At 37.7% G+C, this 111,492-nt stretch carries 104 protein-coding genes and 3 tRNA genes; 42 read left to right on the top strand and 65 right to left on the bottom strand.

The genetic code is table 11. From position 1 onward, the window contains the following. Positions 1-396 precede the first annotated feature (396 nt). The 3 genes from sohB (at position 397) to GJV03_RS02575 (ending at position 3,302) form a co-directional block, all read left to right on the top strand. The gene (sohB, locus tag GJV03_RS02585) at positions 397-1,359 is read left to right on the top strand and encodes a protease SohB (protein WP_004822565.1); all 963 of its coding nucleotides are present in this window, start codon (positions 397-399) and stop codon (positions 1,357-1,359) included. A 194-nt stretch (positions 1,360-1,553) separates the two neighbouring features. Then, positions 1,554-2,696, top strand: a complete 1,143-nt coding sequence (locus tag GJV03_RS02580; RefSeq protein WP_154129397.1) for an acyl-CoA dehydrogenase family protein — start codon at positions 1,554-1,556, stop codon at positions 2,694-2,696. A gap of 306 nt (positions 2,697-3,002) precedes the next feature. Continuing rightward, positions 3,003-3,302, top strand: a complete 300-nt coding sequence (locus GJV03_RS02575) for a DUF1905 domain-containing protein (RefSeq protein WP_154129396.1) — start codon at positions 3,003-3,005, stop codon at positions 3,300-3,302. 359 nt (positions 3,303-3,661) lie between these two features. Here the strand turns inward: GJV03_RS02575 and GJV03_RS02570 are convergent, their stop codons facing one another. After that, entirely contained in the window at positions 3,662-4,180 is a 519-nt protein-coding gene (locus GJV03_RS02570; RefSeq protein WP_151957230.1) for a DJ-1/PfpI/YhbO family deglycase/protease, read from the bottom strand. Positions 4,181-4,431: 251 nt separating this feature from the next. Here GJV03_RS02570 and pheA point away from each other — a divergent pair, with 251 nt between their 5' ends. The 4 genes from pheA (at position 4,432) to GJV03_RS02550 (ending at position 8,921) form a co-directional block, all read left to right on the top strand. Beyond that, on the top strand, positions 4,432-5,538 hold the full coding sequence (pheA, locus tag GJV03_RS02565; RefSeq protein WP_004719240.1) for a prephenate dehydratase: 1,107 nt from the start codon (positions 4,432-4,434) through the stop codon (positions 5,536-5,538). A gap of 32 nt (positions 5,539-5,570) precedes the next feature. Next, on the top strand, positions 5,571-7,817 hold the full coding sequence (locus GJV03_RS02560) for a bifunctional prephenate dehydrogenase/3-phosphoshikimate 1-carboxyvinyltransferase (RefSeq protein ID WP_105713771.1): 2,247 nt from the start codon (positions 5,571-5,573) through the stop codon (positions 7,815-7,817). Positions 7,818-7,935: 118 nt separating this feature from the next. Beyond that, positions 7,936-8,316, top strand: coding sequence for a hypothetical protein (locus GJV03_RS02555; RefSeq protein ID WP_004719243.1), 381 nt, complete (start codon positions 7,936-7,938; stop codon positions 8,314-8,316). A gap of 20 nt (positions 8,317-8,336) precedes the next feature. Then, a complete protein-coding gene (locus GJV03_RS02550) occupies positions 8,337-8,921 on the top strand; it encodes a GAD-like domain-containing protein (RefSeq protein ID WP_154129395.1) in 585 nt (194 codons plus the stop codon). 88 nt (positions 8,922-9,009) lie between these two features. On the opposite strand, the gene GJV03_RS02545 is transcribed toward GJV03_RS02550, so the two are convergent. The 9 genes from GJV03_RS02545 to GJV03_RS02500 all read right to left on the bottom strand — a co-directional run bounded on the left by GJV03_RS02545 (position 9,010) and on the right by GJV03_RS02500 (position 18,821). Next, entirely contained in the window at positions 9,010-9,453 is a 444-nt protein-coding gene (locus tag GJV03_RS02545; RefSeq protein WP_105713769.1) for a DUF2147 domain-containing protein, read from the bottom strand. A gap of 186 nt (positions 9,454-9,639) precedes the next feature. Continuing rightward, positions 9,640-10,671, bottom strand: coding sequence for an RNA 3'-terminal phosphate cyclase (gene rtcA, locus GJV03_RS02540; RefSeq protein WP_154129394.1), 1,032 nt, complete (start codon positions 10,669-10,671; stop codon positions 9,640-9,642). Beyond that, positions 10,649-10,999, bottom strand: a complete 351-nt coding sequence (locus GJV03_RS02535; protein ID WP_354666822.1) for a CPCC family cysteine-rich protein — start codon at positions 10,997-10,999, stop codon at positions 10,649-10,651. The genes rtcA and GJV03_RS02535 overlap by 23 nt, the downstream gene beginning before the upstream one ends. A 414-nt stretch (positions 11,000-11,413) precedes the next feature. Continuing rightward, the gene (locus GJV03_RS02530; RefSeq protein WP_004822548.1) at positions 11,414-11,875 is read right to left on the bottom strand and encodes a DIP1984 family protein; all 462 of its coding nucleotides are present in this window, start codon (positions 11,873-11,875) and stop codon (positions 11,414-11,416) included. Between the two features lie 26 nt (positions 11,876-11,901). After that, positions 11,902-12,084, bottom strand: a complete 183-nt coding sequence (locus GJV03_RS02525; RefSeq protein ID WP_154129393.1) for a hypothetical protein — start codon at positions 12,082-12,084, stop codon at positions 11,902-11,904. A 94-nt stretch (positions 12,085-12,178) separates the two neighbouring features. Then, on the bottom strand, positions 12,179-13,444 hold the full coding sequence (locus GJV03_RS02520; RefSeq protein ID WP_154129400.1) for an RtcB family protein: 1,266 nt from the start codon (positions 13,442-13,444) through the stop codon (positions 12,179-12,181). A 741-nt stretch (positions 13,445-14,185) separates the two neighbouring features. Then, positions 14,186-14,449, bottom strand: coding sequence for a hypothetical protein (locus GJV03_RS02510; RefSeq protein ID WP_154129391.1), 264 nt, complete (start codon positions 14,447-14,449; stop codon positions 14,186-14,188). Positions 14,450-15,618: 1,169 nt separating this feature from the next. Then, entirely contained in the window at positions 15,619-17,250 is a 1,632-nt protein-coding gene (locus GJV03_RS02505) for a TROVE domain-containing protein (RefSeq protein WP_154129390.1), read from the bottom strand. Between the two features lie 593 nt (positions 17,251-17,843). Continuing rightward, positions 17,844-18,821, bottom strand: a complete 978-nt coding sequence (locus tag GJV03_RS02500; protein WP_154129389.1) for a ribonuclease Z — start codon at positions 18,819-18,821, stop codon at positions 17,844-17,846. Positions 18,822-19,094: 273 nt separating this feature from the next. Here GJV03_RS02500 and rtcR point away from each other — a divergent pair, with 273 nt between their 5' ends. Continuing rightward, positions 19,095-20,696, top strand: a complete 1,602-nt coding sequence (gene rtcR, locus GJV03_RS02495; protein ID WP_056511994.1) for an RNA repair transcriptional activator RtcR — start codon at positions 19,095-19,097, stop codon at positions 20,694-20,696. Between the two features lie 49 nt (positions 20,697-20,745). Here rtcR and GJV03_RS02490 read toward each other — a convergent pair whose 3' ends face one another. After that, entirely contained in the window at positions 20,746-21,378 is a 633-nt protein-coding gene (locus GJV03_RS02490; protein ID WP_004719268.1) for an alpha/beta fold hydrolase, read from the bottom strand. A 124-nt stretch (positions 21,379-21,502) separates the two neighbouring features. On the opposite strand from GJV03_RS02490, the gene yaaA reads away from it, so the two are divergent. Continuing rightward, on the top strand, positions 21,503-22,282 hold the full coding sequence (gene yaaA / locus GJV03_RS02485; RefSeq protein ID WP_034615843.1) for a peroxide stress protein YaaA: 780 nt from the start codon (positions 21,503-21,505) through the stop codon (positions 22,280-22,282). A gap of 41 nt (positions 22,283-22,323) precedes the next feature. Here yaaA and GJV03_RS02480 read toward each other — a convergent pair whose 3' ends face one another. Further along, the gene (locus GJV03_RS02480; protein ID WP_154129388.1) at positions 22,324-22,896 is read right to left on the bottom strand and encodes a hypothetical protein; all 573 of its coding nucleotides are present in this window, start codon (positions 22,894-22,896) and stop codon (positions 22,324-22,326) included. Positions 22,897-22,952: 56 nt separating this feature from the next. Between GJV03_RS02480 and GJV03_RS02475 the strand changes: the two genes are divergently transcribed. Both GJV03_RS02475 and GJV03_RS02470 read left to right on the top strand, forming a co-directional pair. Continuing rightward, on the top strand, positions 22,953-23,585 hold the full coding sequence (locus GJV03_RS02475) for a metal-dependent hydrolase (protein WP_154129387.1): 633 nt from the start codon (positions 22,953-22,955) through the stop codon (positions 23,583-23,585). A gap of 137 nt (positions 23,586-23,722) precedes the next feature. Continuing rightward, positions 23,723-24,412 (top strand): hypothetical protein, encoded by a 690-nt coding sequence (locus GJV03_RS02470; protein WP_154129386.1) that lies wholly within the window; start codon positions 23,723-23,725, stop codon positions 24,410-24,412. 36 nt (positions 24,413-24,448) lie between these two features. On the opposite strand, the gene GJV03_RS02465 is transcribed toward GJV03_RS02470, so the two are convergent. Both GJV03_RS02465 and GJV03_RS02460 read right to left on the bottom strand, forming a co-directional pair. Further along, positions 24,449-24,886, bottom strand: a complete 438-nt coding sequence (locus GJV03_RS02465) for a PaaI family thioesterase (protein WP_105713762.1) — start codon at positions 24,884-24,886, stop codon at positions 24,449-24,451. A gap of 108 nt (positions 24,887-24,994) precedes the next feature. Continuing rightward, the gene (locus GJV03_RS02460; RefSeq protein WP_004719281.1) at positions 24,995-25,240 is read right to left on the bottom strand and encodes a hypothetical protein; all 246 of its coding nucleotides are present in this window, start codon (positions 25,238-25,240) and stop codon (positions 24,995-24,997) included. 166 nt (positions 25,241-25,406) lie between these two features. Between GJV03_RS02460 and GJV03_RS02455 the strand changes: the two genes are divergently transcribed. After that, on the top strand, positions 25,407-25,826 hold the full coding sequence (locus GJV03_RS02455; RefSeq protein ID WP_004719283.1) for a GFA family protein: 420 nt from the start codon (positions 25,407-25,409) through the stop codon (positions 25,824-25,826). A 108-nt stretch (positions 25,827-25,934) separates the two neighbouring features. Here GJV03_RS02455 and GJV03_RS02450 read toward each other — a convergent pair whose 3' ends face one another. The 6 genes from GJV03_RS02450 to GJV03_RS02425 all read right to left on the bottom strand — a co-directional run bounded on the left by GJV03_RS02450 (position 25,935) and on the right by GJV03_RS02425 (position 35,738). Then, positions 25,935-27,947, bottom strand: a complete 2,013-nt coding sequence (locus GJV03_RS02450; protein ID WP_154129385.1) for an alpha/beta fold hydrolase — start codon at positions 27,945-27,947, stop codon at positions 25,935-25,937. 103 nt (positions 27,948-28,050) lie between these two features. Further along, positions 28,051-28,977, bottom strand: coding sequence for an ABUW_2363 family tetratricopeptide repeat lipoprotein (locus GJV03_RS02445; protein ID WP_004719286.1), 927 nt, complete (start codon positions 28,975-28,977; stop codon positions 28,051-28,053). A 149-nt stretch (positions 28,978-29,126) separates the two neighbouring features. Then, positions 29,127-29,951, bottom strand: coding sequence for a serine O-acetyltransferase (cysE, locus tag GJV03_RS02440; RefSeq protein WP_004719288.1), 825 nt, complete (start codon positions 29,949-29,951; stop codon positions 29,127-29,129). Further along, positions 29,951-30,784, bottom strand: a complete 834-nt coding sequence (locus GJV03_RS02435) for an RNA methyltransferase (RefSeq protein WP_151957215.1) — start codon at positions 30,782-30,784, stop codon at positions 29,951-29,953. Before GJV03_RS02435 ends, cysE begins: the two co-directional genes overlap by 1 nt. Before the next feature lie 41 nt (positions 30,785-30,825). After that, positions 30,826-34,398, bottom strand: coding sequence for a DNA polymerase III subunit alpha (dnaE, locus tag GJV03_RS02430; RefSeq protein WP_154129384.1), 3,573 nt, complete (start codon positions 34,396-34,398; stop codon positions 30,826-30,828). Positions 34,399-34,865: 467 nt separating this feature from the next. Beyond that, positions 34,866-35,738, bottom strand: coding sequence for an ATP-binding protein (locus GJV03_RS02425; protein WP_105713758.1), 873 nt, complete (start codon positions 35,736-35,738; stop codon positions 34,866-34,868). 201 nt (positions 35,739-35,939) lie between these two features. Here GJV03_RS02425 and GJV03_RS02420 point away from each other — a divergent pair, with 201 nt between their 5' ends. The 5 genes from GJV03_RS02420 (at position 35,940) to GJV03_RS02400 (ending at position 38,689) form a co-directional block, all read left to right on the top strand. Beyond that, positions 35,940-37,451, top strand: a complete 1,512-nt coding sequence (locus GJV03_RS02420) for a DUF3336 domain-containing protein (RefSeq protein ID WP_056511973.1) — start codon at positions 35,940-35,942, stop codon at positions 37,449-37,451. Continuing rightward, on the top strand, positions 37,448-38,260 hold the full coding sequence (locus GJV03_RS02415; protein ID WP_154129383.1) for a protein kinase: 813 nt from the start codon (positions 37,448-37,450) through the stop codon (positions 38,258-38,260). The genes GJV03_RS02420 and GJV03_RS02415 overlap by 4 nt, the downstream gene beginning before the upstream one ends. A gap of 108 nt (positions 38,261-38,368) precedes the next feature. Then, positions 38,369-38,453, top strand: a tRNA-Leu gene (locus GJV03_RS02410). Between the two features lie 41 nt (positions 38,454-38,494). Further along, positions 38,495-38,568, top strand: a tRNA-Trp gene (locus GJV03_RS02405). A 36-nt stretch (positions 38,569-38,604) separates the two neighbouring features. Further along, positions 38,605-38,689 (top strand) — tRNA-Leu (locus tag GJV03_RS02400). Between the two features lie 172 nt (positions 38,690-38,861). Here GJV03_RS02400 and GJV03_RS02395 read toward each other — a convergent pair. From GJV03_RS02395 to GJV03_RS02365, 7 genes are all read right to left on the bottom strand, one after another. Beyond that, entirely contained in the window at positions 38,862-39,065 is a 204-nt protein-coding gene (locus tag GJV03_RS02395; RefSeq protein WP_004719296.1) for a hypothetical protein, read from the bottom strand. Between the two features lie 322 nt (positions 39,066-39,387). Continuing rightward, positions 39,388-40,128: an alpha/beta fold hydrolase gene (locus tag GJV03_RS02390; protein ID WP_154129382.1), complete on the bottom strand. Its 741-nt coding sequence runs from the start codon at positions 40,126-40,128 to the stop codon at positions 39,388-39,390. A 24-nt stretch (positions 40,129-40,152) separates the two neighbouring features. After that, on the bottom strand, positions 40,153-40,884 hold the full coding sequence (gloB, locus tag GJV03_RS02385) for a hydroxyacylglutathione hydrolase (protein WP_004719298.1): 732 nt from the start codon (positions 40,882-40,884) through the stop codon (positions 40,153-40,155). A 203-nt stretch (positions 40,885-41,087) separates the two neighbouring features. Continuing rightward, entirely contained in the window at positions 41,088-41,705 is a 618-nt protein-coding gene (locus tag GJV03_RS02380) for a hypothetical protein (protein ID WP_154129381.1), read from the bottom strand. Between the two features lie 233 nt (positions 41,706-41,938). Then, on the bottom strand, positions 41,939-42,634 hold the full coding sequence (locus GJV03_RS02375; RefSeq protein WP_034613374.1) for a methionine ABC transporter permease: 696 nt from the start codon (positions 42,632-42,634) through the stop codon (positions 41,939-41,941). Beyond that, entirely contained in the window at positions 42,631-43,656 is a 1,026-nt protein-coding gene (locus GJV03_RS02370) for an ATP-binding cassette domain-containing protein (RefSeq protein ID WP_004719301.1), read from the bottom strand. Before GJV03_RS02370 ends, GJV03_RS02375 begins: the two co-directional genes overlap by 4 nt. 113 nt (positions 43,657-43,769) lie before the next feature. Next, positions 43,770-44,642 carry a MetQ/NlpA family ABC transporter substrate-binding protein gene (locus tag GJV03_RS02365; RefSeq protein WP_056511959.1) on the bottom strand — a complete coding sequence of 291 codons (873 nt, stop codon included), beginning with the start codon at positions 44,640-44,642 and terminating at the stop codon, positions 43,770-43,772. Positions 44,643-45,202: 560 nt separating this feature from the next. On the opposite strand from GJV03_RS02365, the gene GJV03_RS02360 reads away from it, so the two are divergent. The 5 genes from GJV03_RS02360 to GJV03_RS02345 all read left to right on the top strand — a co-directional run bounded on the left by GJV03_RS02360 (position 45,203) and on the right by GJV03_RS02345 (position 47,976). After that, positions 45,203-45,850, top strand: coding sequence for an alpha/beta hydrolase (locus GJV03_RS02360; RefSeq protein ID WP_154129380.1), 648 nt, complete (start codon positions 45,203-45,205; stop codon positions 45,848-45,850). Positions 45,851-46,178: 328 nt separating this feature from the next. Next, positions 46,179-46,733: a PAAR domain-containing protein gene (locus GJV03_RS02355; RefSeq protein WP_154129379.1), complete on the top strand. Its 555-nt coding sequence runs from the start codon at positions 46,179-46,181 to the stop codon at positions 46,731-46,733. Between the two features lie 3 nt (positions 46,734-46,736). Continuing rightward, positions 46,737-47,159 carry a hypothetical protein gene (locus GJV03_RS21690; protein ID WP_252720669.1) on the top strand — a complete coding sequence of 141 codons (423 nt, stop codon included), beginning with the start codon at positions 46,737-46,739 and terminating at the stop codon, positions 47,157-47,159. Between the two features lie 3 nt (positions 47,160-47,162). Next, complete coding sequence (locus GJV03_RS21685; protein ID WP_252720668.1) at positions 47,163-47,555, top strand: hypothetical protein; 393 nt, start codon at positions 47,163-47,165, stop codon at positions 47,553-47,555. Position 47,556: 1 nt separating this feature from the next. After that, a complete protein-coding gene (locus GJV03_RS02345) occupies positions 47,557-47,976 on the top strand; it encodes a hypothetical protein (RefSeq protein ID WP_154129378.1) in 420 nt (139 codons plus the stop codon). A gap of 132 nt (positions 47,977-48,108) precedes the next feature. On the opposite strand, the gene purD is transcribed toward GJV03_RS02345, so the two are convergent. The 7 genes from purD to GJV03_RS21925 form a co-directional block, all read right to left on the bottom strand. Beyond that, entirely contained in the window at positions 48,109-49,392 is a 1,284-nt protein-coding gene (gene purD, locus GJV03_RS02340; protein WP_056511952.1) for a phosphoribosylamine--glycine ligase, read from the bottom strand. Positions 49,393-49,535: 143 nt separating this feature from the next. Then, positions 49,536-51,110, bottom strand: a complete 1,575-nt coding sequence (gene purH, locus GJV03_RS02335) for a bifunctional phosphoribosylaminoimidazolecarboxamide formyltransferase/IMP cyclohydrolase (protein ID WP_151957901.1) — start codon at positions 51,108-51,110, stop codon at positions 49,536-49,538. 94 nt (positions 51,111-51,204) lie between these two features. Continuing rightward, positions 51,205-51,474, bottom strand: a complete 270-nt coding sequence (fis, locus tag GJV03_RS02330; protein WP_001086304.1) for a DNA-binding transcriptional regulator Fis — start codon at positions 51,472-51,474, stop codon at positions 51,205-51,207. Between the two features lie 375 nt (positions 51,475-51,849). Next, on the bottom strand, positions 51,850-52,710 hold the full coding sequence (locus GJV03_RS02325; protein WP_096734434.1) for a zinc-ribbon and DUF3426 domain-containing protein: 861 nt from the start codon (positions 52,708-52,710) through the stop codon (positions 51,850-51,852). 21 nt (positions 52,711-52,731) lie between these two features. Beyond that, the gene (prmA, locus tag GJV03_RS02320) at positions 52,732-53,634 is read right to left on the bottom strand and encodes a 50S ribosomal protein L11 methyltransferase (protein WP_353162871.1); all 903 of its coding nucleotides are present in this window, start codon (positions 53,632-53,634) and stop codon (positions 52,732-52,734) included. A 127-nt stretch (positions 53,635-53,761) separates the two neighbouring features. Then, the gene (locus tag GJV03_RS02315) at positions 53,762-54,637 is read right to left on the bottom strand and encodes a bile acid:sodium symporter family protein (RefSeq protein ID WP_154129377.1); all 876 of its coding nucleotides are present in this window, start codon (positions 54,635-54,637) and stop codon (positions 53,762-53,764) included. A 329-nt stretch (positions 54,638-54,966) separates the two neighbouring features. Next, entirely contained in the window at positions 54,967-55,389 is a 423-nt protein-coding gene (locus GJV03_RS21925) for a hypothetical protein (protein WP_154129399.1), read from the bottom strand. A 259-nt stretch (positions 55,390-55,648) separates the two neighbouring features. Between GJV03_RS21925 and mnmG the strand changes: the two genes are divergently transcribed. Beyond that, positions 55,649-57,529 (top strand): tRNA uridine-5-carboxymethylaminomethyl(34) synthesis enzyme MnmG, encoded by a 1,881-nt coding sequence (mnmG, locus tag GJV03_RS02305; protein ID WP_004719311.1) that lies wholly within the window; start codon positions 55,649-55,651, stop codon positions 57,527-57,529. Positions 57,530-57,654: 125 nt separating this feature from the next. After that, the gene (locus GJV03_RS02300; protein WP_154129376.1) at positions 57,655-58,593 is read left to right on the top strand and encodes an ADP-ribosylglycohydrolase family protein; all 939 of its coding nucleotides are present in this window, start codon (positions 57,655-57,657) and stop codon (positions 58,591-58,593) included. A gap of 55 nt (positions 58,594-58,648) precedes the next feature. Here the strand turns inward: GJV03_RS02300 and GJV03_RS02295 are convergent, their stop codons facing one another. Next, the gene (locus GJV03_RS02295) at positions 58,649-59,605 is read right to left on the bottom strand and encodes a hypothetical protein (RefSeq protein WP_154129375.1); all 957 of its coding nucleotides are present in this window, start codon (positions 59,603-59,605) and stop codon (positions 58,649-58,651) included. Between the two features lie 422 nt (positions 59,606-60,027). After that, entirely contained in the window at positions 60,028-61,023 is a 996-nt protein-coding gene (locus GJV03_RS21630; protein WP_004719313.1) for a WYL domain-containing protein, read from the bottom strand. A gap of 310 nt (positions 61,024-61,333) precedes the next feature. Here GJV03_RS21630 and GJV03_RS02285 point away from each other — a divergent pair, with 310 nt between their 5' ends. From GJV03_RS02285 to GJV03_RS02265, 5 genes are all read left to right on the top strand, one after another. Then, a complete protein-coding gene (locus GJV03_RS02285; RefSeq protein WP_154129374.1) occupies positions 61,334-62,935 on the top strand; it encodes a circularly permuted type 2 ATP-grasp protein in 1,602 nt (533 codons plus the stop codon). 38 nt (positions 62,936-62,973) lie between these two features. Next, the gene (locus tag GJV03_RS02280) at positions 62,974-63,582 is read left to right on the top strand and encodes an alpha-E domain-containing protein (protein WP_154129373.1); all 609 of its coding nucleotides are present in this window, start codon (positions 62,974-62,976) and stop codon (positions 63,580-63,582) included. After that, the gene (locus GJV03_RS02275; RefSeq protein WP_004719320.1) at positions 63,579-64,358 is read left to right on the top strand and encodes a transglutaminase family protein; all 780 of its coding nucleotides are present in this window, start codon (positions 63,579-63,581) and stop codon (positions 64,356-64,358) included. Before GJV03_RS02280 ends, GJV03_RS02275 begins: the two co-directional genes overlap by 4 nt. Positions 64,359-64,448: 90 nt before the next feature. Then, on the top strand, positions 64,449-65,183 hold the full coding sequence (locus tag GJV03_RS02270; protein WP_154129372.1) for a proteasome-type protease: 735 nt from the start codon (positions 64,449-64,451) through the stop codon (positions 65,181-65,183). Between the two features lie 333 nt (positions 65,184-65,516). Beyond that, a complete protein-coding gene (locus GJV03_RS02265; protein ID WP_004719325.1) occupies positions 65,517-65,945 on the top strand; it encodes a BLUF domain-containing protein in 429 nt (142 codons plus the stop codon). A gap of 66 nt (positions 65,946-66,011) precedes the next feature. On the opposite strand, the gene alr is transcribed toward GJV03_RS02265, so the two are convergent. Then, positions 66,012-67,085 (bottom strand): alanine racemase, encoded by a 1,074-nt coding sequence (gene alr, locus GJV03_RS02260; protein WP_105713743.1) that lies wholly within the window; start codon positions 67,083-67,085, stop codon positions 66,012-66,014. Between the two features lie 282 nt (positions 67,086-67,367). Between alr and GJV03_RS02255 the strand changes: the two genes are divergently transcribed. After that, on the top strand, positions 67,368-67,790 hold the full coding sequence (locus GJV03_RS02255) for a DUF4259 domain-containing protein (protein WP_004719330.1): 423 nt from the start codon (positions 67,368-67,370) through the stop codon (positions 67,788-67,790). 57 nt (positions 67,791-67,847) lie between these two features. On the opposite strand, the gene dnaB is transcribed toward GJV03_RS02255, so the two are convergent. The 4 genes from dnaB to rpsF form a co-directional block, all read right to left on the bottom strand. Beyond that, complete coding sequence (gene dnaB / locus GJV03_RS02250; protein ID WP_004719332.1) at positions 67,848-69,293, bottom strand: replicative DNA helicase; 1,446 nt, start codon at positions 69,291-69,293, stop codon at positions 67,848-67,850. Between the two features lie 218 nt (positions 69,294-69,511). Then, the gene (gene rplI / locus GJV03_RS02245) at positions 69,512-69,958 is read right to left on the bottom strand and encodes a 50S ribosomal protein L9 (protein WP_004719333.1); all 447 of its coding nucleotides are present in this window, start codon (positions 69,956-69,958) and stop codon (positions 69,512-69,514) included. Between the two features lie 9 nt (positions 69,959-69,967). Next, a complete protein-coding gene (gene rpsR / locus GJV03_RS02240; RefSeq protein ID WP_004719336.1) occupies positions 69,968-70,195 on the bottom strand; it encodes a 30S ribosomal protein S18 in 228 nt (75 codons plus the stop codon). Positions 70,196-70,206: 11 nt separating this feature from the next. After that, positions 70,207-70,593: a 30S ribosomal protein S6 gene (rpsF, locus tag GJV03_RS02235; protein ID WP_004719337.1), complete on the bottom strand. Its 387-nt coding sequence runs from the start codon at positions 70,591-70,593 to the stop codon at positions 70,207-70,209. 266 nt (positions 70,594-70,859) lie between these two features. Here rpsF and GJV03_RS02230 point away from each other — a divergent pair, with 266 nt between their 5' ends. Beyond that, positions 70,860-71,345: a hypothetical protein gene (locus GJV03_RS02230; protein ID WP_154129371.1), complete on the top strand. Its 486-nt coding sequence runs from the start codon at positions 70,860-70,862 to the stop codon at positions 71,343-71,345. A 65-nt stretch (positions 71,346-71,410) separates the two neighbouring features. Here the strand turns inward: GJV03_RS02230 and GJV03_RS02225 are convergent, their stop codons facing one another. From GJV03_RS02225 to ppsA, 9 genes are all read right to left on the bottom strand, one after another. Then, complete coding sequence (locus GJV03_RS02225) at positions 71,411-72,160, bottom strand: DUF3142 domain-containing protein (protein ID WP_154129370.1); 750 nt, start codon at positions 72,158-72,160, stop codon at positions 71,411-71,413. Positions 72,161-72,167: 7 nt separating this feature from the next. Beyond that, entirely contained in the window at positions 72,168-74,300 is a 2,133-nt protein-coding gene (locus tag GJV03_RS02220) for a hypothetical protein (protein WP_154129369.1), read from the bottom strand. Between the two features lie 86 nt (positions 74,301-74,386). Then, a complete protein-coding gene (gene cyoE / locus GJV03_RS02215) occupies positions 74,387-75,265 on the bottom strand; it encodes a heme o synthase (protein WP_004719345.1) in 879 nt (292 codons plus the stop codon). A gap of 6 nt (positions 75,266-75,271) precedes the next feature. Beyond that, positions 75,272-75,598: a cytochrome o ubiquinol oxidase subunit IV gene (cyoD, locus tag GJV03_RS02210; RefSeq protein WP_171066910.1), complete on the bottom strand. Its 327-nt coding sequence runs from the start codon at positions 75,596-75,598 to the stop codon at positions 75,272-75,274. Further along, a complete protein-coding gene (cyoC, locus tag GJV03_RS02205) occupies positions 75,595-76,215 on the bottom strand; it encodes a cytochrome o ubiquinol oxidase subunit III (RefSeq protein ID WP_004719350.1) in 621 nt (206 codons plus the stop codon). Before cyoC ends, cyoD begins: the two co-directional genes overlap by 4 nt. A 4-nt stretch (positions 76,216-76,219) precedes the next feature. Beyond that, on the bottom strand, positions 76,220-78,211 hold the full coding sequence (gene cyoB, locus GJV03_RS02200; RefSeq protein WP_004719352.1) for a cytochrome o ubiquinol oxidase subunit I: 1,992 nt from the start codon (positions 78,209-78,211) through the stop codon (positions 76,220-76,222). 3 nt (positions 78,212-78,214) lie between these two features. Beyond that, positions 78,215-79,279, bottom strand: coding sequence for a ubiquinol oxidase subunit II (gene cyoA / locus GJV03_RS02195; protein ID WP_004719354.1), 1,065 nt, complete (start codon positions 79,277-79,279; stop codon positions 78,215-78,217). 295 nt (positions 79,280-79,574) lie between these two features. After that, a complete protein-coding gene (locus GJV03_RS02190) occupies positions 79,575-80,354 on the bottom strand; it encodes an RDD family protein (RefSeq protein WP_004822432.1) in 780 nt (259 codons plus the stop codon). A gap of 373 nt (positions 80,355-80,727) precedes the next feature. Then, positions 80,728-83,106 (bottom strand): phosphoenolpyruvate synthase, encoded by a 2,379-nt coding sequence (gene ppsA, locus GJV03_RS02185; protein WP_004719359.1) that lies wholly within the window; start codon positions 83,104-83,106, stop codon positions 80,728-80,730. A gap of 154 nt (positions 83,107-83,260) precedes the next feature. Here ppsA and GJV03_RS02180 point away from each other — a divergent pair, with 154 nt between their 5' ends. Both GJV03_RS02180 and GJV03_RS02175 read left to right on the top strand, forming a co-directional pair. Beyond that, complete coding sequence (locus GJV03_RS02180; protein WP_004719361.1) at positions 83,261-84,097, top strand: pyruvate, water dikinase regulatory protein; 837 nt, start codon at positions 83,261-83,263, stop codon at positions 84,095-84,097. Between the two features lie 112 nt (positions 84,098-84,209). After that, on the top strand, positions 84,210-84,962 hold the full coding sequence (locus GJV03_RS02175; protein ID WP_228129018.1) for a hypothetical protein: 753 nt from the start codon (positions 84,210-84,212) through the stop codon (positions 84,960-84,962). 70 nt (positions 84,963-85,032) lie between these two features. Here GJV03_RS02175 and GJV03_RS02170 read toward each other — a convergent pair whose 3' ends face one another. From GJV03_RS02170 to GJV03_RS02145, 6 genes are all read right to left on the bottom strand, one after another. Beyond that, positions 85,033-85,590, bottom strand: a complete 558-nt coding sequence (locus tag GJV03_RS02170; RefSeq protein ID WP_004719366.1) for a hypothetical protein — start codon at positions 85,588-85,590, stop codon at positions 85,033-85,035. Positions 85,591-85,607: 17 nt separating this feature from the next. Further along, the gene (locus GJV03_RS02165) at positions 85,608-86,537 is read right to left on the bottom strand and encodes a ferritin-like domain-containing protein (RefSeq protein WP_004719369.1); all 930 of its coding nucleotides are present in this window, start codon (positions 86,535-86,537) and stop codon (positions 85,608-85,610) included. Positions 86,538-86,750: 213 nt separating this feature from the next. Beyond that, entirely contained in the window at positions 86,751-87,233 is a 483-nt protein-coding gene (gene yiaA / locus GJV03_RS02160) for an inner membrane protein YiaA (protein ID WP_056512647.1), read from the bottom strand. A gap of 238 nt (positions 87,234-87,471) precedes the next feature. Next, positions 87,472-88,485: an LLM class flavin-dependent oxidoreductase gene (locus GJV03_RS02155; protein ID WP_154129368.1), complete on the bottom strand. Its 1,014-nt coding sequence runs from the start codon at positions 88,483-88,485 to the stop codon at positions 87,472-87,474. 169 nt (positions 88,486-88,654) lie between these two features. Then, the gene (locus GJV03_RS02150; RefSeq protein ID WP_154129367.1) at positions 88,655-89,185 is read right to left on the bottom strand and encodes a glycine zipper domain-containing protein; all 531 of its coding nucleotides are present in this window, start codon (positions 89,183-89,185) and stop codon (positions 88,655-88,657) included. Positions 89,186-89,489: 304 nt separating this feature from the next. Next, the gene (locus GJV03_RS02145) at positions 89,490-89,921 is read right to left on the bottom strand and encodes a hypothetical protein (protein WP_004822418.1); all 432 of its coding nucleotides are present in this window, start codon (positions 89,919-89,921) and stop codon (positions 89,490-89,492) included. Between the two features lie 390 nt (positions 89,922-90,311). Between GJV03_RS02145 and prfA the strand changes: the two genes are divergently transcribed. Further along, entirely contained in the window at positions 90,312-91,400 is a 1,089-nt protein-coding gene (gene prfA / locus GJV03_RS02140) for a peptide chain release factor 1 (protein WP_004719378.1), read from the top strand. Beyond that, positions 91,400-92,218 carry a peptide chain release factor N(5)-glutamine methyltransferase gene (gene prmC, locus GJV03_RS02135; RefSeq protein WP_004719380.1) on the top strand — a complete coding sequence of 273 codons (819 nt, stop codon included), beginning with the start codon at positions 91,400-91,402 and terminating at the stop codon, positions 92,216-92,218. The genes prfA and prmC overlap by 1 nt, the downstream gene beginning before the upstream one ends. Positions 92,219-92,373: 155 nt before the next feature. On the opposite strand, the gene GJV03_RS02130 is transcribed toward prmC, so the two are convergent. The 5 genes from GJV03_RS02130 to GJV03_RS02110 all read right to left on the bottom strand — a co-directional run bounded on the left by GJV03_RS02130 (position 92,374) and on the right by GJV03_RS02110 (position 97,094). Further along, complete coding sequence (locus tag GJV03_RS02130; RefSeq protein ID WP_096734414.1) at positions 92,374-93,285, bottom strand: bestrophin family protein; 912 nt, start codon at positions 93,283-93,285, stop codon at positions 92,374-92,376. Positions 93,286-93,397: 112 nt separating this feature from the next. Continuing rightward, positions 93,398-94,231, bottom strand: a complete 834-nt coding sequence (locus tag GJV03_RS02125) for an ABC transporter permease (RefSeq protein WP_105713734.1) — start codon at positions 94,229-94,231, stop codon at positions 93,398-93,400. After that, positions 94,231-95,193 (bottom strand): aliphatic sulfonate ABC transporter substrate-binding protein, encoded by a 963-nt coding sequence (locus GJV03_RS02120; RefSeq protein ID WP_252720670.1) that lies wholly within the window; start codon positions 95,191-95,193, stop codon positions 94,231-94,233. The genes GJV03_RS02125 and GJV03_RS02120 overlap by 1 nt, the downstream gene beginning before the upstream one ends. Positions 95,194-95,490: 297 nt before the next feature. Further along, positions 95,491-95,838, bottom strand: a complete 348-nt coding sequence (locus tag GJV03_RS02115) for a hypothetical protein (RefSeq protein WP_004719389.1) — start codon at positions 95,836-95,838, stop codon at positions 95,491-95,493. Positions 95,839-96,059: 221 nt separating this feature from the next. Continuing rightward, entirely contained in the window at positions 96,060-97,094 is a 1,035-nt protein-coding gene (locus GJV03_RS02110; RefSeq protein WP_154129365.1) for an AraC family transcriptional regulator, read from the bottom strand. A gap of 191 nt (positions 97,095-97,285) precedes the next feature. Here GJV03_RS02110 and GJV03_RS02105 point away from each other — a divergent pair, with 191 nt between their 5' ends. The 4 genes from GJV03_RS02105 to GJV03_RS02090 all read left to right on the top strand — a co-directional run bounded on the left by GJV03_RS02105 (position 97,286) and on the right by GJV03_RS02090 (position 104,001). Next, a complete protein-coding gene (locus tag GJV03_RS02105; protein ID WP_004719394.1) occupies positions 97,286-98,056 on the top strand; it encodes a 3-hydroxyacyl-CoA dehydrogenase in 771 nt (256 codons plus the stop codon). A gap of 206 nt (positions 98,057-98,262) precedes the next feature. After that, positions 98,263-99,396, top strand: a complete 1,134-nt coding sequence (locus tag GJV03_RS02100) for an acyl-CoA dehydrogenase family protein (protein WP_154129364.1) — start codon at positions 98,263-98,265, stop codon at positions 99,394-99,396. A 274-nt stretch (positions 99,397-99,670) separates the two neighbouring features. Continuing rightward, positions 99,671-101,317 (top strand): AMP-binding protein, encoded by a 1,647-nt coding sequence (locus GJV03_RS02095; protein WP_154129363.1) that lies wholly within the window; start codon positions 99,671-99,673, stop codon positions 101,315-101,317. Positions 101,318-101,535: 218 nt separating this feature from the next. Continuing rightward, positions 101,536-104,001, top strand: coding sequence for an ExeM/NucH family extracellular endonuclease (locus GJV03_RS02090; RefSeq protein ID WP_154129362.1), 2,466 nt, complete (start codon positions 101,536-101,538; stop codon positions 103,999-104,001). 164 nt (positions 104,002-104,165) lie between these two features. On the opposite strand, the gene GJV03_RS02085 is transcribed toward GJV03_RS02090, so the two are convergent. From GJV03_RS02085 to GJV03_RS02075, 3 genes are all read right to left on the bottom strand, one after another. Beyond that, on the bottom strand, positions 104,166-106,106 hold the full coding sequence (locus tag GJV03_RS02085; protein WP_105713727.1) for an ATP-binding protein: 1,941 nt from the start codon (positions 106,104-106,106) through the stop codon (positions 104,166-104,168). Further along, complete coding sequence (locus tag GJV03_RS02080) at positions 106,052-106,744, bottom strand: response regulator transcription factor (protein ID WP_154129361.1); 693 nt, start codon at positions 106,742-106,744, stop codon at positions 106,052-106,054. The genes GJV03_RS02085 and GJV03_RS02080 overlap by 55 nt, the downstream gene beginning before the upstream one ends. A gap of 446 nt (positions 106,745-107,190) precedes the next feature. Further along, a complete protein-coding gene (locus GJV03_RS02075; RefSeq protein ID WP_105713726.1) occupies positions 107,191-108,642 on the bottom strand; it encodes a SulP family inorganic anion transporter in 1,452 nt (483 codons plus the stop codon). 214 nt (positions 108,643-108,856) lie between these two features. Between GJV03_RS02075 and GJV03_RS02070 the strand changes: the two genes are divergently transcribed. From GJV03_RS02070 to GJV03_RS02060, 3 genes are all read left to right on the top strand, one after another. Continuing rightward, on the top strand, positions 108,857-109,468 hold the full coding sequence (locus GJV03_RS02070) for a glutathione binding-like protein (RefSeq protein WP_004719407.1): 612 nt from the start codon (positions 108,857-108,859) through the stop codon (positions 109,466-109,468). A 201-nt stretch (positions 109,469-109,669) separates the two neighbouring features. Beyond that, complete coding sequence (locus GJV03_RS02065; protein ID WP_154129359.1) at positions 109,670-110,251, top strand: NAD(P)H-dependent oxidoreductase; 582 nt, start codon at positions 109,670-109,672, stop codon at positions 110,249-110,251. A 49-nt stretch (positions 110,252-110,300) separates the two neighbouring features. Then, positions 110,301-110,615, top strand: a complete 315-nt coding sequence (locus GJV03_RS02060) for a putative quinol monooxygenase (protein WP_154129358.1) — start codon at positions 110,301-110,303, stop codon at positions 110,613-110,615. Between the two features lie 109 nt (positions 110,616-110,724). On the opposite strand, the gene GJV03_RS02055 is transcribed toward GJV03_RS02060, so the two are convergent. Further along, entirely contained in the window at positions 110,725-111,432 is a 708-nt protein-coding gene (locus GJV03_RS02055) for a hypothetical protein (RefSeq protein ID WP_056512686.1), read from the bottom strand. Between the last annotated feature and the right edge of the window lie 60 nt (positions 111,433-111,492).

Genomic DNA, 111,492 nt, shown 5'->3' with positions numbered 1-111,492 from the left:
CTATGTTTTTTTATGTGAATTTATCATAAGAAAAGCCAGCAAAAGTTCTACTAAGTGGCATTTGCGTTATTTTCGAGGTAAAGTCACTGAATATGCTGAAATCAGCAAGGCTTAACTTAGATGTAAAAACTATTAATAAAATCTTAATTTATTCAAAACGCGTATCTTTACTCGAATTTTCATGCGTTTTTAACTATAAAAAAAAGCTATGTATTCTATAACTAAAATTTAATTATTGTTGTTTGTTAAAAGTGTGTAGACAAAGCTTTTTATCATGCATAAAGACTAAGTGGACTGAGCTTTGTCGAATTTTTCAAAAAGTGTATTGAAATTTAGCTGATCCGTCCGCATCTTATTAGAAAAGCATTTCCTTAGATATTAGAGATTATAAATTCTATGTTATTTCATTTACCCAAAGTACCCGCAGAAATTCGTATCAGTCATTTAAATGCCCGAATTAATGAGCAGCGAAAAAGAATTGCTCAATCTACTGCATCGAAATTGGAACTGTTTCAACTGACTCAACAGTTTGTAAAAGAAGCGCGAGTACGTAAAAAAAATAATCAAAAAATCTATGTCCTAGATTTTAAAGGAGATGTACAGGCTTCAGCTGTAGAAAACTTAAGAGAAGAGATTACATTGATTCTTGCGACAGCAAAAGCAGGCCGTGATCGTGTCATTGTTCGTTTAGAAAGCCCCGGTGGTATGGTGCATGGTTATGGTCTTGCAGCTGCACAATTGGTTCGTTTACGTGATGCAGGCTTTAATCTGACGATTTGTGTGGATAAAGTGGCTGCGAGTGGCGGTTATATGATGGCGTGTATCGCAAGTGAAATCGTCTCTGCACCATTTGCTGTGGTTGGTTCGATTGGTGTTGTTGCCCAAGTCCCTAATTTTAATCGACTGTTAAAAGAACATCATGTTGATTTTGAGCTATATACCGCAGGTCAGTTTAAGCGTACTGTGACGATGTTTGGTGAAAACACCCCAGAAGGTAAAGCAAAATTTGAAGAAGAGTTACAACAAACGCATCAATTATTTAAGCATTTTGTTGAAAAATATCGCCCGCAACTCAATGTCGAAAAAGTTGCAACAGGTGAACACTGGTATGGTGAAGACGCGCGCAATTTAAATTTAGTGGATAAATTGCAAACTTCAGATGAATATTTGCTGAGCTTATTGCCACAACATGACGTATATGTGATTCAAACACGTCGTAAGCCAACACTTGGCGAGAAGTTAGGTTTACAAGCTGCACAAATGGCAGATGCCTTAATTCCATCCGTTGTGAATAAATTGATGAGTGAGATCACGAAGCTAAATTCCTCTTTACCGATGTTTAAAGATGATAAATTCTAAGTTTTAATTGAACATTTACAACGTAATGAGTAATTGGTGAAAGCTGATTACTCTTTTTTTATAGAAAAGTCTTTTCTTTATTCGCAAAAATGCTCAGAAAAAATGACCTCATGTGGTCATGACAAGTCTGCAAAAAATGATTAGCATGCTAGGGATCATAAAATCAAAAACTCAGATTGAAAGGAATACAAGACATGTTGGCATATGATGCAGATTTAGAACTTTTTCGTGATAACTTTAAACGTTTTATGAGTGAACACGTTGCTCCATTTTATGAGCAATGGGAAAAAGAAGGTTTAATGCCACGTTCAGTATGGTCATTATTGGGTGAAAATGGCTATCTTTGTGTTGATGTACCTGAAGTGTATGGTGGTTACGGCGTTCCAACTGAATATTCATTGATGTTGGTTGAAGAGTCTGCACGTGCAGGCTATGGTGCATTGTCTACCGCGATTTCATGCCATTCAGAAATTGCAGCGCCTTATATTTTGCATATTGCCAACGAAGAACAAAAACAATACTGGTTACCTAAAATGGTGTCAGGTGAAGTGGTGGGCGCAATTGGGATGACGGAACCGGGTGCAGGTTCAGACCTACAGGGCATGCGTAGTAGTGCGATTTTAAATGGTGATCATTATGTTTTGAATGGTTCTAAAACATTTATTTCAAATGGTCAACATGCAGATTTAGTGGTATTGGCAGCAAAAACTGACCCACAAGCGCGTGCAAAAGGTGTGTCACTTTTATTGGTTGATACACATCTAGATGGATTTAAAAAGGGCACCAACCTCGATAAAATTGGTTTGCATTCTCAAGATACCTCAGAACTGTTCTTTGATAATGTTAAAGTTCCAGCAAATCAATTGTTAGGTAGTGCAGGACAAGGTTTTGCCTATTTGATGCAAGAGTTACCTCGTGAACGTACTGCAATTGCAGCAACGGCACTTGGTGCAATTCGTGGTGCAATCGATATCACTACTCAGTATGTACAGGAACGTCAAGCGTTTGGTCAGAAAATTGGCAGCTTCCAAAATACTCGTTTTGTTTTGGCTCAAGCAAAAATTGATGAGTTGGCAACAGCAGCATTCTATAACCAAAATCTAGCTTTGTATAAACAAAGTAAATTGGATGTTGAAACAGCAGCAGCTTTAAAAAGTTTTAGTACGGATATGCAGATGAAAATCATCGACAGCTTGCTACAACTGTTTGGTGGTTATGGCTATATGACGGAATATCCAATTTCTCGTTTCTTTGTAGATGCACGTATTCAGCGTATTTATGGTGGTACAAATGAAATCATGAAAGAAATCGTGGCGCGTGGCATCATTGGTCGATAGTGCAGATGTAACAATAATATAAATATAAGCTGTTCGTGTTTTTTATGAAACATGAACAGTTTTTTATTTTGATGGGAATATATTGAGAAAAATCAAATAAATAAATTGAAAAAAACAAACATTAAAAAGTAAAGATAGAGCAAACAACAATTGATCAAATACGTAGGTGTAGGTCTTGTTTGCTTGATTGGATTTGTACAATAATAAGTCAGTGGTAATGTGCTCATGCCTTATCTAAAAAATAGAATTGGCGAATGAAATAGATATAACAACGATAAGCTGTTTAAACTTTTGAGTGAAATTAAAATGATGGATCATGAAGTTTCTTTTCAAATTGAATCAACAGTCCAGCACTATTTGGGTGTTGGTGGATGGCATTATGTTCTTATTTCCAAATTACAATCTGAAGAAATAAAAAAATACATTCATCAGAAACGAAGCTGGGGTGCTGTACCTATTACTGTCACACTGGGTAAAAGTATCTGGAAAACATCTATATTTCCTGACAAGCAATCAGAGGGCTATTTACTGCCACTTAAAGCAGAGATTCGCAAAAAAGAGAAGATATATTCAGGAGATCATATTTCTTTTTCAATTCTGTTATAAGTTTTAATGGTCAAGCTTTGAGTAGGTATATTTGACCACTAGTGAGGCTGTATTGAATAAGTCAACTCATATCGCTGTAAAGCCCTTACAACGTGATTTTAGCTTAAACGTTTAGACCCATTGGTACAGGCAATGATGCGTGAATTAATGATTTCGCTTTTTGGATGAGCTTTTAAATTTTTATATTAAGCTTCAGTCGTAAATCCTTTTTAAAGCATAGATTAACATAAAAGCTCCGTCATCCTAGCCTTTTCCCAAATGGGGAATGGGCTTTCAATACCCATATGATTCATGCAATATGATCATTTTGACTTATAAAAGAGATACAAAATCTCATAAATAAGGTTAAAACTAATAAACTAAGCACTTAATACATTTAAACATTCATTGATAAAGATAGGTAACTCAAAAGTCGAGCGTGAAGAAATATATAAATTATTGTCGTTTACCACTTCGCGATCGAAAGTCACAGCACCAGCGTCTTTAAGTTCTTTGAGGATATCTTCAATTGAGGTTAAGCGCCGTCCAATGGCAATTTGTGCATCGATAAGTAAATGGCTACTGTAACAACATAAAAAAATAGGTTTTTGTGCGTTGGCAAAATTACGTAAAAAATCAATGAATCGTTCATCTTCTTTAAGATGATAAGGAGAATATCCACCCGGAATCATCAGCGCATCAAAATCCCGAACAGAGATTTCATCAATGCCTAAATCTATACTGACCGAGGATTTTCTTTGTTTACTATAAACAATATTCCCCGCAGACTTTTCAATATTGCGCACAGAATGGCTTGCAGCTCGAAAAGCTTCAACGGGATGGTGATATTCCGCATCTTCGAAATCATGGGTAATGAGAACAGCGATTTTTTTATTCATATTCTATGTCTCGAAATGCGCTTATGCTTTTTATCATAGAGCGCAATGCTTAAAATTCTATAGCTGCTTTGTAATTCATTTTGTGGTCAGAAAAGTTATAAAGTGATGACATTTTATTCAATATATAAGTTGAAAGTGAAACATTGAAAAATGCACTATTGCCCAACAAATTAAACTGAACTATTGTTATACTGTCAGTGGTCTAAAACATAGACTTCTCGTAATTCTCGACTTTAAAGGGCGACATAACAATGATCAACGATGATCAAAAAACGACTTCTCTAGATCTTGCTCAAATCCGTGAAGATATTGACTCTGTAGATCAGCAAATCCAACAACTTATCAATCGCCGTGCAAAACTGGCGGAATCAGTTGCTAAAGCAAAATTTGCAGCAGAAGAGAATCCGTTATTTTATCGTCCTGAACGTGAAGCACAGGTTTTACGTCAAGTTATGGAGCGCAATGAAGGGCCATTGTCAGATCAAACTATGGCACGTTTATTCCGTGAAATTATGTCTGCATGTTTGGCACTTGAAGCACCACAAAGTATTGCATTTTTAGGTCCAGTCGGCACTTATACCCATTCTGCTGTATTAAAACATTTTGGTCAGGATGCTGTGGTTCGCCCACTACCAACGATCGATGAAGTGTTCCGTGAGGTTGAAGCGGGTAGTGCACATTATGGTTTAGTTCCTGTTGAGAACTCATCTGAAGGTGTGGTCAACCATACTTTAGACTGTTTTAAAGCATCGCATTTAAATGTGATTGGTGAAGTTGAATTGCGTATTCATCACCAATTCCTGATTTCTTCAAATACTCGTAAAGACAGTATTAAACAAATTTATGCACATCAACAAACACTTGCGCAATGTCGTAAGTGGTTGGATGCACATTATCCGGGTGTAGAACGTGTAGCTTTAAGCTCAAATGCAGAGGCTGCTCGCCGTATTCGCAATGAATGGCATTCAGCAGCAATTGCATCTGATGTGGCTGCAAGTATTTACGACTTGGAAGTTCTCCACGGAAATATTGAAGATAATCCTGAAAATACGACACGATTCTTGGTCATTGGTCGTGAAAAGGTACCGCAAAGTGGCAATGATAAAACCTCATTACTGATTTCAGCACATGACCGTGCAGGGGCTTTATTGGAAATTCTTGCACCATTTGCAAAACACAACATTAGTTTGACCAGTATTGAAACCCGTCCTGCATTACCTGAAAAATGGGCTTATGTATTCTTCATTGATCTTGAAGGTCATGTGGAACAGGACAATGTTAAAGCGGCGATTGAAGATATTCGCCCACTGGTTAAAGAAGTACGTGTACTGGGTTCATATCCGATTGCTGTGCTTTGATGTCGTTGTGAAATAGGTAGTTCAAAATCGTTATGTCACAACCTTTATTTAAAAAAGTTGCTTTTATTGGACTTGGACTGATTGGTTCAAGTCTAGCCCGTGTAATTGCAGCCGAACATCTTGCTGAAAATGTTGTTGCGTCAACGCGCTCAAAAAAAACGCTGGAAGATGCTAAAGCTTTAGGAATTATTTCTGCGGGTTTTAGTGATCCTGTCGAAGCGGTAAAAGATGCAGATTTAATCGTTCTGGCTTTGCCCGTTCGCGCGACACAGAAAGTGCTTGAAACGATTCAAGCTTATGTTTCTGAAAACGCCATTATTACCGATGTCGGAAGTACCAAAGGGAATGTGGTGGCAGCAGCACATGCTGTTTATGGTGAAAATCTTCCTGTAGGTTTTGTACCTGGTCATCCAATTGCTGGTGCAGAACATACTGGTGTTCATGCAGGTAAAGTTGACTTATTTGTGAATCATAAAGTGATTCTAACGCCGTTGCCGAGCAGCGCTGATTGGGCAGTTGAAAAACTGATTCAGCTTTGGCAGGCTGCAAAAGCCGAAGTCATTTGTATGGATGTGGACAAACATGATGAAGTGTTGGCACATACCAGTCATTTACCGCATCTGATGGCATTTAATCTGGTCGAACAGCTTGCAAATCGTGAAGATAACTTAGATATTTTCCGTTATGCCGCTGGAGGTTTTCGTGACTTCTCACGTATTGCTGCCAGTGATCCGCAGATGTGGCATGATATATTTTTTGCCAATAAAACAGCCATATTGAAAGCAGTTGATGGTTTTGAAACGCAACTTGCGACATTACGTCAACTGATTGAAGATGAGAATTCACAAGCCCTGATGGGATTGCTAGGACATGCACAAGCGGCACGACAGCATTTCAATCATATGCTCGCCAATAAACCTTTGATGGAGAAAAATAAGGTGACACAACAATTTACCATTTTGCCAGGTGAGAAGACATTTAAAGGTAAATTTACCGTGCCGGGTGACAAGTCAGTGTCACATCGTTCCATCATGTTTGGTGCAATCGCTGAAGGTACAACCCACGTTACAGGTTTCCTTGAAGGTGAAGATGCTTTAGCAACACTTCAAGCATTTCGCGATATGGGGGTCAGTATTGAAGGCCCTAAAAATGGTGAAGTGACCATTCATGGTGTGGGTATTCATGGTTTAAAAGCGCCAAAAACGGCACTGTATATGGGTAATTCTGGTACGTCGATGCGTTTGCTTTCAGGCATGCTTTCAGCACAACAGTTTGACTCTGTGATGACGGGTGATGCGTCTTTGTCTAAGCGTCCAATGGAGCGTATTGCAAAACCTTTACGTGAAATGGGTGCGCAAATTCAAACCACGGGTGAACGTGGTACTCCGCCTGTTTCAATCACTGGCGCTCAAGCATTGAAAGGCATTCACTACGATTTGCCAATGGCATCTGCGCAAGTCAAATCTGGGATTTTATTGGCAGGTTTATGGGCAGAGGGTGAAACCTCTGTGACTGAACCTGAACCAACCCGTGACCATACTGAGCGTATGTTACGTGCTTTTGGGTATGCTGTGAAAACGGAAGGTAATCGTATTTCACTACACGGTGGTGGAAAGTTGGTTGGGACAGAGATTCAAGTACCTTCTGATATTTCTTCTGCTGCATTCTTTATGGTGGGTGCTGCCATTACTGAAGGTTCAGATATTACCCTTGAAGCTGTTGGGATTAATCCAACTCGTACAGGTGTAATCGAAATCCTTAAGCAAATGGGTGCAGACTTAACTGTTGAAAATGAACGAATTGCAGGCGGTGAGCCGATTGCTGATATCCGTATCCGTGGTACCCGTACATTGAAAGGCATTCATATGCCAGAAGATCAAGTACCTTTGGCAATTGATGAATTTCCATCTTTGTTTATTGCTGCTGCATGTGCTGAAGGGCAAACGGTGTTGACAGGTGCCGCTGAATTACGGGTTAAAGAGTCTGATCGTATTCAAGTGATGGCAGATGGTTTAAAAACCATGGGGATTGATTGTACGCCAACTGATGATGGCATCATCATTGAAGGAAAAGGTAAATCGGGTGACTGGTCTGCTATTTTCTCTGGCGGTGAAATTGAATCGCACCATGACCATCGTATTGCAATGAGTTTTTCGATGGCGGGGTTACGTAACTCTGGCGAGATTAAGATTATTGGCACTGAAACTGTAGCAACAAGTTTCCCAACATTTACTGAACTCACCAATCAGGCAGGGCTTCAGATTCAAGTTAGCGAATAAATCAGTCCTTGTCTAATATTTGTATAATTAATTAAAAACAGCCAAGCAAATGCTTGGCTGTTTTGTTTATATTGCTTATTCTAAAACCATACAACTATAAAGCCTTTTGGATGAAGCAATGAGAACATTACAATTTACAGCAAACTGTGAGAATCATAGTAACAGTCACAATCATGGTGAAAATGTATGTTATGTCACTCAGGAATACGTGACGACTTTGTTGTTAAAACAACTGTCTCAATATGGCTTTAAAGCGGAAACAACACACTCCGATGAAGACCTTGCTGTCAGCGTAGAAAATCATCCAATTGGTTTGGGGGTTAATTGTCATTTAAATGATCAGGGCTTATTAACTTGTGAAATTTCAGCCCATGCTGATGAAGAACAAGCATGGTTTAAGAAGATTGCAACCCAGAGCATGATTAAGCAATTGGCAAATGCTGTAGAAAATACATTAAAAGAAGATGATGCGTTTAGTGGATTTGAATGGAAAGTATAAGCAGAGCCTAGGGGATAGCTATGCAATTACAAGCATTTATTGATAAATTTTCAGTAGATCAGGCAGGAAACACAGTAAGCTTTGAAACTGTAAAAAAATATCAAGCATATTTACCTGAAGCGCTCTTAGAGCTTTGGCAAAATCATGGTTTTGGCTTCTATGGCAACGGTTTGCTACAGATCATTAACCCTGAGCTTTATCAAGATGTGCTTTGGTCATGGTTAATGAAAGATCAACCTGATATGACCCGATTACCCATTGCTATTTCGGCATTTGGTTTGGTGTTTTATTATCGTTTATTAAGCGAAGATGGCGATGAGGATGTATCCTTTATCGACCCGCACAACTCGGAAATTGGGGTAACAGCTTGGTCATTAACAGATTTTTTTAATGACTGGATTTGTGATGATGAGATCATTGAGCAATTTTTAGAAAAATCAGCCTTAGCAAAGGCACAAACTCAATATGGTAAATTAGTTGATAATCAAATGTATTGTTATCTTCCTGCACTGAGATTAGGTGGGCGTGCTAGTGATCTCAATTTAGATAAAGGTGATGCAGCCACACATTTAGCTTTTTTATATCAACTTGCTGTGAATAACTGATTTAAAAATCATTTAAAAAATAGATGTTTAGAAATGACAGTTTGATTGAGATAAAACTGTCATTTTTATTGTGAATGAAATTATGCTACTACTCGACACGTAACCATGTTTGGCTACGACCTACTGCTGAAATACCTAAATATCCACGAAGAAATAGTTTTTTGCCATTTGGGCTGACTTTACCTTTTAATCGATAGATTTTACCTGAAACTGGGTCAATAATTTTCCCATCAGTATAACTCACATGATCATCTGTCTTTAGCCCAGAGATGACCTGTAAGCCAATAATTGGCTTGTTGGTATAAGGTGCAGGGCAATTGGTGCAAAATTCTTTTGGGGTGTAGCCTGGGCGTGGTGTTGCTTTTAATGCTGTACCCGCATAGGTACCGTTACTTTGTTTTTCAATTTTAACCAGTCCCTTTGCTTCACCAGTTTTGTCATCGATATAACGCCAGGTTCCCACGATATCTTCCGCAAAAGCTGTCGATGTTAAAAATGCGATACATGCTGTCCCCAATAAAACTCTCATCATTTCCCTTATTCCTTAAGTGGGTATTTTCTACTTTAAAAATCATACTTATTTAAGGCGTTGATTATATAATGAATAGTTGGGTCATTTATTTACATAATGTGCCAATAAGTATGAAATTTAAAATGAATTGGCACATAAAGATAAGCAATTGATGAGCTTGTAAACTGGATTTAACATAGCTGAAGCTTATGTGATGACACTCACCTTAAAAATATCATTGATTGCTTCAAAGTGAATTTCACAATCTAAGAATTTTTGAATCATTTCAGCTTGTGTCGAGGTGTGTTCACTGACAACTTGAGCAGTAAACTCACCACCTTTACCTAAAGCTAAAGGTAATAAAAGTTGGTCTGCTAGATATTCGTCAGCCACAGCATCGCAAGCTAAAAAGGATTTAACTTCTTTGGCTAAATCATGCGCTACTTTTTCTGCACTTTTCTTCATTTCACCTAACACAGAAAATACTTGTTGATGGTGTTCGTAATTTAACACCACAAAAGCTGTATTCCCTTGGCTAATCCCTTGAAAGTTTAGTCTGTTACGTTGGCTTAAGCTCAATTTGTTATGTAATACTTCCAGTTCACGATCAGCAATATTCTGTTGAATATTTAAGGCAGCTGCATAGCCATGTATTTCCAGTAATTTGCCTTTATCTAATACTGAATATTCAAGCTTATCTATCCAAGGATAAGTTGTAATATTGATTTGACCCGCACCAATTGGAAAGAAACCAGCACGTTCGCATTCAAAGTCGACTTTTATTCCAAGTTTATGAATAGCAGGTAGAAAGCAAGACTCTATGAAATCTGCAGTCGGTGCCATTGGATTATGTGTTCCGCCGTGGATACTGATTTGACTGATTTCATTTTGCATCATCAGTGCAGGTAGTAGTGTTTGTAAAACCAATACTGTGCTACCGGCTGAACCAATATGAAAATCATATTTACCCGCCTGAACTTGTTGGGGCTGGAAATATAATTTTTGTGAATGTAGTTCAGCACCTTCCACAATGGCATTGCTGATGCGTTGTGATGCTTGTACACAGACTAAATGCTGTCGCATTAAGCCCGGCTTTTTACGCCCTGCACGAATATTCACAAGCTCAAATGGAATACCCGTTAACATAGACAATGAAAGGGCAGTTCTTAAAATTTGCCCTCCACCTTCGCCTTGTGAGCCATCAATTTGGATAGCTTTATTTTTTACTAATGTGTTCATTTTGTTCTTCATCATTTCTTTCTAAATCATTCGGTTTTCGAACATGTTTTAAAAATCGTAATTCACTTACACCATATTGTTGATAATTATCTTGTGCCTCTGCTAATGAGATTGCATTTGCACCACTTTTTGAATTTGGATGAATATTTTGTACAGGATCATCTTCCCAAAAACAAACTGGACAAATCTCAAAGTCAAAATTACCAGAGGGTTGATCTCTAGTGTAATGATGACAACAAGAACAATGGTAATTCATTAAAATTCCTAAAAGGGGTGAACATACTGTCAGTGCATGGTGATGCTTAGTGCATTGTAACTTTGCTTTCACAAAGGTTTGCCTTGTACGTAGTGATGGGTTGATTTGTGCTTAAAGTTTTAAGCTAACCCGCTCGCTCATCAAGCCACTACACCTTATTTTCAATCCTGTGTTGTGGAGGTAGGGGATCTTGCACTCGCCCAGTATGTTCGGGTTTTCTCAAATGACGAATCACTTGAGAAAAGGTGAAATATATTGTCAGTACGTGGTAATACAGTGTGAATAGTCACTCTGATTCACAAAGGTTTAAGTGATGAAAGGTGATGGATTTGATTGGTGCGTTTCCGCTCTAAATCCGCTTCGCTGTCATTACCCAAAAATGATGCTGACTTTTATTTCAATCTATACAGCCTTAGATCTTGTACTCGCCCAATATATTTCGAGATCTGATAGGGTAAGCCCTATCAAAGCTTTTAAATGATGGCTTTAAACGTCAAGTAAATCAACTTGCCAATTGGTGGCTTGTATCAATACATTCAAGTCGCGTAATTTGGCACTAATATCATCGGATTGCTTTTGCAAGGATGATACTGGAATGACCTTATGCCATTTGATTTCACGTGTACTATAGCGGTCAGGCTCACGTTGTGTGTTGCTGATGGCTGAGGTTAAAATTTTATGGCGCTCTACAAGCTCATCACGTTGAGTAAGTAAAGCCAATAATGAACGACCATCCGTTAATTTTGCCAAAGCATTGGTTTGATGAATGGCATAAACAAGTTTTTGAGATTCTTGAGTTAATGCAAATACTTGCTTTAATAACTCATTTGGATCCTCGGATGGCTCATCACCGTCTTGTACTAATACGTTCGCATTGATACGTTGTTTCAATGAAGCGAGTTTCTTTTGTTGATCGCTTCGTAATAAGAGTGCTTCTGCAAGTTTCATTTTATTTTCCTTATCGCTTTTAATAGTCAATAAATATTTAACACAACGATTTCATATAAAGTTTGCTGGGGTAGTGTATCAACTGAAATTGATTCGGCAAATTCTATAACGTCTTCTAAAGTTTGATTTTCATGCCAAGTGGTCATGAAATTATAATCATCGTCTTCAGGTAGATCATAATTACAAAATTCTAAATAAGAATAATCCAATGAATCATCCCAAATTGAACATTCATGGCTCCAAGCTAAAGCCCAATAGCATTGTTTAGATTTTACAATCTAAACTCCCTAATTTATGCATCAACTAACCTTTTACACAAACAACCTGACTTAAGGTATAAACCACTTCCACCAAATCACTTTGTGCTTTCATCACATCTTCAATAGGTTTATAGGCAGAAGGGATTTCATCAATCACGGCTGCATCTTTACGGCATTCCACACCTTTGGTTTGTTCAATCTGATCTTCCACAGTAAACAACTTTTTCGCTGCAGTACGGCTATGTACACGACCAGCCCCATGCGAACACGAACAGAAAGACTCCTGATTTCCCTTACCTTTGACAATAAATGACTTGGCACCCATTGAACCCGGAATAATTCCATACTCACCCAAACGGGCACGTACAGCACCTTTACGTGTTACCAGCACTTCCTGACCAAAGTGTTCTTCTTTATCCACATAATTATGGTGGCAGTTTACAGCCTCCACTTTGGCGTTAAATGGTTTGTTGATGATGATTCGTAAAGCTTGAACCGCAGCTTCCATCATTAACTCACGGTTTTTCATGGCAAATCGTTGTGCCCAACCCACTGCAAACCAATAATCATCAAAGTGTTCAGTCCCTTCCACTAAATAAGCTAAATCTTTATCAGGCAGATTAATAAAGTGCTTTTGCATATCTTTACGTGCAAGCTCAATGAAGTGGTTACCAATTGCATTTCCTACACCACGAGATCCTGAGTGCAACATAATCCATACTTGTTGATGCTCATCTAAACAGACTTCAACAAAATGGTTTCCTGTTCCCAAAGTACCCAACTGTTTATGGTTGTTGGTATTTTTCAAACGGGGATGCTTGGCACAGATATATTCAAAATCAGTCACCAACTCAGCCCAAGCCTGATCAACACTTGCAGTAGGTGTATCCCATGAACCTCGGTCACGACGACCACGACCTTTGGTCATACCATGCGGAATTAAACGTTCAAGTTCGGTACGCAGTGCGTATAAGTTATCTGGTAAATCTGATGCGCTTAGCGAAGTACGTGCAGCCATCATTCCACAGCCAATATCTACACCGACCGCAGCAGGGATGATTGCGCCTTTGGTTGGAATTACACTTCCAATCGTTGCTCCGATTCCTACATGTACATCTGGCATTACTGCCATCCATTTATAAATAAAAGGCATTTGTGCTGTTTTTAATAATTGGTCTTTTGATTTCTCATCGACAGGGACACCTTTGGTCCACATTTTTATAGGAACACCTTTAGCATCCTGAATTACGTTATAAGTACGTTCCTGTGCTAAGGAAGTTTGTTTTTCGATTTGTTCTGTGACTAACATCGTCATTGCTTTGATCCTTTTCAAAACCTGCCTGCCAAGCGGTTGCAGGCAGGTGATATTTATATACATCTCATGATGTATGCTTTGTATATTGCAGAGAGTGTGCCAACTTTGTCTTTTAATTGATTTTTATTTTATAAGATATTGATTTATAATAAATAGATAAATTTATATTTTATTTTAAATGTGCATTTTAAAAAAAATATGCAAATTTAAATATTATTTTAGATAGTAATTTATCTATTTTTATATTTTAAATGAAATATAAAACAACCAATTCCTAGACATAATAAGAAAAGGAGGCTAAAACCAATTGAAAAGATGAGGCTTATTTTAGAGCCTTGTAAATATGCAAATAGAGTGATTGAAAATATTAGGTTATAAATACTACTAAGGAAATATCTTCCACAATGTGGTGCAAATTTAGTTGTAAAATAGCCGAGCCAAATAGCTATTGGAAAAATTGATATAATTGAAAAATAATAAATTTTTGAGCAGGTTGGGATATTTTCTTGCTGGAAACCGCAACCCAAAGTGAGTGAAAGCAAAAAAATGACGTAGAAGAAAAATAAGAATACAAAAATTACTAAAGGAAATAAGAGGAAAGCAAACCAAGTACGCATTGTTATTATTCAGGATATTTATCATGTTACAGATTATAGTATGAAATCTAGCTTGGGAGAATTTCTTCTCCCAAGCTGAGTTTGATGAAATTTGTGAATCTTAATTTTTGTTCATATCCTATACCGTATTATCATCAGTTGGTTGATAATGTTCTTCGATATGGATTTTTAACCTCAGTGCGAGAGGATCATCTTCTAGGATTTGACTATGCCCATGTAAAAGTTTCAGTTCACTTTTTTTACGACTTTTACTTGGCGGTTTTTCATGATAGTTCTGGCACTTCTTATACCAGTGGTTAGTTTCTAAATAGTACTTTTTGACTCTTAGTTTCTCTAAAGCAAGATCAAGATTGTTATCGTCAACAATAACTTGTATAGACATGATTTGCGTTTTACAGACTGACACCTGTCTTTGGTTTTAAGTTGAGACTCCAAGCTAGCAAATTTTTTGTTGATTCACAAGCATCGCTTTTAAACATGATGAGTTTAAAAAGAAAAGCAGCCACAAACGTTAAGATTAGATTTTGTGAGTGAACATGATAGGAGGGTTTAAACCCTACACTAAAGCGTTACCATGAAATCCAATCTATATTCGTGACTGCTTATCGTGTAAATCTATTTATTATAATAAGAGTACATCAACAAAGAGCTGAAGACAGTCGTGGCTCTACCAACTGAGCTACTGTATTTTGTCATACAGGGTGGTATCGAAGCACCGACAAACGCGTAATGTAGTCCTCAAAGCATTTGATCTACTTTCATTATTGCATATACAAGATCAAAAAAAGTTGGTGTTGGATATGTGCAGTACCCGAAATACTGTGCGTGAGATCGCGATGTAATCCAACAGGCATTTGATCGTTTAAACATAGGTCACAAGTCCATCAACAAATTTGATTATAAGACAAACAATTCACCGCTTTTGCTTTAAGCGACTGTATGTATATACAGCAGAGGAATCTAACCTCTGATCTGTGAATTCTAATGTAGTCCTATGCGTATTTGATGGACTGATGGCCCCAGTATATTTTCATATACTGCCCTACAAGTGAATCAACAAATTTTTCAAAGACGCTCGTGCCTTACCGCTTGGCGACCATCATCGAAATGATGGGGTGGATTCGAACCACCGATGACGTCAATTTTAAGATGTAGTCCTTGAAACATTTGATTCTTTTACTGCTTTGCATAAACAAAATGTTAAAGACGTTTCGTTGCTCTATCCAACTGAGCTACTTTTCAAACTTGGAAAAGCGTGAAAAGGGTGGATTTGAACCACCGACCTACGCATTAAAGATGTAGTCCTTAACGCATTTTATGCGATGTATTTTGCCAACAAAGGTGTCGATAAAACATCAATTATTCAAAGTAATGTAGTTCTATCTGCATTTGGCAATTTCTTACTTAGCACAACAATTAAATATAGAAACAGCATAATCTTGAAATGTAGTTCCTATGGCATTTGTGCTTTTTATCTAACCCAGTCTTATCAAGTGTGGACATTGTTAAATGTAAACACTTGAAGAGACTCGATCAAATTTGTTTATACATTCAGCTTGCATAAAGCTGAGTTTGTGTAATATCTATTTTTTCAATTTCGTTTACCCAATGATCTGCATGCATTTCATTTTTGGCAAAACTTTCAATCAGTTGAAATACCGTATCGGAAAATCCACCGACATTCATCACATCGCTATGTTCAGGCATTTGCGTAGTGGTATAGGGTTGCAGATCAACACACACCAGTTTTGCATCAGGGTTATGCTGTTTTAGCTGTTTCCAATAATGCATCATCCCAGTTTTTCGGTGTGATCTTGGAACTTGATCTGCCCATGATTCATTATCAGAGAAGTAAATTACCATATCGACTTTGGCATTTTCTTTTACTAACAGTTCCAAAGGCTTAGAGCAATCAGTTCCACCACCACACATGCTGGCAAATTTTTTAGCCAAAGCAAAAATATCAATTTCTGAATTTTGCTGTTTTCCAAAATTTTTTCGTTTTAAATATTCCTGTACTTTGCTGAAATTGGATAATTGACGAACTTCAGTATCAAACGGCATCAAACGAATATTTGGATTTACATATTTAAATGCACTAGCAAATAATGCAGCAGCATCTACGCAACGTAACTGAGAGGTTGCACCCTGACGATAACCTGTCACAGAACTTGACATCGAACCGGAAACATCAATCGCAATCACCACATTTCCTTCAAGTTTCGGTACATTGGCGATGGCACGCTGCATAGCAAACTTTAGCGCATTGGCAATTTCATGTGGCATATCCTCTGCAAGTGCAGACCAAGCCATCATCAATTGATATGGAAATACTCGACTTTTGGCTATGGCTTGCTCATCCATCAATTTATCGGCAATGATTTTTGTCATTCCTTTGATTTTAAAAACATCATGGCGTAAGAAGGTATTTAAGTTCATACGTAGCATTTGCCAAGAACCATTTTTTGCAATTTCGGCCCATTGTTTCGCATTCAAATTTAAATTGGTTAGAAGCTGCATCGGCACTTTAGGTACTTGTGTTGCTGTTCCCAATCGAAACTCTTCCAATGCTTGCACTTGAGTCGGTAGTTGGACAAGTTGGTATTCTTTTCCTAGGACATAGGCAAAAAAAGCATCGTGTTGAACTGTCTTTGGTTTTGGATGAGTCATTTTTAACACATCGGCAAGTGAAGGGCTGTTTCCAATATTGGCCGCAATCAATTGTTGATCCGATGCTGAAAGAATCCATTCATTGACCATACGTTTCGGTAATGAACCTAATGACTTACGACCAATCATTCCAGAGCGCATGATTTGAACAAAATTTCTCAACTGTTTTCCATTATCAATAATCAAAGGAAAAACTTGCTTAAATAATTCTGAATCAAGTTCAGAAAGTAAAGCCAATAACACTACAGGTGTATCTTTCATATGTGCCTTTTGGCGTGCATAAATTGCAGTTTTAGCCACAAATTCAGGCTCTACTTCAAGCGCTAGGTTTAGAATACTATCAAGTTGCACTTGTGCATTTTGATAAAAGGTCTGATTCAGTGTACCTGTTGCAACAAGCTGCGCTAATGCGGCACGAGATTTTAATTTATATGCGCGACCACCAGCTTCGTTGTATTCAATGGTTTTTGGTTTTGCCTGTTGTTTAGAGGCAAAAATTGTCTTGTTCGCCATGACAGCATCCTCAAGTGATTTTTTAATTTCTTGAGATAGATATTGCAGAGAGTGTGCCAAGTTTTGTTTTGGAATGAAATTTTATTTTTAAGTGGCTGATTTTATGAGTTTAAAAATTTTAAAAGCTCAGTGGTTATGTGTTTTTAAATTTAAAAGGTATGAAATAAAATATCTTTATTTATAGATTTTTATCTTTATTTCTATTTTTAAAATAAAAAATCAATGAGCCTAATGGTGTGCAAATAAAAAAGGACACTAAATCCAGCTAAAAGCAAAGTTAGTTGGGGTACAGTCAACCTATTAAAAAACTCAGACACAAAAAGATGTTTTTTTTAATTCATATTTTTAATTAAATTAATTGCATGGCGGAATAAACTATTTGAATATAAAAAGCTTACACTGCCACACCTTTTGAAGATGAGGCCAAACCTTGCGCTGCAAACAAAGCTGAGCTTTGTTTTGCTCATGTTGGGCGAGGGATAGATCCTGTACCCAGCATTCCTACACAATGGGCGATATCCATATCTCCACACGATAGAACGACCATCTATGATTCAATAATATTGCATAGCGTTAAATTGAAGTTGGGAAAATTACTTTTCCCAGGGTTTCCCAGTGCGAAACTGTGTTAATTCGCCGTGCATATTTAGTTCATACTGATCAAAATCATCAGCAATGTAAAAATTGCCATGATAGTACTGGGCAATTTCATTACCAATGCTTTGCACACCTTGTGCATCGTGGTAACGGGCACTGAGATGCGTTGCAATTAAATTAGGTAGTTGAATCGATTCTGCAAACTCAGCGACCATTTTCGCAGAACTGTGCATTGGGCCTGCGCCTACTTTGTCTAATATCGATTGAGTATAGGTTGTTTCATGAATCAGCAGTGCTGCATCCTGACAAGCGTTCGATAGTAATTCTGGCTGATCGTTATCTCCACCGACAATGGCATAAACACTTTGAGTGTTTTGAATGAGAACATCTTGACTTAAGACGGACTGCCCATTCCACTCAATATTTTGACCTTGTTGTAGATCACCCCATAGTTTACCTTTTGGAATTTTGAGTTGATTTAAAACCTCAACATTGAGTTTGCGCTGAGTTTGTGTCGCTTTAAAACCATAAGCATAACTTGTCACACGGTGGTGTAAGTGATGAACGTCAATGGAAATATGCTCATCCAATTGAAAGGGATTCGTCAAAGTATTTACATCGATAAAATGTATTGGATAAGGCAGGAAAAGTTCAGTGAATTGACAGGTTACTTCAAACCATTGCTGAATTTCTTTGGGTGCAATCAGCGTGATCGGATCTTTGCGTGCATTCATACCAGCACTTGCCAGTAAACCCATCAAGCCATAACAATGATCGCCGTGTACATGCGTAATGCAAATGGCTTTTAAATGTTGTAAAGAGAGTTTTGCTTGTTGAATACGATGCTGTGTACCTTCGCCTGCATCAACCAATATCCAGTCTTTGCTTTTGCAATAATGAATCGCTAAACCTGACACATTGCGTGTTAATGTGGGCACACCAGAGGATGTCCCTAAGAATGTAAACTGTAACATGAGGAATTAAAACCTATTGAATATTTAAAATGTTTTCTATGATTGTTTTTACAACAAAGCAGGGTGGATTCCATCAAAAAAGTGTCGAATCAGACGGTGATGGGAGAAGTGAGTAAAAGCTTTGTACATCAATAGTATAGTCGCATTATATTCAAAAGAGAAACTGAGATTTTTAAAATATTAAAAAATGACGGTATAAACAGTATTTGATTTTTGACAAAATAAAACTATGCTTTAAGCAAGATATATAAAATTTTATAGATTTATAGAAATATGCAAAAATTTAAAAAAACAGTCGTGATTGGTTTTGTGGGTTCAACTTTAGATCAAGGGAAAAAACTTGATCGCTGGCAACGCTGGCGTCCCACCATGAGTTTGTTGATGCATGAAGATTTAGTGGTTGATGAGCTGGTTTTATTACATGATCGCCGAAATGTCAGCTTAATTGATCATTTGCGACAAGATGCTTTAGAAATTTCACCGCAAACCCAAATTACTGGCCATAAGATGAATATCCGTGATCCCTGGGATTTTTCGGATATGTATGGTGCATTATATGACTTTGTAAAATCATATTCTTTTGATACTGAGAACAATCATTATCTATTACATATCACCACAGGTACGCATGTTGCGCAAATATGTTGGTATTTATTAATTGATGCGCATTATTTACCAGCCAAACTCATTCAAAGTGCACCTACAGGTAAACAACAACCTGAGGGTGAATATCGTATTATAGATTTAGATTTATCTCGATATGCAGCATTAACCCAGCGGTTTGAACATGAACAATCTGAAAATTGGCAGCAGTTAAAAGCCAATATTGCCACGAAGAACCAAAACTTTAATCAAATGATTCAAGAAGTAGAACTGGTTGCAACACGCTCAAGTGCGCCAATTTTGATTATGGGTGCAACAGGGGTCGGTAAGTCGCATTTAGCTAAGCAAATTTATCAATTGAAAAAGGAAAAATTTCATCTTTCTGGGCGCTTTATTGATGTGAACTGCGCAACGCTGGTTGGTGATAGTGCGATGTCGACATTATTTGGTCATAGTAAAGGTGCATTTACAGGTGCTATTGCAGCACGTACTGGTTATTTAAAAAGTGCGGATAATGGCATTTTATTTCTCGATGAAATCGGCGAGCTAGGGTTGGATGAGCAAGCCATGTTGCTCAAGGCCTTGGAGGATAAGTCATTCTTTCCTGTAGGAAGTGATAAAGAGGTTCAGGCTGACTTTCAGTTGATTGCTGGAACCAATCGAGATTTACGTGAGGAAGTCCGTGCAGGGCGGTTCCGTGAAGATCTATGGGCTCGCTTAAATACATGGACCTTCTTTTTACCGAGCTTAAAAGATCGTGTGGAAGATATTGAACCGAACATCACCTTTGAGTTACAGCGTTTTGCTGTTGCGCATCAACGGCAGTTACGTTTTCATACCGATGCCTTAGAAAAATATTTAAAATTTGCGCAATCTTTAGACGCCAGTTGGCAAGGGAATTTTCGTGATTTAACTGCAAGCGTGACACGTATGGCGACTTTAGCCAATGGTGAGCGTATTGGTTTACATGAAGTAAATGCTGAGATTGGCCGACTACAACAAATTTGGAATATTGCTGAAAATAAAGAGGCTTTAACCCAATCGTCACTGATGAAAATTTTAAGTGCTGAACAAGTGGCGCAGATTGATGAATTTGATCGTATTCAATTGCAGGGGGTGATTGATGTTTGCCAAAAATCGAAATCCATGGCCGATGCTGGACGGCGTTTATTTTCTGTATCTCGCGAGCAAAGACAAACCACCAACGACAGCGATCGCGTGAAAAAGTATTTGGCGAAATTTGGTTTGAGTTGGGATGATGTGAACGGATAAATAAAGTGAATCACTCACCTTATTTATCCTAAATTTTTTAAATTCAGATTTATGGCACAAGAAGAAAACGCGAAATTGCGATTCTTAACTGCTTTAAATAACCTGTAAAGAAATGGTTTGCACCTGGCAATACGGTGATCAAATGACGTTGTGGTTTCGCCCATTCAAGCAAATCAGAGAGTTTAGTCGTCGGATCTGCTTCACCGTGTACAAACAGGATATCGCCTTTAATTGCTGGGGTAACATAATGACGTAGACCATCTACAGTGGATGTTGGTAAACCACATAAGATCACTTGTTGCGGTTTAATTTCATCAGGGAGCGCATGATATGCTTTTGCCATTACATGTGCACCAAAACTAAAACCGCCAACATAGAAAGGTAGACTTTTGTGTAATTGTCTAACGTGTCTAATGACCTCTAGAATATCTTCAGTTTCAGCAAAGCCTTCATCATGGATTCCATCGCTTTGTCCAGAACCACGAAAACTTGGGCGATAGACCACACAACCCTGTTCAGAGAGGATTTGTGCAAGTAAAGCAGGAACTTTATGTTGAGGTGTACCACCTTGCAGTGGGTGAGGATGACAAACGACAGCAAAACCTTTTACTTCGCCCACAGGATAGTCAACAAAAACTTCAATTTTGCCAACCGAACCTTGAATGAACAGTTGTTCGGACATAATTTAAACGATCATAAGCAGGGAAGTGCGATAGTTTACCGATTCTGTTCACAGAAAACATGAATTGGAATTAAAATATCCCGACTGTTATAGTTTGATTAGTTATTTTTTGATCAGGAAGACCATGCTCGCCTTAATTTCCCCTGCTAAGACGCTCGATTACCAGTCAGCACTCCCGACCGATACGCACACTCTACCAAGACTGCTGGATCAATCTCAACAGCTTATAGACCTAAGTCGTAAACTCTCCGCTTCAGATATTGCCAGTTTGATGAGTGTCAGTGAAAAAATTGCCAATCTCAATGCGGAGCGTTTTCGTGACTGGAATGCTGACTTTAGTTTTGCCAACGCGCGACAAGCAATTTTTGCATTTAAAGGCGATGTTTATACAGGTCTGGATGCTTATAGTTTGTCGCAAGACGATCTCAATTTTGCGCAAGATCATTTACGCAGCTTATCTGGTCTATATGGCTTATTACGTCCTCTTGATTTAATGATGCCGTATCGATTGGAAATGGGAATAAAACTTGCCAATACCCGTGGTCATAATCTTTATGAATTTTGGGGGGATCGAATTACCGATTTGATCAATCAGGATTTACAACAAAGCGGCTCAACGTTATTGGTCAATATTGCTTCTGATGAATACTATAAATCGGTCAAGGAAGCAAAAATTCAGGCTGATATTATTAAACCAGTATTCTTAGATCAGAAGAATGGTAAATATAAAGTGATTAGCTTCTATGCTAAAAAAGCGCGTGGCTTAATGGCTCGATACATCATTCAAAATCAATTGGAAAAAATGGATGATCTTAAATCCTTTAATACCGATGGTTATTATTTTGATGCCGAGAGTTCATTGAAAGGTGAACTGGTATTTAAGCGTGATGAGCAAGTTGCTTAAGTATTTCAAGCGTTTAATGTATTGAAAGAGAGTTGGCTTGCTTAAGCCAGCTCTTTTTCAAAAATAATGAATTCATGACCAAGCGAATTTACCGCTTTGATTTGAACAAAATCAAACCCATCTAGCTTTAATCTCTCAGCAGAAATTATTTCCCCTGAAATTAGCTCAATTTCACCGTCTTGATTGAGAAAATCATCTAGTTCTTCATCATAATCTATATTGTGATAGACACTAAAAATGATCTCGAATTGATCCTGATTGTCCTGATCTTTATAAAAATGGATTAACGGTCTTTCGGTGATTTGTTCATGTGTAAACTCATCACAGAACATGGGATCATAGCCATGTTGCGTACCATCAAAAAGTAAAATTTCTTCATTGCTTTCTACATCTACCGCGTAGATGAGTTCTGGTGCAAAGTCTGTCCCACAAATGAGCTGATATTCTTCAAAAATCTCTCCATAATATTTGATTTTAAATCTTTTATTTTGTGTGGAGGACTGTATTTGACCTCGCCATTCAATATCAATGAGATCTTGAAAATAGGCAGTGTGTTTATAACAAGCAAATTTGTCTAAATGAGAAGGGGCTAAAAATTTTGATTTATTGATCATGGGATAACAGCCAAAAATGTTGTATTAATATATAAAGTCTTAGATGTTCTATAAATATGATCATAGCTAAAACAGAAAATTACCTCAAACCATTCAATCAATATTGGGCTGAATTTGCGAATCAGATAGAAATCGAAACAGAGCAGTGTATTTTTTTACAGCAGTTGCTTGTTGCTGCTTATACCGAGCCACAACGTCATTATCATACGGTTCAACATATTGTCGAATGCCTTGAGTTATTTCACCAAGTAAAAGCGCAATTGAATGATCCTGTTGCTGTTGAGTTGGCAATTTGGTTTCATGATGCCGTTTATAATCCACAAGCAAAAGATAATGAACAACAAAGTGCTCAATTAATGCGTGAGCATTGTGCGGATATTTTAACGCAATCGGTCTTAGACAAAGTTTCTCAATGGATCATTGCAACACAAGAGCATCAACCGTCTAAACAGCATGATTTAAATTATTTACTTGATATCGATTTAGCAATTTTGGCTAGCTCTGCTGAACGTTTTGCAGAATATGAACAGCAAATTCAACAAGAATACGCGTGGGTTGATGCAGAAATCTATAAAGTCAAAAGAGCAGAAGTTTTACAGCATTTTTTTCACATGCAACCTTTGTATCAGACTGAATATTTTAGAAAAAATTTTGAGCAAAATGCGAAAGTAAATTTGTCAAAACTTTAAAGGTGAATCTAGATCAGCATAGAAATCGTTATTATTCGGTCTTTTATAAATTTGCTGATTTCATTTTTATATTTAAATTTCATAACTTTAAGTATTTATTTTATTAAGAAACCTTAGTTTATATTTAGGAAAATATTTTGAACATTGTCAATATTTTGAGTTTATCAGTGCTTGTTTTCTTAAGCGCTTGTTCTCAACAAAATTCTCAGAATGCAGCTCCAGCGGAGTCTACGAAAAAAGCAGAGATTGCAGCAGATAATAATGACAAAGTTGATCGTGCAAAAGCTGATACAGGAAAGGCAAGCAGTGAAGTTGAAGTCGAAATTCCTACGACTGTTACTGAAGCAAAAATAGAGCATAAATCTAAAGGATTAAATTATCCTGATGAGCTTATACAGCAGGTAAAAGATGCGCAGAAACATTGTAAGCAAGCTGTAGCGGTTGATATGAAAGATGTTGTTACGGTTGTGGATTTAATTGGGGATGATCAGCCAGAATATATTTATGAACCTGACTCGATTCGGTGTGTTGAAGATGGTGTATTTAGAGGGCATGGGGGAGATCAGCTGGTGATCTACCAATCTAAAGATCATAAAACCATACAAGAAATTTTTAACAGTGCAGTATTTGCTTATCAGATTATCAATAATCAAGCCAAAGCTATCGTTCAAGTCGAAGTTGGTGGGGGATATTGTGGGCAAAACATGGCAGAAATTAGCCGTGCAGAAGCAATCAATTGTAAGCGTAATTTGGAATGGGATGAGAGCCTAAAACAGCTGAAGATGGGTAAGATGTATGTTGATGAACCGAAGGCTAATGCTGAATAAGTGCTATTCAATATAAATAGCACTCTAAGCAGTCAATTATGCACGAATAATCATACAGGTCGCTGTTGCATGTGCATATAATTTGCCATCTTCATCGACCAATTTCCCTTCAGAAATGGCAAGACTTTTACTTAAATTAATCAACTGTCCAATAGCAAATAATTGCTTATTTTGAGGTACAGGGCGGCACATTTTTACATTTAAATCGATGGTGCCATAACCTACGCCTGCTTCTAGGGTGGTATGTACTGCACAACCTGTTGCTGAGTCTAAAACTGTTGCTGCAAAACCGCCATGTACGCCGCCTAAAGGATTTAAATGACGTTGGTCCGCTTTGACTTTAAAACTTGCATGACCATGCGAAATTTCATGTAAATCCATCGGGATGGTTTCACTAATCGATGCTCTAGGAATTTGTCCAGCAACCATTGCTTGTAGAAATTCAAGCCCTGTCATTTCTTTTGGGTGTTTCATATATTTATCCTTTATATAGGGTTCTAAAAGAGAACTTAAAGTAAAATATGATGTTGGAGGATTTACTGTCAAACTTTTTATTGAATTTGAACGATTGAGTTGATCTTTTTAATGTTCAAAATCGTAGAATTTTTCAATATGGTTGGATTGATGAATGATTTTTAAATCAATTCTTTCACCCGTTGCCCACGTGGCAATCGATGCTTGTAAGTCGACATCAATAATATCGAGCTCTTTACATAAGGTTTGATCACTTTCAATCACAATGAATTGAGGTGATTGTGTCTTTAGACACTTTGCAATATACCGTTGAATATTTTGGAGCTGATAAACATCTATAATTTTATAACGCATACTTTTCCAAATATTATATTTAAATTGTTGTATTGACTAATTTAGAGTGAATCATTTCGCTTTTCAATTAAAAAACATGGGTATGATAAAAAATATCTGTTTCACTATAATTTCACTACATCATTGTAGTATCTTTATGGAAAATTTATAAAACAAGGAAATCATTATGAAAGGGCAATGTGTTTGTGGGGCAACAACTTTTACGGTTGAATTAAAAAATCATGATGTTCATGCGTGTCATTGTTCAATTTGCCGGAGACAAACGAGCGGTGTAATTATGACGATTGATGTCGAACAGGGCAGTTTACAGTTTACTCAAGATGAGCACTTAAGTATTTATAATTCTTCTGATTGGGGCGAGCGAGGCTTTTGTAACTGCTGTGGCACAAATTTATTTTGGCGGACTAAAGACCAGAGTTATTGCAATATCAATGCATTTGCATTGGATCAACAGCCTCAAGATATAAAATTCGATATGGAAATTTTTATAGACAATAAGCCTGAGTTTTATGCTTTTAACAATGAGACAAAAAAACTAACCGAAGCAGATGTAATCGCGCTTTTTGCAGGAACCACTGATTTATAAATAAGTTATTCACTGATTCGGATAAGACCTTAGATTTTTATAAAACCAATAATCCTATGCCAGCCAATTTAAGATTGACTGGCATTTTTATGTGCTTGGACGCTGAGTTTAAGGTTTATAAAGCCCAAGCTCAGTCAAATGTAATCTTAAAATCCGTCTAAGTTCCAATACGGCTTCAGGTGTCTCTTGGATTGAATGGCCACCTTTGATAATTTTCTCAGATACTGCGCCGTCTAAATGTGAGCTGGTATATGGAACGATTCCATCCGTCATCACGTTAGGATCTGTGCTATTGGTGATATTCCCCATAATTGAATGATAGATCATGTCTTTCTTTGGCATAACGTTTTCAGTCAATTTGGTGAAGTTTGAGCTATGGCTTAAGTCACTTGGACCATTTTGAATCAGTCCATGCCCAACATCTTTTAAAAAGTTTTTTGCATTTAAATCACGATCATCTATAGAGTCAGCTAAAGCTCCCAAGAAGGCGCCTGGCAGCTTAATAATTCGACGAGCAGCCAAAGTGAACCAGCGATCAGCAAATGCAGTACCACGATGTGGTGCTGAAATAAAAATAGCACGATCAAAATTAGGCACAGATTGAATAGTCAAGCGAGATTTGAACATTGGATCATCTTTAAATTTATCAAATTTACGATTGTTCAACATCTTTAACGCGGGTTGTGTCAGATTGGCATCACTGACTAATAAGCGCGCAATAATCCCGCCCATACTATGCCCAATCAATACGGCATCTTTAGCAGAAGCAGAATTTTGATTAATTGAAGCAAAACCTTGATTAATGATAGCATTGATCTGAAAACGGCTTTCTAATATTGGCATATTGGTTGAATAAAAAACCTGCCAAACTTGATAGTGCTCACGCAATACATTGTCGCCCATAATATCATTGGTTAAACGAATCCAAGCTTCAGGGCTACTGGCTAAACCGTGTACCAAAACAATCACTTTTTTATTCGGGTTGTACGGTTCAAGCATATATAAATGAGGCATGGTCAGGCTTTGATCACGATCGATTAAGCTAAGATAAGCCGCAATACCTAAGTTATTTTGAGCCAGCCATAGACCATAGGGAGCTGAAAAGTTTGCAGCAAGCGGGTATTGTTTGCCACCAATTTTTAAATTTTCAATGCTATAAGGATCATAAACATTCAGTTGAAAGTTTGGGTTGTGTAAGATGTTTTGTAGTGATTCATTTGCATTTTCAGGTTGTGCTGCAATACTAACCGATAAATAACGGGGTTGATGAATATTGGGATTCATGCCATTTTTGTATTTATAATCAAATGGATTCACAATATATTTGTTTTCTTCAGGTGCTGTCGTGTTGGGTAAAATTGCGACAAATTCTGCACCGAAACCGTCTCTACGGTTGATCGAACGTAAACCTGAAAAGTTTAAATTATAGCTTGAAACAAGATCCTCAAGTTCAATCTGAGCCAGTGCAGGGTAACCATTAAAGTTAATGCGATAAGTGCTTTTGCCAACTTTAATTTGTTTTGCTACTTTTTGGTTTTTATTTCTTACGGCATATGTCGAAATCAGTTTAGCTAAGGCTTGATTATAAAAGTCACGTATCTGAACTTGTCGGTTATTAAAAATACGGTCTTGAGGTTGGCGTTCAGTTTTAAATAAATAGGCATAACTATAGCGGATGCTGTTATCTAACATCACCATTTGCTGATCTAAACATTGCTCATAGTTTTTCTGCGAGGCTTGTTGTTTGTCAGTGGATTGATGTTTAGAAAAAAGACTGACTTTACAATCTGATGAGTCGCCAAGATTGATTGCTTTGGTTAAGTAAATTTCACTTGCGGTCGAAAGCAGTTGTTCATCTTGAATCTGTGGGATTTCAGCTAAATCTGCCACACATTTTTCGGGTTCATCTGTACAAGATTTGGCTTCTCGTCCAGTCATCGACAAGACATTTAAGCTGGCTTCACTCATTTTTGAACGTGTCAAAATGCTGTCACGTTCATTGGTAATGGTTACATTCACCTTTTGATTTTTTACACTGACAACTTGGCATCCAGATAAAATCAATGGGCTCATTGCTAAAGCAAAAAGCAAAATATTGTTTTTTGAGTATTGCATAATCATTAACTAGATCAATCTTTGTCTGAATCATACGTTAGTTTTATTCAATTTATAAACAAAAAAATAGACTGAATGTTCAGCCTATTTTTTTCAAAAATTTATAAATTTATTTTGCTAGAGCTGGGTTTTTCAAAACCTGCCAAACGTTGTAACGACCTTGCTTTTCAATTTCTTGAATTAAGCGATCTGCAACTTCAGCTTCTTCTGGGTATTTCACTTTATAGTTTTTCAAGGTTTGGATCGCATTTTTCTTTTGCTCCATACCAATAAAGTTGTTTGCAGAAGATAAATATGCTTCTTGAACACCTTGTTTGATGGCTTTATCTAAATATGGGATCGCTTCTTTTTGACCGCCACCTTCAGATAAAGAGAAACCAAACCACAAGTTTGCTTCAGCATCATCTTTGTTGATTTTAAGAATACGTTGAGCATACTCTAATGACTTGGTGGTATAAGAAGAACCTAGGTCAAGGTTACGTCCCAAAACACTGGCTTTAAATGCACGAATCAAAATATCAAAAGAAGCATTTGGTGCTGCAGCTAATTGGTCAAGCTGAGTAGAGACTTCTTTCAACTTAGCTTCAAAGCCTTTACGTTCTTTACGATCACTAAATTGTGGTGGGTAATGACGTGCTTTGCCTTCAACCATTTGTAAGAAATCATCAATTGCAGTGATGTCAATTTCATTGTTTCCAGCAAGTACTGCATATTTCATAGCACGTTGTGAGCTATTTACTGTAGGTACAATCAATTTATTGGTATCTAAAATGATTTTTTGGCTTGGATTTGCAGGATCAGTAACTTCGAGTTTGTTTACAGGTTGAGCCGATGCTTTTTTTAACTCTAATTCAAAAACAGGCGGTTGCGAGTAATCGAAAGGGTTTAATGCATAGAACGGAGGAGACAATTCAGGCTCAGTGTAAATAAACGGCTCGTTTGCATCTATTTTATTTTGTTGCTTGGTGGGTGTTGTTGAACACGCAGTAAGTAATGATGTTGCGAGCAATGCATATGCCAAAGGCTTAATCGTCATGTGTTTCTTCCATTAATTTATATTAAAAAACGTGCATGCGCATCAGTCTATGAAAAGACGTCTGAACATGCAACTTGATTTGGTTCGTATTATTAAAAATTATACATTACAGTCTATTGACACTTCATTTTGTGAAGTATTAAGCAACCTTATGCTTTCGATGAGTGGTTTTGTGCTGCACATTCACGTCTAACTTCTTCAATAATTTTGATTTCATCATCACTCAAAGGCTGTTCAATATTGTGCTGTAAATTGAACGTTGGGTCTAAAAGTGATAAACGCTGGCACAAACTATTGATGCGTTTTTCATTTTGTTCCAAACGATCTAACAGAACACGCATGCCGTCCAGCATAGGGTCGGATTGTTCTGGTACGGCTGCATAGGCTTGAAATTCTGTGTTTTCAATGCCACTGCTCATTTCTTCTGGACAACTTGGTTCTGGTGTAGTGACGATTTCTTTATCTTTGCTAATAAAGCGAGCAGGGTTGCCTACCGCAGTGACGCCATCAGGTACAGCTTTAGTTACAACAGCATTTGAGCCTACTTTGGCATTTTTACCGACCACAAAAGGACCTAGGATTTTTGCACCAGCACCTACTACAACACCATCTGCTAAAGTCGGATGACGTTTACCTTTATTCCATGTCGTGCCGCCTAAAGTCACCCCATGATACAAGGTGACATCATCACCAATTTCTGCTGTCTCACCAATCACCACACCCATGCCATGATCGATAAAAAAGCGTTTACCTATTTTAGCGCCAGGGTGAATCTCAATACCTGTTGCAAAACGACTAAAAGAAGACAAAATGCGCGCTGAAGTTTTACAATCTTTTTCCCATAATTCATGGGCAACACGATGCATCATTAATGCATGTATCCCAGGATATGTGGTTAAAACTTCAAATGTATTACGCGCAGCAGGATCTCGCGCAAATACAGCTTGGATATCTTCTTTAAGCTGTTTTAGCATTAGTTTTGATCCTCATCTTTTGACTTTTTCCATGTACCATTATTTAAGGCTTGAACTCGGCTAAAAATGCCTCTCAATAAATGATATTCCATCTTATCTAATTGTATACGCCCAAATAATCGACGCAAGCGTAAAGGCAGTAAACGCGGGTTTTTAGGGTCTAAAAATTCGATATCAGCCAACATTTTTTCAATATGCGGATAAAATTGTTCCATTTGTTCGTGTGTGACCAAAGGTTCATCCCAATGCATATCTTCTGAATCTGTTACCCGCATCACCGCTTCAGTATCCAGTTTCTTATCAGCCAGTTCTAATGTTGCCATACGCATTTCATAGCACAGTACCTGAATTGCTTGAGCGACATTTAACACACCATAATCACTATTCACAGGTACGGTGACGTGAAAGTTTGCCAGAGCAAGCTCTTCATTGGTTAAACCGCGATCTTCACGACCGAAGACAATAGCGATTTCTTGTTGGTGTTGGATAACAGCCTGCATTGATTTTTGCGCCGCAGGGCGTGCATCAAGCAAAGGCCACGGAATAGTGCGACTACGCGCACTTGTTCCAAATACGATATGACAATCTTTAATGGCATTTTCTAAGCTGTCGACAATTTCTATGTGCTCAATCAGATCTGCCGCACCAGCTGCCAACGCATCTATATCTGGGTGAGGGTAGGTTTTAGGCGCAACGAGCACAAGTTTAGTTAAGCCCATTGTTTTCATTGCACGTAGAGCACTTCCGATATTGGCAGGAAGTGTCGTATTGACCATGACAATACGTACATGACTTAAATGCTGTGAAATCACAGCATTGTCGAAAATATCCATGAATATTCCAAAATATTAAGCTTTAAATTCAAATAGGGAGGTTAGGAGAATTGGCCTGCATCTGCCATATAGTCATCCATTGCATCATCCATACTCATATTTTCTGGCGGTGGTGCAACTTGAGTCGGTTGGGCAAGTCCACGATGATCCACGGCTTTTGCCGCTTTAGATTTGACTTGGTATTCAATATGAATAGATTCTTTACCAAAGTAATCACGTAATTTAGAAAGTAACTCATCCAATGGGGCAACTTTCCATTGTTGCCCTAAATGTAACTCAGCCGTGGCATAGTCATAATCTAACTGAATCTGCATTGGAATGTGTTGACACATATCGACATTACAGAAAGGCAGTAAGATCTTTTGAATATCCGAGGCTAAAGTTTTCGTCATCACTTCTGTATTCAGTGTTATGGCAATGCTATTAGCACGCTTTTGTCGAATTTCATTGAGGGTGAATGCTTTGGTCAAACGCCCCATAGGACGGTCAAAACCTTCACGTTCATAAATTTCACCTTCAATCACCACCACTTTTTCATTTTGAATGATGTCTTTAAAGCGTTGGAAGCGTTCATGATTCGCAGAGACTTCGATACGTGCTGTACCGTCATCAAGGGTAATCATCATCCGATTCGGGAAATTGGCAATATCGACCACTAAACCTGCGAAAACAGTAGTCACACCACGACGAGTAGGGGTTAATTCATTAATTTTATTTGGAATAAAGGATTTTAATTCTGCACGATAGACATCAATTGGATGACCTGTCAGATATAAACCCAATGTATCTTTTTCGCCTTTTAGACGCACTTCATCAGACCACGGTTTTACAGGCTTAGCCGGCTTACGTTGAACCTCTTCAACTTCACCAAATAAGTCCATAATACCCGTTTCACGATTTGAACGTGCCTGTTCAGCGGCTTGGACAGCTTCTGGAAGTTGTGCCATTAAACTTGAGCGTTCAATTCCCAAGCAGTCCAGTGCACCAGCGCGAATCAATGCTTCCAATGTTCTTTTATTGATTTTTTTCAAATCTACACGGTGGCAGAAATCAAATAAATCTTTAAAAAGACCATCTTGCTCACGTGAATCAATCACGGATTGCATGGCCTGTTCGCCGACACCTTTAATTGCACCTAAACCATAAATAATGGTGTTTACATCACTGGCATAGAATTGGTAGAACGACATATTTACCGATGGCGGCAATACCACTAAGTTGTTGATTCGGCAGTCATCAATTAAAAATACAATGTTATCTGTATTTTGCATTTCCGAAGACATGACCGCAGCCATAAATTCAGAAGGGTAATGTGCTTTTAACCAAGCCGTTTGATAGGCAACTAAAGCATAAGCGGCGGCATGTGATTTGTTAAAACCATAGCCTGCGAATTTTTCCATATAGTCAAAGATATGGTTGGCTGTACCTTCATCAATATCTTTTTTCGCAGCACCTTCAATAAAGGTGGCACGTTGCTTGACCATTTCCTCGACTTTCTTTTTACCCATCGCACGACGAAGTAAATCTGCACCACCCAGTGTATAGCCTGCACAGAACTGTGCGGCTTGCATCACCTGTTCCTGATATACCATGATCCCATAAGTGGGTTCGAGTACACTTTCTAACAGCGGATGTAAGTATTCAAACTCACCACCATGCATACGATGGATAAAGTCGGGGATAAGGTCCATTGGACCCGGTCGATATAAGGATACGAAGGCAATAATTTCTTCAAATTTACTTGGGCGTGCTTCTTTAAGCATTTTTTTCATGCCCACGGATTCAAACTGGAATACCGCGGTGGTATTTGCGTCAGCAAATACTGCATAGGATTTAGGATCATCCAAAGGAATGTTTGAAATATTTAACGGCCTATCAGATTGAATACGCTTATTAATATTTTGAATCGCATCTTCAATTACAGTAAGGTTACGTAGCCCCAAGAAGTCGAATTTTACTAAGCCCGCAGCTTCTACATCATCTTTATCGAATTGGGCAACCCGTCCTGTACCATCAGCTTCACACAGAATTGCTGAATAATCAGTGATCTTGGTTGGTGCGATAACCACACCACCTGCATGTTTACCTGTATTACGGGTAATGCCTTCAAGCTTGAGCGCCATTTCCCAGATTTCAGCAGCATCATCATAATCAGGGTTGGATGGATTGGTCACAATATCTTTAAGTTGTGGTTCAGCTTCAATAGATTCTTCTAAGGTGAGACCTAAAGGTTTAGTCGGAATCATTTTAGAAATACGATCTGCCAAACCGTAAGATTTACCTAAAACCCGTGCTACATCTCGAATCGCACCTTTAGCAGCCATCGTACCAAACGTTGCAATTTGAGAAACTGCATCACGACCATAATGGCGTGCCACATAATCGATGACCTTATCGCGCCCAGCGATACAGAAATCGATATCAAAGTCGGGCATGGATACACGTTCTGGGTTTAAGAAACGTTCGAAGAGTAGGTCATAACGCAACGGGTCTAAGTCAGTAATTTTTAAACTATAAGCGACGAGTGAGCCTGCACCTGAACCACGACCGGGACCTACAGGAACCCCATTGTTTTTAGACCATTGAATAAAGTCCATGACGATGAGGAAGTAACCAGGGAAATCCATTTTATTGATAATGCCAAGCTCATAGGCCAGACGTTCATCATAAGGCTTACGAATTTCAGCCCAATCTTCATCACGCGTTTCAATAGGGTAAAGGAAGTCTAAGCGTTCTTCTAAACCAATTTCAGAGAGATGCTCAAAGTAAGAATGGATGGTATGACCTTCCGGAATTGGATAGTCTGGTAGGTCATGGAATCCTAAACGGAGTGAAACTGTACAACGTTTTGCAATTTGTAAGGTATTTTCTATCGCACTTGGAATATCTGCAAATAGCTGAATCATTTCAGCAGAGGTTTTAAAATATTGCTCAGGGCTGTAATGCTTAGGACGTTTACTATCGCCTAGAACATAACCATCTGCGATACAAACGCGTGCTTCATGTGCTTCATAATCTTCTGGTCTAACAAAATGCACATCATTATGTGCCACAACACCAATATTATATTTTGCAGCGAGTTTAACCGCTTCTTCATTGAAGCTTTCTTCTAATGGGCGACCTGTACGCGTCAGCGCTAAATAAACACGATTGCCAAATTTTTCGATCCATTGTTCTAACAGCGGTTCGGCTTTTTCAGGATAAGCTGCACAGAGCATTTCTCCGACATCACTATGTAGACCCAAAAGTACAATAAGGTCTTGAGACTGTTCAAGCACCCATTCTTTTTGTACACATGGAATCGACAGTTGTTGCCCTTCAATAAAGCCGCGAGAGACAATTTCAGTCAGACCACGCCAGCCTTTATTGGTCATTGCCAGTAAGGTTGCTTTATGGTTTGCATCGTTTAATCGAATTACACTGCCGAAAATAGGTTTAATCCCTTTCCCCAGCGATTTGTTATAAAACTTAACTGCTGCATGCAGATTGGATAGGTCTGTAATGGCTAAAGCAGGCATTTCATCAGATGCGGCAGCTTTAATCAGATCAGGTATACGTACGATCGATTCTGTAATCGAGAATTCGGTATGAATACCAAGATGAACAAACTGCATAGACCTATCCTATATGAAACTGTCGGCTATTTTATCACGCTTAAACTGTGATGTGCTGAAATAAAATGTTCTGGATGAATTATTGCTTTGTGTCTAAGTATTTGAAATATATTTAAATATACTGAATTTTTTAATTTTGGCTTTTAGTTGCATGATTAACCAGCAGTCAGCTTGAGTTGTGTGTTGATGGTCTTTTTTACATAGAAACGAATAATTTAAGCTTTATTTGAATGATATGGGTTGAAAGAAACAGGGTAATCCATTCAAGCTATTGTTATCAAATGAGACAAAGATACAGTGAGATTTTATCGGGTGATAAATGGGTTTAGCATGAATGAGCTTATTGGACGTTTTGATATCGCTATTTGCTTAGCTTACTTATTCTTATCGCATATGATCTAACTGATAAATAATAAAAGCCCTGACTATTATTCAGTTAGGGCTTTGTATATCTAAAAAAGTCGGACTTATAAAGCCTTTAAACGTTCTGAACCAATCCAATGTTTAGAAAATTGATATGCTGCACGCCCTGAGCGTTGACCACGAGCTTGACACCATCTTAATGCTTCAGCACGTACATCATCAGCAAAGGGCATGTCTGCTTTTGTTAAATAGTGCTCCACAATTTCTAAATAAAGATTTTGATCCATCGGATAAAACGACAACCACATACCGAAACGATCTGATAAAGAAATCTTTTCTTCGATGGCTTCTTGTGGGTGCAACTCTTTATATTGCGGCACATCGACTTTGGTTACAGGCGTGTTTTCATGCATAAATTCAGGTAATAAATGACGACGGTTACTGGTCGCGTAAATCACAAAATTACTTGAGCCAGATTGTAGCGAGCCATCTAAGACACTTTTTAAACTACGATAATTTTCATCTTCAGCATTAAATGCCAAGTCATCACAATAAACGATGAACTTTTCTGGACGATCTTTAATAATTTTTTGAATTTCTGGCAAGTCTGACAAATCATCTCGTTCAATTTCAATTAAACGTAAGCCTTGTTCTGCATACTGGGTAAGTAAAGAACGGACAATGGATGATTTTCCTGTACCGCGTGAGCCAGTCAGTAAAATATCGTTGGCCGGTAAGCCGTGTAGAAATTGTTCAGTATTTTGTAAAATTTTAGCTTTCTGACGTTCAATCCCTTTAAGATCATCCAAATGCATTGCTTTCGGGTTATAAATCGCTTTGAGTTGTTTATCGTGCCACCTAAAAGCCACTGCTTCAAAGTCGGTATCCTTTTTTGTTTCAGGAAGGACTTGATGTAACTGATCAAGAACAGTGGATAATTTTTGGATGATATTGTCAGGTAAGTCGAAAGTTGCCATATCCGTTCGCTATTTTCAGAAATTACAATGTGTGGTTGATATTAGCACAGTAATTTTATTGAGCTAATCTCAATAGGCGATAATTGGAATCTAAAGCAAGAATTAAATGACTTATGGTAATTGATTATCTGGTTATTTTTCAGCATAGTTTATCGACAGGTATCTAAAAGTGTCGGATTAAAAATCAAAGGAATATTAGAAATGTTATTAGAACTTACTCAAGATTTAAATCCGCATCAGGCTTATCGTATTAAAAAACTAAAAAGAAAACTGAAACATGCGGAAAACTATGAAGAGTGGAAATCTATAGCGTTGAAACTGGATGAAGAAACGGGGGCACAGGAGTGGAAGCTGGATAATACCTCTCCATATTTTGATGCTGAAATTATTTCCCATCGGTTAAATTTATTGCGTCGTTATCGTCTGCAAAATCGCACCCAAGATTTGATGTATATCCTAAGAGAAGGATTTAGTCACGATGTTGCCAACATCGGGCATCCGATGCTATTTGCACATACCTATGTTGGAACTAAAAAAATAATTGAAGATTATATCGATGAAGTCAGTAATAGTTTGGCATTCATCGCTTCAGAAAGTTGCCAAGCCTTGTGTCATGAAAGCAAAAGGAAGTTTTTCGAAAACTGTGAAAAGGCCTATGGTCAGCCCGCACTGATGTTTTCAGGTGGGGCAACCTTAGGTTTATTCCATAGCGGTGTTTGTAAGGCATTAATGGAACAAGACTTAATGCCAAAAGTACTTTCTGGTTCAAGTGCTGGGGCAATCATGACGGCGATGCTGGGGGTAAATGAACCGGGTGAGATTCCAAACTTGCTGAGTGGTGACCAATTTTATAGTGAAGCCTTTCACTTTCGTAGCTTAAAAGAATTAATCAAAGGCAATGGTGGTTTTGCAGATGTCCGATATCTTAAAAAGTTTTTGGTCGAAAATTTAGGTGATGTAACGTTTCAGGAGGCGTTTGAAAAATCAGGCTTGGATATCAATGTCACCGTCGCGCCTTATGATGTTTCCCAAGAAGATGTACGAATCATGAATAAATATACCTCACCAGATTTATTGGTCTGGAGTGCAGTATTGGCATCATGTGCTGTACCGGTTTTATTTCCACCTGTGCGTTTGATCAGTAAACGTTACGATGGTGTACATACCCCTTATTTGGCAAATACGCGTTGGGTGGATGGCAGTGTCCGCAATGATTTCCCCCAAGAGCGCATGTCACGTCTTTATAATTTGAATTACACCATTGCCAGTCAGGTTAATCCACATATTGTACCGTTTATGCAGAATGATGAAGAACGTTACCGTAGAGATTTACTGAGTTGGCCTGAACGTATTGTGCGTAGTCAAGGACGCATGGCTGCAATGGGGATCATGGACTTTGCCAGAGGTCGTATGGGACGAGTTCCTTCTATGCGTCGTTTACTCGATCATGGTTACGGAATTATTGACCAGCGCTACTATGGTGATGTCAATATTATTGGGGAATATAGCTTGCGCCATTATAGCTATATGTTACAGAACCCACGCCCATATCTATTTAAGCTGTTGCAACGAGAGGGTGAGCGTGCAACTTGGCCAAAAATTTCAAGCATAGAAACACATGCGCGTATTGGTAAAACAATCCAACATTGTCTAGAAGTTTTGAATCATCCAATGACTAAAGATATACCCGCAGAACAATTGACCGAAGTATGAGCCAAAGCAGAATTCTTCCAGTTGCATATAATTCAATCCAAAGTCAAAAATTTGGTCGCCGTGTTTATCAAATTCAACAGGGACAGCAATGGTTTTGGTTGAAATTACAGCTCAAAAATTCAAATCACTGTTATCAACAGCACTTTTTAAATGAGCTGAACTGTTATAGTGAATTGAATGCATTGGAGACAGAAGCTCAACCTGTATTGTTGAACTTTTCAATATTTGACCCATTTCAGCAATTTCAAATTGATGAAGAGGTCATTGATCAAGCTTTATGGGTGGAAGATGCCCCAAAGCTTTTTCAGGATCTGCCTGATCGACTTAGTTTGGCTGAAATTGGTAAGCGATTAGTACTCAGCTTAGATGTGCTTGAACATTTGCATGACTATGGTTATCTGCATGGCGATATCAAAGTTGAGCACTTTCGAGTTAAGGATGAGAAAAGTTATTTGATTGACTTTGAACAGGCTGTAAACATCGCTCAAGAGGCAAATTTAACAAATATCGCAACACATACCGCAACACCTCGGTATATGGCACCAGAATTGTTTCATGGTCAACTAAAATCATTTCAATCCGATATTTATGCGTTGGGAATCGTTTGGTTGGAGTGGTTGACACAACAGCGCTTATCGGCGAAAAGCTATCAAGATTGGGCATTTTTGCATTGTCAGCAGCTAAATGTGGTGTTACCACAGCAATTTAAAATTTTTGAAATGGTTTTAACAGAGATGTTAATGAAAAAAATAGGGCAACGTTGCTCAAATATTTATCAAATAAAACAAGTATTAAGCCAAATTGTTTAAACAAAAAGCAGTATTTGCAACATTTGTTTTTTATTTAAACAAACGAGTGTCTTTTTCGAAAAAAGGGCTTGTCATAATAAAACGATCTCTATAATATACACAGCCATTGGGGACGTGGCGAAATTGGTAGACGCACTGGATTTAGGTTCCAGCGCCGCAAGGTGTGAGAGTTCGAGTCTCTCCGTCCCCACCAAGCAATTCATTTTGTGGTACTAAAACAAAATGAAGGGTTATAGAGGATTGGTGTAATGGTAGCATGACGGTCTCCAAAACCGTTCGTCAAGGTTCGAATCCTTGATCCTCTGCCAAGTTATTTAAAAAGACTACAGTGTTAGTTTTTATTCGGGGACGTGGCGAAATTGGTAGACGCACTGGATTTAGGTTCCAGCGCCGCAAGGTGTGAGAGTTCGAGTCTCTCCGTCCCCACCAAATTTAAAAAAGCATGATGAAAATCATGCTTTTTTTATGCTTAAATTTTTATTCTAACTATGCTGTATCTTGATTAAAGGTTTTTTAGAATTAGAATTTTATCCAGATCAATAAAAAGACCTAAACGTAATCGTTTAGGTCTTTTCAAAGAGAAACTTCATTTAAACACTTACTAAGCCTTTAAGTGATCCTCAAACTCTTCACCGAGCTGCATTGCTAAGTTATTACCAGATAAATCACAAGTGACTAAACCATATTCTTTTTTAAAGCTGAAAGTAAATCCTTTTCCATCAGCTAAATTTTTTACTGAATAGCCTAATTTTTCTAACCAAATACGAAAAGCGATTAAATTCTTTGCCTTTACAACCTTTTTCACAGAAGATCTCCTTAATTCCTGCCTATAAATTTAATAGGGGTGATCATTAAATTTTTAAAGGGGAAATTTGATGAAACTTATTTTTTATATCAATATTTGAGCAATTTGAGAAATGACGCTTTTGTATCAATGCGTATTTTTTTGCTATCAATATGGATGAAATGTGAATTTACTTAAAAATTTTGAAATAAAACAACCAATTAATTAAATATGAAAACTGTGCTTGTAATATTTTGATGCAAAGATATCGTTTTAAAAAAGCAGAATTTTTCTCATTTTTACTTTGGCTAAATGTAAGTAAATTTAACAGAAGTATAGGTCATTATGCCTGTATGGGATGATGTTGATCTAAGAAATCTAAAATATCGCCAAACAGTTGTGTCTGATCTTTGCCTAAAGTCATGAGATGCCCTGTATTGGGATAACTTTTAATCTGTTTTTTTGTAGAATTCACATGATTATAAATGGTTTGTGCACTGGATTGATAATGTGCATCATCTAACTCGCCATACAATAAAAAAATAGGTGCGCGAATTAAAGAAACATTGCTTATGGTTGCGGCAACAAACTGATGAAATGCATGTAGTTGTATTGCTGCTTTATTTTCTAAGTTTTTTAAGTCTAGCTCTACATTGCTATTCTGAAATTGATGGAGATATTCAGCATAGTGCTTTAGTCGCTTAAAAAGATCATTTACACTTCGATCCTGTGGCGCAGACATGCTAATACATGCATCAATTGGAAAGTGCTCAGTGAGTTTTAACGATAAAATTGCACCTAAAGAAACCCCAATGACAGCAATATGCTTATAACCCTGATTTTCTAAGAGTTGATAAGCATTATATGTATCTTGCCACCAATCATCTGTAGTGTAATTGAGAAACTCATCAATCGTTAAACCATGCCCGGCGTAGCTAGGTGCATAGCAAGTGTAGCCATGTTTATGCAGAAATTTTGCTAAGGCCTTCAAATCTTGAACGGTACTGGTATAGGCATGTAATAACAGTACCGCCCGCTGAGAGGCTTTTAAAAACAGAGGCTTAGGCTGGCGCAGTTTTAACATTGTGGGGACAATAATCGTGATTGCTTAAAAATGATCTTTCAATGCACGAATACGCGCAAATTCTTCAGCACTTTCGACACGTAAAAAAGGATTGGTTTCAAGCTCAAGTTCAATGGTGCTGGGCAAGGTAATTTTCCCATGTTCACGGAGCTGTTTGATTTCTTCGGCACGTTGTTGTATTGCTCTGTTCTCTGGCTCGATATGCAAAGCAAATTGTGCATTAGAAAGCGTATATTCATGGGTGCAGTAAACTTTGGTTCTTGGTGGTAAAGCAGCAAGGCGATTGAGAGAGTGATAAAACTGTTCAGCAGTTCCTTCAAACATACGTCCACACCCCATAGCAAAAAGGGTATCACCACAGAAAACACTGTCTAATGCATCAATAAAATAAACGACATGCCCTAGGGTGTGACCTGGCACAGCAATAATGTCGATGTTTAATCCATGAAATTCAAATTGATCATCGTGTTGTAGCGGGTAGGTAATAAAAGGAATGTGACTCAGTTCAGCGCGTGGCCCATAAACAGGAATATTATGATCTGCAATCAATTCTGGAACACCACCAATATGGTCTTTATGCCAGTGTGTAAGCCAAATTTGTTTTAAATTCAGTTGATGCTCAAGGCAATAATCTTCAACGAGTGATGCTTCTGTGGGGTCAATTGCAACGACATCATGGCTTTGACTGTCTTCGATCAGCCAAATATAGTTTTGTAATTGATTTTTTACATCTATGACGTGAATTTTAAATTGCATCGTTGAATTCCATGAATATGCTGACACAAATTTAATCGCAAAATCAGCTATAGACAAGTTAGAAAGCAGATTACAGTCTTTTTTATGTGAAAACATATGTAATTCGATAGTGCGGCATGTTGTTTGCTTGAACAAACAAGACATATGGTAGGTTATTCTTTTAGAGAATAGCATATAGACCAATATGCTATTCTCAATAAAACTTAACAGGCCATTCCTTGGTTGATTTCTAATTTGCTCAGTTTGCCATTTTTAAAACTAAAATCGACATAACTGCGATAGCCTGTTTCAAATTCAGCAGGATTTTTTAAAAACTCTTTGGCTTCCGATGCCGTTAAAATTAAAACACTGGTGCCTGTTTTGGCGCTGTTTGGGAAGTCTTTTTTAAATTGATTCATGCTATACAGATTAGTGATGGGTTTATTGTTAATCAGGATTGTATCCGTGATCGCTGGCGCATTTGACCAAGAAAGCCAAACTCGTCCTTTGGTTGTGCCAAGTTGTTGAAAATTATTTTTGCCTTTATAGAAAGTCTCAGACTTAATCTGTGGATTGTCTTCATTATAAATTTCAAACATCAGTTTTTTCCCTGATGCAGTAGAGCTTGAGTATTCATAGTTACCACTACATTCTGAAAATGCTTTTGTAGTTTTTTGAGAGGTGTTTCCGAGCAACTTTTCAATTTGCGTTGCACTTAGCGCTTGGTTGAGCTCTACACCATTGACTTTTACTGTGGTGGTGTAATTGTCTGAAGCTTGCGCAAAACTACAAATAGGTAGCATAAGGAGTAGTGAGGCGATTGTTTGAGTAAAATTATTCATTTCAAATATTTCTTAAGTTTTCTATAACATAATTAGTTCTGACTGATTGATCAAGAGCAGATGATCAAATGAGTGGAATTAAAGTGGATAGGACTAAGCAAGTATAGAATCAAGTACGGATCTATAAATTTTATAAGTATTTATATCTGTAGCTAACTAAAGAAATAAAAAATACCCTCAACAAGGAGGGTATGATTTTAGAAAAAAGAACAGCTGGAAATGGCAAGCAAGGATTATCGAAGCTTTGATAACCAATTTCCAAGACTCTGTACAATTTGTACAAGGATCAATAAGACAATCACGGTGAGATAAACCACACTTTGATCGAAACGTTGATAACCATAAGAAATTGCTAAATCACCAATACCGCCAGCGCCTACAGCACCCGCCATTGCTGTTGCACCAATCAAGCTAATGGTTGCTGTGGTAAGGCTCAAAATGAGTGAGCTACGGGATTCAGGGATAATAAACTTAAAAATAATCTGCCAAGGCGATGCACCCATTGCTTGTGCAGACTCAATGATCCCTTCATTCACTTCAAGCAATGATGTTTCTACAAGACGACCAATATAAGGACCAACATAAATGGTCAACGGTACAATCGCTGCCCAAGTACCGATTGTTGTACCCACGATCGCTTTGGTCAGTGGAAAAACCGCAATCAATAGAATAATAAAGGGGAGCGAGCGTAGTGCATTGACGATAGGATTTAAAATCTGATAGACAGCACGATTGGGTAAAATGCCATTAGGGCGAGTGACCAGCAAGGTAATTGCTTGAATAAAGCCCCAAATGGTACCAAACAGCATTGCAAAAATGACCATTTGAATGGTTTCTTGCATCGCTGTAACAAATTGGTCAATGCTTAAAGAGCTTTTCCAAAATGGTGCTGTGAGCGTAGTGAGCCATTGTACAATGAGTTCTCTCATAGTCTAACTCCTGACTGTTCCACCTTGACCCCATTTTTTTCAAAGAAATCTATGGTTTGGCGAATGCTTTCAGCATCTCCCAAAAGTTGTATAAACATTTGACCGATCACTGAACCATTAATTTCAGTCATATTGGCAAATAAAATATTTAAGCTGACATCAAATTGCTTAATTGCTGCTTGTACCACGGTCTCTTGCGCTGAAGTACCCAAAAATTGCAGACTATAAATACTTTTATGATTTTGATTTTCGAGATTGTTTAAGATATTAACAGGGAGCTGTTGCTGTAAAACGGTTTGAATAAAGTTTTTCGTCGTCGGGTGTTGCGGTTGACTAAAAATTTCTAAGGTAGAACCAGTTTCAATCACTTTGCCTTGTTCCATGACCGCAACAAAATCACAAACAGATTCAATCACATCCATTTCATGCGTAACCATGACAATGGTAATCCCTTGCTCTTGATTAATCTTTTTAAGCAAAGCGAGAACAGATTTCGTGGTTTGTGGATCAAGCGCAGAGGTTGCTTCATCACAAAGTAAAATTTTGGGGTGGTTGGCCAAGGCGCGTGCAATACCGACACGTTGCTTTTGTCCTCCCGAGAGTTCATCTGGAAAAGCATCTTTTTTGTGCTTTAGATCAATAAACTCAAGTAACTCATTTAAACGTTTTTCACGTTGGTCTTTACTGACACCCAGCAACTTTAACGGCATTTCAATATTGTCAGCTACAGTTTTGGTTTGTAGCAAATTGAAATGCTGAAAAATCATACCTATATTTGCACGTTCTTGACGTAATGCACGTGCATCAAGTGCCGTAAAGTCTTTTTGATTAATGATGACTTGTCCTTGGTTGGGACGCTCAAGCAAGTTAATCAAACGGATTAAGGTACTTTTACCTGCACCACTATAGCCGATAATGCCAAAAATACTGCCCGCTGGAATCTCAAGATTAATCTGATCCAGCGCACGTATGGTTTGACCTTTCAACTCATAGTGTTTTGAAATGTTTTTAAATTCAATCATATCGTCAAAAACTATAGCAAAAAGAAAAAACAGGCAAATTCACTTTGCCTGTTTTATGAGGGCCTGTAGACCTTTCATAAAAGAATGGTCAATAGACCTGATCCATTATAAAACTATTTTGATTCTGTAAGATAGCTTACAGGTTTATTCACATCAACTTTAGTTCCACCGAAGTGTTCTTGAACATATTTACCTACAGCAGGAACATGATATAACTCACCCACTTTTTTCAAAAGGGCATCGTCTTTACGTGCATCTGCAACAGCAAGTACGTTGACATTCATTTTGGTTGTTTGGTCAACTGGCTCATAATAAACCGAATCTTTAAGCACGTTTAAACCGCCTTCCATTGCCAAAGTATTACCTAAAACAATTGCATCAACTTCATCTTTAGCACGTACCGCAGTCGCCATTTGAATAGGTTTGATAACAATTTTCTTTGCATTTTCAGTAATATCAGCAGGCGTGCCTTTAACTAAATCAAAGCCATCTTTCAATTTGATGAGACCAGCAGATTGTAAAAGTAACAATGCACGCGATTCATTTGCGCCATCATTTGGAATAGCAATGGTTGCGCCATTGGCAAACTCTTCAACTTTTTTAACTTTACTAGAATAAATACCCATTGGCTCTAAATATGTTGTAGAGATTGGTGCAATTTTTTCTTTGTTTGATTGATTGAAAGCAACAAGATATGCATAAGATTGAAATGCATTGATATCGACTTCTTTGTTTGCCACAGCAGTATTCATTGCAACATAGTCAGTGAAGTTTTTAACTTCTAATTTAATTCCAGCTTGCTTTGTTTCTGGTAATGTTGCGATATAGCGCCAAATATCTGCATCTGAACCTGTAGAAGCCATGGTAACGACTTGTTCTTTACCTGCATCTGCTTGAGCAGCATCATTTTTTGGAGCTTCTTGTTTTCCACAAGCAGAAAGAGTAAGCACAGACGCGCTAAGTAAAACGCCAAACAGCTTTTTCATGAATAAGTCCTAAGTAGCAAATGCAGTAGAATTTTGTCCTTTGCATTCTCGATCATTTAAATCGAATTTTTAACATTTTGAAAATAAATAATGCGGTGACGTACTTGTCTGATTGCGCTATCTATATTCTTTACATTTGAGGATTAGCAGTATGTTTTAAAAGAATTTTAATTGTTTAAAACAGACTCTAAAGATTTGTTTATCATATCAATAAATGAAAATTATACATAGTGGCTGCGTGTTGACATTGGGTAGTGATGTCGTTGCATGAATATCAATGTTTTTATTAATTTAATAAAGAAAACAAATGCTTTTGTTGAATGCTAAACAATAAATGATTAAATTTTACACTTATTCATAATATATAAATTTTTTAGGATTTATTATCTTTTTTTTGAATAAGTAAAATAAACTTAGATCTGCATTTATAGCAGTGCTCTGATAAGCGTTATTTCAGATTGTTAGGCGAAATAGGGTGATTTTATTCAAACAGTGATTGACATTGACACTACTGTCATACTTTAGCATGAAGATCTTATATACATCAAAGAGATCAATAAATGAAATTAATCATCTTTCTTTTAAGCAGTTTGTTATTGCTAAATACTGCATATGCTCAAAATAATGTTTATATCATTCATGGCTATGGTGCAAAGGTGGCTGATCATTGGTTTGATTATATTGAGGAAAATTTACAAGATAAAAATACTAAAGTTGTAAAGATCGCGTTACCGAATTCAAGCAATCCAAATCTTTTACAGTGGAAGCAAACCTTAAAAAATAATATTGCTCAAATTGATCAGCATACATTTTTTGTTGCGCACAGTTTAGGATGTATTACGCTGCTTGATTTCCTGTCTGAATTGGATTTTCAACAGATAGGTGGTGTTGTCTGTGTATCTGGATTTTTGAATAAATTGGCAGTATTACCTCAACTGGATTCATATATCGCTGAGACGAATAAGGATTTTTCTTTTAAAAATAAAATATTAAATCGAAGAATGTTTATATCGAGTAATGATCAATATGTTCCAGCTGATTTAAGTATCTCGCTGGCAGAAAAATTAGAGTTTCCTTATGAAATTATTCCCAATGCTGGACATTTTTTAGCGAGTGATGGATATCGGGAATTTCCTCAATTATTAGATTGGCTTCAAATGGTCATTGGTGGTGTTGAGGCGGTAGGTGATTCAAATGATTCAAACTAAATTTTTACAACATCTTTATTATAAATTAAGTTGGATTAAGCTTTTCTATGAATAATCGTAAAGGCGACTGATACTTTACAATTACAAGCGTTTTTTTGCTGAACTCATACTGTTTAGTTGTTTTGAGATAGTGGAAAGAAGAATTGACTAAGAGGATTTTTGAATAAAAGGCAAAGTTGATTTATTGGTTTTTGGTTGATTTAATTTATTGATTTTTCATTTTATTTATTGTTTTTATTAGATTTTTTGTAATAAAAACTATTCATTTTTTTAAATTGTTATGTTTAAATCGAACATTCTTTAATCAAGATTGAATTAGAAAATAATAATGAAAGCATTAATTACAGTTGGTTGTAAGACTGATCATGGCGGAGTCATAATTTTAGGTGATGTTTCTTTTCTTGTGGAAGGTAAAGCAGTGCATCTAGATGGTATGACTCACTTTTGTCCAAAATGTAAAGTTCAATCTAAGGCTATTGCTTCTAATCAAGGTTTTGTGGTTGTTAGTGGTAAGAGTGCTGTAGCTGATGGTGATAGTTCAACTTGCGGTTCAAAATATTTAAAAATTTCAGATCTTGCAGTTATGAGTAATGGGGCTAGTGTTGAAATGAGTAATGCAGTGACAGCACCTTTAATGAAAAATAATTTTATTGAATATCAGAAAAATACTTATGATGAACAGTTACAATTGCAAGATATAAATAGTGAGCCTTATGCCAATCTTGAATATTTAGTTACTTTTGATGATGGCTCAACTTGTAAAGGTGTTACTGATGATAAAGGTAATACAAAAAGGTTGAAAACAAATGGTGCTGTAAAAATTATTTCTGTTGATTTAATCGTCAATAGTAGTTGCACTGAATCTTGTTTTTGCGGGGAATAGAGTATGGATTTTAAAATTGTCCCTGATTTACATTTGCCCGAAGTACCTGGATTTAAATTACCTAATATGCCTGAAATACCTTCAGGTAAGTCAGTAATTAGATTTATCACAGATAATCTTATAACAAATACAATTGCAGACTCTAAAATAATTATTAGAGAAGATAAGTCTAAAAATTATCGGTCTTTAACATCAGGTGAGATAGCAATATGTCAAAAGATCTTTCGTGACTCAATCAACTATAAAAATGTCAAAGTTATTAATAGTGCAATTTTACCCAAACAAGATGTTCCTGTTACGCCATATGGAAGCCCTCATTACCCTGATAATTTAACGGGTTCTGATGTATACCAGTCTGATTTTTCTAATCCAAAGTTTAAGGGCAATACAAATGTTGGTAATGGCCGTGATTTAACAATAGTATAAAGAATGACATTTATTCATGAAATGACACATGTGTGGCAATACCAAAAAGGGCTTAATTTGAGTAAAAGAGGTATCATTTTACAACCTTTAGATAGGCTGATTCCTGATAGTATTTATGATGCATATTCATATCAATTAAAATATGGCTCAAAATTTAATGATTTTAATTTTGAGCAACAAGCAACTATCGTTTCTGACTATTTTGGAATTCTATCAGGTTTTAATGAGGCTAATTTTAGTTCATATTGGAGAAAATATTCTAATCCATTTTGGAGGCAATATATTCAGGATTTAATGCTACCAATAATGAATAATCCTAAAGACTTTAAGCTCAAGGGGACTCTATTAGATAATCCAATGGCTATAGCTTCTAATTTATATTTTATAGTGAGATAAAATGAAAAAAACAGCATTATTTTTATCTATTGTATTACTCTTGCTAAATGGTTGTAAGAAAAAATATGAAGATAACTTTGAATATAAGATAGTGAACAAAAAAATATGTGCTGTAAAGAATAGAGTAGTGGAGAAAGCAAATCATATAAATTGGTTATTTCTGGAGGTTCGGAATTCTTTGGGTGATGTTGTGAGTGGAAATTTGCAGGTTGATAAAAACACTAAAGAGTACCTTTTTTGCTCAGATTTGAATGAATTTAAAAAAGAGGTTGGAGAAGGGGTTATACAATCAGATATTTCAATTGAATTAGATAATACTTCATCCGTACAAGAATATAATTTCAGGAATTATTCTTGTATTTTTGCAGACTCAGTAAAATTAAACTTATCTCAACGTGATTCATCTAAAAGCTGTACCTGAAAAAAACTAATATGTATGTACGAAGATATGAGTTTTATAATTTTTATTTAAACGTAAATTTTTGATCTGTTTGTCGTTGGAGATTTACCAAATAAAAAACCCGCCTAGGCGGGTTTTACAACTCAATCGAGTTTAAGCATTTTCACGAGCAATCGCACGGTAACCAATATCTTTGCGGTATTGGACACCATCAAAAGTCACTTTTTGGCAAAGTTCCAAGGCTTTTGCTTGCGCTTCACCAATTGTGTTGCCTAACGCTGTAACGCAAAGTACACGACCGCCAGCAGTCACTACATCGCCATTGGCATTGTTTGCTGTACCTGCATGGAAAACTTTCGCATCTGTCATTTGGATATCTAAACCAGAAATCACATCATCTTTGCTCGAAGTTTCAGGATAGCCTTTAGACGCAAGCACAATACCAACAGTTTTACGCTCATCCCATTCAGCTTCAGTAGGTAAGTTACCAGCAATACCAGCTTCTACTAAATCAACCAAAGAAGATTTTAAGCGCATCATGATCGGTTGAGTTTCAGGGTCACCAAAACGGCAGTTAAATTCAATGACACGAGGTTGCCCTTGCTCATCAATCATCAAGCCAGCATACAAGAAACCTGTATAAGTATGACCATCAGCTTTCATACCATCTACGGTTGGACGCATGACTTCTTTCATGACTCTGTCAAAAACATCTGCAGTCACAACTGGGGCAGGGGAATATGCACCCATACCACCCGTATTTGGACCTTGGTCAGCTTCAAAAATACGTTTATGGTCTTGTGAAGTTGCCATAGGTAGGATGTTGTCACCATCAATCATACAAATGAACGATGCTTCCTCACCATCAAGGAATTCTTCAATAACAACACGCGAACCTGCATCACCAAATTTATTGCCTGCAAGCATGTCATCAATTGCATCAAATGCTTCTTGATTGGTCATCGCAACAATGACGCCTTTACCCGCAGCAAGGCCATCTGCCTTAATTACGATTGGTGCGCCATTTTTTTCTACAAATGCTTTGGCTGCATCCACTTCAGTGAATACATCATAGAATGCTGTAGGAATGTTATGACGTTTTAAAAAGTGTTTGGCGAAAGCTTTAGAGCCTTCAAGTTGTGCTGCAAATTGGGTTGGTCCCCAAATTTTAAGGCCAGCTGCTCGTCCTGCATCGACCACACCATTTACAAGCGGTGCTTCAGGACCAACAATAATGAGGTCAACGGCATTATTTTTTGCAAAGTCGATAATGGCAGGGTTGTTGAGAATATCTAAAGCAACATTTTCACATTTATGTTCAGTTGCTGTACCCGCGTTTCCTGGTGCAACAAAAACTTTAGTGACTTGATCGTCTTGCGCAATTTTCCATGCCAATGCATGTTCACGACCACCACTACCCAAAACTAATATGTTCATCTTATGGATCCTTTTTTAATCCCTCCCAACCTCCCTTTATACAGGATGGGTATCACGAATTTAAAGAGTCCTGTAGTTCGTGACAAGTCCCTCTTATGAAAAGAGGGACTTAGGGGGATTTTTAAATAATGATTTATTGTGAATTAGTGACGGAAATGACGCATACCCGTGAAGACCATTGCAATACCAGCTTCATCTGCTGCTGCAATTGTTTCTTCATCACGCATTGAACCACCCGGTTGAATAATACATTTGATACCGGCTTTTGCAGCGTTATCAATACCATCACGGAATGGGAAGAATGCATCAGATGCCATAACAGCACCTTCAACCACTAAACCTGCATGTTCAGCTTTGATCGCTGCGATACGTGCAGAGTTTACACGGCTCATTTGACCAGCACCGACACCAATGGTTTGACGGCCTTTAGCATAAACAATAGCATTGGATTTAACGTATTTGGCAACTTTCCAAGCAAAGATTAAATCATCGATTTCTGCTTCAGTAGGGGCACGCTTAGTTACCACTTTAAGATCATCTTTGGTGATCATACCGAGGTCTTGGTCTTGAACTAATAAACCGCCATTGACACGTTTATAATCGTATTGTGAAGCACGTTCATCAATTTTAGGAAGTTCGCCACATACCAGTACACGAACGTTTTTCTTTGCGCCAGTCACTTCAAGTACACCATCGGCAATACTTGGTGCAATAATCACTTCAACAAATTGACGGTCAACAATTGCTTGAGCTGTAGCAACATCTAATTCACGGTTAAATGCAATGATGCCACCAAATGCTGATTCTGGATCAGTTGCATAAGCAAGATCGTATGCAGCCTTAAGACCATCTAACGATACTGCAACACCACATGGATTTGCATGTTTAACGATGACACACGCTGGTTTTGCAAATGATTTGACACATTCAAGTGCTGCATCTGTATCCGCGATATTGTTATAAGAAAGTTCTTTACCTTGTAACTGCTTAGCAGTTGAAACCGATGCTTCAGTTGCAGTCGATTCTACATAGAAAGCAGCGGATTGATGTGGATTTTCACCATAACGAAGATCTTGTACTTTATTTAACTGGGTATTGAAAGTACGGGCAAATTTGTCAGCTTGACCTTCTTCTTTACCAACACGTGCACCGAGGTAAGAAGCAATCATGCCGTCATACTGGGCAGTATGTTCAAATGCTTTAACCGCTAAATCGAAACGAGTCGCATAAGATAAAGCACCATCCGCTTTAAGTTCTGCAATTACAGTTGCATAATCAGTCGCGTTTACGATGATCCCCACAGAAGCATGGTTTTTCGCAGCTGCACGAACCATTGTTGGGCCACCAATGTCAATATTTTCAATTGCATCTGCAAGCGAGCAGTCTGGTTTAGCAACAGTAGCAGCAAAAGGATAAAGGTTTACGACAACAAGATCGATTGCATCGATGTTGTGTTCAGCCATGACAGCTTCGTCTAGACCACGACGAGCCAAAATGCCTCCATGAATTTTAGGATGCAGTGTTTTTACACGACCATCCATCATTTCTGGGAAGCCTGTGTGCTCTGAAACTTCAACTACAGCCACATTGTTGTCTTTAAGCAACTTATATGTACCGCCAGTAGATAAAATTTCCACCCCAAGAGCAACAAGGTTCTGGGCAAATTCAACGATCCCGGTTTTATCAGAAACAGAGATTAAAGCGCGTTTAATAGTCATGATCTTCGTCAACAGTTTTTAAGTCTAGAGATTGAACAGGTAGGCAAAATATAGGTAAAAAAAATGCCCACGCAAGCCGTGAGCATTTTATCATTTATTCACTCATTAAACCGTGAGCTTTTAACTTTTTGCGTAAAGTGCCACGGTTCAGTCCGAGAATCTCAGCAGCGCGAGTCTGATTCCCGCGTGTGTATTCTAAGACAACAGATAAAAGAGGTTTCTCCATTTCTGCTAGCACCATGTCGTACACTTGTGATGGTTGCTCACCTTGCAATTGTGCAAAATAGTGACGAACTGCGCGATCTACGTGAATACGAAGAGCGACGTCAGATTGTGCAGTAAAAATAGGAGATTTGCTATTCATGCGAGTTAATCCGAAAATCAAAATATTACTTGGGTAAAGTAATATATAAATGTGGTCTAAAAAAATCTGAGCTCCGTTTTAGATCCTAAAACGGTTGGCTCTAAAACAAGAACAATTAGCTTGCCACAAATCGTCGAGTTGAGTGAAAAATAAGCGTAACAATAGATTAATATTTGTTACAACACTCTTTTAAACAAAAAAATGTTCTACTTGCGCGATATTGGATATAAAGCACATAACAAAACAGTATTTTTTTTGAAAAAATGCGAGGAGTTTGCAGGACAAAGCTTTCGTGGCGCGTATGATACCATTGTCTAAGAAAAAATGAGCAAGAAAACTACATTTTTTTTCATTTTTTTATAATTTTTTTTAATTTTAAGGGTGAATAATGTCTAATTGGTACTGATCAAAACTTTTTCTTGGCTCTGTAACAACAAATTTAAAAGGATATGGGCTATTTTTAGGAATACGCTTAATTCCAACTAAACTTTCAATCAGATATTGCTCAGGTGTAATCACATGTGTAGCAATGACCTTATTTTGAGCTTTTAAGGTGACTCTTATTAGGGGTAATTCTAAGCTTTTAGAATATTGGTTATTGAGTTGACCTGAAAATTGCGTCTCGTCTCTACCAAGTGCTTTAACTTTAAGATGACTAATCACAATTTGTTTATAGCGTTGATCAACAGTATCGCACTGTAAGACGGCACAGGTTTGGGTAAAAACAGTATTTAAAAATGGATAACGATCAGTTAGGTTTGGATTAAACCAAAGGATTTGAAATAATAAAATGCTGAGTAGGGCAAGGTTGATCAAGCTCCACGCCAGATAATAAAACGTACTTTTGGGTTTTATTAAATGTTGCCCGTGGTTATTTAAACCTTGTGATAGGTTTAAGCTTGGAATGTTATTGACCGGTTCATTGTTGAAATAATTCAAATTGTTTAAGTATGTTCTTAAATCAATATTGGAGTTTTCAATTTTACGATTAAAAATATCTAAGACATTGGTTTCGATTTGTCGTTTCGTCGTAATGAGGTTTTGTGCCTGATTTTGCACAACAGTATCAGGATCGATCTTGGGTTGAGCAGGTTGACTGTTTTGTAGATGGATTAATGCATTAAAATTATGTGAACATTTCGGACAACAAACCATACCCTGCGCAACAGTGAGTTGCGTAACTGATACTTTATAAACTGAAGCACAATTTGGGCATCGGGTTTGTTTTTCGGTCATAAATATTTATATTTTCATAGATTAAACAGCCTTACGCGACCCAGAAATTCTGCACCAGGTTTCTTCACGTTTCTCGACTTCTACTATATCAAAAAATTCAGAATAAATACTAGAAACATCAGTAACTTGCTCTTCAATTACGCCAGCAAGTGCGAACTCTCCCTCAGATTTAATCAAAGTTGAGAATTCTTTAGCAAGTGACATAAGTGGACCTGCAAGAATATTTGCAACTAAAATATCAGCATGTTGGTTTTTAAATTCTGCATTGAACTCTTCAGGTAATCCAACATAAAGATTTTCAAGAACGCCATTCAGCTCAGCATTTTGTTTGGTTGCTAAGACGGCTTGTGGGTCAATATCTGTTGCATAGACTTTCTTTGCACCTAAAAGCAGTGCTGCAACACCGAGGATGCCTGAACCACAACCATAATCAATCACCACTTTATCTTTAACATCAGTTTTGCCTAACCATTGTAGACAAAGGAAAGTAGATGCATGGTTACCCGTACCAAATGCTAAGCCTGGATCAAGTTTGATATTGACTGCATCCGCTTCTGGTGGCTCTATCCATTCAGGTACGATCCAATACTTTTCACCAATTTGAATTGGTTCATAGTAATCCATCCAAGAACGTTCCCATACTTGGTCTTCAAGAAATTCACTGCGCATCGGTTCAGTTGGGAGTTGGGTGCGAATAAATGTTTCTAGTGCTGTTACATCAATGTCTTCGCCTTCTTCTTGCGCATAAATTCCTGTAACAATCACTTTATTCCACAGCGGAGTTTCACCTGGGAGTGGTTCAAGCAAGTCTTGGTTTTCAGCATCATCTAATGTCACGCTGACTGCGCCTAAAGAACTTAACAATGTTTCAGTAAATTCAACTTGAGCTTGTTCTACAGTAATATGAATTTGTAACCACTTCACGGCAAAGACCTAAATCGTTTTCTTAAAGGCAGTATTGTAGCCGAAACTGGGAAGTTACGCTTATATTCAGTGGGAAAATAAAAAATGGATGCTTAAGCATCCATTTTAGTCGAGATGTATTATCGCTTTATGCAGCAGATTCAGTTTCAGTTGTAGCATGTCTTGAAATTAAGGCACCAAAAATAGCAGCGAAAATATACATAAAGATTGAGTAAACCGCTGCAGGCATCGCGACTGTAGAATTTGCGATGACAGTTAAAGCAATTGTCATGGCTAAGGTACTATTATGAATGCCGATCTCAAATGCACATGCACGTGCTTGAGCACTATTAATACCAAGTAATCTTGGAACAAAGTAGCCAATAACCAGACTGCAAATACAGAAAATCACCGTGGCTAGGCCAACTTGAGTCAGGTACTCCATGATATGTGCACGTTCTTTGGTGATTGCCCCAATAATAATGAGAATCAAAAATACCACTGAGAAAATTCGTAAAGGTTTACTTAATTTTTCAGTAAAGTGTGGCGCATAATGTCGAATGAGCATGCCGATACACACAGGAATTAAAATAATTGCAAAGACTTGCAGTATTTTACTGAACTGCATGGTGATTTGTTGCCCATCATTCATAAAGTATTGAATAGAAAAGTTTACGATTAAAGGCAAGGTAAAGGCAGCAATGACCGAGTTAATTGCAGTTAAGGTAATATTAAGTGCAATATCACCTTTAAATAAATAACTAAATAGATTGGCGGTACTTCCTCCAGGTGAGGCTGCAAGCAACATTAAACCAACGGCAAGCAAAGGCGGGAGTGCAAGCAGTTTACAAATGATAAAAGCGATACCGACCAAAAGTACCAACTGACAGAATAACGCAATCAATACGGCTTTAGGGTGTTTAGAAACTCGCGCAAAATCTTTTGGAGTAAGTTCTAAACCTAGTCCAATCATAATAATGGCGAGGGCGAGGGGAAGCATTATGGTAATTATCCCTGAATCCATAGTTTCATCCTTTTTGTTGTTTTACATCAATTTAATATGTGAATATTCCGTACTCGATTTGAGTGTAATCGAAAGATATCGAATTGAAAAATGAAATCTATGACTCAGAAATCTTCTTGGAAATATGTGTTTTAAATATATAGCATTAGGCCGAATAACAATTGATTCATCGTAGCTGTAAAACTATATGGATACTGATATTAATCAAGTCTACGCACAGACTTGAAATAAAAAAGGTGCTCCATTTTTCAATGGAACACCTTTTTGCTCATATATGCTATTTATAAAAGCAGGTATTTATAAAAGCACGTATTTATGCCTAAAGCAGATTATTGCGCTTGGATCGGATCTTCGCTTGGAGCGGCTTGACTCGGTTGCTCCATTGCAGGCTGTCCTGCTTGTGATGCATCATTTGTTGCTGGTGCATCTGCACTCGCTGGAGCAGATTGTTCTACAGCTGGGCGGTTTTCAATCGCTGGTTCAGGCGCTGCAGCAGCGGCAGTTGGGTTGCCACCTGCAGGTGCTGGGAAGCTAAATTGTAATTTACCATTTTCATTTGGTTCACATGTACCGTTAAAAGTTACACCTTTATTGGCGTAGGTGACCCAGTCACCTTGTTTTTTCTTGGCACATACCTGAATTTGCTTTTTCACTTCGGCTTTGCTGGTGTTTTCATCAGCAGCATGGGCAAAACTAAATGCAACACAACTGAGTAAAGATGCTGTAATTACTTTAGACATGGTATTTTTCATCATGATATTCCTTATATATAAAGTCTCGAAAAAAATAATTTGTCCGTGTATTGTCTATCGTATCGTGAGTTTTTGATAAGTTAAATTCTATTTGTAGGGCAGTCATGAAACGAAGTGTCAATTTATGTTGCCTATGTATAAGAGATGTTTAATCGTTCATACGCATGATTAAGGGAAATAATATTTGTAAAACTGCCTAAAACTAGAAGTAAAATTTTGCTATAATTTCCTGTCATTCTTTTATCTCTCATTTATCACTATGCATTATCCTAAAGTTTACGATGTCATTGTTATCGGTGGCGGTCACGCAGGTACGGAAGCGGCACTCGCTGCGGCGCGTATGGGTCGACAGACTCTGCTTTTGACTCATAACATTGAGACTTTAGGGCAGATGAGCTGTAACCCAGCCATTGGTGGTATTGGTAAATCTCACCTTGTTCGCGAAATTGATGCCTTAGGTGGTGCAATGGCGTTGGCTGCGGATAAGGGCGGTATTCAATTTCGTATTTTGAACTCGCGTAAAGGCGCAGCTGTACGTGCAACTCGTGCACAAGCTGACCGTATCCGTTATAAAGCCGCGATTCGTCATACACTTGAAAATCAAGCCAATTTAGATATTTTTCAACAATCTGCAGATGACTTAATTGTTGAAGGCGATACGGTTAAAGGTGTAGTGACCCAAATGGGTATTCGCTTTGATGCGAAAACTGTGGTGTTAACCACAGGTACATTCTTAGGTGGCGTGATTCACGTTGGGCTAAATAATTCGTCAGGTGGACGAGCAGGCGATCCACCATCAATTTCGTTAGCAGCTCGTTTACGTGAATTAAACCTGCCAGTAGGTCGTTTAAAAACTGGTACACCACCACGTATTGATGCGCGTTCTGTCGATTTTTCTGTGATGATTCCGCAACCGGGTGATTTCCCATCACCAACCATGTCATTTATGGGGGATGCTTCGATGCATCCTGAGCAAGTAAATTGCTATATCACGCATACCAATGCGCGTACTCATGAGATTATTCGTGGTGGTTTAGACCGTTCGCCGATGTATACCGGGGTGATTGAAGGTGTAGGCCCACGTTATTGCCCATCGATTGAAGATAAAATTCATAAATTTGCAGATAAAGATTCGCATCAGGTCTTCCTAGAGCCAGAAGGCTTGGATACACATGAGCTTTATCCAAATGGTATTTCAACATCTTTACCATTTGATGTGCAGTTTGAGTTGGTACGCTCAATCCGTGGTATGGAGAATGCACACATTCTTCGTCCAGGCTATGCAATTGAATATGATTATTTCAATCCACAGTCTTTGAAATTCTCACTTGAAACCAAATCGATTAATAACTTGTATTTTGCAGGTCAAATTAACGGTACAACAGGTTATGAAGAAGCTGGTGCACAAGGTTTATTGGCGGGCTTAAATGCTGCACGCCGTGCATGGGATCAAGAGCAATGGACGCCTAAACGTGATGAAGCGTATATGGGTGTTCTTGTTGATGACTTGATTACCTTAGGTACCAAAGAACCGTATCGTATGTTTACTTCTCGTGCGGAATATCGTTTGATGCTTCGTGAAGATAATGCTGATCAACGTTTAACAGCAATTGGCCGTGAAATGGGCTTAGTTGATGATGAGCGTTGGGCTTCTTATTGTGAAAAAATGGAAGCAGTTGAAAAAGAAACAGGTCGTTTACAACATCTTTGGGCTGCACCAAACAATCCAATGGGTAAAAAATTCGTTGAATTGACCGGTGCTGATCTTTCTAAAGAATGTTCTGCAATCGATTTACTTAAACGCCCAAACATCAACTTTGCACAAATTGCTGAATTAACCGGTTCTGAAGTATCTGCATTTGTCGGTGAGCAGATTGAAATAGCTGTGAAATACGAAGGTTATATTAACCGTCAGCAAGAAGATGTTGCACAAATGAAGCGTTTGGAAGACACCAAAATTCCAGCAGATTTTGATTATGATATCGTTTCGGGGCTTTCTCGTGAAATCACCATGAAACTAAAAAATGTATTACCTGAAACATTGGCACAAGCCAGCCGTATTCCGGGTGTAACACCTGCTGCTGTTCAATTGGTGATGATTACAATTCGTAAAAATAACCAAGCGAGAAAATCAGCTTAAGATGTTGAATTGTAAGAAACCCGCTATATGCGGGTTTTTTTATTGTCTCTAGCAAAGGGGGATTTTTATTGAAAATATATTGTCATTGTGACAATATAAAAAGTAAGTAGATTCTAGAGTAAAACATGACAAAACAAGATCAATTAAAAGGTGCAATCTATGGTTTGTTGGTAGGTGATGCTGTAGGGGTATCTTATGAATTTCTCTTAGCTGAGCAGTTACCAGCCTATGACCAAATTGAAATGCTTCCACCGAATAATTTTGCAAAGACCTATCCTCATATTCCAGTAGGGACATGGTCAGATGATGGCGCACAAGCTTTATGCCTTTTGGATTCATTACTTTATAAAAATAAAATGGATACAGAAGATTTTATGAAACGCATATGTAACTGGTATCAATGTGGTTATATGGCTGTGGATTTTCAAGTATTTGATGTTGGAGTACAAACTGCTGAAGCCATAAGAAACTATCTGTCTGGTGTGCCATTATTACAGGTTGCAAATAATGATGTACTTGCAAATGGCAATGGTTCATTGATGCGGGTATTGCCTTTAGCAATTTGGCATCAAGGTTCAGATATACAATTGATTGAAGATGCTTATGCGCAATCACATGTCACACATGCGCATTTACGTTCTAAAGTTTGTTGTGCTTTATATTGTTTATGGGCAAGGTCTATTTTAAATGGTTTGGATATTGACGCTGCTTGGTCTGATGCAGTGATAAAATTACGTGCTTATTTAAAAGATAAGCCAGACGATCTAGAACAACTAGAATATTATATTCGACCTGATGAATTGGAAAAGGGAACAGGCAGTGGTTATGTGGTTGATTGTTTAAAATCTGCTAGATATGCATTACAACAAACAACATATCAAGATGTCATTAAAACAGCCATTGCATTTGGTCGAGATACAGATACAACGGCTTGTGTCGCAGGAGGAATCGCTGGATTATATTTTGGTTTTGATTCAATTCCAGAGTCATGGTTAGCGCAGCTCAGAGCTAAAGATTTAGTTGAACCCTTATTGGCCAAACTACTCTCCAATATGCCAGCTTAAAGGCAAATATTTATGTAAATCAAAGGGCAATTGTGGCGCTTTGATTTTATAAATTTTACAGGCCAACTTGGCCATCTAAGTAATCATCTTTTAATACGCCATCTAGTTTTACTTTATTAAAGTTAAATGTAAACGTTTTTGGATTAAATTGGATGTTTTTTAAAGAGTCTGCTTTTACTTTGGGTGATGGGACAATATTTGAGTAAATATTAAAGTGTGATTCAGTAGCCTGATTATCAATGGTTTTTATATATAAGTTATCAAATGGGCTCAAAGAGCTTGACCAAAACTCAATGATATTATGGTTTGTAAAAGAGATTTTAAAATGTTTTCCATTAAAGTTAGTTGAGCTGTTATTTAGCGTGTTATATAGCACAATATTATTTTTTATATCAGTTTTTTCAATACTTTGAATTTTTATAGGTGGTTTGGATAAGGTACCTGCAATTTTTCCATTGAGTTTAATTTCTATTTTCTCTGAAGTATCTTCATTATATAACAACGTGTTGTTGAATGTAGCATAACTACTTCCTGAATTTGGATCGATTGACATTGTTATATTCTTACAACCAGTTCTATAAGAATAACAGATATATTCAATAGGATTTGTTATGGAGGTAACATCCATTAATCGAGTAATTTCAGGTTCTTTGGTGAGATCTTGTTTATCAAAAAGTACGCCAACTATATAGCTGTGGTTTTCATTCAATTGATTTTTTGCATCGAATTGAAATTCATAATAATTGTAACTTAGTTCATAAGTGCCTAGTTCATTCAGATTTGGAGCTTCAAAGCTTTGCATTACTCTATATAAAGGCTTCGTTTGGTCTTGAGTTTCAACATTCGCTTGTAATGAAGTAATTTGATTATCTTTAGTAATGAGTAACTGGCTTTCCACTTTATTTGGCGGGAGTTGCTCAGACGGTGAATTGTTATTATTGGAATCATTTCCACCACCACAACCTGTTAAGTACAAACTTGTTATTGATAATATAAGCATTTTTTTAATCATTGAATATTTCTCATTGGTTACTTTTGATTTTTAATCAAGTGTAGTGTGTTTGACAGATTTAATAAACAGATCCAATCTAACTTTATAAAAATAACTCCTAAACAGAATTGATGAAAAACAAAGCAGTTTTAATTATTTTTCAGTTTGCAAAATCATCGTTATAGTCAATTTACATTCAAACGAGAGGTGAACATCATGACAATGAAATCGATCCGCTACAATAGTGCTGAACTCGCGTGCTGTAACATGTGATGTTTAACATACTCCAATAAATCCCATGTCTTGTGGACATGTAAAAATGTGACATGGGTTTTATATCAGCGCAAAAAAATAAAATTTAAAAACAACAGTCAAAACAATAAATCAAAGAGCCGAAAGGCTCTTTTTATTTTGATTATCTTGGCTTGGATGAAGCTGCTAGATTATTCAATTTCATGTACCGCATTAAACACTTCAACAGGCTCAATTCGGACTATCTTTTTACCAAAACTTCTTAACCACCATACCAATTGTGAGGTAAACGGGACTACAGCACTGACTTGATACAACTCTTCATTGAGTTGTTCAACTTTTTGCTCTTTACTGAGTTGGCTCTCCGTAAAGTATTGTGCATCATCTTCGTGCATGACTAATTTTAATTCAACATTTTCGGTCGGTCGAGAAAAGTCGACTCTAAAGCCCAGCGCACCAGAATCGATATATTCATCAATATCGAATTTGACAGGGTGTAAAGCACGTAAATCTAAAACAGTTGCAGATTTAAAACGATGTAATGCAAAGGTCTGAACTTCTGTCTTGTCATGACGCGTACAAATCAAATAAATAATTGCACCTTTTTGAACCAAACCTAAAGGATTTAGAGTATAGGTTTTCTCTTCACCCTGATAACCACGTGCACGATAGACACATTCAATTTGTTTATCCTGTAGTAGTCCTTCATAAATGGCTTGCTGTGCGTGTCTTTCCACCAGAGGTGGGATTACTGGTTGGCTTGCAGGCACAATTCGAACACGGTTAATCCACTGTCGAACATTATTCTGCGTAGAAAGGCTACGCCGTGCCAAATCGAACCAAGGGTTCATTTCATCAATTAAACTCGGTGGAAGCAGGTGTTTTAAATGTTCTTCAACCATCATAAACGTGACTGCTTGCGAGCTGGTCATATGCGGCAGGCTTTGAATCGGGGCATCTGAACGCCAACGCCAGCCTTGTGGTACAGTTTTGTTACTCTCGATCGGAAAGCGTTGAGCAATCTGATTTAGATCACGCTGAATCGTGCGTAAGCTGATTTCGATCCCTTCACGTTCTAAAACTTCTTGTAATTCACGTGTGCCCATCCACTTCCCAGTAGAGAGTCGGGACAGGATTTGCCATTGGCGATAGAGGCTATTGGAAGTTTCTTTTTCTTGTGCAGACATGGTTTGGTATCAATGGAATCGTGAATGTTTAAGGGAAATAAATCAGCTACACAATAGAAAATTAAAACTGATTCTGCAAGTTATATCCTGTGAGTAGTTGCTTAGGTGTTGAAAATATTAGCTAAAAAATTTTGAAACAAGTTCGATCAAAACTCACATTGAGTGCAATAGCAAACAATGAATTAATAAAACTGAGCCAGAAAGATTTAATTGTACAGGTGAAGAATACAGGATATGGCGATTTAATAATATTTTGGCATTGATATTGCATTATTAAAGAAGTCATTAGAGAAGATAAAAAGAGGTTTGTATGCTAAAAGAAACCATAGATACAAATTCAAGTAATGAGAATTATGCAGATCGCTTCGCTTTGCCAATTGCTGAGACAGAAGAAAAAACTGAAACGACGAATCAACAACAGATAGGAAATATTCAACAGGCCATTAATCTAAATATCGATGCACAACAAGCCTCACATCATTTACTTAAACAGATGAATTCGGTTTTTTTTAATGAAATGACGGATGATCAGGTTCTTTCGCCCGAAACGGCTGAAAAAATTGAAGATTGGTTATCTCAACACAGCATTTACCAACTTGAGAAACTGAATGAAACAGCCAAAGCACATTTTTTATATCAAGGAATTACTTTTGCGGTTTATGGTGAAACATCAGGAATTGATCGAACCATACCGTTTGATTTAATTCCGCGTGTGATTGCCAAGCAACAGTGGAACAAGATTGCAGCAGGCTGTACACAGCGTATTCAAGCGTTAAATTTATTTTTAGCTGATATCTATAATCAACAAAATATTTTAAAAGAAGGCTTAATTCCAGCAGTACAAGTGCTATCGCATGAAGCTTATCAACCAGTGATGATGAATCATCGCTTGAATGGAAATATTTACAGTCAAATCAGTGGAATTGATATTGTTCGGGACTGCAAAGGTGAATTTTTTGTCTTAGAAGATAATCTACGTACGCCTTCAGGTGTGTCCTATATGCTTGAAAGCCGTAAGATGAGTCAAAAACTCATGCCTGAATTATGCAATCAACACGTTGCCAATATTGAGTTGTATCCGCAATTGTTGCGTGAAGTTTTGGCTGAAAATTCAAAGGTAGACAGCCCAACAATTGTGGTTTTAACGCCAGGACGTTATAACAGTGCCTATTATGAACATTCATTTTTAGCAAGGGAAATGGGTGTGCCATTGGTGACATCACGTGATCTTTTTGTTGAAAACGACAAGGTTTATGTGAAAACCATCCGTGGACGTCAACAGGTTGATGTAATTTATAGGCGTTTGGATGATGGTTTTTTAGACCCATTAAGCTTTAGACCTGATAGCACTTTAGGTGTTGCAGGGCTAATGTCTGCTTATTTAAGTGGAAATGTGGTGATTGCCAATGCACCTGGTACAGGCGTTGCAGATGATAAGTCGATTTACCCCTATGTGGATCAAATGATTGCTTATTATTTAAATGAAAAACCAATTTTGTCCAATGTACCGACGTATCAATGCCGTGAAGCTGAAGCTTTGGATTATGTTTTGGCAAATCTGGATCAATTGGTGGTAAAAGAGGCTCAAGGTTCAGGTGGTTATGGGATGCTCATCGGTCCTAAAGCAACTGAACAAGAAATTGATCTATTTAAAATGAAGTTAAAGGCTTCACCCTCTGCGTATATCGCACAACCCACCTTAAATTTATCTGTTGCACCAACACTAACTTCCCAAGGAATTGCTGAACGTCATATTGATTTACGACCATTTATTCTCAGCTCACCAGAACGCATAGAAATTGTTCCAGGTGGCTTGACTCGTGTTGCGATGCAACAAGGTTCACTGGTGGTCAACTCATCACAAGGTGGTGGAATTAAGGATACATGGGTAATTGATGAATATTCAATTTAGCCCCACCTTCAAATAATCCCAGCCAAAGGAGAGCAAACATGATTTTACTCAGTACCAATGCACAGAATATATTTTGGTTAGGACGCTATTTAACCCGTATTCAATATTTGTGTAGCCAATTTCCATTTAAAACCAATGAATTGGCTTTAGACTATGCACATGCTTTTTGTTTACCTGCATTTGATGCAAGTTCTTTAAATGAATTGATTTTAGACAATGAGCAACCTGCATCATTTCATCAGCATTTTTTATGTTCCAAAAATAATATTCATGATTTACGTGGGGTGATTTCAGCACAGTCCTTTGCCGAATTAAATCAGTTATTACAACAGGCAGAGCAAAATGCTGGTTTTATTTGTGATGTTTGTGAAGAGTGTAATGATGTATTGGAGGCAGAGGATGATGAATTGTTGTTTTTATTTTTTAGCTTAGGGCAAAAAATGGAACAATTTGATCGTCAATTGCGTCTGAATCAAGATAAATCAGTGACTTTGACACAATTGAATCATTTGATTGATCGTTTAGATCAACATGGTATGTGTAGTTTGCCTGAAGTTTGGAAAGAACTTAAAAACCAACCAGACCGTATGAATTATTATCATTTTAGTGACCATATTGACTCATTATTTGAATTGGATCGCTTATGAAACTGATGATTAATCACCAAACGCATTACCAATATTCTGAATGGGCAAAAAATAGTATTCAGTATATCAAGATGACACCACAGTCTAATCTACATCAACAGGTGACGGGTTGGCATGTCAGCGTTCCTGGTGAAAAACACATTAAAAAAGATGCCTTTGATAATGTCTGGTTGACCAGTTCGCAAATTGAGCCTTATCAACAAATGTCCATTATGGCGCAGGGGATTGTCGATATTAATGTAGACAATCAATTTGGTATAGAAGATCAGGTATCACCTGTGGTTTTTTTACAGCCAACCACTGCAACCTTGTGCAATACAGAAATGATTGCTTTTGCTGAACAATATATAACGCATAAGCGTTGGGCAAATTTCAAAAAATTAGCAGAAGCTTTGTTGCAACATATGCCTTATATCAGCGCAAGTACCACAGTAACCCATACTGCAATGGAGTCTTTTTCAGCACGGCAAGGGGTATGTCAAGATCATAGTCATGTCTTGATTGCGATGGCCAAAGCATTGGGTGTTCCTGCTCGCTATGTCTCTGGTTACTTATATGTAAATAATCAATCGCATTTAGCAAGTCATGCTTGGACAGAGGTATTTTTAGATGGTAAATGGCATGTTATTGATGTCAGTAATCAATTATTCCGCCCAGAATCACATGTCTATGTAGCGATTGGACGCGACTATTGGGATGTTGCACCCGTTCGTGGAGTAAGAGAGCAAGGTGGCACTGAAACCATGTACTCTATTGTTCAAGTGCTTGCATGTTAGTAGTGGCAATGGTAAATAGTGTGAATAATTGCAGAATGTGAATAATTGCAGAATGTGATTAATCTCAAATTTAGTTGTATAGGTAGTTTCATGACGTATTGCTGTGCTTTAAGACTCAAACAAGGTTTAGTATTTATTAGTGATACTCGAACCAATGCTGGAGTCGATCACATTTCTGTATATCGAAAACTTTATACGTTTGGGGTAAAAGACGAACGCTTTATTTGTATTCAAACTTCTGGCAACCTTGCAACGACCCAAGCGGTGATTGGACATTTAGAAAATCATTTGGCACTTAAGCAAGAACCCAATTTGTATAGTGTGAATACGATGTTCGAGGTCGCAGGATTGGTTGGGCAAACTCTGCGCAAAGTCATTGCAGATGTCACTGAAGATACTCAAGAGCAAAGTAATTATTATTGTAGTTTGTTGATTGGTGGTCAGATCAGTGGGGAGGAAATGCAGCTTTATAATATTTATCCGCAAGGTAATTTTATTTCTGCAACCAGTGATACACCTTATTTTCAAATTGGTGAAAGTAAATATGGTAAACCAATTTTAGATCGTGCCTTAAGTTATGATATGCCTTTAGATGAAGCGTTACGTTGTAGTTTAATTTCATTTGATTCGACTTTACGTTCAAATGTATCTGTTGGTATGCCATTAGATGCGATGATTTATCTTAAAGACAGCCTAGAGGTACCAAAAGGCAAGCGAATTAACGACAGTGATCCTTATTTTCAACACATCAGCAAACAATGGTCTGAAACTTTAAAGAAAGGTTTGCAAGATTTACCTAAACCGACCAATGATTATTTTGAATAATACTGTATGTGCTTTAAAGCGAGTTTAATCTCGCTTTTTTTATATTAAAAATTATAAAGAGGTCGGATAAATTCAATTCTATGTTTCTTTTATTCTAAAATTTATATCGAGACAATTGTCTAGGTGGATCATGATTTACTTTGTGTTTTTAATGATAAATATATATTAAATCACTGTTTTAAATTAAAAAATTAAAGAGCACGGTTGCTATGTATTTAGTTTAAAGCAATCCATATAAAAGAATAGATAAACAATTAAATAATAAAACGTTAAGGCTTGTATGATCGCAAATAATTGTTTATAAATAATGAAAGTTAAAAATAGAAGAATTACATGACTTTTCAATTATGCTACGCAAGTAAAACAACTTCACCCCATCATCAAATACTCAATGATTTAAGAGATATTTTAGGTGAAGCGAGAGATTTTAATATACTTCATCAAGTGCAAGGCGTTCTGTATTTTGCAGATGAGCATTTTTTTCAATGCCTAGAAGGTGAGGAAGTGGTTATCTTACATGTATTGGAAAAACTGCATAAAGATCCAAGACATCATCAGATCAAGCTGTTTAGAGCAGGCCATGTTGAGCAAGGGCATTTTTCACAGTGGTCTATGAAATATGTGAGACGAAATGGCAAAATTCAACAATACTTTGAGAGTAAGGGCTATAACCATTTTCGCCCATTAAGTTTAGATGAGCAGGATATCCCGACATTACTTAAACTACTCTATGAGATTGAACAGCCAGAAGAATTTGTCTAAAACCTGAAAACTCTTAAAAAATCCAAGCGATGGCTTGGATTTTCATCTTGAATCGAGAACGAGTGCTTAAAGTTTTTTACGGATAGGGCGAGCACTCATACGACAGAGTAACTCATAACCGATCGTACCATTGGCAGCAGCTACATCATCAACCAAACGATCTTTGCCCCACAGTTCAACGACTGTACCTAGTGGTGCATCTATGCCAGTGACATCAATTGCGATCATATCCATTGCGACACGACCAATGATCGCTGTCATTTGACCATTGATGCTGACATAGTTTTGTTGAGGAAAAGCACGCGGATAACCATCCCCATAGCCTATTGAAACAATGGCGATATCCATTTTATTTTTGGAGACAAATGTAGAGCCATAGCCTACAGATTCACCTGCTTGAATATGATTGAGTGCGATGATTTCAGCGGTAAAGCTCATGACAGGTTTGATGTCTAGTTCAGCAACGCTTCGATCTGCAAAGGGAGACGCGCCGTAAAGCATGATACCTGGACGTACAAAATCAAAATTCAGTTCAGGCCATTTAAAAATAGCAGCAGAATTGCAGCATGAAGCTAAGATCGGTTCACAAGCAGCTTTTACCTGTAAGAATTGATCTTTCTGTTGTTCATTTAACGGGTGATGATCCGCATCCGCATTGGCAAAATGCATGGTCAGCACACAGGTAAAGCCTTCTGCTTTGAGTGATTGAATCACTTCAATAATTTCAGCCACCTTAAAACCCAATCGGTTCATACCGCTATTGAGTTTTACCCAGACTTTTAAACCTTTGTCGATATATTGTTTTTTATGTGCACGTAACCATGCCAATTGTGGTTGATGATGTACAACGATTTCAAGGTTATTTTCAAGAACACTAATCATTTCATCAGCGCTGAAAATACCTTCGATGAGAGTAATCGGTTGTTGATAGCCTAATGCTCGAATCTCTAAGGCTTCAGCAAGGCAGGCAACACCAAAGGCATCAGTCGCATTTAAGGCGGCTAAACAGTCCTTGACGCCATGTCCATATGCATTGGCTTTAACCATACTGACAATTTTAGCGCTTGGTGCAAGTTGTTTGACTCGGTTTAAATTATATTGCAGTGCTGCACTGTCAATATAAACTGTTGCTTGACGCACCCTAGTTACTCCTGAGGAATGGCAAAGATTGAATAATGCTAAATCGCATAAATAGAGATAAAAGCCTAACTTTAAAAAAGTGCAGCTTTAAAACGCTAAATATTGTAGTCCTATCAGCTTTAAATAAACATAAACATTTGTGTTTTGAATGGTTTATTGATTTTGTATCGATAAAATTTTTGCTAAGCGCTTTGCACATAATTTGTAAAGATATTGCACTTTATTTTTTAAATAAAATCGTACATTTTATATTTAAATTTAAGGATTTATTTCGGAGGGTGTATGGGAACATGGTCACATGAACCATTTGGAAATGATACTGCAAGTGATTGGGCCTATGAGTTTGAAGAGCAAGATGGGCATGTTGTCATTGAACAAGCTTTTGATGAAATGATTGATATGGCAACCGAAGAGTTTATCGATGCCGATATTGGTTGTATTGCGCATGCTGCAGCAGATGTTTTAGCTAAATCATTTGGTGAAGGGATTGAAGAAAATGAATATTATCCTGAACCTGTAGAAAAATGGCTTGAACAGAATAAAAACAATGTCAATTATGCGCTTATTCCCAAAGCATTGACTGCATTATTATTATTGACCAGTGAAAACTCTGAATTGGATGAGCTTTGGCAAGATTCAGATGATTATGATGAATGGACTAAGAATATTGAAACATTGAGAGAGACTTTAAGTTCCAAGATTTGAAGATTAAAATCTCATCTCAACAGCAGTGTTAAATGATGCTAACTTTATTGATCAGCATTATTCTTCATCTTGATATTGCGCATAATACTCAGGCGATAGATTACTAAAGCGCGTGTATTGACCTTCAAAGGCTAAACGTACAGTCCCGATCGGGCCATTACGTTGTTTACCAATGATAATTTCAGCTGTGCCTGCTTCTTTCGACTCTTTGTTATAAACCTCATCACGGTAAATAAACATAATTAAATCGGCATCCTGCTCGATTGCACCTGATTCACGTAAGTCGGACATTACCGGACGTTTATTTGGGCGGTTTTCCAGAGAACGGTTAAGCTGTGACAGTGCTATAACAGGGCACATCATTTCCTTGGCAAGGGCTTTTAAGCTTCGTGAAATTTCACCAATCTCACCGACACGGTTATCACCCATGCCTGGCACTTTCATCAATTGTAGATAATCGATCATGATACAACCCAGCTTGCCACCATGTTGTTTGGCAATACGTCGTGCACGTGCTCGAAGTTCCGTTGGTGGCAGTGCAGATGAATCATCAATATAAAGATGTTTTTCTTGTAGTTGTAAAATGGTTCCTGTGACTTTAGACCATTCATCGCCATCAAGTTTACCCGAACGTAAATGCCCTTGATGGACTTTACCGTATGCTGAAATTAGACGCATGGCGATAGAGTCTGCTGGCATCTCCATAGAGAAAACAAGTGCTGGAAGATCACAGTTAAATAACACACTTTCCACAAGGTTCATGGCAAAGGTTGTTTTACCCATCGACGGACGTGCAGCAACAATAATCATATCTCCAGCTTGCATACCAGAGGTTTTATTGTCTAACTCCATAAAACCTGTGGTTAAACCGGTGATATTGCCTTCCATTTGAGAAAGTTCATTTAACTTATCAAAAACGTCTGCAACAACTGAGGTAATGGCTTTTGGCCCTTGTGCTTTGGCATTGTTATTATGTTGTTCTGCAATAGAGAAAATATTGGTTTCAGCTAGATCAAGAATTTCACTGACTTCACGACCTTTGGTGTCATAAGCATTTTGCAGGATTTCATTGCCTACTTTAATCATGCTTCTTAACGTTGAAAATTCTTTAATTTTGCCCGCATAGGTTTCTAGGTTATAGAAACTTGAAGGTGAATCTGACATCAATTGCATTAAATATTCTTCACCGCCAATTGCATCAAGCAAGTTTTGCTTAATCAGCCAATCGTTGACTAAAACTGCATCATATGGAGAGTTTTCTTGTGCCAATTTTTCGATTGCACGGAAGATATATTTGTGACGTGTTGCATAAAAATCAGTTTCATTCAAAGTATCACTGACTTGTTCAAAAGATTCAGCAACCGTCATCAATGCAGCCAGTACAGCTTGTTCAATTGCCAAGTTATGAGGAGGCGTACGAAACTCTTTTAACTGAGCATTGTCTTTGTTTTTTGCATCAGTGCTGAAGGGATTCTGTTGAGCTGTGGCAGTTGCCTGAGACATATAAAACCTTGATTTTTAAATCGTGCAAAAACATTATTTACGTAATGTACGTGTGTACTGAAGTACTCACTTATCTTAATGCAAAATACTAAAAGTATCTAACAGTAATACCGATAAGTAGGGGAATGAATCAACTAGAAACAATTTCAGCTGATCCGAGGTAAAATTTAAAGATAAAAAAAGAGCATACAAAAGTATGCTCTTTTTTTTGCAAAAAATTACTCAGATACGATAGTAACGAGAACTTCAGCAGTAACATCATGATGCAATTGGATTGCGATGTTAAATTCGCCAGTGTGACGAAGTGCACCGTTCGGTAAACGAACTTCAGCACGGTCAACAACAAGACCAGCATTTGTTAACGCGTCAGCGATATCACGAGTACCGATTGAACCGAATAATTTACCTTCATCACCAGCTTTCGCAGTGATAACGATGTTTACTTCGTTCAATTGGTCAGCACGTGCTTGAGCTGCAGCTAAAACTTCAGCTTCACCTTTCTCAAGTTCTGCACGACGAGCTTCAAATGCAGCAGTATTCGCTTCAGTCGCTGCAACTGCTTTACCTTGAGGGATAAGGTAGTTACGGCCGTAACCAGCTTTAACTGAAACTTTATCGCCTAATTTACCAAGGTTTTTAATGCGTTGTAATAAAATAATATCCACGGCTCAACCTCACTTATGATTGTCAGTGTAAGGAATCAACGCTAAGTAGCGAGCTTGTTTAATAGCAAGCGCTAATTGACGTTGGTAACGAGCTTTAGTACCTGTAATACGGCTAGGAACAATCTTGCCGTTTTCAGTGATGTACTGTTTTAAAGTGTCGATATCTTTGTAGTCGATGTACGTAACGTTCTCAGCTGTAAAGCGGCAGAACTTGCGACGACGGTAAAAACGTGCCATTGATGTTCTCCTTATGCTTCAACAGAATCTTGAGCTTGTTGTGCTTCTTCACGTTGAGCTTTACGCGCACGTTTTTCTTCAGCACTCTTAGCGAGTAAAGATTCTTCAGTGATTGCGTTTTCACGACGGATAATCACGTTACGAAGGATTGCATCGTTATAACGGAACAATTCTTCTAATTCATTAAGCGTAGTTTGATTACATTCAATGTTCATTAAAATGTAGTGCGCTTTATGGATTTTGTTAATTGGGTAAGCCAATTGGCGACGGCCCCAATCTTCAAGACGGTGAATTTGACCTTCAGCATCTTTGATGTGAGAAATGTAGCGTTCTACCATTCCCACAACTTGATCGCTTTGGTCTGGGTGTACCAGAATTACGATTTCGTAGTGACGCATTGTCAGCTCCTTACGGTTTATACAGCCCCAACCTTAAAAAGATTGAAGCAAGGAGTCACAATCAGCATAAACTTTAAACAACAGTTTAAAAGCCAATAGATTGTGCCGCAAAAATTGCGAGCGCCTATTATAGGAAAGTTTGTGCGCAAACACAATTTAATATTCAAATATTTATTGGAATAACCACTAAAATTTTACAGACCCGAGATTGAATTTCATCTTGTACCTATTTAGATTAAAAATGAATAAAAATATGGATCGCTAAAATGACAAACTACAGCGCTGAAAAACTTGAAACAATTGAATCTTATATTGAAAACCCTACACAAGACTTCTACTTTGATGTTTTTGATGGTCGTTATGACATTGTCATGGTGGTGGATTGGAGAGAAGAGGATGATGCAATTATTGGCTATTGTGAAAATATTTTAGAAACTGGACAATTGTCTGCTGAACTTGAAGATGCTGAAAATCAACAAGGTTTTAGCATCACAATTCATTATGGGGAAAAATCATTGTTGATTTCTTATCAAGGAGAAGGTGCTGATCGTGATACCACACTACGGGCACTCAATGAAATTTTACAACCTGAGTATGAAATCCGTTTCTGCAAAGCTTCTGATGGTTCAGACACATTAGAATTTATTCCACTTCCGAAAAAATTATGGCATCAACTGGATATGAAATATGCAGGAAAAATGGATGCATTATTTGCTCGGTTTGAGCATGATTCAGTTTTTTTTGGAAGTTAATTGGGTTAATCAATTAGAAGTAAAATTGACTAAAATAAAAACGTGAATTTATTGATTGGATTAATTCATGATTTATTTTGTGGTAATAAAAACACCACAAAGCCCTTAAAGTTTGGATCAGTATCAAATTTAAGTTGCTGATCCCATTTACCATGTTGTACCAAGCCAATTTTATAAGGCAGTTTAAATGTAGAAGCCTTGGTTAAATAAGTCTGATAATTTGGAATAGTCGTAGAGCCTTGATAGGTTTGAATCACCATTTCATCAATATTTTCTCTAAATAGCCTAAGTGTATCTGGATCACGCAGATTGGCCCAATCCATCAAACTGGTGATGCTGAGTTGATAGTGCTGTGGTAACTGCTTTCTAAGCTGTTGTAGAAATAAGCCATACGCTTTTAAATTTTTAGTTGGCGCATCAAAGTCAATTTGAATACCTTGAATGTGATTGCCTGCGCTTTCCCACTGTCGGACGCGTTGTAAAATTTTTTCTATTTCAGTACATTGCCAATTTAAATGATGATTTCGAAAAACCAACCATACCTTCTGATGTGAAATTTTAACCACAGAAATGCCTTGTTGGATCAAGATAGATTGGTTGGAATTTTTCTCCAGCCTAACTTCACCTTGTAAAATATAGATTTCCTTAGCTTTACTTAAATAAGGCGCAGACTTGATATTTCCCCAAATCCAAAAGGCATCATAGTCATTTGCATTGACCTGATCTGAGGCTGTTGCGGATTGACTCGGTTGACATGCCATTAATCCTAGACAACATTGAACTGTCAGTAGAGCCGAGAAAATCTGTTTAAGCATGAATCAGCTACCAATAATATTTTAAAGATTTTGCCCATGTGGTATTTGGATAGTCACGTTTAATTTGTGCGTACCATTGTTTGCGTGTGGATTTTGTGGCCTCTTTTCCACCACAGACATTTATACTACTCGGCGAATAACACATAACAGCGCGATAAAGAGCATAAGCTTGTAATTCACTTTTAGAATTCGATTTAATAATTTCCTTATAGACCTCACCACGACTAAAAGTTTCACCTGTAAAGGCATTTTTCGGCTGGCTAAAACTTGGACCATAGTAATAGTCACCATAAAAATTTTCTAAAGCAGTGCCTTGATTACGCATATATTCGCCTAGGCATAAACGATAAGTTAAATTTTTCGGATTTTTTTCTAAGCCAGCTGTTAAGGTACTTAATTTAGGGCATTTGAGTGTTGGTGTAATTTCATGACCATTCCAAACAAAAACTTCGAAGTGGGGTTCTGACTTATAAGCTTTAATTTTACTGTTGTATGCTTTGTATTCTGAGGCATCTTGAGGTAACCAAGTGGTATAGGCTTTATTGAATACCGCATAGTTTTGATTCATAAAGCTTTTATATAATAATGTATACAAAGCCAGATTTTTTTTATCAGCTGAACTGTCTTTGGCAGTAATGATACTTTCCAAAGCTTTGACATCGGCAATTTGAGTAATGAATGCTTTCTGTAAGCTTGCTTGTTTGATTTTTGAATGTTTTCCTAAAAAAGCATTTTGGTTATTGGTGTTTTTATAGTGAATCGCTAGGGCGACTTCTGCCAAAGCTTTTTGATAAGGATTAGCAGAAATTGCGAGTAAATGATCCCAATATTGTTCAACCAGATTTTTATCAATACTTTTTTCAAGAATGACCCCTTTAAGCGTATATTGGCTGAGTTCTAAATAATTTTGAATGGAATTGGGTTTTTGTTTTGGTAAATAATTTAACGCATCTTGCGGTTTTTTCTGAATAAAATATAAATGAACAGCTTGTAAATAACGGAACAACTCAGGTTGCTCCTTAAATACAGGTTTTTGTGCATTTAACTCGGACCAGCTAATTGGCCGGTACTGTGTAGAATCACTTTGACGCATATACATCAGATCATAGATGGCTAAAAAGAAAGGATCGTTGAGTGTTTTTGCGTTGAAGTTTTCTAAACCAAATACCTTGCGATCTATTTCGGCCGGCAATGTGGACATATCGAGATTGTAATAATCTGATGTGGGGTGATCCATCTGCCAAATCATCTCTTTGACTAGCGCATCTTGTTGATTGGCAATCCAGTAGCCTCGGCGTAAAAAGCCTCTGGCACTGGCTACGTATTGACCTTTAGGATAAAGCTTAAAATAATCAGTAATGCGATTAAAAAAAGTTTTAAGAAGTACTTGATTAACTTTCTGAGTATCTAAATCACCATAAGTTCCTAATGACTGGCTATACAGCTCATTTAATGTCGTACGGATGAGCATGTATTGAGCTGTTTCTTTTAACCAAGGGTCATCAATTTGGCTTATGGCTGTAAATATTTTAGTTGCTGAGGAATAGTTAGCTTTATAAAATAAAATGATCCCATTTAAATAAGAAGCATACTGTTGAGCGGACTGTGTCCATTCTGTATTGACTTGAATCAGTGGAATGCTTTGTTGACAATTTTTGATCTGATTTCGTTGTTCTAACAAGCTGCTTTTTTCGTCTTGAGATATTTTCTTGTGATTTGAAACCTGTTGAAGAAAAACTTCAGCACCAGATTTGAGCGTTATACAGCGCTCATCATAGACGTGATCATTTGCATCATAAAAAGCACGTTTGTTTGGAATCTTATTTTCAGATGCTTGAGTTAATTCGGTAGGGTAAAAAGGAACTAAGCCACTAGACGTATCCCATAAACTCATTTTATCAACTTCAAATGCTTTGATACTTGCTAAACCTTTGTCACTTAGCAGTAGCATCATGTTTGTTCTATTGTCATTGGCTGGATAGAGTATGGGGAGGTTTAATATACGATATTGATTGTTGTTTAGGTCAAAAGTTGGTGATGCGATTTCTTCTGCAGCGCCAGCAAAGCTAGAAGTAGGGTGAACTACCAAAGGTAAACCGACAAGAAAGACATATTGCAGTGTTTTATTTTTAAAAAGCATAAAGTGCCTATCGTTATAATAAAAATTTTAATATTTTAATTTTATTTATGCAGATAAAAAAAAGATAGAGAGAACTCTATCTTTTTTTAAAACAGTGGCAAATGAGGTGCAGGGGAGACATAACTAAAACTAAAGCTCACACTGAGCGCTGTAATTAGAATGACGGAGTACAAAAAATATTTTTTTGCCCAGACCTGATCATTTTCAGCTTTAAATCCAATAATCGATAAATATACCCAATAGGCACATAAAGCATTAAAGGTAATAAGGAAGAAAATGTTGGTATAGCCAAAACAATACAATCCATTTAAAACTGCAGCAAACAGAATAACGTAAATTAAACTTTCAACTTTCGTGCGAAAAATTGAACGGGCTACAGGTAAAATTGGAATATTTGCATTTTTATAATCATCAAATCGATAGATTGCAATTCCCCAAGAATGTGGCATTTGCCAGAGTGCATAAGCTAAAAAAATCAGCAAAGCGGCAACATCAAATCCGTTGGAAACAGCAGTATATCCAATTACAGGAGGGCTTGCGCCAGAAATACTTCCAATCACAGTTTGGTGAATGGTAGTACGTTTACTCCAAAGACTATAAAAAATCACATACACAACAAAGCCAAGTACAGCAAAGCCAAATGCGTAGGCGTTGACAAAAAACCACAACAAAGCAAAGCCAATTAAACCGAGCACAGCAGAAAAAATTAAAGCAACTGTTGGGCTGATAGTTTTTTTGACGAGCGCACGATTCATTGTACGTTGCATTTTTTGGTCAATGTCTTGGTCAATGACATTATTCACCACACAGCCAGAGGCAACGACAAGCGTAGTACCGAGTAATGTGATGAGAAGTAAAAGGAAATCTACAGAACCTTGAGCGGCTAAGAAAAAGCCGCCCAAAGTGGTAACGAAGTTACCAAAGAGAATTCCTGGCTTAGTCAGGAATAGATATTTTTTCAACATGACACCCTAGAGCATCATGTTTGAATGTAAGTAGTTCATGATCCATACAGAACCAATTAATAGTACTGCAATCGTCAGAATCGTATAGATGAATGCAATCACATTCCAGCGTTGTTCAGAAGATGAATTCATGTGCAAGAAGAAAACTAATTGTACAAGAACCTGAGCAATCGCAGTGATCGCAATCGTTGCAACAACCGCACCACCAGTCATTCCTTTCATCACCATCCCGAAAGGGATGATGGTCAATACGACAGAAAGAATGAAGCCGATAGAGTATTGTTTGATGTTTCCGTGCGAAGCACCAGCAGCATTATGATCATGACTCATTATAAAGCTCCCAGTAAATAAACTACGCTGAATACACAGATCCAAACGATGTCAAGGAAGTGCCAGAACAAACTTAGGCAAGCGAGACGACGTGTATTTGGAACAGTCAAACCATTTTTCTTGATTTGAACCATTAACACGATCATCCAGACCAAACCAGATGTTACGTGGATACCATGCGTACCTACAAGGGTAAAGAACGCAGATAAAAACGCACTGTGGGTAGGACCATGACCAGCGTGAACTAAATGATTAAATTCATAAAGTTCCATGCCGATGAATGTTGCACCAAAGAGCCAAGTGATAATTAACCACATAAGCACTTGGTTGACATTTTTCTTGTAAGAAGCAAGTACCGCAAAACCGAAAGTCACAGAAGAAATCAAGAGAGCAAAGGTTTCAACAAGTACGAAACCTAAAGACTCACCAAATAACTCTTTTGGACTTGGAGTACCAGGCGGAATATGACTGCTTAATACAGCGAACGCGATGAAGAGTGTACCGAATAAAATCAAGTCACTCATCAAGTATGTCCAGAAACCAAAGACGGTGATGTCTGTATCATCGTGATGATGATGTTCATCGTGTCCGTGGTTGTCGTGATGAAGTACTTCAGCCATATCCTTAGTCCTTCTTCAAGTGTTTTTCAAGTAAAGCATAACGCTCGTTTTCGATACGTTCTACTTCAGCAGCTGGTACGTAGTAGTCCACTTTTTTAGTGAATGAACTTACGATGAAGCTGATAACAGCACCAAGGAAAGTTGCAACGACTAACCACCAGATATGCCAGATTAAAGCGAAGCCCATTGCTGTAATGAACAAGGCAATAACAAAACCAGCAGCACGGTCAGTTGGCATATGAATATCTTCATATTTCTCAGGACGTGCATACGCTACACCATTCTCTTTGTCATTCCAGAAAGTATCAATACCATTGATTTTTGGAATTTCAGCAAAGTTATAGAACGGAGCAGGGGATGAAGTAGACCATTCAAGTACACGACCATCCCATGGATCGCCTGTGTTGTCCATGTTGTCGTGACGTTGTAAGAAACCAACAATAACTTGCATTAAGAAACAAGCAATACCGATTGCTACAAGCACAGCACCAAACAAAGCAATTGCTAAGTATGGGTCCCATTCAGGGTTGTCATATGTATTCAAACGACGTGTCATACCCATGAAACCAAGGATATAAAGTGGCATGAATGCAAAATAGAAACCAAAGAACCAGAACCAGAACGATGCTTTACCCCAAGTTTCATTTAACTTCCAACCAAACATTTTTGGCCAGTAGAAAGTGATACCTGCGAACATACCGAATACAACACCACCAATAATTACGTTATGGAAGTGAGCGATCAAGAATAAAGAGTTGTGTACCAAGAAGTCAGCTGGTGGAACAGCCATCAATACACCCGTTAAACCACCGATACCGAAAGTCACAAGGAAGCCAAGTGTCCAGTACATTGGTGATGTAAAGGTAATACGACCCTTATACATAGTGAATAACCATGAGAAGATTTTCACACCAGTAGGAATCGCAATAATCATGGTCATGATACCGAAGAACGCGTTAACGTTGGCACCAGCACCCATGGTAAAGAAGTGGTGTAACCATACCACGAAAGCAAGTACTGTAATCGCAATCGTTGCATACACCATAGACTTGTAACCGAACAACGTTTTACGAGAGAACGTTGAAACGATTTCAGAGTAAAGACCAAAAGCAGGTAATACTAAGATATATACTTCTGGGTGACCCCATGTCCAAATCAAGTTCACATAAAGCATTGGGCTACCGCCAAGCTCATTGGTGAAGAAGTGGAAACCGAAGTAACGGTCTAGCGTTAACATTGCAATTGTTGCAGTCAATACTGGGAAAGATGCAATGATCAATACTGCTGTACAAAGTGCAGTCCAAGTAAAGATCGGCATGTCCATAAGTTTCATACCAGGCGCACGCATTTTGATGATGGTAACAAAGAAGTTAACACCCGTTAAAAGCGTACCTAGACCAGAAACCTGGAGTGCCCAGATATAGTAGTCAACACCAACACCAGGAGAATATTGAATGCCAGAAAGAGGTGGATAAGCCATCCAACCTGTTGCAGCAAACTCACCTAATACTAATGAAACCATCATCAAACCAGCAGCACCAGCAAATAACCAGAAGCTCACAGAGTTTAATAATGGGAATGCAACGTCACGCGCACCAATTTGAAGAGGTACAGTGATGTTCATCATACCAACAACAAGACCCATTGCTACGAAGAAGATCATGATTACACCATGTGCGGTGAAGATCTGATCGTAATGGTCTGGATGTAAGTAACCTTCACCGCCACCTTTTGCAAGGAACAGTTGAAGACGCATCATGATTGCATCTGCGAAGCCACGAAGTAGCATCACAACAGACACAAGGATATACATAATACCAATTTTTTTATGGTCTACAGATTTAAACCATACATTCCAGAGGTAACCCCATTTTTTGAAATAGGTGATACCGCCGAAAACTGCAATTGCACCAAGAGCCATAATGACCATTGTTACAAGTACAATCGGCTCTTTAGGGATTGCATCCCAATTGAGTTTACCTAATAACAAAGACATGTCTTATTCCCCTACAGAAGCAGTTGCATGTTCAGCACCTGCATGTTCAGCGCCTGCATGGTCTGCACCATGGTAGTTGCTCATGTAAGTGTTGATAATGCTTTTGAACAAGTCAGGCGTAACTGAAGAATAATAAGTCACAGGATGAGGCTTAGTAGGGAATGGACCTTTACGTTCAGCTTCGTGTGCAGCTTTAAGTTCTTCTGGAGTATGCGCATTGTTCAGCATTGCTTCAATTTGGTGTTTAGAACGATCACCATCTTTGAGCGTAGCAAATTCAGTCGCATCAAGCGTGGTTTTTTGGATCGCTTCAGGATTAATTGAAGTACCTTTACCTGCTTTAATAGCGTCTACCCAAGTGTTGAAGTCAGCATCTGAAACAGCATGAGCTCTGAAACGCATTTGCGTAAAGCCATAGCCGCTATAGTTTGCTGAGAATCCACGGTAGCCATCTACTGGACTTGGATGTTCTGCAAGCATATGTAACTTAGTTTGCATACCTGCCATTGCATAAACCTGACCTGCTAACTTAGGAATGAAGAACGAGTTCATTGTAAAGTTAGAAGTGATTTGAAATTCAATTGGTTTATTGACTGGGAAACGAACTTCGTTAATTGTAGCTATTTGTTGTTCAGGATAGATAAATACCCATTTAAATTGTTCAGCGACTGCTTGAATTTTTAAATGTTCTTCCATCTGACCTTGAGTATTCGTTAATGGTCTGTAAGGGTCATATTTGTGTGAACCCCACCATGTTAAATACGCAAGAATAGCAATAATAATACACGGGATACCCCATACTACAATTTCAATCGCAGTAGAGTGTGCCCATGTAGGTTTATAGTCTGCATCTTTATTTGACGCGCGATATTTCCAACCAAACCACAATGCCATCAAGATCGAAGGAATTACGACCAATAGCATTAAGTAGATCGCAGTCATCATCAGGCTACTTTGACCTTCAGCGACTGGACCTTTAGAGTTTAGAAGTACTATATCACCACCACACCCAGTTAAGAGTGCGGCGATCGCAGATAAAGACAATACAGCTAAAGTCGTTTGTCTCATTTTACAACCTCGGTGAAGAGTCCCATTCCCTATATAAATATGGGATAGCGATTAAAGTGCCGCATGATTGAAAATGACTATTATTTCTAAATAGAAAACATTCTCAATGATCTGACACCGCTACGTTGTAGGGCATTATGCCTCATATCGTCAAACTTAGCTATACATAGAGGTTGAATATATTGATGTAAAAATACCTGATATTTTTAGTCGGAATTATAAAGAAAACAAAAACATAAATTATTATTTTGTGCTTGGCGAGCGATAAAAAATGGCGGTATAACCGCCATTTGAATTATTCAGAAAGATCAATAACTTTGGTTTTAGAAATACGATCATGTAATGCATAATTCTCTTTAGAGAAAAACATGAACAAATCAACAATGAAAATGATGGCAATCAGAGGTAATACACTCATAACTTGAGACAGGATAAGAAATAAGAATGAACGAACGAAAAATCCTCTTAGCGACCCTGGCAATTGATTGGTATTGACATCAACAATTTGCAGTTTGAATATTTTTTTACCAATAGATTGTCCAAATTTGGTAATCATAAAGCATTGAGTGATCAAGAGAATAAGTACAAAGATCATCAGAGCAATATTCAGGTAGGCTGGCATACTTTGGCTGATCATTTCAGCAATTTTAACTTGGTTATCTACTGAGAAACCATCTGAAGCAACTTTGATTGCATCTTCAGGCATAAAATAAGCAATAGCGATGAATTGGGGTAAAAATAAAAGGGCGAAGTCGATAAGTTTGGCTGAGATTCGTTTACCTACAGGTGCCGCTTTAATGATTTTTTTTGTACTTTTTTCAATTTTTATATTGGTGATAGCAGGATTTTGTTGACGATCAATTTGTTCGTTGTTTGATGACGTTGGTGTGACATAACCAATAGGCTCATAAACAAGTTTACCTTGTGTAAGTTCACCAAGCGCTTTCCATTCCGTTAATCCTTGATGCCAAGCTAAATCTGTTAAAAGTACTTGCTGGCTTGCAAGCATTTGATTCAGTTGTTCAATTGAATACGGACCAGCTTGTTGGTTATTTCTCGCCAAGTAAATTTGCATAAAACTCAATTCTCAAAATAAATCTAAAAGTACAAAATTGGTAGATGAAAATGAACATAACCGCAACTTTGTTCACCTACTTTTTTAAACCACTATGTATACTAGATTTTTGAATGTATTAACATTAAATTTACACGAAATCTTAAAATATCAAGAAAAATTAACCTATTTAGCAGCAGACCGGTGACTGTGAAACTTGGTTTAACATTCAAACACAGATGTGAAAACTTAATACAGAAACTATATAAAATGTTTGTATCTACGTTAAAAACTACCAATCTTAAATCTGATATTTCATAGAATATTAAAATCAAAGTTTTAAAAAATATACATAAAAAAGACCCTGCTAGAGGGTCTTTTTAAACAGCTTTGATTAAGATTGTTTAATCTTTTCTTCTGCAAGGAAGAACCAAGTATCTAAAACTGAGTCTGGGTTTAATGAAACAGATTCAATACCTTGTTCCATTAACCATTTTGCAAGATCAGGGTGATCAGAAGGACCTTGACCACAGATACCTACATATTTACCCGCTTTACGGCAAGCATGAATTGCCATAGAAAGTAATGCTTTTACTGCTGGATCACGTTCGTCAAACAAGTGAGAAACGATACCAGAGTCACGGTCTAAACCAAGTGTTAGCTGAGTTAAGTCATTTGAACCGATAGAGAAACCATCGAAGTGTTCAAGGAATTGTTCAGCAAGTAATGCGTTTGTTGGTAACTCACACATCATGATCACTTTAAGACCGTTTTCACCACGTCTAAGACCGTTCTGAGCCAATAACTCAATAACACGTTTCGCTTCAGATACTGTACGTACAAAAGGAATCATGATTTGAATGTTGGTTAAACCCATTTCATCACGTGCTTTTTTCAATGCACGGCATTCGAGTTCGAAGCAGTCACGGAAGTTATCAGATACATAACGGCTCGCACCACGGAAACCAAGCATTGGGTTTTCTTCTTCAGGCTCGTAAAGCTTACCACCAATCAAGTTCGCATATTCATTTGACTTAAAGTCAGACATACGAACAATCACTGGTTTGTCAGCAAATGCAGCTGCAAGGGTAGAAATACCTTCAACCAATTTTTCAACATAGAACTCAATCGGTGATGCATAACCTGCAGTACGTGCCAGAACTGCCGCACGTGTTTCGCGTGGTAGGCTGTCTATGTTTAACAAAGCTTTTGGATGCACACCAATCATACGGTTGATGATGAATTCTAAACGTGCAAGACCGATCCCTTCGTTTGGAATTTGAGCAAAGTCAAATGCACGGTCAGGGTTACCTACGTTCATCATAATTTTGAACGGAAGTTTTGGCATAGATTCGATCGAGTTACGTTGAATTTCGAAATCTAACGCACCTTCATAAATAAAGCCTGTATCACCTTCAGCACAAGAAACAGTGACTTCTTGACCATCAACAAGCACTTCTGTTGCATTACCACAACCTACGATGGCAGGAACACCAAGTTCACGGGCAATAATTGCCGCATGACAAGTACGACCACCACGGTTAGTTACAATTGCAGCCGCACGTTTCATCACTGGTTCCCAATCTGGGTCAGTCATGTCTGATACAAGAACATCACCTTCTTGTACTTTGTCCATTTCTTTAATCGAAGTAACGATACGAACTTTACCAGAACCAATACGTTGACCAATTGAACGACCTTCACAAAGAACTGTACCTTTTTGTTTAAGCAGGTAACGTTCCATTGTGCCGACATTCTCACGGCTTTTTACAGTTTCAGGGCGTGCTTGAACGATATATATTTGACCATCATCACCGTCTTTTGCCCATTCGATATCCATCGGCGCTTGATAATGTTCTTCAATGATCAAGGCTTGTTTAGCAAGTTCTTGAAGCTCTAAATCATTTAAAGCAAATTGTTGACGATCTGTTTTTTCAACATCAACAACCACAACAGATTTACCCGCAGCACCTTCTTCACCATAAATCATTTTTTGGTGTTTAGAACCAAGATTACGGCGAATAACGGCATGTTTGCCATTTCTTAGAAGTGGCTTAGAAACATAGAATTCGTCAGGGTTTACTGCACCTTGTACAACCATTTCCCCTAAACCGTAAGAAGCAGTAATAAATACTGCTTCACGGAAACCAGATTCTGTATCAAGTGTAAACATTACACCTGCAGCACCCGTTTCAGAGCGAACCATACGCTGAATACCAGCAGAAAGCGCAACAATATCATGTGCAAAATTTTGGTGTACACGGTAAGCAATGGCACGGTCATTATAAAGTGAAGCAAAAACTTCTTTAATTGCGATAAGAACGTTGTCGATCCCACGAATGTTTAAGAAAGTTTCTTGTTGACCCGCAAATGAAGCATCTGGTAAGTCTTCAGCAGTTGCAGAAGAACGTACCGCAACAGCGATGTCAGGATTACCGTTAGAAAGGGCAGCAAATGCTTCGCGAACTTCAGTCTCTAGACCTGTAGTAAGTGGAGTTTCTACAATCCATTGACGGATTTTTGCACCAGTTTCTGCAAGTGCGATTACATCATCAACATTTAATGCTGCAAGTTCTGCATTGATTTTAGCATTTAGGCCACTTTGCTCTAGGAATTCGCGATATGCATCAGCAGTCGTTGCAAATCCACCTGGAACCGATACGCCAGCATTTGCTAAATGACTGATCATTTCCCCAAGTGAAGAGTTTTTACCACCCACGATCTCAACGTCGTGTTTACCTAGTTTTTCCAGACCGATTACGCGTGCTTCCAAAGTTGTTACTCCACTTATGCAGTATTAATCACTATCTTGGCATGAAATTATAACAAAAAACTTAGCATTTTGATTCAACTAAGTGATAGTCATGTAAGATGGGCTTACTATAAAGATTATACATCGCTAAGACAAATGTTTGAGGAGATTTTTAATGTCAGAAAGTAACCAAATAAAGCGGAGCGTATTTTTTATTTCTGATGGTACAGCGATTACGGCTGAAACCCTTGGGCATTCATTATTAGCGCAATTTCCTCATGTAAAGTTTGATATCCATATTATTCCCTATATTACCTCTGAAGAAGCTGCAATGAATGTGGTCGAAGAAATCAATAAAAGGGCGGATAAAGATGGTCAACAACCTTTGGTATTCGATACTTTGGTTGACCCTTATGTTCGTGACATTATCAATACTGCAAATGCTGTAAATCTTGATGTTTTTGAAGGGCTTATTAGTAAGTTGTCGGACGTTTTAGGTACACCGCCTACAACTTTAGTCGGACAAACCCATGCTGTGACGGATTCTGAGTCGTATAAAGCACGTATTGATGCTGTTCATTTTGCTTTGGATAACGATGATGGGGCACGTACCCGTCATTATGACAAAGCAGATTTAATCCTGATCGGCGTATCGCGTTCTGGTAAAACCCCAACTTCAATTTATTTATCTTTGCAGTTTGGTATTCGAGTTGCAAACTACCCATTAACCGAAGAAGATTTAGACGATAATCGTTTACCTGCGGTACTGAAAGAACATAAAAATAAACTATTTGGTTTGATGATTGATGCTGAACGTCTCGTTGCCATTCGTTCTGAACGTAAAGCCAATAGTCGTTATGCGAGCTTTTCGCAGTGTCAGATGGAGCTACGTGCTGTTGAAGGGATCTATATTTCTGAAGGGATTAAATATTTAAATGTTTCAGAGATGTCGATTGAAGAAATTTCAACACGTGTTTTACAAATGACAGGGCTTAAACGTCGTATTGGATAATCCATCCTTATAATTTTTGATGTGTGATGTAGTGTAAGAACAGTATTGAGCTGAATCAAGATTTGGCTCTTTTTCTTTTATGTTTATTATTTTTTATAGTGTGATTTGTTATATGAATAAGATATTAAAAGTAAGTTCATTTTTCATGCTTGTAAGTGTACAAGGTATATTTGCACAACAAACCAATGCTGAATCATTGAGCAACTTTGAAAATGGTTTGGTTGAAAAATACTATCAAAAAACCTGTTCAGGGCGTGGTGAATGTGATCAGTACAATGAAAAAATTTCCAGTGAAATTGAAAATAAAATAAAAAATGATTCATCGAGTTTTGCATATTCGTTTGCAAAACTCACTGAAAAAAATATGCTGGATATCCATTACAGTCCTGATCGAAAAATCAAATTTTATACGATGGACGTTTCTGCTGGGGGAACGATGAGAGAACCATATAGTTTAATTCAAGTGAAGCCAAGCAATGGTTTGGCGTCCCAAGAGTTAGCTCAAGTGGGATTTATCGATAAAATTGCGCAAGTCAAAATTAAAAATCAGGACGTTTATTTAGTCACCAGTCTATTTGTTAATAGTACTTGTTCAAGGGGCTATCGCATTCACTCCTTTGTGTTGAATAACGGCAAATTTGTCGCGCAACCCATTTTTGAAACCAAAACTCAAAAACTTGATTCAATTGGTGTTGAAAATGATTGTCAGGAATGGGAACGTTCTGCAGAAGATTTTATCCGTATCTCAAAAGACTTAAAAAATATCGATATATTAGTGGTGAATGCTTCAGGAAAACTGACCAATAACTATTTACGTTATCAAAAGACTCCACAGGGTTATCGTTACAGCGGTGTGGTCAAATAATTCAAAGAATAGTGAATTTAACAAGTTTAAGAGGCCTAGAAGCCTCTTAAACTCGAATCTTCTCAAGCTATTATTCGTAAGTGGTAATAATCACATCCACTAAATGCTCAATTCCTTCCATACTTTGTACGGCATTTTCAGTAATTTTAACGACTGGCCAAGTGATCAATTTACAGTTTTTACGTTGTAGCGCTGTATAGTAGGTGTCGGATTTTAAAAACACTTTACTCTTTAACGCAGAGTTCGGCATCAACTGACGTTTTAACCATTGTTCCTGAACTTGCGACTCTAGATAACGAATCGCTAACATCGATTTAACACGATGATTAAACAAACGACGGTTTTTGATAATCAAAGGGTGCGAGATTAACTTTTGAACCCCTTTTTCAGTTTGCGGTAAAATAAAAGCGGGTGTAATTTGAAACACTTTTACAAATTCAGCACTGTTTAAAACGTGGCCAAGATGGGTGACTGTAAGTTGGTTTGCACCAATAATTGCCACGTTTAAACCAGTAAAATCGGTGAGTTTAATCTCAGCAGATGCAATAATTTTACCTTTATAATGTTTAAAAAATTCAGGCTGATTTTGAAAAAAACCTTCATTTTGACTCTTTTTCCTATCGAGCATATTATTTCCTTTTTATACTAATTGGTCGCAGTGGGTTCTGACGTTAATTGATATATCCAACTTGGGACTTTAGGTAAAGACTTTTCAGGAATCTTGTCAGTCACGCTAACCATGGCATCAATCGGGATATGGAACCATTTTTTATTGCGATCTACTACATTTTTGCCATGAAATTGAATGATTTGAAACCACGGGTTACGGCGTCCTTCCACTGTTCTTCCGCCAATTTTCGAAAATTTATTCATTGCTGCATATAATTTTTCTTCAGGAAGTCCGAGCTTAATGACATTGTCACGCATTTTATTGATCAAGGGTAAGTAAGCCAAAATACCCAGCATCAAACGTGGGTCGACTACTCGTGCAGCCATTTGGGCAAGCTCAATGACGCTTTTATTGATCCCTTGTGCTTCCATTACACTGAAACCTACACCTAAATGCCGTGCTTCATCACCATTAATCAGTTCAAAGGCTTGGTGGCAAACAGGATCATCTACAGTATCCAATAAAAAGGTACATAAAGCGCCATCCAAAGCCACTTCAAGCATGGGAATCACTGCGCCTAAAATATAAAAAGGCATTTCATCGGCATAGGTATCTAGCCATTCAATAATTAAACGTAAATTTTTATTTGGTTTAGGGATATCACCATCTAACATTCCCCAACGTTTCATGAGCGCCATTTCTGCATTGGCATGGCGTTGCTCTTCGGCATGGAAGATGGCGTACATCTCCCGTAAAGTTGCTGTTGGCGCTTTTTTTGACATTGCCGAAAATGCACGGGCACCTACATGCTCAATCCACATCAGATCTGCCATAAAGTCTTTAAGTTTTGGCCATTGTTCGGCTGTAACCAGCTCTCGACCTGGTGCATCCCAATCAATATCGGATAAAGTCCATTGTGTGTTTTTGACTTTATCTAACATTTTTTCTAAGTCAATTGAAGCCATAGCAAATCTATCAAAAATAAGGATTTCATTGCATTTTATTTAATATTTCTGTGAATCAATTGGCAAAGATATTCATTGTGGAATGATGAAAAATATCAACGCAGTAATGGTTTGATTTTGAATGTGAAAATTTAGCTAAGTGATTGAGATAAAAAGAAAGACTTGTCATAAAAGGACAAGTCTTATCATTTGGAGCAATGGATTGTTTAACAATTAAAATTTATCTTCTGGTGTTTCTAGTTCTTTAACTTCAACTTGCTGAACAGGGTGGGGCTGAGGTAGTTCAGGCTGTGAATGCGTTCTGAGATATTCCAAGTCTCGAATATTCTTTTGTACAGCAACAGCACCGAAGAGACTAAGTAAAAAAGCCATGATATAAAAGCCTTTCTCACTGAATGCCATCGTCGCGTTCCATAAACCCAATGCGAGCAGAACAATACAGATCACCACTGAAGCCCAGCACAGTCCATAATAAATTGCTGTAACTTGCTGACCTTCAAGTTTATCCCGAACAACTTTTTGCAGTGAAACAGCAGAAAATAAACCATAAAGGATCAGGATTAAATAATAGCCTTTTTCATTTAATAGAATTTGTGCATTGAATAAACCGACACAGTAGGCTGCTGCACCAGCAAGTAAAGCCACCCAACTGACTGCAATAAAAGCAGGGGTGGGTTTATTGATATATTGGTTCATTGTTGTTCCTTATTACTATTTTACTGATTTTTATATGTTCTATTATGCTGATTTGAAATGAGATGGCAAATCTTTTCAATTTATTAGAGCTAATTCAAATAGAGTTTAATTACGAAGAATAATAAATAGTATTTTAAATCAATTGGATATTTAAGCTATAGAACAGTTAAATCAAAAAAAAACCAAAATGAAATTTGTCATTTCATTTTGGTAAAGAGGAAAACATGATTGATTTGTATTATTTTTTTAAATCCATCAACAAACTAAAGTTGTCTAGGCGCTTCTGTGTATCATAAATATCGCAAGTGAAAATAAATTCATCTACCTGATATTTTTCTAAAAGTTGCTTTAAACCGTTATTTACTGTCTCTGGTGAGCCAATTTTCGCCATACCCAAGAAGTTTTGTACGGACATTTTCTCTGATGCAGACCATCGGCCTTCCATTGTTGCTACAGGCGGTTTCAGTTTTAAACTTTGTCCTGTCAGTAATGCAAGAATACGTTGATACACACTTGTAGCTAGATACTCCGCTTCCTCATCGGTTTGGGCAACCACAGTAGGCACACCCATAGATACAAACGGTTTATCTAAATAGGCGGATGGTTCAAAATTGTCACGATAGAGCTGAATGGCTTGGCCTAACATTCTCGGTGCAAAATGTGAGGCAAATGAATAAGGAAGTCCTAATTTAGCCGCCAGTTGTGCGCTAAAAAGACTCGACCCTAAAAGCCATACAGGCACATGCGTACCTTGCCCTGGTGTTGCTTTAATTCTTTGCTGAGGTACTGCGTCCGCGAAATAGCTTAAAATTTCTAAAACATCTTGTGGAAATTGCTCTTCAGTTTCTTGACGACCACGTCTTAATGCACGCATGGTGGTTGGATCAGTTCCGGGCGCACGACCTAAGCCGAGTTCAATACGATTTGGATAGAGTGTCGCCAAGGTACCAAACTGTTCAGCAACAACTAAGGGTGCATGGTTGGGTAACATAATCCCCCCCGAGCCCACTTTAATATTTTTTGTATTGGCTAAGATGTAACCCAGCAATACAGCAGTTGCGGAGCTGGCGATACCGTCCATATTATGATGTTCAGCTAACCAAAGGCGATCAAAGCCCAATTGTTCTGCATGCTGGGCAAGTTGCAATGCATGCTTAAGTGAAAACTCAACTGTTTGATCTTCTCGAACAGGTGCGAGTTCTAGGATAGAGAACTTCGTATTCTTTAATGCGGTATCTGTTAAAGACGACATTTTTAAACTCGAAAATAATATATATCGAAATAATACGATATAAGTGTGCAAATGTATATCGAAAATTGTCGATATTTGGTGGTTTTGATGTTGATTTTATTGTCCAAAAACAAATTAAGCACCCGAAGGTGCTTGATTTAAATGATTGGATATTAATTTTGGACTGAAATTAATTTTTCCAATTATTCTTGTTTTTGTAGTGACCATAATGATTGCCATTGTCTTTACGATAGCCACGGTCATTGTAGCGATAATCAACATTACGGTAGCCGCCACGATCATATCGATCATTATAACGTCCATAACGGTTGTCATAGCGGTCATCATAACGACGGTCGTTACTGACTTTTTGACCTAATGCCGAACCGCCCGCAGCACCAAGACCTGCGCCAATATAGCCACCAGTTGAAGTACCCGTCACATTACGACCTACGGTATAACCACCAGCACTACCTAAAGCACCGCCAATGATCGCACCATTACGGTCACGTTTATTTGATGAAGCGCCTGCGCCAACACCACCACCGATTGCAGAACCAATCATAGCGCCTGTTGAACCACCCATTTGTTGGCCAATCGCAGCACCCACCACACCACCAAGTGCAGATGTTAATGCTGTATTGGTTGAGTTGCCTGCATGTGCAGTCGTCATCATTGTTGCTGCAATTACAGTTGCACCAAGGATTACTTGTAATTTCATTTTAAACTCCTGATCGAAGCTTCTTCGAATTCTTTAACTTGAGGCTAGAATAACGAAACATTTAGCAATAATTATGGATTTGAATGTAAGCAATTTCTGTGTTTTGTGTGTGGATTGTATTTCTTGCTCTTTAATTTATTCATATTACGTGAATGTTAAACTTAATTTTAAGTAAAACCTTATTTAGTACAATCAGTATTAACCTATAAATCATTACTTGTAGTTCTACAGGATAGACAGTTTATCTAAGATGAAACGATACAAAAAAAGCACCCGAAGGTGCTTGATATCGTTCAAGGATCAATTAGTGATGACGACGGTGTTTTTTGTAGTACTTTTTATTGTACTTACGTTGATCTGCATGGCGGTCTTGAGAAACTTTTTTACCAAGAACTGAACCACCTGCTGCACCAGCAGCAGCACCAATATAACCACCTGTAGTACCACCCATATTTTTACCTACGGTATAGCCACCAACACCACCTAAACCACCACCAATTGCAGCCGCAGTACGGTCTTTTCTATTGGTTGATGCAGCAGCACCACCTGCACCGCCCACTGCTGAACCAATCATTGCGCCAGTGTTACCACCGATTTGTTTACCTACAGCAGTACCAACGACACTACCTAGAGCAGAAGTTGCTGCAATACGTGTTGAGTTATCAGCATGAGCACTTACTGTAAATATTGAAGTTACTGCCAATACAGTACTAAATATGATCGTATTAAATTTCATGTGTTGCTCCATGTCCTTATCTGGACAGTTCTATCTCTATTCGATGTGGCAAATGTAACAAAAATTTTTCCAAAAAATGTGGAGAGGGATCTGAAAATTGATAGCGTTTGGTATCTGAATGTATGTTTTCTATTAAAAGTGATTTTAAAACACCCATATTAGTCAACAAATAGCATGAATAATGGAGAATAAAAGCATCTAATCAAAAATCATGCGGATCATCTTGTTATAAATTCTACAGCTTATCTTGATGGTGCTTATATAAATGTGTCATTTAAATGGCAGAATCGGTAAACTAGGCACAATTTTAGAATTTTCTTACCAATTTTAAATGGGCTGTTATAAAGCTCGATGTTTTTTGGTAAGGCTTAGCTTGAGAATGTATTTAAAATGAAAGAATCGTTACGTTTACGATTAGACCAACTTTGTGATCGACATGAAGAGTTAGAAGCATTATTGGCAGATGTCGAAGTCATTTCAGACAATAAGCGTTTTCGTAATTTGTCCCGTGAGCATAATGATTTATCAGAAATTACCGATGTTTGGAAAAAGTACAAGCAAGCTGAAGAAGATATTGAAACAGCAGAAGCAATGTTAACTGATCCAGATTTTAAGGATATGGCTGTTGAGGAAATCAAAGAGAACAAAGCTTTAATTGAACAACTTGAAGCTGAGTTGAATATTCTCATGATTCCTAAAGACCCAAATGATGCCAACTCGGCATATTTGGAAATCCGCGCTGGTACAGGTGGTGATGAAGCGGCGATTTTCTCGGGTGACTTATTCCGTATGTATAGTAAATACGCTGAAACTCAAAACTGGCGTATTGAGATCTTATCTGAAAATGAAGGTGAGCATGGCGGATATAAAGAGATTATCTGTCTAGTGAATGGTGAAGGTGTTTACGGTCGCTTGAAGTTTGAAAGCGGGGCGCATCGTGTACAACGTGTTCCAGCCACTGAGTCACAAGGTCGTGTGCATACTTCGGCATGTACTGTGGCAATTCTTCCAGAAGTTGATGTAGACACCACAGTAGAGATTAATGCTGCGGATCTACGTATTGATACTTACCGTGCTTCTGGTGCGGGTGGTCAGCACATTAACAAAACTGATTCTGCTGTACGTATTACCCATCTTCCAACAGGTACTGTTGTGGAATGTCAGGATGAACGTTCACAGCATAAAAACAAAGCAAAAGCGATGGCGTTACTGGCTTCACGTTTAGAGAATGCGAAACGTGCTGCAGCCGATGCAGCAACATCTGAAATGCGCCGTGATTTGGTAGGTTCAGGGGATCGTTCGGAACGTATCCGCACATATAACTATCCACAAGGTCGTATGACAGATCACCGTATTAATTTAACTTTATATAAGTTAGATGCAGTAATGGAAGGTGATTTGACTGAGCTACTTGACAGCTTACATCGCGAATATCAAGCAGATCAGTTGGCGATGCTTGCACAACAAAATGGTGGTTAATGAATATTGCACAGGCTTTGGCCTTACGTGGAGAAGCTGAAAGTTATGAGCGTCAAGAAAATGCTTGGTTACTTGAGCATATTTTAAAAATTGATGCTTTTGATTTGTCACTTAAATCTACGCAAGAATTAACTGCTGAGCAAGAACAGCAATATGTTGAGGGTCTAGCGCGGATTGCTGCGGGTGAACCCTTGGCTTATGTAACTGGCTCACAACCATTTTGGACTTTGGATTTAACCGTTACCAGAGATACTTTAGTTCCTCGTCCAGATACTGAGGTATTGGTTGAAACGGTTTTAAATCTTGATTTGCCTGAAGATACTCGTATGGTTGATTTAGGTACGGGTACAGGTGCGATCGCATTATCGCTGGCAAGTGAGCGTCCAAATTGGTCTATTATTGCCACAGATATTTATGAACCGACTTTAGAAGTTGCTTTACATAATGCTGAAAAGCATGACTTGGGGCAGGTCAAGTTTTTTATAGGAAGTTGGTTTAAAGCTTTGAATCGTCAATTTTTTGATGTGATAGTTTCTAATCCACCTTATATTGATGCTGATGATGAGCATATGCCGCATCTTGCTTCTGAGCCTGAAAGAGCTTTGGTTGCTGAGCAGCATGGTTTGGCAGATATTGAACATATTGTTCAGCAAGGTAAAAAATGGTTGGCTACTCAAGGTTGGATCGTGCTTGAGCATGGTTATGATCAAGCTGAAGCGGTACAAAACATTTTTAAAGGTGCTGGTTTTAAACAGGTCAGAACTGTTAAAGACTATGGCGGTAATGATCGTGTCACGTTAGGTCAGTGGCCAAATTAGCTTTGCATTGCTATATCTAAAAAGACTTTGTTGGATGGCGGTGGTTGCGCTTATCCAACAAAGTCTTTTTTATTGGCGAATAAATAGTATTAAAAGAATTTGACCTATTCAAAATTTTAAAGATTGGGTTGAAATATAGCCTTTAGAAAAACCAGCTAAGTCAAATTACTTTTCACCAATTGAATCGGCTCTAAGAGTTTTTCACCCAGAGAGCTGTGCATTTCTCTTTCAATTAAACGAGTAATTGAATCTAAAGGTAAATCATTTTCTTGTAGGCCAAATGGTTCTTCAAGCTGAGCACTCAAAGCATCTAGTCCCAAAAATAAATAAGCAATTAAACTGACGATGACGGGTGTCCAAATCCCTAAACTTGCTTCTAAACTAAACGGCAAAATCAAACAAAAGCAATATACTGTGCGATGTAATAAGACTGAATAAGAATAGGGCAATGGGGTGGTTAGAATACGATCGCAGCCTGCCTGAATATTACCCATAGCAACAATATGATGATTTAAACCTTGATAGATAATGTCAGAAATTTCACCTGATTTAAGTGATTGCACTAAAGATTTTTGGATTTCTTCTAAAACAAATTGTGCAGCATTAAGGTGGTTTGCCAGTTGGCTAAAGCTTAATTCATCTAAATCTACTTTATTTTTATAAAATTCAATAGATTGATTTTGATTGCGTAAACGATTTCTTAATAAACGGGTAAATAGCATCACACGATACATTAAAACTTTACGCTGGTTTTCTTGTAAAACATGTGTGTCACGAGAAAGATGGCGTGAGGTTGCAATCAAAGCACCCCAGAGTTTACGACCCTCCCACCAACGATCATAACATGCAGTATTTCTAAAGCTTAAGAAAATAGAAAGGATAATCCCGAACACGGTAAACCCAATTGCAGGTACAGCAGGAATTGTAAAATAGTGATGTGATGATAGGTAAACCAGAACTGTCGAGATCAGCACAACAAAAGTTAATGCGGGTAAGACTTTGGGAAGAATGGTGCCGTGCCAAGCAAAGAGAAGTGCGAAGCTGTTACTTTTATCACGAATGATCATACTGTCTACCTTACTATTACTGTGACAGTGTTTCATAGAGAAAAGCAGAAATGCAAGTTGCAAATAAGCAATTTAAAAAATACGGCTGATCAAAAGCCGTATTTTGAGCGGTTTATGTTCTCCAACGTAAAAACCAGTTTTCAATCAATTTCATCAGATTGTCAGTGAGTTTACCAAGGACAGCCAGCAAGATAATCGCAATAATCACAATATCGGGCCGTGAGGTTTCTCGACCATCACTGAGTAGATAGCCGATACCTTGTGTCGCTGCAATCAGTTCTGCTGCAATCATAAACATCCACGCTAGGCTTAAACTGTTTCTTAGTCCAACGAGAATTCCAGGAGATGCAGCAGGCAGAACAATTTGGAAGATACTTTGTAGATAGGTCAGACGGTATACTTTTGCCACTTCTAACAACTTTGAATCAACACCATGTATGGCAGATACGCTATTGGTATAGGTGGGAAAGAATGCACCAATCGCGATTAAGGTAATTTTTGAGGCTTCATCAATGCCTAACCACAAAAGCAATAACGGAATCCAAGCAAGGCTTGGAATAGACTTGATCGCTGAAAATGTAGGTTCTAAAAAATCTTCAATGTGTTTGTTTAAACCCACTGCAATTGCAAAAATGAGTCCCAATAGGCTACCAATAAAAAATCCTAAAAATACACGCCAAGTACTGGTATAGATATGGGTAAATAAATCACCTGCGGCAAGCTCCTTGAATGAGTCAACTAAGCTACTTGGGGCAGGGAGCAGATAAGACTCAATCCATCCAAAACGAACTAAATACTCACATAATAAAATGAGCAACAATGGAATCGTAATTCCTTTTACCCATTTTAAAACATTGGCCTTAAAGGCAGGTTTGTTTAAACCCGCCTGCGTTATACGTACATTTGATTCGCTTTGCGTCGATTGAGCATGTGTAGACTTTGTCATTACTTCTCAGCAACCTTGCCAATGACCTTTTGCGCATATTGGTTGTCAAATAGTTGATCCACAACTTGATTTACATTGGTGCCTTTTCGAACCAGTTCTTCTTCAGTCAAAATAGTCCCTGCTTTCTTTAGCGCATTAAGATGTTTCGCGGTTGGAATGTTTTGATCTAGATTGGTTCGGCTCAATTGCAACTTCGCCACTTCAAGTGGTAACTTTGCTTCACGTGCTAATAATTCTGCAAGTTTATCTGGATTGGCTTTTGCCCATTTACGTGCTTGTTCATAAGCTTTAATTACAGCCTCAACTGCTTCTGGACTTTGAGTGCTAAATTGATCTTTTACACTTAACACACTGTAACTATTAAAAGCGATATTGCGATAGAGCAGTTTTGCACCTGATTGCAATTGTGCAGATGCCATCAGTGGGTCAAGCCCAGCCCAAGCATCTACCTGACCACGTTCTAAAGCTGTTTTTCCATCTGGATGTTGTAGATGTACCAATTGTACATCGCGTTTATTTAAGCCAACGGTTTCAAGTGCTTGAAGTGTAAATAAGAATGGGTCTGTCCCTTTGGTTGCAGCAATTTTTTTCCCTTTGAGATCTTTTAAGGATTTGATTGCTGAGTTTTTTGCAACGACTAATGCAGTCCATTCTGGCTGGCTTTGGATATAAACCGTTTTAATCGGACTGCCATTGGCACGACTTAATACTGCTGCTAAACCTGCGGTAGAGGCGAAATCGATACTGCCACTGTTTAAATATTCAAGTGAACGGTTACTGCCTTGGCTAAACACCCATTTGACCTCTGTTTTGGGTAATGCTTTTTCTAACAGCTTTTGTTCTTTAACCACTAAACTTGTTGGGGCGTAATAGGCATAGTCTAATTTCAATGTTGTTGGGATGGCTGCAAAAGAAGACATTGCGGTTAAGCTTAAGGCTAAGGTGGAAACTAAGCGCGTCATTTTTTTGCTAAAAACTTTCATACATACCCCATAAAATTCAAAGAGAAACACAGAGCTAGATATGTATATTTTTTAGGGTGAAAGTACAAAAAAGAAAAACAGATATTCACTTCTTAAAATATGAAATGTAAAAAATATTAGTTTAACTATATGAATAAATTTATGTTTTTAAAGTATGCATATTAGCTTGTTGAATAGATGATTATTGAAATGAGTTATAAAAAAATATTCTAATTAAATTTTAGTCATTAGACATAAAAAATGCCTCTATACAGAGGCATTTTTGGATTGGGCAAATTAAACTGGATAATCTTCCAGACTGTCTGCAATTTCAACTTGGTCTAATGCATTGGTTTCAAGTGCCAGACAAAGCGCAACAATTTTTGCAGTATCAGCAATGTTTTCTTTTTTCATTGCTAAGCCTGATTGAATTGCATCTAATCGCTCTTGGTGAATATCAAGTGCTTGTGCGACTTCTGCAGCATCATTGGTTTTGAAAAAATCATTCATAGCATGTTCAAAGTCATGATCTGAAGCTTTTAAAATACCTTCGATAAGCTCATCTAAATGTTCAGTTTGAGCCGAAAGGGAATGGATAAAGTTTTGAACTAGATTTTGCTCTAGTACATCAATCATCTTAATCATGTTAGTGACCTAAAAGTGATTAAAGGGGAGGAGGGTACCACAGGAAATAAGCAGAAAACCTGCTTTAAATTGGGTAATAAATATACCATTATTGATTAATTTGCAACCTTATTCAGATAAGCTGTAAATATCGAGCTTGCATTTATATTGATATGTTTTTTATTATAATTTTGATTTTAAATAAATTTCCCTAAAGACTGAGATTTTGTTTAACGATGTTATCAAGGTTGTTTGGGTTCTCTATAAGCACCTGGACTTACCCCAGTCCACTTTTTAAATGCGCGATGAAATGCACTGGCATCCTGAAAGTTCAACAGCTCACTGATGTCTTGTAAGGTATGTGAGGTTTTGCCAAGCAGTTCAATCGCCATATCTCGCCGTATATCATTTTTGAGTTGTTGGTAACTGCTGCCTTCATTTTTTAAACGGCGTTGTATAGTGGCTTCTGAAATATTGAGCTGTGCTGATAGTTCACCGAGTTCTAACCATTCAGCAGGAGCAATAGAAAGTAATTGCTTACGAATCATTGAACTTAAAGCCAAAGGATTCTTAAATCTTAATAGTAGATTTTCAGGGGTATTTTTAATAAAACCATACCAAGACTTTTGATCGCGTTTGATTTGAATGTTTAAGTAGTTTGCATCGAATTGCAGATAATTTTCATCTGTTTGGTAAGTAATATTTTCACAGAATCGCACGCGATAATCGCTGTCATCTTCAGGGGGCGTGCATTTTAATTGTAATTGATTGAGTAAAATTCTTTGATCTGCTAACCAACAGATCAAACTGTGAATCAACATAATATAAGTGGCATAGCAGAACATACGCTTGGTTTGTAATTTGTCTGTAATGACAATGTATGCATAATTTTCATCTATAATTAGCTTGCTGGAGAAGTCATCCAAGACAAAATTAAAATATTGCAAAATTTGTTCGATTGCTGTGTGTAGCGTATCCGATTGCATGACCATTTTAGACAATAATTTATAACAACCGCGTCGCATCTGATGCGAGTCCATGCCAAAGAACTCATCATTCATATGGTCTGCTATTTTAGTCCACAGTTTTGCATAAGCGGAAACAGCAATACGTGATTTGGCTGCCTGAAATATTTCCAGTGGTATTTCTGCATCATGCAAAATCTGCTGTATATCATAGCCCTTATCTTGGGCACGGCTCAGCGCTTCATGTACCAGCGCAATTGAAATTGTGCCTTTGCTTTCACTGAATTGTTGATTGTTCACAGTGTATTCCATTATCTTGTGATACGTGTTTTGTGACTAAAGTTTTCCAAAAAGATGTTTAAATTGTCCAAATACATCATACAGGATGCAACTTTTGGAAATTGTACTCAAGCTTGACTATGTTTACTCTGCATCTTAAGTCGAAAGTGGGTTTAATTCATCATTTAAACTGCTCAATTCAAACAATGAACTAGGAAAATAAAATGAAAATTGAAGGAAAAGTTTTTGTTGTGACTGGTGGTGCATCTGGATTAGGTGCCGCGACAGCCACACATTTGATTGGTCAAGGTGCGAAAGTGATCATGGTGGATATGAATCACCAGCTTGGCGAAGAAATGCAGAAGCGCTTAGGTGAAAAGTCCAAATTTGTTCAACTTGATGTGACCGATGAAGTTGCTGTTGAACAATTCTTTAAAAATGTGGAGCAGGATTATGCTCAATTAAATGGCTTAATTAATTGTGCAGGGATTGGCCCATCCGCCAAAGTACTAGGTAAAAATGGCATCCATGCTTTAGACGCATTTCAAAAAGTATTGAATATTAATGTCGCAGGAACATTTAACATGCTACGTTTTGCCGCAGATGTCATTTCTCGTTATGCGTTACCAGCAGGTGAAGAAGATCGTGGTGTGATTATTAACACTGCTTCAGTGGCTGCGTTTGATGGCCAAATTGGTCAATCCGCTTATGCTGCATCTAAAGGTGCTGTTGTTGCAATGACATTACCTTTGGCGCGAGAACTTGCGCAACATGCCATCCGTGTGATGACCATTGCGCCAGGGATTATGGAAACCCCAATGTTGAAATCATTACCACAAAATGTTCAAGATGCGCTGGGTGAAATGGTGCCTTTTCCTAAACGCCTTGCGAAGCCTGAAGAGTTTGCACAGCTTGTTGGTCATATTTGTGAAAATAGCTATTTAAATGGTGAAACAATTCGATTAGACGGCGCAATCCGTATGCAGCCAAAGTAACCTGGTCTAATCCATCTGCTTATTTCTAACTTTGCTTTAACACAAGCAATAGCAAACTTTTAAAAAATTGAATACTGCCTGACATGATCTAAACCATCATGTTAGGCAGACTTTAGCCTAAATTTATACAAACAACGAGATTTTTATTGGTCGCTGATCATGATTGCAGTGATTTAAAATTTAAAAGTGCTGAGAGGGATGCTCAAATGATTCTCAATGATGAACAAAAAATGGTTCAGGAAATGATGCGAAATTATTCGCAGAATAAACTTAAACCCACAGCTGCTGAACGTGATAAAACTGCAAAATTTCCTCAGCAAGAACTCAAAGAGTTGGGTGAACTGGGTGCATTAGGCATGACTGTGTCTGATCAATGGGGTGGCGCAGGTTTGGACTATATCTCCTTGGTGACGGCAATTGAAGAAATTGCTGCAGGAGATGGTGCAATTTCAACCATTGTCAGCGTACAAAATTCTTTGCCTTGTGGAATTATCCAAAAATATGGGACAGACCGACAAAAACAAGACTACTTAATGCCATTGGCAACAGGTCAATGGCTTGGCTGTTTCTGTTTAACGGAACCACAGGCGGGTTCAGACGCAGGTGCTTTGCTATGTAAAGCAGAACGTGATGGCGATTCGTGGGTGATTAATGGAACCAAACAATTCATAACTTCTGGACAGCACGCACAAGTGGCGATTGTGTTTGCAGTTACGGATAAATCCGCAGCAAAGAAAGGTATTTCTTGTTTTATCGTTCCAACCAATACAGAAGGTTATATCGTTTCTCGGATTGAAGATAAAATGGGACAACATTGCTCAGATACCGCAACAATTGTTTTTGAGAATTGTCGGATTCCTGCTGAGAATACATTAGGAAATGAGGGTGAAGGATATAAAATCGCCTTGTCGAATTTAGAGTCAGGTCGCATTGGTATTGCCGCTCAATGTGTGGGAATGGCACGAGCGGCGTTGGATGCTGCGGTTGAATTTGCCAATCAGCGCAAAGCTTTCGGAGTGGAGTTGGTACAACATCAGGCTGTGGCATTTCGCTTAGCTGATATGGCCACTCAAATCGAAGCAGCACGGCAGTTGATTTACCATGCCGCAAGTTTAAAAGATGCAGGTTTAGCTTGTCTAAAAGAAGCATCAATGGCGAAGTTGTTTGCATCTGAAATTGCTGAAAAAGTCTGTTCAGATGCGATACAAATTCATGGTGGTTATGGCTATGTTGCTGATTTTCCAGTAGAGCGAATCTATCGAGATGTTCGAGTCAGTCAGATTTATGAAGGCGCTTCCGATATTCAACGTTTAGTTATCGCAAGAGCGGTGATTCAGTAAGTTCAATTGTAGATTAGCGCATCAAAATTCTATCTCAAGACCAGCTTCGCACTGGTCTTTTTTATTTTAAAGCCTTCCACCATGACAGTAAAAGCAGATGTTCAAAAACTGCAATACAATTGAGGTATTTGGAAATTGTGTGTGATTTCTAATCATGGTTATCTATACGCATAGGAACACATGTTGAATGATTCAACATTTTTAGAAAAGCTAGAAAGCAAAATATGGAACCGCACATCGAGATGATTTGTGCTGAAAATACAAGGATATTGCCATGAAAACATTGGAACAAGCCTACCAAGAATTCGATTATGAAAAACTCATCAATGAGCAACTGGTTGGCAACCCACAGTCAATCAATGCCTATATCGAGTGCTGCGAGCGTTTTGTCGGTTTAAATAAAGTGGCTTTGATCTGGGAAGGCAAAAACGGTGAGTCTTCACAATGGACCTTTGAACAACTGGCACAAGCATCAGGAAAATTAGCCAATTATTTACACTCGCTAGGCATAAAAACAGGCGATTGTATTGCTGGCTTATTACCACGGACTCCAGAACTATTGATCACCATATTGGCAACTTGGCGTATCGGAGCAATTTATCAGCCCTTATTTACCGCCTTTGAATCAAAAGCGATTGAGCATCGCGTAGCAACAGCCAATACCCAACTGATCATCACCAACAGTGAGCAACGTCCCAAACTAAACGGGATTGAACTTCCACATATTCTGACTGTTCATCCACAAGATTTTGCAGCAACAAAAGATGCAGATTTTTGGCAAGAACTAGCAGGTCAATCAGCTGAATGTGCACCCGTCATGTTGAGTTTTGCTGATGATTTTTTAATGATGTTTACCTCGGGAACAACAGGTTTGGCAAAATCCGTTCCAGTGCCATCAAAAGCAATTTTGGCCTTTAAAGAATATATGCGTCACGCTGTTGATTTACGTGAAGATGATTCATTTTGGAACCTTGCGGATCCAGGTTGGGCATATGGTCTATATTATGGTATTGCTGGCCCATTGGGATTGGGACACAGTATTATCATGGATGAACGTGCATTTAGTGTCGACAATGCTTTGGAAATTATTCAAAAATACCAGGTCAGTAATCTTACGGGTTCACCCACAGCATTTCGTATGTTCTTCGGCTTTAAAGAAAAATTTAATATTTCGATCAAAGCACATTTACGTGCAGTCAGCAGTGCAGGTGAACCTTTAACACCTGAAGTAATTCATTGGTTTAATCATGACTTGAATGTCAATATTTATGACCAATATGGGCAAACAGAATTAGGTATGGTGATTGGTAACCATCATGCTTTAGCACATGCAATAAAAGTCGGCTCAGCAGGTTTTGCTAATCCTGGTCATCGTTTTGCAGTGTTAAATCAAGACAACCAAGAAGTTGAACGAGGTGAGATTGGAACGCTAGCAATTGACTTCTCTCAATCGCCACTCACATGGTTTAAAGGTTATGGTGGAAATAATCGTAAATCCTTTGTTGGTCATTATTACTTAACTGGAGATACGGTTCGTTTGAATGAATTAGGTGGGGTTGACTTTATTGGTCGTGCAGACGATGTCATTACAACTTCAGGTTATCGTGTTGGGCCATTTGATGTAGAAAGTACCCTTTTGGAATGTGTTGAAGTTTTAGAGTCTGCCGTTATTGGTAAACCTGATCCAGAAAGAACAGAGATCGTAAAAGCTTTTGTTGTACTCAAGCCTCAGTTCACGGGTTGTCACCAATTGAATGCTAAATTACAAGAATATGTACGTTCTCGATTATCTAAGCACTCTTACCCACGTGAAATTGAGTTTGTTGAAAGCTTACCTAAAACATCTAGTGGCAAAATTCAACGTAATTTATTGAAGCAACAAGAAGTGGCTAAATTACAGCAAATGCAATTGCAGGATTAATATCTTTTAAAGTTCCATGCTTTGCACCCGAAAGGGTGCTTTTTTTTATGATCAGCATAAGATCTCGTATTTCTAAGGTCCTTATAACAATTTTAGTCCACTTTGCCTGTGATATATTTTGTCTAAACAATAAATGGATTAAATAGAATGATTCAAATTCACGATATTGTCATTAATAAAAATTAATCTGCTTTAAATTTCAACAAACGTTAAAAATTATGCAAAATTTAAAACCACATACACTTTGTTTAAGCCTTGCATTATTGGGCTGTTCATTTCCAAGCTATGCACAATTGATGTTTAGCCAATACATCGATGGCACAGTAAATAGAAAAGGATTAGAAATTTATAATCCAGATGGCAGCACTGTAAATCTTGCAGATTATCAAATTGAACAATATACCAATGGGGCAACGAGTAAAACAGCAACTTACACCTTAGAGGGAAATTTAGCCAGTAAGGCAAAATTTATTATAGGTCGTACCGAATTACAGGCAGAACTTGGCACTAAAGTGAATCAGGTTGCTGGTTTGTCATTTAATGGCGATGATGCCTTGGTCCTTGTGTATAAAGGCACACCTGTAGACCGTTTTGGACGGATTGGGGACAAACCAGCAAATGGTGGCTGGGGAACAATAATCACCAGCTATCAAAATAGCCTAAGCAGAATAAAAAATAAAAATGATGTCAGCGCTGTAGATCCCAATAGTGCCTTTGATTTGGACAGTGAGTGGAGCAAATGGTCAGATCGTAATGCATTCAGTAGCTATTTAGGTACTGGTACAACGACACCGCCAATCACTGCAATCAGTTGTAGTACTGCTGATACTGCAATTGCAGATTTACAATCTGCGGCACAAAACCAGCAATATGTGGTTCGAGGTGTTATCACAGCGGATTATCGCTATCAAAATGGATTTTCAGGTTTCTATATTCAAACCCCTGACAGTAAAGCGAAAGCAAATTTAAGCAATGCGATCTTTGTCTATCTCCCTGCTGCAAGCACAATTACTGGCGGTAAAGTGGGTGAAGAAGTGATTCTGAAAGGGCGTTTAACCAATTATGAAAATCAATTGCAAATTGATCAACTGAGCAGCAATATTCAGACCTGTAATAATCAAGCCGCAAGTCTGGTAAGTTCTACACCGATTCAACTACCATTTTCAAGTTTAACCGATGCTACAGGCAATGCACCTAAGCGCTATCAAGGTATGTTGGTGAAAATTCCTCAAACCCTAACGGTTAGCGAGAATTATGATTATGGTCGATATGGTCAATTGTCTTTAAGTTTGGGACGCTTATATATCCCAACCAATTTATATCCTGCGAAATCCAATGAAGCGGTTGCTTTAGCAAAACAAAATTTATTGTCTAAGATTATCTTGGATGATGGTTATAACAATCAAAACAGAACACCATGGTTGCCACAAACATTTAATGCGGCAAACACTTTACGTACAGGCTATCAGCTTAAAAATGTTGAAGGGATTTTGGAATACCGTTTTAATGCTTGGCGTATTCAACCAATTCAAAACAAAGCTTTGCCTGAGGTTGTCAAAGACAGCAATCTGCGGAATTCAACCGTCTTGGCAAAAGAGAGTAAACAGGTTCGTGTTGCCGCATTTAACGTCTTAAATTATGACAATTCTCCGCTGATTGGTGTTAAACCAGATCGTGGTGCAAACACCGAGACAGAATTTAATCGTCAACATGCCAAAATAGTCAGTGCGATTAAAACCATTGATGCAGATGTTTATGGCTTAATGGAAATTGCCAACAATGGTTATGGCGAAAAAAGTGCTGTGAATTACTTAACCAAAGCTTTAGGTGCAGATTGGAAATATGTCATCCCACCGAATATGGATAAGTTAGGTACTGACGTGATTGCAGTTGCGATTATTTATAATAGCAAACGTGTAAAAACTGTTGGTAATCCTGTGGTATATGATGATTTGACACAGAAAAACCGAGTCACGATGGCACAAAGCTTCCAAGCGGTAACGGGAGGAAAAACCTTTACTGTTGTACCAAATCACTTAAAGTCTAAAGGTAGTTGTCCTGAGGATAAAACCTCACCAGAAGCAAACCAAGGTGATGGTCAAGGCTGTTGGAATCCGACTCGTGTCACTGCAGTACAAAAATTGATTCAGTGGATTGCAACCAACCCAACCAAAGCTGAAAAGCCAAATTATTTATTGGTCGGGGATATGAACAGTTATGCCAAAGAAGATCCAATCTTGGCATTTGAAAAAGCCAACTACAAAATATTGCTAAATGATGAAAAAGTAGGGCAAGGTAAAGCTGCATATAGCTATGTGTTTGGTGTGGCCAGTGATGCAACCGGGAATGGTGGTGCGGGTAATTTAGATCACGCAATTGCAGATGCAAACTTATACCCAATGGTTAAACGTACTTTTGCATGGCATATCAATGCTGATGAACCAACAGCATTAGACTACAATGAAGAATATAAGACTGAAGAACAAATTGCTTCTTTCTATGCGCCAGATGCTTTCCGTTCTTCTGATCACGATCCAGTTATTGTTGATTTAGATTTAAATGAATCAAGTGCTACTACAGGTGGGCATAAGAGCAGTGGGGGCAGTACGGGACTGTGGTCTTTATTTGGACTGATGTTGCTTACAGCGAGCTCAGTATTAGCGCGTTCTAAAAAGAAATCCTAATACGCTGATATCTTTTTTAAAGAGAGACTAGTGATCTAGTTTCTCTTTTTTTATGCTTTTATAAAACTATAGAACATAAAAAATTGCACCAACTGATTTAAGACTGAATCTCTCCATAGATCAAGCGAATGATATTGGTCGGAATTCTATATCATCCATCCAAATCATTCAGTTTTATCTTTCAGCGGTACAGTGGCACGGATCACGGTAAAACCATGCTGAGAATGGATTTCAAAACTACCTCCAATTCTTTTTACTCGCACTTGCATACTCTGCAAACCCACATGCAAACCAGCTTGAACCTGATCTACTTCAAAGCCAATGCCATTGTCTTGAATCGTTAAAACGAGTTGTTGTCGTTCATCTTCAACCAACGAAACTTCGACATCAGTTGCATGACTATGTTTTACAATATTGGTTAAGGCTTCTTCTGCGACACGAGAAAAGGTTAAACAAATCAATGCAAGAGGTTTATGTTTCCATTTTTCTGCAAAAATCCAAGTCGATTCAATCTCCATTTCTTCGAAAATTTGTATAAAACGATGACGCAATGGCGCAACCCACATCACTGGGCTTTCTGGTATTTTTGCCCCAGCACTGCTTCCTGAGTCAATCACTTGGCGTAAGTCATTTCTTAACAGTTTAAACATAGAGATCACTTGCTGTTTTTCAATATGCTCACTGTGATCCAGTATAATCATCGAGCGAACAATTGAACCACCCAGTCCATCATGTAATTCATGAGACAGGTTTAGACGCTCTTGCAACCGCATATTATCAATTTCGAGTTGGTACTTTTTATCTAAAGATTGCTCTAAGTCAAACGTGACTTTTTCAATAGTTTCTTCAAGTGTCTGATTAAATTTTTCAATACGTCCGACATTCTGTGAAATACGATAAGCCAAGATAAACGAGATTGCTAAGCTAGTAATTGGTGCGGCCAATGGCGTCCAATAGAGCGTCTGATCCAGATGATGGATCATGCTATAAAAATCATGAACAATAATAAGTAAATAGATGAGGAAAATAAACGCAAGCAGGAGAATGTCTATCTTTCTACGTTTAAAAGCAATCCATTGAAAAAACAAGCAATTAAAAATAAATACCATGCCAGAATAGAAAAAGACAGAGGATAAGCTACGTTCTAGATAATTGATCGGTGTCAACAGTAATGCCGCAATCGCGATTGTAGAGGTCAATAAAAGTAAACGTTCTAAATACGGATAATGGCGATTGGCAAAACGCCAAGCAAATAAACAGAGGCAATAGGTATATCCAACTAAAAACACGAGATTTAGACGTGCTGTTACGATACTGTCGGTAAAAGGAATAGGGATGGTCGAAATAATATTATAAGCAAACAATGCCCATAAAAATGAAGTTAAACCAAACCAACCAAAGGCTTTTTCTTGGCGTCGAAATAGCCAAATGGTAAAACCTGTAGTTCCCACCACAAAGGTAATAATAATATTGATAAAAAATAAAGTTCGCCGTTCAAAAACCAACTGATCTTGCTGATTGGCGATATCTTCGGCCTGACCAAATTTAATTTTTCCTAGACCTGAATGTTGTGATGCAACCCCTACAACACGGACTAAAATTTCATTTTGCTGGTTTTGAATAGATGTAGCAGGAAGCACCCAATATCTTGGCATATTCCAACTTCTAGACAATGGCTCTACTAAGGATTTGTCTTTCCATAACAGTTCATTATTGCTATAGACAGTCCCTGCAATATTGATTCGTTCAATCAGTAAGGCGACAGGTTGATTTTCCTGATCACACTGATATTGCCATTTGATTTTATACCAAGCAGTGCCTGTGTAGTTTTTCCAGCGCGTTTCCCAGTCATCTGGCAACGTGACTGTTTCCCATCCCTGTTGGGGAACCTGTTCAAGATTTGCAAGCGCTTGAGCAACTTGTATGCTTTGGATTTGAAAATGGCAGGCTGCATCTGTTGTATTGGACTGACCTGTTAAGGCTGCACCAGCAAAAGCAAAATGCTGGGTCAAACTTAGCATAAGACCGAACAACCCGATTAATTTTAGAATTAGTCGAGTAATCCTAAGTTGCGTGCTGTATCGATGGCTTTGGCTCTGTTGCATACCGCAAGTTTCCGATAAATATGTTTAATATGAGATTCAACGGTATAACGGGATAAATTGAGTTGATCTGCAATTTCCTTATTGCTTAAGCCTTGAGAAACCAGTTCTAAAATTCCCAATTCTCTTTTGGATAATACACTGTCCTGATCAGGGACTTTCTGACAGGGTGCAGTTTTATTTGAATTATTTTTTTCATTAAAGTGTAGTTGTTTTAAAATTTTTTGGGCAATAAATGGATCAATCGGCGCTCCACCGCGTAAGACACTTTTGATCGAAAGAGAAACTTCTAAGTCATCTCTTTCTTTGAGCACATAGCCTGTTGCACCTGCACTTAGTGCATTGAGGATCGCATCTTCAGTGCTCCATGCAGAGATCACTAAAATCATGATGGTTGGATCATAGCTTTTTAAAATTTCAATAAACTCAATTCCATTTCCATCAGGCAAGCCTAAATCAACCAATGCAAAAGAGGCTGAGTGTATACTGAGTTGTTCTTTGGCTTGAGCTAAACTTTGGGCAAAACGTAAATCTGCAATTGAGTATCCTAGATTAATTAATATGTCAGTCAGTCTTTTTTGTATAAGCGGCTCATCTTCTACGATGATGACTGGAACAGGTAAACTTAACTCATTGTTCATGATGTAAAAAACTCGCCCATGTCTATTGGACTTAGTTTTTCAGATATTGATGGCTTAATCTATACCTGATAATAGGTATTTTTAGTATTTAATTCAGTGATTAGGAATGAATATTCAGTTTATTACAATCGAGTTTTAATGCACTTACTGAGTATCAAATGATGCCTAAAGTCAATTTATTGAGACTAAGTTAACTTTTTGAGATAAGGTTATTGAGACAAGTTAAGTAAATATTCAAATTTTAGTAGATAAAAATCACAATTTAACAGCAAAATATCGGTTATATTCGCTGAATAATGGATTATTTTTATAATGGATGTAGCTTACGATGATTAAATTCCTTAGAAATTTGGCAGTGATACAATGTATTGCGATTACCATTTTGGCTATTGCTCTTTACCTGTATTAAACGCTTATCATCACTGCCTTAAGAAAAATAAAGCTGTTTATTTTACCGCACTATATTGATCAACTAAGCTACGACTTGCTTCATTCATCCCTATAATTTCAACCTGAATGTTATTTTGCAGAAACTTGTTTTGTACCTGATTGAGCATACTGACAGAGGTAATATCCCAAATATGGGCATGGGTTAAATCGATAATGACATGATCAACAGATTCATTAAAATCAAAAAACTGAAAGAATTTTTCTGAACTGCTAAAGAAAATTTGCCCAAAAATTTCATATTTACGGGTCGTGCTGTTCAAAAGATGAGATTGGACACGTACTGCATTTTCTAATTTATTGACTAAGAAAAGTGCAGATAAAAGTACACCAATCAACACGCCTAAAGCTAAGTTATGCGTCATCAGTACAATGACCACCACCGCAAGCATCACGCTATTGCTTTGTTTGGGATGTTTTGAAAAGTTTTTGACTGAGTCCCAGTTGAATGTAGTAAAAGCCACCATAATCATAATTGCCACAAGTGCAGCCATTGGAATATAAGACAGCCATTCTTTTAAAAAGACTACTAAACACAGTAAAAAAACACCAGCAACCAAGGTCGATAAGCGAGTTCGTGCACCAGAAGACACATTGATAATCGATTGCCCAATCATGGCACAACCTGCCATACCCCCCATAAACCCACTGACCATATTGGCGATGCCTTGTCCACGACATTCTTTGTGACGATCGCCTTCTGTTTGCGTCACTTCATTAACAATCGTAGTTGTCATCATGGTTTCGAGTAAACCTACGGTGGCCAAGGCGATGGCATAAGGAAAAATAATTTTTAAGGTATCGAGGTTAAGTGGAATGTCTGGAATTAAAAACAGCGGTAAAGTGTCTGGAAATTTTCCTAAATCACTGACTGTACGCATATCTGCACCCAAAAATAAGGTAGCTAAACTCAGTACAATAATGCATACCAAAGGTGAGGGAATGAGTTGACCAATTTTGGGAATATAGGGGAAAAGATAAACCACCCCTAAGCCAAAGGCAACAAATAGATAAGCCGTCAGATCCATACGTTGTAATTCAGGAATCTGTGCCACAAAGATGAGAATAGCCAATGCATTGACAAAACCATAGACGACAGACTGTGAAACAAAGCGCATCAGTTTTGCAACTTTAAAATAGCCAGCAAGAATCTGAAGAATTCCAGTCAAAATTGTGGTGGCAAATAAATACTGTAAACCATGATCTTTGACGAGAGTAACCATCAGCAACGCCATTGCGCCTGTGGCTGCGGAAATCATTGCGGTACGTCCACCGAAGAAAGCAATGCTCACTGCAATACAAAATGATGCATACAGGCCGACTTGTGGATCTACGCCTGCAATTGCAGAAAAAGCGATTGATTCAGGAATAAGTGCCAAGCCTACGACCATTCCAGCAAGTACATCTGTACGAATATTGGAAAACCATTCCGCTTTTTTTAGACTAATCACTATAAACCTTTCATCATTCTTTAAAGATGCGTATGTTAAAACATCTCTTAGTGAAAAAGCAGTTAACTTTGACTTGAAAAAGTCTTCATTTTGTTGAATATTCAAGTTATAGCTGATTTTATAAATTTATGCTTTTTGCAATTTTATGTTTTACGACTTGAAATTGTGATCTGAGCCATTTACAACTTAAACAGTCATATAACAAGGATTAGATATGAAATTATATTATTCACCAGGTGCATGTTCTTTAGCTGCCCATATTTTACTCAACGAAATTAATGTTGATTTTGATTTAGAACGTGTTGATTTAAAAACGCATAAAACAGAAAAGGGCGCAGATTATTACGAAATCAATCCAAAAGGCTATGTACCCGCATTAGAAATCAATCCAGGTTTGCTTTTGACTGAAAATGTTGCAGTACTGCCTTTTATCGCGCAACACGATCCTAAACAGGATTTGATCCCACCATCAGGTTTGGGACGTGCTAAAGTTTTAGAATGGTTGGGTTATTTAAACTCAGAGTTGCATGATGAATATGCCGTCTTTTTTGATCCAGCGATCACTGAAGATGAAAAAGTACGTGGCTATGCAACCATAGATAAGATGTTGAAATATATAGATGACTATCTTGCCGAGTCTGAATACGATTATTTAGTCAATGACCGCTTTGGTCCTGCTGATGCCTACTTGTTTGTACTGACAAATTGGTCGAATTCAATTCATCATGATCTAACCCCATTTACCAATATTGTGGCATTACGCAATAAAGTCGCTGAACGTCAATCTGTACAGATTGCAATGCGTGATGAAGGTTTAATTCCTTAAGTATGCTTGAATCGATATAAAAAAGCACCTACGGGTGCTTTTTTATTGAATTGATTAATGTGAAATGGGCAGAAAGAGGGAAAGATATTTATTGTTGATTTTTAGTCAATAATGTTTTGCTTATTTTTGCGTTTTTTGCGATAAAAATAAGCTCTATAGTTGCGCCATAAATCAAGCGTATTGGTAAAACATAGGTAAACAATGAGTAATATCTTAATCGTAAATGGTGCGAAACAGTTTGCACATTCAAATGGTGAATTAAACGATACCCTGACTGCCTTAGGTGAAGATGTGCTTAGCGATTTGGGACATCGTGTAAAAGTGACACGTACCGATGCAGATTACGATGCTCAAGAAGAAGTAGAGAAATATCTCTGGGCGGATGTTGTGATCTATCAAATGCCAGGTTGGTGGATGGGTGCGCCGTGGACCATGAAAAAATATATTGATGATGTTTTTACCACTGGTCATGGCAGTTTATATGCCAACGATGGTCGTAGCCGTTCTGATGCTGCCAAAAAATATGGCTCAGGTGGTTTGATTCAGGGGAAAAAGTATATGTTGTCGTTAACTTGGAATGCACCCTTACAAGCGTTTGATGATCCTGAGCAATTTTTCCATGGTGTTGGTGTAGATGGTGTGTATTTACCTTTTCATAAAGCCAATCAATTTTTAGGAATGCAAAGTTTAGAAACGTTTATTGTCAATGATGTGATTAAAGCACCACAAATTGCGCAATATGAACAGGCATATCGCCAACATTTACAGCAGCTTTTTGCTTAAGCAAATTGGAATTTTGAATATCTCGTTTAAAAAATTTAAGGAGTCTAAAATGTTGACTATTGTGGCTGAAATCCGTGCATATCCAAATGGATTACACAAAGATAAAATTATCCAAGCATTTAAGAAAATTACCCCGATAGTATTACAAGAGCAAGGCTGTCATGGTTATCAGCTATTGGTCGACGCTGGTGTTGATGTGAGTTATCAAAGCAAGGATTCTGATTTGATCGTGATGCTTGAAAAATGGGAAAGTATTGAGCATCTCAATGCACACTTGCAAACTGTGCATATGCAAGCGTATCAACTTGAAGTAAAAGAGCATGTTGCTGATGTTAAAATCCGTATTTTAGAACAAGGATTTTAAAGTTAATTCACCATTAAGAGGTTCATTCTCGCTTTGGGAGAAGGCTAGGGTGAGGGATTCTTTTATGTTGAATTATTGTTTTTAAAAAATAATTTATAAAAGACATCCATTATTGAACATAACGCTCAAAGTTGATTTGCTCAAGTTTGGGCAAAGGTACTTTCTTTAATTTTGACCAGGATATTTTTGGTGTATTTTTGCGATCAAGTTCTTGCGTACTGGTGACATTTTTGATTTTCCCTGTTAAAAAATTAGTACTTTCAGTTCGACTGTCACCTGATGGTATATCGAAATAATGTAAATCATAGCCGATCAGATCGAATGATGGGTTTTGATAGCGGAAAGTATAAATATTATTAAAGACCTCCCATGAATCACAACGAAACGAGTAATTTAATGTGATCTTAAGTTGTCCATTCTGGATGATTGGTGAATTGTCCACAATCAATGGATCGATAAGGCAAGGGCGTTCATTGTTGCTTTCTCTAGGGAGTGAAGAATTACTTGCGATAAGGCGGTAAGTTTGAGCGTCTTTAAATAGAACTAATAATTTTCGCTCATTTTGGTTAAGTAGAAGATTTGCTGGCTTTTTATGATTGAATTTATTTTTAACAATATTTATGGGATCCGTATTTTCAATAATCAGCACCATATCGGCTTGTTGATCACCATTTAAGTCACCTTGAACTTTGCTAAGTATTTTCCAATCTTTAGGAATGAAAGCTTGAACATCAGCTTCAGTATTGGTTTCTGCCCACACTAAACTTGAGCAGACTGTTAATGTAAAAAATAGAAGTAATAGATTGTTATTTTTCATGGTTTTCTTCCAATTCACTGAATCGTAAATTTGTTTTTAAATTTATGCCTATTTTTAGGC

Source organism: Acinetobacter sp. RIT698 (genome assembly GCF_009668065.1).
In the GTDB taxonomy this organism is placed as follows: Bacteria; Pseudomonadota; Gammaproteobacteria; order Pseudomonadales; family Moraxellaceae; genus Acinetobacter; species Acinetobacter guillouiae.
The sequence above is the reverse complement of the archived record's forward strand: the minus strand, read 5'-3'. Positions and strand labels throughout refer to the sequence as shown.

What these genes read in the sequence shown, in the direction of transcription:
- yiaA (WP_056512647.1), bottom strand. Translation starts at nt 87,233, where the DNA reads ATGAACCAATATATCAATAAACCCACCCCTGCTTTTATTGCAGTCAGT.
- sohB (WP_004822565.1), top strand. Translation starts at nt 397, where the DNA reads ATGTTATTTCATTTACCCAAAGTACCCGCAGAAATTCGTATCAGTCAT.
- GJV03_RS02085 (WP_105713727.1), bottom strand. Translation starts at nt 106,106, where the DNA reads ATGCAACAGAGCCAAAGCCATCGATACAGCACGCAACTTAGGATTACT.
- GJV03_RS02520 (WP_154129400.1), bottom strand. Translation starts at nt 13,444, where the DNA reads ATGTTAGTCACAGAACAAATCGAAAAACAAACTTCCTTAGCACAGGAA.
- dnaE (WP_154129384.1), bottom strand. Translation starts at nt 34,398, where the DNA reads ATGCAGTTTGTTCATCTTGGTATTCATACCGAATTCTCGATTACAGAA.
- prfA (WP_004719378.1), top strand. Translation starts at nt 90,312, where the DNA reads ATGAAAGAATCGTTACGTTTACGATTAGACCAACTTTGTGATCGACAT.
- GJV03_RS02180 (WP_004719361.1), top strand. Translation starts at nt 83,261, where the DNA reads ATGTCAGAAAGTAACCAAATAAAGCGGAGCGTATTTTTTATTTCTGAT.
- GJV03_RS02375 (WP_034613374.1), bottom strand. Translation starts at nt 42,634, where the DNA reads ATGAGAGAACTCATTGTACAATGGCTCACTACGCTCACAGCACCATTT.
- gloB (WP_004719298.1), bottom strand. Translation starts at nt 40,884, where the DNA reads ATGCAATTTAAAATTCACGTCATAGATGTAAAAAATCAATTACAAAAC.
- GJV03_RS02570 (WP_151957230.1), bottom strand. Translation starts at nt 4,180, where the DNA reads ATGAATAAAAAAATCGCTGTTCTCATTACCCATGATTTCGAAGATGCG.
- GJV03_RS02120 (WP_252720670.1), bottom strand. Translation starts at nt 95,193, where the DNA reads ATGACGCGCTTAGTTTCCACCTTAGCCTTAAGCTTAACCGCAATGTCT.
- GJV03_RS02060 (WP_154129358.1), top strand. Translation starts at nt 110,301, where the DNA reads ATGTTGACTATTGTGGCTGAAATCCGTGCATATCCAAATGGATTACAC.
- GJV03_RS02460 (WP_004719281.1), bottom strand. Translation starts at nt 25,240, where the DNA reads ATGCGTTATAAAATTATAGATGTTTATCAGCTCCAAAATATTCAACGG.
- GJV03_RS02300 (WP_154129376.1), top strand. Translation starts at nt 57,655, where the DNA reads ATGACAAAACAAGATCAATTAAAAGGTGCAATCTATGGTTTGTTGGTA.
- GJV03_RS02170 (WP_004719366.1), bottom strand. Translation starts at nt 85,590, where the DNA reads ATGCTCGATAGGAAAAAGAGTCAAAATGAAGGTTTTTTTCAAAATCAG.
- GJV03_RS02480 (WP_154129388.1), bottom strand. Translation starts at nt 22,896, where the DNA reads ATGATCAATAAATCAAAATTTTTAGCCCCTTCTCATTTAGACAAATTT.
- rtcR (WP_056511994.1), top strand. Translation starts at nt 19,095, where the DNA reads ATGCAAAAATTTAAAAAAACAGTCGTGATTGGTTTTGTGGGTTCAACT.
- GJV03_RS02475 (WP_154129387.1), top strand. Translation starts at nt 22,953, where the DNA reads ATGATCATAGCTAAAACAGAAAATTACCTCAAACCATTCAATCAATAT.
- rpsF (WP_004719337.1), bottom strand. Translation starts at nt 70,593, where the DNA reads ATGCGTCACTACGAAATCGTAATTCTGGTACACCCAGACCAAAGCGAT.
- GJV03_RS02130 (WP_096734414.1), bottom strand. Translation starts at nt 93,285, where the DNA reads ATGATCATTCGTGATAAAAGTAACAGCTTCGCACTTCTCTTTGCTTGG.
- GJV03_RS02555 (WP_004719243.1), top strand. Translation starts at nt 7,936, where the DNA reads ATGAGAACATTACAATTTACAGCAAACTGTGAGAATCATAGTAACAGT.
- GJV03_RS02560 (WP_105713771.1), top strand. Translation starts at nt 5,571, where the DNA reads ATGTCACAACCTTTATTTAAAAAAGTTGCTTTTATTGGACTTGGACTG.
- pheA (WP_004719240.1), top strand. Translation starts at nt 4,432, where the DNA reads ATGATCAACGATGATCAAAAAACGACTTCTCTAGATCTTGCTCAAATC.
- GJV03_RS02455 (WP_004719283.1), top strand. Translation starts at nt 25,407, where the DNA reads ATGAAAGGGCAATGTGTTTGTGGGGCAACAACTTTTACGGTTGAATTA.
- GJV03_RS02150 (WP_154129367.1), bottom strand. Translation starts at nt 89,185, where the DNA reads ATGAAATTACAAGTAATCCTTGGTGCAACTGTAATTGCAGCAACAATG.
- GJV03_RS02415 (WP_154129383.1), top strand. Translation starts at nt 37,448, where the DNA reads ATGAGCCAAAGCAGAATTCTTCCAGTTGCATATAATTCAATCCAAAGT.
- GJV03_RS02435 (WP_151957215.1), bottom strand. Translation starts at nt 30,784, where the DNA reads ATGGATATTTTCGACAATGCTGTGATTTCACAGCATTTAAGTCATGTA.
- yaaA (WP_034615843.1), top strand. Translation starts at nt 21,503, where the DNA reads ATGCTCGCCTTAATTTCCCCTGCTAAGACGCTCGATTACCAGTCAGCA.
- GJV03_RS02175 (WP_228129018.1), top strand. Translation starts at nt 84,210, where the DNA reads ATGAATAAGATATTAAAAGTAAGTTCATTTTTCATGCTTGTAAGTGTA.
- GJV03_RS02360 (WP_154129380.1), top strand. Translation starts at nt 45,203, where the DNA reads ATGAAATTAATCATCTTTCTTTTAAGCAGTTTGTTATTGCTAAATACT.
- GJV03_RS02450 (WP_154129385.1), bottom strand. Translation starts at nt 27,947, where the DNA reads ATGATTATGCAATACTCAAAAAACAATATTTTGCTTTTTGCTTTAGCA.
- GJV03_RS02110 (WP_154129365.1), bottom strand. Translation starts at nt 97,094, where the DNA reads ATGGAATACACTGTGAACAATCAACAATTCAGTGAAAGCAAAGGCACA.
- mnmG (WP_004719311.1), top strand. Translation starts at nt 55,649, where the DNA reads ATGCATTATCCTAAAGTTTACGATGTCATTGTTATCGGTGGCGGTCAC.
- GJV03_RS02100 (WP_154129364.1), top strand. Translation starts at nt 98,263, where the DNA reads ATGATTCTCAATGATGAACAAAAAATGGTTCAGGAAATGATGCGAAAT.
- GJV03_RS02090 (WP_154129362.1), top strand. Translation starts at nt 101,536, where the DNA reads ATGCAAAATTTAAAACCACATACACTTTGTTTAAGCCTTGCATTATTG.
- GJV03_RS02125 (WP_105713734.1), bottom strand. Translation starts at nt 94,231, where the DNA reads ATGACAAAGTCTACACATGCTCAATCGACGCAAAGCGAATCAAATGTA.
- cyoA (WP_004719354.1), bottom strand. Translation starts at nt 79,279, where the DNA reads ATGAGACAAACGACTTTAGCTGTATTGTCTTTATCTGCGATCGCCGCA.
- GJV03_RS02365 (WP_056511959.1), bottom strand. Translation starts at nt 44,642, where the DNA reads ATGAAAAAGCTGTTTGGCGTTTTACTTAGCGCGTCTGTGCTTACTCTT.
- GJV03_RS02255 (WP_004719330.1), top strand. Translation starts at nt 67,368, where the DNA reads ATGGGAACATGGTCACATGAACCATTTGGAAATGATACTGCAAGTGAT.
- GJV03_RS02165 (WP_004719369.1), bottom strand. Translation starts at nt 86,537, where the DNA reads ATGGCTTCAATTGACTTAGAAAAAATGTTAGATAAAGTCAAAAACACA.
- purD (WP_056511952.1), bottom strand. Translation starts at nt 49,392, where the DNA reads ATGAACATATTAGTTTTGGGTAGTGGTGGTCGTGAACATGCATTGGCA.
- GJV03_RS02070 (WP_004719407.1), top strand. Translation starts at nt 108,857, where the DNA reads ATGAAATTATATTATTCACCAGGTGCATGTTCTTTAGCTGCCCATATT.
- prmC (WP_004719380.1), top strand. Translation starts at nt 91,400, where the DNA reads ATGAATATTGCACAGGCTTTGGCCTTACGTGGAGAAGCTGAAAGTTAT.
- GJV03_RS02575 (WP_154129396.1), top strand. Translation starts at nt 3,003, where the DNA reads ATGATGGATCATGAAGTTTCTTTTCAAATTGAATCAACAGTCCAGCAC.
- GJV03_RS02490 (WP_004719268.1), bottom strand. Translation starts at nt 21,378, where the DNA reads ATGTCCGAACAACTGTTCATTCAAGGTTCGGTTGGCAAAATTGAAGTT.
- cyoC (WP_004719350.1), bottom strand. Translation starts at nt 76,215, where the DNA reads ATGGCTGAAGTACTTCATCACGACAACCACGGACACGATGAACATCAT.
- GJV03_RS02080 (WP_154129361.1), bottom strand. Translation starts at nt 106,744, where the DNA reads ATGAACAATGAGTTAAGTTTACCTGTTCCAGTCATCATCGTAGAAGAT.
- GJV03_RS21685 (WP_252720668.1), top strand. Translation starts at nt 47,163, where the DNA reads ATGACATTTATTCATGAAATGACACATGTGTGGCAATACCAAAAAGGG.
- GJV03_RS02155 (WP_154129368.1), bottom strand. Translation starts at nt 88,485, where the DNA reads ATGTCGTCTTTAACAGATACCGCATTAAAGAATACGAAGTTCTCTATC.
- GJV03_RS21925 (WP_154129399.1), bottom strand. Translation starts at nt 55,389, where the DNA reads ATGAAAAATACCATGTCTAAAGTAATTACAGCATCTTTACTCAGTTGT.
- GJV03_RS02220 (WP_154129369.1), bottom strand. Translation starts at nt 74,300, where the DNA reads ATGCTTTTTAAAAATAAAACACTGCAATATGTCTTTCTTGTCGGTTTA.
- fis (WP_001086304.1), bottom strand. Translation starts at nt 51,474, where the DNA reads ATGAATAGCAAATCTCCTATTTTTACTGCACAATCTGACGTCGCTCTT.
- GJV03_RS02550 (WP_154129395.1), top strand. Translation starts at nt 8,337, where the DNA reads ATGCAATTACAAGCATTTATTGATAAATTTTCAGTAGATCAGGCAGGA.
- GJV03_RS21630 (WP_004719313.1), bottom strand. Translation starts at nt 61,023, where the DNA reads ATGTCTGCACAAGAAAAAGAAACTTCCAATAGCCTCTATCGCCAATGG.
- GJV03_RS02275 (WP_004719320.1), top strand. Translation starts at nt 63,579, where the DNA reads ATGAAACTGATGATTAATCACCAAACGCATTACCAATATTCTGAATGG.
- GJV03_RS02325 (WP_096734434.1), bottom strand. Translation starts at nt 52,710, where the DNA reads ATGACCGAAAAACAAACCCGATGCCCAAATTGTGCTTCAGTTTATAAA.
- GJV03_RS02545 (WP_105713769.1), bottom strand. Translation starts at nt 9,453, where the DNA reads ATGATGAGAGTTTTATTGGGGACAGCATGTATCGCATTTTTAACATCG.
- GJV03_RS02115 (WP_004719389.1), bottom strand. Translation starts at nt 95,838, where the DNA reads ATGATTAAGATGATTGATGTACTAGAGCAAAATCTAGTTCAAAACTTT.
- GJV03_RS21690 (WP_252720669.1), top strand. Translation starts at nt 46,737, where the DNA reads ATGGATTTTAAAATTGTCCCTGATTTACATTTGCCCGAAGTACCTGGA.
- GJV03_RS02095 (WP_154129363.1), top strand. Translation starts at nt 99,671, where the DNA reads ATGAAAACATTGGAACAAGCCTACCAAGAATTCGATTATGAAAAACTC.
- cysE (WP_004719288.1), bottom strand. Translation starts at nt 29,951, where the DNA reads ATGCTAAAACAGCTTAAAGAAGATATCCAAGCTGTATTTGCGCGAGAT.
- GJV03_RS02105 (WP_004719394.1), top strand. Translation starts at nt 97,286, where the DNA reads ATGAAAATTGAAGGAAAAGTTTTTGTTGTGACTGGTGGTGCATCTGGA.
- GJV03_RS02355 (WP_154129379.1), top strand. Translation starts at nt 46,179, where the DNA reads ATGAAAGCATTAATTACAGTTGGTTGTAAGACTGATCATGGCGGAGTC.
- GJV03_RS02190 (WP_004822432.1), bottom strand. Translation starts at nt 80,354, where the DNA reads ATGCAAATTTACTTGGCGAGAAATAACCAACAAGCTGGTCCGTATTCA.
- GJV03_RS02420 (WP_056511973.1), top strand. Translation starts at nt 35,940, where the DNA reads ATGTTATTAGAACTTACTCAAGATTTAAATCCGCATCAGGCTTATCGT.
- GJV03_RS02230 (WP_154129371.1), top strand. Translation starts at nt 70,860, where the DNA reads ATGACAAACTACAGCGCTGAAAAACTTGAAACAATTGAATCTTATATT.
- GJV03_RS02225 (WP_154129370.1), bottom strand. Translation starts at nt 72,160, where the DNA reads ATGCTTAAACAGATTTTCTCGGCTCTACTGACAGTTCAATGTTGTCTA.
- GJV03_RS02465 (WP_105713762.1), bottom strand. Translation starts at nt 24,886, where the DNA reads ATGAAACACCCAAAAGAAATGACAGGGCTTGAATTTCTACAAGCAATG.
- purH (WP_151957901.1), bottom strand. Translation starts at nt 51,110, where the DNA reads ATGACTATTAAACGCGCTTTAATCTCTGTTTCTGATAAAACCGGGATC.
- GJV03_RS02445 (WP_004719286.1), bottom strand. Translation starts at nt 28,977, where the DNA reads ATGACGATTAAGCCTTTGGCATATGCATTGCTCGCAACATCATTACTT.
- GJV03_RS02265 (WP_004719325.1), top strand. Translation starts at nt 65,517, where the DNA reads ATGACTTTTCAATTATGCTACGCAAGTAAAACAACTTCACCCCATCAT.
- GJV03_RS02285 (WP_154129374.1), top strand. Translation starts at nt 61,334, where the DNA reads ATGCTAAAAGAAACCATAGATACAAATTCAAGTAATGAGAATTATGCA.
- GJV03_RS02380 (WP_154129381.1), bottom strand. Translation starts at nt 41,705, where the DNA reads ATGAATAATTTTACTCAAACAATCGCCTCACTACTCCTTATGCTACCT.
- GJV03_RS02510 (WP_154129391.1), bottom strand. Translation starts at nt 14,449, where the DNA reads ATGTCTATACAAGTTATTGTTGACGATAACAATCTTGATCTTGCTTTA.
- GJV03_RS02280 (WP_154129373.1), top strand. Translation starts at nt 62,974, where the DNA reads ATGATTTTACTCAGTACCAATGCACAGAATATATTTTGGTTAGGACGC.
- GJV03_RS02500 (WP_154129389.1), bottom strand. Translation starts at nt 18,821, where the DNA reads ATGTTACAGTTTACATTCTTAGGGACATCCTCTGGTGTGCCCACATTA.
- rtcA (WP_154129394.1), bottom strand. Translation starts at nt 10,671, where the DNA reads ATGAACACATTAGTAAAAAATAAAGCTATCCAAATTGATGGCTCACAA.
- GJV03_RS02295 (WP_154129375.1), bottom strand. Translation starts at nt 59,605, where the DNA reads ATGATTAAAAAAATGCTTATATTATCAATAACAAGTTTGTACTTAACA.
- GJV03_RS02315 (WP_154129377.1), bottom strand. Translation starts at nt 54,637, where the DNA reads ATGGATTCAGGGATAATTACCATAATGCTTCCCCTCGCCCTCGCCATT.
- GJV03_RS02530 (WP_004822548.1), bottom strand. Translation starts at nt 11,875, where the DNA reads ATGAAACTTGCAGAAGCACTCTTATTACGAAGCGATCAACAAAAGAAA.
- dnaB (WP_004719332.1), bottom strand. Translation starts at nt 69,293, where the DNA reads ATGTCTCAGGCAACTGCCACAGCTCAACAGAATCCCTTCAGCACTGAT.
- GJV03_RS02370 (WP_004719301.1), bottom strand. Translation starts at nt 43,656, where the DNA reads ATGATTGAATTTAAAAACATTTCAAAACACTATGAGTTGAAAGGTCAA.
- GJV03_RS02055 (WP_056512686.1), bottom strand. Translation starts at nt 111,432, where the DNA reads ATGAAAAATAACAATCTATTACTTCTATTTTTTACATTAACAGTCTGC.
- GJV03_RS02580 (WP_154129397.1), top strand. Translation starts at nt 1,554, where the DNA reads ATGTTGGCATATGATGCAGATTTAGAACTTTTTCGTGATAACTTTAAA.
- GJV03_RS02065 (WP_154129359.1), top strand. Translation starts at nt 109,670, where the DNA reads ATGAGTAATATCTTAATCGTAAATGGTGCGAAACAGTTTGCACATTCA.
- GJV03_RS02505 (WP_154129390.1), bottom strand. Translation starts at nt 17,250, where the DNA reads ATGGCGAACAAGACAATTTTTGCCTCTAAACAACAGGCAAAACCAAAA.
- GJV03_RS02270 (WP_154129372.1), top strand. Translation starts at nt 64,449, where the DNA reads ATGACGTATTGCTGTGCTTTAAGACTCAAACAAGGTTTAGTATTTATT.
- GJV03_RS02390 (WP_154129382.1), bottom strand. Translation starts at nt 40,128, where the DNA reads ATGTTAAAACTGCGCCAGCCTAAGCCTCTGTTTTTAAAAGCCTCTCAG.
- GJV03_RS02345 (WP_154129378.1), top strand. Translation starts at nt 47,557, where the DNA reads ATGAAAAAAACAGCATTATTTTTATCTATTGTATTACTCTTGCTAAAT.
- rpsR (WP_004719336.1), bottom strand. Translation starts at nt 70,195, where the DNA reads ATGGCACGTTTTTACCGTCGTCGCAAGTTCTGCCGCTTTACAGCTGAG.
- cyoB (WP_004719352.1), bottom strand. Translation starts at nt 78,211, where the DNA reads ATGTCTTTGTTATTAGGTAAACTCAATTGGGATGCAATCCCTAAAGAG.
- cyoE (WP_004719345.1), bottom strand. Translation starts at nt 75,265, where the DNA reads ATGTTGAAAAAATATCTATTCCTGACTAAGCCAGGAATTCTCTTTGGT.
- GJV03_RS02145 (WP_004822418.1), bottom strand. Translation starts at nt 89,921, where the DNA reads ATGAAATTTAATACGATCATATTTAGTACTGTATTGGCAGTAACTTCA.
- GJV03_RS02425 (WP_105713758.1), bottom strand. Translation starts at nt 35,738, where the DNA reads ATGGCAACTTTCGACTTACCTGACAATATCATCCAAAAATTATCCACT.